A 114314-nucleotide genomic window follows, 5' to 3' on the forward strand; every position below is an offset into this window, starting at 1 on the left:
AGGACCGCGAAGCGGCCGGCGAAGCCGGCGGCCGTAGGCCGTCCTTGACTCCGGGGTTCGTCGAGAAGACCCTCAAAGAACGGGTCGGCGGCCCACACCAACCACAAAGAACAGTCACAGGACAGGTGGTCTCGACAAGCTCGACCACCGGGCACAGGGGTCTCGACAAGCTCGACCACCGGGCACAGGGGTCTCGACAAGCTCGACCACCGGGCACAGGGGTCTCGAGGTGCAACAACGCTCGTGGCGTACGGACAGACTCGGCGATGTTCGTGCCGCAGACCAGACGTTGTCGCCGGTCGGCGGCACCAAGATCACCAGGGACGGCGTACCGACCCATGCTCGCCGGCAACGTCAGGAAGCAGTCGCCCGACGTCGCGGCGCGGTGAGAGGTCAGCTCTTCCGGAGCAGCGCGGCGAGCAGGCCGATGGAGCCACCGACGATCCAGGGGAGCGGGAGGAGCCAGCGGAGGTCCTCGATGTCGTGGATGACGACGGTGCCGCTGGCGATCAGGGCCCAGACTACGACGAAGGCGAGGAAGACGAGGCCCATGACCAGGTGGCCGATGTTGACCGGGTGCCGCCCGGTGCGCTTGGGCGGCGCCTGGTCCTCGAAGCGTGGCGGCGGGGCGTAGTCGTAGCTCACGGGTTGCTCCTCTCGGCCGTACCGACGAAGGCTGCGGCTCGGGGGTCGCTCTCCTCGTAGACGTTGATCGCGCCGAGCTCCGCCGTGGCGGTCAGGCGGAGGTCGGCCTCGTCGGCGAGGCCGGACTCGCTGCCTTCCTCCCCGGCGACGTGGGTGCGGGCCACCTTGAACCCGCCGGCGTCGCTGCGGGTCTCGTCGAAGACCTGGGCCTCACCCAGGGTGCCGACGGTGGCCTCCGCAGCGACAGTGGCGTCGTCGGGAACGATCACGGTGATCTCACCGAGGGAGCTGGTGATCTCGAGGTCGCGGCCGTCGAGCGTCTTGGGGTCGATGGCGCTCAGGTCCACCACGATCGCGCCCGCGTCGACCACGTAGGAGGTCTCCAGAGCCGCGACGCTGCGGGGGTGGATCTCGACGCTGCTGCCGGTCTCGATGTTCGACAGGTCGATCATCGTCAACGGCAGCGCGGCGAGCGCCAGCAGCCCGAGGAAGATCAGCCCGCCGGCCCGGCCCCAGAAGGCCCCGAGCACGAGGAAGCCGCCGAAGACGGCCAGCAGTGCCGCCGGGTAGGCGCTGGTCGGGACCGGCGCCCAGTCGGCGACGTCGACGAGCCCGAGGACACCGACGACGAGAGCTGCGACCGCGACCGCGCGGCCGAACAGCAGCGGCGGTCGCCGGCGACCGGCCGGGGTGACGGGCGCGTGCGGATCGTAGGAGCCGGGCGGCCACGGAGCCGGCAGAGTACGCGTCTGAGCTGGGGACACGTCCATGCGCGTGGTAGCCGGCGACGCGGCCGAGGACGAGGACGGGGACGGGGAAGGGGACGGGGAAGGGGAAGACGACGGGGGAGGTCCACCGCGCTTGCTGCCCCACTTGCCGCGGTTGGCGTACCAGAGCGCGACCACCCCGAGCACCGCGAGCCAGAACCACGGGATGCTGGTGTCGCCGAACGCGTCGCCGAGCAGCGAGATCGCGGCGATCCCGCCGGCGATCCAGAGCAGGAGGTTGCGGGCAGGTGGGCCGACGGGGATCATCCCGTCCTCGGCACCCTCCTCGGGCACCAGCAGCCAGGCCGCGACGTACACGATCCCGCCGGCGCCCCCGAAGAACACCGCCACCACCAGCAGCACCCGCACCAGCAGCGGGTCGATGTCGAAGTGGCGTGCGATCCCACCCGCGACGCCGGCGATGTGCCGTCCCTCCGGGGAGGCATGGGTCGTACGCCGCAGGCCACTGAGGTTGCGCAGCTGCTCGCCACTGGGGCGGGTGCGCGCCTCGGAGACAGGCGATGGCGGCTCCGGGGTGGGAGGCGGCGGCGCCTCGGGCGGGATCGTCACACCTCTACTCTGACTCCTCCGCGCCCCGCAGACCATCAGGGACGGCCCTGAGTTCTCGATGAGCAAGGATCAGGGTGAATCCTCATGGCATACACCCACGGTTGGTGTGACGATGGTTGTCATCATGACGACAACCCACGCCGCGGCGGAGCTGCCCGCACCGCCCCCGGAGCGCGCAGGGCCTACGGCTTCCGGCTCCGCTTCAGCCGTACGCCGCGCCTACCGCGACACCGACGCCTCGGTGATCGGCGGCGTCGCCGCGGGCCTGGCCGAGCACCTCGGTCTGCCGGTGCTCGCCGTGCGCGCGTTCTTCGTGGTGACCGCCGTGTTCAGCGGCTTCGGCGTGCTGCTCTATGCCGCCCTGTGGATCTTCGTCCCGGCCGCGCCGCTCCTGGAGCAGTCCACGCCGGGTGGCGAGAGCGCGACCCGCGGTGGCCGGCGCCCCTCCTCCCGCCCCGGAGGCGTCGACAAGGGCCCGGCGATCGCACTGCTCGCCCTCGGGTTCGGAGCCGTCGTGCTCTTCGACACCGTGCTGGGCGCCGGTGCGCTGATCTGGCCGGCGATGCTCGGCGTCGCCGGCGTCGCGCTGCTGTGGCGCCAGGCCGACGCCGCCCAGCGGGAGCGCTGGATCGACGGCACCGGACGGCTCGACCTGGTGCGGATGGTCTTCGGCAAGGGTGGCTGGCGGGCGTACGTCCGGGTCGGGGTCGGCGTCGGGCTGATGCTCTTCGCGGTGATCCTCGCCGGCGGTCAGCTCGACCTCGGCAACGCCACCGCGCTGGTCATCGCCGGGCTGATCGTGCTCGCCGCGGGCTTCCTCGTCGCCGGGCCGTGGGTGCGTCAGCTCGCCAGCGACCTGGGCAGCGAGCGCGAGGAGCGGATCCGGAGCCAGGAGCGCGCCGACATGGCCGCCCACCTGCACGACTCCGTGCTCCAGACCCTCGCCCTGATCCAGCGCAACTCCGGCGATCCTGCGATGGTGCAGAAGCTCGCCCGTGCCCAGGAGCGCGACCTGCGGGAGTGGCTCTTCTCGACCCCGGCCGAGGCCGACGAGACGTTCGCGGCCGCGCTGAAGGCGGCCACCGCAGAGGTCGAGGACGCCCACGGCGTGACCGTCGACGTGGTGGTCGTCGGTGACGGCCCCTTCGACGAGACGGTGCGACCGATCGTGGCCGCCACCCGTGAGGCGGTCACCAACGCCGCCAAGCACGCGGGCACCGGGCGGGTCGACGTCTACGCGGAGGCGACCGAGGAGGCCTTCGAGGTCTTCGTCCGCGACCGCGGAGCTGGCTTCGTCATGGACGACATCTCCGCGGACCGCCACGGCGTACGCGACAGCATTATCGACCGGATGTCGCGCCACGGCGGCTCGGCTGTGGTGAGATCGTCACCAGGAGAAGGCACCGAGGTTCGGCTGAAGCAGCCTCGCACGAAGGAGAACGATCATGAGTGAGGTCAAGGTCGTCATCGTCGACGACCACGCGATGTTCCGCACCGGCGTACGCGCCGAGCTGAGCCGGTCGCCGGTGATCCGGATCGTCGGGGAGGCCGAGGACGTCGACACCGCGGTCAAGGCGATCGCCGAGGGCAAGCCCGACGTGGTGCTGCTCGACGTACATCTTCCCGGTGGCGGCGGTGTCGAGGTGATGCGCAAGGCGCCTGCCATCGACGGCTCGCCACGCTATCTGGCGCTGTCGGTCTCCGACGCCGCCGAGGACGTCATCGGCACCATCCGCGGCGGTGCCCGGGGCTATGTCACCAAGACCATCACCGGCACCGAGCTGGTCGCCGCCATCCAGCGGGTGTCCGGGGGAGACGCGGTCTTCTCACCGCGCCTGGCCGGCTTCGTGCTCGATGCCTTCGCCGGCACCATCGCCATCGCCGACATCGACGAGGATCTCGACCGCCTGACCGAACGAGAGCGCGAGGTGATGCGCCTCATCGCGCGCGGCTACTCCTACAAGGAGGTCGCCGGCGAGCTGTTCATCTCGATCAAGACGGTCGAAACCCACATGTCCAACGTGCTGCGCAAGCTGCAGCTGTCGAGCCGTCACGAGCTCACTCGCTGGGCCAACGACCGCCGCCTGCTCTAGATCCCTAGGCCGGCTCCGGTGGGCGGGCCTCCATCAGGTGGGCGAGCTCGTCGGTCTCCGCGTCGGTCAGCGTCGTGAAGCCGTCGCCACGCAGGATCTGCAGCGTGCCGTCGGAGATGTCCAGGAACAGGCCCACGAGACGTACGTCCCGGCCTGCCAGAAGCTCCCCGAGACGGTCGATCATCACCGCGACGTTGACCTGGGACACCTGGTCGACCTCGCTCCGGCCTGCCGCGGCGGCCGCGGCGCCGACCGGATGCCCGGCCTGCCACTCCTGGATCGCCGGAGCAGCGTGGCGCAGCCAGTCGCCGACCGGCCCGGCGGGCACCGCACCAGCGCGGGTGCTCTCCAGCGCCGAGGTGATCGCACCGCAGCGGGAGTGTCCGCAGACGACGACGGTGTTGATGCCGAGGTCGTCCACGCCGAACAGCATCGGCGCCGCGACCGAGCTGTCCGCGCTACCGGGCTCGGGCACGAGGTTGCCCATGGTGCGGACCGTCAGCAGGTCGCCCGGACCGCTCGACGTGATCAGGTTCGGAACCACCCGAGAGTCGATGCAGGTCAGGAAGACCGCGTGCGGCTCCTGGCCGTCGGCCAGCCCCTCATAGACCGGGCGCAGCGGCGCCGCGTGGCGGCGGTGGTACTCCCGGACGCCGAGGGCGAGCGGGTGGTGCCGGTCGGTGTGGTCGGCACGTACGTCCTGCCAGGCGCCCCAGGGAAGCAGGCCGCGGGGACTGATCGGAGGCGCCTTGAGCGCCCGCTCCTGGCGGGGCGCCTCGACACCGTGAGGTCCGGAGTGCTCCACGACCACGGTGCCGCCGGCGGCCTCGTAGCGAGCGCGCCAGTGATCGAGCTGGTCGCGCCCGGCCGGGTCGAGGTAGTCGACGAGGAGGTCGAGCTCGACGAGCTGGCCCTCCGGGATCTCGTCGAGCCGGCTGACCAGCTTCGGCGTCGCCAGGAACGACAGGCTGCCGTGCACCTCGACCAGCCACTTCTCGCGGCCGTCGGTGGCCTGGCCGGCCAGGCGTACGTCGATCCGCACGTGGACCAGGCGCCACAGCACCAGGACCAGAGCGGCGACCAGGCCGATCAGGACGCCCTCGATCAGGTTGAGCGCGAGCACTCCGGTGATGGTGAGGGCGTAGATCCACAGCTCGCCGCGGGTGTGCGCCTGGGAGATGTCGGCGGGCCTGACCAGGCCGGTGCCCATCATGATCAGCAGCCCGGCCAGGGCCGCGAGCGGGATCTGCTCGACCAGGCCGACCAGGACCAGGGCGAACAGGAGCACCCAGACGCCGTGCAGGATCGCGGAGACGCGGGTGCGGGCTCCGGCGGCGACGTTGGTCGAGCTGCGCACGATGACGCCGGTGACGGGGAGGCCGCCGAGACCTCCCGAGACGGTGTTGGCGAGCCCCTGGCCGATCAGCTCGCGGTTCAGGTTGCTGCGCGGTCCACCGTGGAGCTTGTCGACGGCGACCGCCGAGAGCAGGCTCTCGACGCTCGCGATCAGAGCGACGGTGAGCACCGCGCCGGCCACGGCGAGAGGCGTGCCCTCCGGCAGCGCGATCGAGCCGATCTCGTCGAGCAGGTCAGGGCCGAGGTGGACGCGCTCGGCACCCGGGAGCCAGGCGGCCGCGAGCAGGGTGATCGCGACGATGGCCACGAGCTGCCCGGGCACGGCGCGGACCCGCTGTGGCAGCCGCGGCCAGACGAGCAGGATGCCGATCACGCCGAGCCCGGCCAGGACGGCGTGGATGTTGGGGTTCTGGGCGTTGCCGACGATGTGCTTGATGTTCTCGATCGCGCTCGCCTGCGACCGGCCGCCGAGCGCGACGTTGAGCTGGCCGAGGACGATCGAGATCCCGATCGCGGCGAGCATCGCGCTGACGACGGTCGGGGAGATGGCCAGCGCGTAGCGTCCGAGCCGGGTGGCGCCGAGCACGATCTGGAGGAGGCCGGCCATCAGGGTGATCGCGCAGGTCGCCTCCCATCCGAACTCGGCCACCGTCTCGGCGACGACGACGGTGAGACCGGCGGCCGGGCCGCTGACCTGTAGGGGCGAGCCGCCGAAGAGGCCGGCGACGATGCCGCCCGCTACGGCGGCGATCAGGCCTGCGGCGACTGGTGCACCGGAGGCGACGGCGATGCCGAGCGAGAGCGGCACGGCGACGAGGAAGACGACCAGCGAGGCGGGTACGTCGAAGCGGATGGTCTGGCGGAGCTGATCGAGCGGCCTGGACCCGCCGGTGGGCAGGGTCGGGCGAGGTGATGACACGTCAGAATCCTCCTTGCGGAGCCGAGAGCGATGGTGGCGGTCACGGTGAGAGTAGGCAGACGCCGTCGAATTCCCCAAGACGAATGTGTCCAAAATCGTGTGATCGTTCGAAAACGTGTCGAAGCGGTACCGCTTGGTGGGCTCGGAGACGGTGGCCCTAGTCTTTGCCCATGGAGATCGTGCGGCACATCCTGCTCGTCATTCACCTGCTCGGCTTCGCGGCCCTCTTCGGCGGCCTGCTGGTGCAGATCAAGGCCCCTGACAAGGTGTCCAACGGCCTCATGCGCGACGGCTCCGGCACGGCGTTCCTCGCTGGTCTGCTGCTCGTCGGCGTCCTCGAGATGGGCGACGGTCCGGTCGACCACGCCAAGGTCGGCGTGAAGCTCGTGATCGGCCTGGTCATCCTCGGTCTGGTGATGTCCCAGCTTCGCAAGCCCAAGATCTCCGACGGTCTCTACTGGACGATCTTCGGCCTGACGATCATCAACGTCTGCGTGGCGGTCTTCTGGTCCTCCGCGCACGTCGCTTCCTGACCCTCCTCGAGGGCTCGCCGACCCGTGACTTGTCGGTGCTGCACTCTAGGCTGGAGACAGCATGAGTACGCCTGACCAGACCCCCGTTGCCACCATTCCGGGCCTCGAGGCCTTCGCCTCGGCGCAGCCGGCCGAAGAGCCGCGTACGCAACGGCGCGGCCCGAGCGCCGAGGAGCTCCTCGACGGGCTCAACGAGCCCCAGAAGGCCGCCGTGCAGCACGAGGGGGCGCCCCTCCTGGTGGTGGCGGGAGCAGGCTCGGGCAAGACCCGGGTGCTGACCCGGCGGATCGCGTGGCTGATCTCCCAGCGCGGCGCCCACCCCGGCAGCATCCTGGCGATCACCTTCACCAACAAGGCCGCCGCCGAGATGAAGGAGCGCGTCGAGGCCCTGGTCGGCAAGCGCGCCCGGATCATGTGGGTCTCGACGTTCCACAGCGCCTGCGTGCGGATCCTGCGCAAGGAGATCGACAAAGTCGGTCTGAAGTCGAACTTCTCGATCTACGACGCCCAGGACCAGAAGCGGCTGATGCAGCTGGTCCTCAGCGACCTCGACCTGGACCCGCGCCACTATCAGCCCAACCAGGTGCTCAACTGGGTCAGCGACCAGAAGAACGAGCTGCGCGACGTCGAGGCGGCCGAGAAGGACGCCCGCAACCACCTCGAGCAGACCTACGTCGCGGCCTACAAGGAGTATCAGAAGCGCCTGCGGCAGGCGAACGCCCTCGACTTCGACGACCTGATCATGTCGACCGTCGAGCTCTTCCGCGCCTACCCGGAGGTGCGTGAGGTCTACCGCCGCCGGTTCCGGCACGTCCTGGTCGATGAGTACCAGGACACCAACCACGCCCAGTACTCCCTGGTCCACGAGCTCTGCGCCGACCGGATGGACGACACGGCGCTGACCGACACCTACGCCGAGGACACCCCGCGCGCCGAGCCGGCCGAGCTGATGGTGGTCGGTGACGCCGACCAGTCGATCTACGCCTTCCGCGGCGCCAATATCCGCAACATCCTCGACTTCGAGCAGGACTTCCCCAACGCGACCACGATCCTGCTGGAGCAGAACTATCGCTCCACGCAGACGATCCTGACCGCCGCCAACGCGGTCATCAAGCACAACAAGGGGCGCAAGGAGAAGGCGCTGTGGAGCGACGCCGGCAACGGCGACCGCATCGTCGGCTACGTCGCCGACGACGAGCGCGACGAGGCCCGGTTCGTCTCCGACGAGATCGACAAGCTCGTCGACGGCGGGCTCAAGGCTGCCGACGTTGCCGTCTTCTACCGCACCAACGCCCAGTCGCGCGTCTTCGAGGAGGTGTTCATCCGCACCGGCCAGCCCTATAAGGTCGTCGGCGGTGTGCGCTTCTACGAGCGCAAGGAGGTGCGTGACGCCCTGGCCTACCTGCGCACCCTCGCCAACCCCGACGACCAGGTCTCGCTCCGACGGATCCTCAACACCCCGAAGCGGGGCATCGGCGACCGCGCGGTGGCCTGCGTCAACACGCTGGCCGAGCGCGACGGCCTGACCTTCTGGGACGCGCTGCAGAAGGCCGAGGACGCCCCCGGTCTGGCCACCCGCAGCCTGACCAACATCAAGGCCTTCGTCGCGATGATCGAAGAGCTGTTGCAGATGGTCGCGGCCGGCGAGCGGGCCGACGTCATCCTGGAGACCGTGCTCGATCGGTCGGGATACCTCGCCTCCCTCGAGGAGTCCGACGACCCGCAGGACGAGACCCGCGTGGAGAACCTCGCCGAGCTGGTCGCCGTCGCCCGTGAGTTCTCCGACGACCCGGTCGCGGCGCCGAGCGCAGACCCGGCCGACGTCGATGCGGGCACGGTCGAGCCCGGACTTCGCGACTTCCTGGAGCGCGTGGCCCTGGTCGCCGACACCGACCAGATCCCCGACGACGAGGACGGCGTGGTCACCCTGATGACGCTCCACACCGCCAAGGGACTGGAGTTCCCCGCTGTCTTCCTCACCGGCATGGAGGACGGCGTCTTCCCACACTCCCGGGCCCTCGGTGACGGCACCGAGCTCGAGGAGGAGCGCCGTCTGGCGTACGTCGGGATCACCCGCGCCGAGAAGCGGCTCTTCATCTCGCGTGCCGTCGTCCGGTCCGCCTGGGGTGCGCCCTCGCACAACCCCGGCAGCCGCTTCCTCGACGAGCTCCCGGTCGATCTGGTCGACTGGAGGCGTACGGAGAAGGAGATGTCCTCGTGGGGCCGGCCGAGCTTCGCCAACGACAGCTGGGGCGGTGGCCAGCGTCTCGGTCAGCCCACGGCCGCCGGCCGCCGCAACTTCTCCTCGGCCGCCCTGCGCGCCGACGTCGCCGCCAAGTCGAAGCCGGCCCGTGAGGTTCCCTCGCTCGACCCGGGCGACCGGGTCACCCACGACTCCTTCGGCCTCGGCACCGTCGTCACCATCGAGGGTTCGGGTGACAAGCAGGTCGCGAGCATCGACTTCGGCGACACCGGCGTCAAGCGGCTCCTGCTGCGCTACGCCCCCGTCGAAAAGCTCTGACGCGCCGAGTCGGCTCGTCCTGACAGAGATCAGGGTCGAGTCGGCTCGTTCTCACCCGAAATGCCGCCGAGTCGGCTCGTTATAACGAGCCGACTCGGCGGCATTTTCGGTCAGGATGCGCCGACTCGGCGTCAGCTGGGGTCGACGCCGTGCTCGTTGAGGGCGGCGTCGGGGTCGACGGCGTCACCACCACCGGGACGGACCTCCACGTGGAGGTGGTTGCCGGTGGAGTTGCCGGTCGAGCCGACGTAGCCGATGACCTCACCGGGGGAGACCGTCTGGCCGACGGAGACGCCGTAGTCGCTCTGGTGGCAGTACCAGATCTCGGTGCCGTCCTCGAGGGTGATGATCGTCCGGTTTCCGTACGCCCCGCCCCAGGCGGTCTCGGTGACCGTGCCGCGGGCGATCGCGTGGATCGGGGTGCCGTAGGGGGCCGCGAAGTCGAGACCCGTGTGGGTGCTGGACCAGTTGGAACCCGAGGAGCCGAAGGTGCCGGTGATGCGGTAGACGCCCGCCGGGATCGGAAGCTCCCACATGTTGGACTTGAGGAACTTGTCCTGCTTGTCGGCCTGGACGTCGACGCCCTGGAGCGCCTTCTCGCGGTCGCTCGCCGCGGTGTCGGCCTCGGAGCGCTCGTCGTTGCGGGTGACAGTTGCGGAGCGGTCGCCGACGACGACCATGTCGCTGTCGCCACCGAGCGCGGTGGCTCCGACGAGGCGTACGTCATCGGCGGCGACCATCGTCGGACCGCCGGTCAGCGCGATGCCGCCGATGGCGGCAGCGAGGGCGGCGGCGCCGGCGGTCAGCGGGACCGTCGGGCGGCCACCGGCTGCCGCGGCGGAGGCGCGCCGGGTGCGGGGACGGGTGGGGCCGCCGATGCCGACCATCGTCCCGGTGGTCTCGACCGCCGGGAGGTCGTGCAGCTCGGGCCGGTAAGTCGCGATCTCGCTGATGCTCGGCAGGTCGATGCTGCCCGTGTCGGCGCGGAAGTAGGTCTCGGCCTGCTGCGGGTCGCGGTGGTAGTCGTCGGCGTAGTCGTTCTGGTAGAACGCCTCGTGGCCCTGCGGCTCCTCGTGGTAGGGCGCGTCGACGGTGTAGGACTCGGCTGGGAGGTCGATCGCCATCGAGTCGAAGTCGATCTGCTGCGGCAGCGACACCGGCGGGGCCGGGAACGAGGTCGTGTCGATCTTGAACGAGGTCGGCGGCGCGTCGAAGGCCTCCTGGAACCCGCGGGGCTCCTGGACCTCCGGCTCGTAGGCCGGAGCGGCCGGAGCCGGGCTCTGGCGGGCCTGACGCACGGCGCGGAGCTTGCCGGTCAGCGGCGCGAACGTGTTGGCCATCCGCAGCGGCTTCGGGGTGTGCGTCGGCTCGGGTGCCTGGAAGGTCGGCTCCGGGGCGACCGGAGCGACAGGCGCCACCGGCTCGGGAAGGACCGGCTCAGGAACGACCGGCTCAGGAAGCGCCGGCGCGAGAGCTGCGGGAGCGGCCGGAACGCCGCGCGGGGGCGTCTTGGTCGAGACCGCCCTGCTCGAGGTCGCCTTGGTCGGCGCGGGCTTGGCCGGCTGGGTCAGGAACATGGTGAGCTCGGAGGTCGTCATGCCTCCGACGCCGAGGTCTTCGAGCACCTCGGGGGTCACCTTGTCCGGGTCGATACCCATCGAGGAGAGCAGGTCGGCCAGGACCGGGTCGATCTGGGCCGCCCGTCGCTGCACCGGCACGATCGGCCGCGGCGCGAACTGGGTGGGAGCGGGCGTCGTCGGGAACGACGCCGGGAAGGAGGGGCCACCGTCGCCCTCGACGAGAGCACGCAGCTCACCCGTCGAGATGCGGCCGTCGCTGGCCTCGTCGGCGCGGGGGGACCCGACGACCGGCAGCTTGCCGGTCTGCTCGAGGACCACGCGGTTGGGCCGGGCCTTGGCGACCGGCTCCTCTGGAGTCTCTGGGGCGGGGGATGGCTTCGCGGTCCCGACGGCGGGGGACGGCGCGGCGCGCCGCTTCCCGACGTAGGAGGTCGATCCGGTCGCTCGCGGGGCAGGCCTGGAGGCAGGGCTGTCGGTCGCCGGCGCTGCGCGCCGCTTCCCAACGTAGCTGCTGCTGCTCGTGGTTGCTCCGGGGGAAGGGGTGACCGAACGCGGACTGTCACTGGTGACGTCGGCTCGGTGGTTGCCCATCAGTTCATATCTCCGCTGTTCGGGGTCAGACGGCGAGCCATGACTGTAACGGACCGGAGGGCGCGGTCAAGAAATGTGGCACGCCCGTTTCGCTGATTTCACCAACGGCTGTGGCCGAATCAGTCGCTGATCTGCGTATTTCCGCCAGATTCGAAACTCGATTGCGGGATATTCATGTCACGCGAAACGCGTGTCATCGGCCCATTTGAGCCTCGATACGGTGTCAAAACCTGCCGGTTGTCGGAGTTCGGGCCGTGTCGTACGGGGTCAAACGGGGGTTGATACGTAGGGCTACGGGCTGTTACCCGAGGTTGCCGATTTGTTGGTATATGTCCGGTGCGTCCGGCCCCGCGGCCCGCTAGTGGTGTACGTCACGTCGTGTGCCCTGGGCTCGTAAGTCCGGCTCGGCGGGGTCTATGGTGCTGGACGGACACATCTGAAGACGAGGGCGTCGACCGCTGATCCATGCGGTACGGCCCCCGTACCGCAACACACAGACCAGGTGGATCAGTGGATCTCATGGAGTACCAGGCGAAGAAGCTCTTCGCCAAGCACGGCGTCGCCGTGACCGAAGGTGTCGTCGTCGAGACGGCTGAGGAAGCCAGGAAGGCCGCCGAGGAGATCGGCTTCTGCGTCGTCAAGGCGCAGGTCAAGGCCGGTGGCCGTGGCAAGGCCGGCGGCGTCAAGCTGGCCAAGACCGCGGACGAGGCGTTCGAGCACGCCTCGAACATCCTCGGCATGGAGATCAAGGGCCTGCGTGTCAACCGGGTGCTGATCACGCCGGCGACCCCGCCGGTGGAGGAGTACTACTTCTCCTTCCTGCTGGACCGGTCGAACCGGCAGTACCTCTGCATCGCGTCCGTCGAGGGTGGTGTGGAGATCGAGGAGGTCGCCAAGACCAACCCCGACGCCGTGAAGCAGATCGGCATCGACCCCGGCAAGGGCGTCGACGAGGCCAAGGCGCGCGAGATCGCGACCGAGTGCGGCTTCCCGGAGCCCGTCTTCGAGCAGGCCGTCGCGATGATCCAGAGCCTCTACACGGTGTTCACCGAGGAGGACGCGACGCTCGTCGAGGTCAACCCGCTGGCTCGCTTGGAGGGCGACAAGCTGGAGGCTCTCGACGGCAAGGTGTCGCTGGACGACAACGCCTCCGAGATCCGCCACGAGGACCACGAGCAGTTCGTCATCCGTGACGAGGAGGACCCGCTCGAGGCCAAGGCCAAGGACAAGGGCCTCAACTACGTCAAGCTCGACGGCCAGGTCGGCATCATCGGCAACGGCGCGGGCCTGGTCATGTCGACCCTCGACGTCGTCGCGTACGCCGGTGAGGCTCACGGCGGCGTCAAGCCCGCCAACTTCCTCGACATCGGTGGCGGCGCCAACGCGCAGGTCATGGCCGACGGTCTCGACGTCATCCTGAACGACGAGCAGGTCAAGTCCGTGTTCGTGAACGTCTTCGGTGGCATCACCGCGTGTGACGAGGTCGCCAAGGGCATCGTCGGCGCGCTGGACATCCTCGGCAACGAGGCCACCAAGCCGCTCGTCGTGCGTCTGGACGGCAACAACGTGGACCTGGGCCGCCAGATCCTCAGCGAGGCCAACCACCCGCTGGTCACCATCGTCGACACCATGGACGGCGGCGCCGACAAGGCCGCCGAGCTGGCCAACGCCTGAGGTCGGGAGAGAGAAACATGAGCATCTACCTCAACAAGGACAGCAAGGTCATCGTCCAGGGCATCACCGGCGGCATGGGTGCGAAGCACACCGCCCTGATGCTCGACTCGGGCGCCCAGATCGTCGGTGGCGTCAACGCCCGTAAGGCCGGCACCACGGTCACCCACAAGGACGCCCAGGGCGCCGACGTGGAGCTCCCGGTGTTCGGCACGGTCGCGGAGGCGATGAAGGAGACCGGCGCCAACGTGTCGGTGCTCTTCGTGCCGCCGGCGTTCACCAAGGACGCCGCGATCGAGGCCATCGACGCCGAGATGCCGCTGATCGTGGTCATCACCGAGGGTGTCCCGGTCCAGGACACCGCCGAGGTGTGGTCCTACCTGCAGGGCAAGGCCACCCGGATGATCGGCCCGAACTGCCCCGGCATCATCACGCCGGGTGAGTCGCTGGCCGGCATCACCCCGCACACCATCACCGGCAAGGGCCCGGTCGGTCTCGTCTCCAAGTCGGGGACGCTGACCTACCAGATGATGTACGAGCTGAAGGACTTCGGCTTCTCCACCGCCATCGGCATCGGCGGTGACCCCATCATCGGCACCACCCACATCGACGCCCTCGAGGCGTTCGAGAAGGACGACGAGACCAAGCTCATCGTCATGATCGGTGAGATCGGTGGCGACGCCGAGGAGCGGGCCGCGGCCTACATCAAGGCGAACATCTCCAAGCCTGTCGTCGGCTACGTTGCCGGCTTCACCGCGCCGGAGGGTAAGACCATGGGTCACGCCGGTGCGATCGTGTCCGGCTCCGCCGGCACCGCGCAGGCGAAGAAGGAGGCCCTCGAGGCCGCCGGCGTCAAGGTCGGCAAGACCCCGTCGGAGACCGCTGCTCTCGCTCGCGAGATCCTGCAGTCCCTCTGACCTACGTCAGATCCTGACCGCCCCGCGACCAGCATGGTCGCGGGGCGGTCTCTGTCTCCGGATTGAATTGACCCGAATGCGCAACGGCGGGGCATTCGGAGGGATTAATGTGACGGCTGTGACCAAGAGAATGGTCGGTTTGATCTCGGGTGCGTTCGTTATCGGTGTTTCCGTCTCGTTCGCTTCGCTGGGCGCAGGTTCGGCCTCGATGGCGACATCGACTGTGGGCGGGAATCGGAGCCTGGACCAAGCGGAGCCGGCCCGGAAGACCCACACCGTCCAGCCGGGGGAGACGCTCTCCGGAATCGCCAGGAAGTACGGCGTCAAGGTCGGTGACCTGGCGAGCTGGAACCAGATCGCCGACCCGGCCAAGATCCGCGCCGGGGCCAAGCTCGTGGTGAGCGCGCCCGCGAAGCCAGCTGAGAAGACGTACACCGTGGTGGCGGGTGACACCTTCTCCGGCATCGCCAAGAGGTTCGGTGTCGAGGTGGGCGAGCTGATGGCCCTCAACGGCTACCAGGACCCCACCAAGCTGCTCGCCGGCTCGACGATCGAGATCCCGGCCAAGCCGACCAAGCCCAAGCCGAAACCCCAGCCCGGCACCGGGGAGACGGTCTACACGACCGTCGCCGGGGACACCTATGCCAGCGTCGCCAAGAATTTCCGCATCACCGAGGAGGAGCTGCGGATCTACAACGGCCACCGGGCGCCCGACAAGCTGCCTCCTGGCTTCAAGCTCTACATTCCGTCGAGCTGACCCGCCTCAGACCGCGCGCAGAGCACCGGCGCGGCGCCGCCGCATCGCCTCGAGCGACTCGGCGGTCGCCTCGTCGGCCGGCATCAGCACCAGGATCTGCTGGTTGTCGGCGGCCGGGAGCTCGAGCTCCTCGACATCGAAGCGCAGCTCGCCGGCGTCGGGATGACGCCAGCGCCACACGCCGCCGTGCGGCAGATCGTGGCGGCCCAACCGGTCGGTGAACTCCGGCCCCGCCTGGGGTGACAGTGCCTCGATCATCCGGCGGGAGGTGCCGGCGTTCGGCCCGCGGTAGAGGTTCGCGACGAGGTCGTCGGCGACCAGGTCCCAGTCGGGGAACGCCTCGCGGGCGCGCGGGTGGAGGAAGGCGTATGCGGTCAGGCTGGGCTCCGCGTGGTCGAGCAGCCCCAGGGGGCGGGCGAGCAGGTCGAAGGTCTCGGTGTGGGCGAGCAGGTCGCCGAGCCGGTTGGTGAGCACCGCGACCCCGGGCTCGAGCTGCTCGATGAGGGCGCGGGCGCCGGGGCGTACGTCACGACCCGAGGAGTACGGCCCGACGCACTGTCCGCTCGAGGCCATCGCCAGGGTCCGCAGGTGCTCGTGGGCGGCGGCGTCGAGGCGGAGCGCGTCGCCGATGGCCCGCAGTACCTGCGGCGAGGGGTGACGGTCGCGGCCCTGCTCGATCCGGACCAGGTATTCGACGCTGATCCCGGCCAGCGTGGCCAGCTCGGACCGGCGCAGCCCAGGGGCGCGGCGGCGCACGCCTTCCGGGAGGCCGATGCTCTCGGGCGTGGTCCGGTCCCGGCGGTCTCTGATGAACGAGCCGAGGGCTCCCGGGTTGGCGGGCATGTCGTCAAGCCTACGGTCCGGCGGTGCGGTCAGGGTGGCCCTGTTGGGGCCAGCCTCGGCTCGGTCTCCCGCGGGGCGCTGACCCGGGCGAACCTGGATGACATGAACCCACTACGTATCGCAGTCATCACCGCCAGCGTCCGGGAGGGCCGCGGCGGCCCGATTTTCGGCGCCTGGGTGGCCGAGCAGGCCGAGGCGTACGGCGGTCTCGTGGTCGAGCTGATCGATCTGGCCGACCATGAGATCCCGTTGTCGCTGCCCGCCGAGTCGCCCAAGGCCGCGGGTGACGACTATCCGCGGCCGGATGGTCAGCGCGACCTGACCGAGGCGCTCGAGGCCGCCGACGGCTTCGTCGTCGTCACGCCCGAGTACAACCACAGCTATCCGGCCTCGTTGAAGTCGGCCCTGGACTGGCACTTCACCCAGTGGCAGGCCAAGCCGGTCGCGCTGGTCTCCTACGGCGGCGACAGCGGCGGCCGTCACGCCGCGCTTCACCTGGAGAACGTGCTCACCGAGCTTCACGCCCACCCGCTCCAGGCGCGCCTCGCCTTCCCCCGCTACTGGGAGCGCCTCGACGAGAACGGTCGCCCCGGCGACCCGGACTCGGCCGTCTACGCCAAGGCGATGCTCGCCCAGCTCGCCTGGTGGGCCGAGGCGTTGCGCGCTGCCCGAGCGGAGGTGGCCTACCCGGAGTGACGTCAGGCGGCGACCGTCTCCTTGGCGGGCTCCTCGTCCGCGAGGAGCCCCTCCGCCGAGGCGGAGCGGTAGCGGTCGATGTCGAGGATGCCCTCCCGCTTGGCAACGATGGTCGGCACGAGGGCCTGACCGGCGACGTTGACCGCGGTGCGTCCCATGTCGAGGATCGGGTCGATCGCGAGCAGCAGGCCGACACCGGCCAGCGGCAGGCCGAGGGTCGAGAGGGTGAGGGTCAGCATCACGACGGCGCCGGTGAGGCCCGCGGTGGCGGCCGAGCCGACGACCGAGACGAAGGCGATCAGCAGGTAGTCGGTGATGCCCAGGTCGATCCCGAAGATCTGGGCGACGAAGATCGCCGAGATCGCCGGGTAGATCGACGCGCAGCCGTCCATCTTCGTGGTCGAGCCCAGCGGGACGGCGAACGAGGCGTACTCCTGGGGGACGCCGAGGTTCTTGACCGTCACCTGCTCGGTCACCGGCATGGTGCCCACCGAGGAGCGCGAGACGAAGGCGAGCTGGATCGCCGGCCAGGCACCGCGGAAGTACGCCAGCGGGTTGAGGCCGTTGACCCGCAGCAGCACCGGGTAGACCACCAACAGGACCAGGGCCAGGCCGACGTAGACCGCCACCGCGAACCAGGCCAGCGAGCTCAGCGAGTCCCAGCCGTAGGAGGCGACCGCGTTGCCGATCAGACCGAGGGTGCCGATCGGGGCCAGCCGGATGATCCACCACAGCACCTTCTGCACGATGGCGAGGAAGGAGCGGTTGAGGGCGAGGAACGGCTCGGCCTTCTCGCCGGTCTTGAGGGCCGCGATCCCGATCGCGAGGGCCACGACGAGCACCTGGAGTACGTTGAAGCTCAGGGCGGTCTCCGCGAGCGGGCTCCCGCCGACCTGCTCGACGCTGGTCGATGCCTCGAGGCCGAGGAAGTTTCCGGGGATCAGGCCCTGGAGGAAGTCGAGCCAGGAGGCGGATGCACCGGCCTCGGCCGCGTCGGCGGTGCTGACCGCGGTGTTGCTGCCGGGCCGGAAGACCAGGCCCAGGCCGATGCCGATGACGACCGAGATCGCCGCGGTGATGGCGAACCACAGCAGCGTCTGGCCCGCGAGCCGGGCCGCGTTGCTGACCGTGCGCAGGTTGGCGATCGAGGCGATGATCGCGGTGAAGATCAGCGGTACGACCACGGCTTTGAGCAGCGAGACGAACGAGCCGCCGATCGTGGCGAGCGTCGTCGTCAGCCAGTTGGCCTCGTCTCCGGCCCCGGGCCCGATCGCTCGCGCGACGGCGCCGAGCGCGACACCGAGGACGAGGCCGAGGATGATCTGGACCGAGAAGGACGGAAGCCGTAGCCGACGTCGGGTGGTGGGGGCGGTGGACACGAGAGGGCTTCTCCAAGGTTGAGGCGGGTCGGGGCTCTGTTGGCGAACGTCCTGGCCGGTACGCGTCTTCCCTGCGCGAGCGTGTTGTGACAGGAGTCTCCACGCTAAGTTGTGAAAGACGATCAACAATATCGTGTTTGGGTGGTGTCCGTCAGCGCAGGTCGCTGATCCCGGCAGTGACCGCCGCCTTCTCGATCGCGAGGATCCGGCCGGGCCAGGAGTCGGGCTGGTCGGGCTGGTAGCAGGGGTCGGCCTCGTCGCCGGTGCTCGGCGGGCAGGGGCCGGCGAGCTCGGCGTAGCCGACCAGGACGAGTCGGGTCTCGTACTCCGCGACCAGCTCGGTCTCGAACCACGCGCTGTCGCCGCCGTCCAGGCCCGGGTAGGTCGCCTGCGAGCGGGCCGCGCGCTTCGGCCCGGCGTCGAGATCGTCGGCCACGTCCATCGGCACGTCCGTGACGGTCGGATCGACGCCGAGCTTGTTGGCGGGGCAGACCTCCATCCACTCCATGACCTCGTTGTACGCAGCGCCGGCGGCGTTCTCGTCGGCGAAGTCCAGCACCGCGACGTGCACCTGGCCGACCATGGCGCGGTCGGTGTCCCAGCGGTAGTCGGAGGCGACCTTGGCCGAGGCACCGAGCGAGGAGAGCCATTCCTTCTGGCAGGCCAGCGTCGGCACGTCGGGGGTGGGCGTGTACTGGTTCCAGCCGAGCTGGCTCTCGAAGCGGTCGAGCGCGGGGAAGGTGCTGCCGTCGACCAGGTTGACCGCGCTGAGACGGTCCGCTGCGGGTGATCCAGTCTCCGTCGGGGTGGCGGACGAATCGCCCGGAGGCATGGCGCCGACCATCCGGTAGGCGGCGTTGACGGCGGAGGTCTGCAGGGTGGTCGGTGACACGTAGTCCTGCACGCCCCGCTTCCGGGTCATCACCAGCACCCGGTCCTCGGCGGCGACGACGGCCGTCGCGGTCTCCCAGACCGCGTTCATGTCCGGGTCCTCGGGCTGGTACGTCACCACGTCGATGCTGCCGCTCGAGATGACGCGGCTCTCGATCGGGAGGGTGCCGGCCAGCTCCGCTCCGTCCACGCCGGAGCAGGAGATCGCGGCGTCGGAGAGGTTGATGCTCACCTTCTCGGCCTCGTCGGCCGAGTCGAACCGGGCGACGACGGCGTTCAGTGTGCCTGCCGCGTCGGCCATCTCCTCGCCGGGCTTCGCGACGAAGTCGCGGCGGAACGTCGTCGTCGCGCCGGAGTCGCCCAGAGTGTCGGTGAGGCAGTCGTTGTAGGCGTCGGTGCCCTCGCCGTCGTAGGTCTGCTCCTGGGTCCAGGCGGGATACGGGTCGTCGGCGACGAGGTCGTCCTCGGTCGGCAGGTTGGCGCGGGTGAGGTCGGACGCGGAGGCGGAGCCCGACGGGCTGGACGCGACCGCGCTGTCGCTCGTGGCCGGGGCGGGGTCGATCCCTTGGTCGCCGAGGCCGGTGGAGAGGAAGATGACCGGCCCGGCGACGACGGCGGCCACGGCCGCGACGCCGGCGGTGACGACGGCACGACGGCGTCGCCGGATCTGGTCACCCCGCTGCCGGGCCTCGGCTGCGGAGCTCATCGGCGCCCCGGGGGCGTCGGCGCGGAACTGGTCCAGACGCGAGATCGGGTCGCTCATCTCAGGCCTCCTTCCAGAGCGCCGGGATTGTCCTCGGCGAGCAGCTCCGCCAGAGCGGCTCTTCCCCGAGCCAGACGGGCTTTGATGGTGCCGGTCGGGGCGCCGACCTCGGCGGCCACCTGATGGACCGGCAGGTCGGCGATGTGGTGCAGGACGATGGCCTGCCGCTGCGCCTCGGGGAGCTTCTTCAGTGCTGCGACCAGAGCCACGTGGGACTCGTCGACCGCGGGCATCTCCGTGCGGACGCCGACGGCTCTGTCGGCGGCGCGGCCGGCGTACTTCTTGCGGCGCCAGCGGCCCACGGCGAGACGGTAGGCGGTGGTGCGGACCCAGGCTTCGGGGTAGTCGACCGACGACATCTTGCGGCGGTGCGCCCAGGCGCGGGCGAAGGCCTCCTGCACGCACTCCGCGGCCTCGTCGAAGTCGCCGATCATGGCGTACAGCTGAGCACACAAGCGGCGGTAGGACGCGTTGTACAGCGCGTCGAACTCGTCCTCGTCCATCGTCTTGCCTCCCCGGCTGGCTTTACCCGACCCTTGCAGGAGCGTCAGTGTCGCGGATTGATACGTGCGAGCGTCCACATGGGTTGCATATCCGGTCATCTGGTCGAAAGCCGATCGGCCGCGGCGGGGAGCATCTGCTGCACCGGGGTGCCGCCGTCCTCGGCGGGCCAGGTGTAGTCCTGCCCGCTGATCAGCTGGCTGAGGACGGCGATCCGGGTGCCGCTGAGCACGACGCCCATCTCCAGGAACCACCCGTCCTCCTCGCGCCCGGCGGGGTCGTACTGGGTCCCCGGGGTGGCAGTGATCGGGCCGTAGATCGCGAGGCTGGTCACGCCCTCGGCCCGCGCCGACAGCGGCACGTCGCCGAACGGGTCGGACTTGAAGCTGTCCGACCCCTCGGGGCTGCAGCCGTCGAACCAGGTGAGCACCTCCTCGTACGCCGCCTGGGCCTCCTCGCTGGACGGGAACTCGGCGATGGTCTCGTTGAGGTACGCATCGCCGTCGCCGTCGCCGCCTTCGGAGGTCACGAGGCCGAAGTCGCGCTGCATGGTGGCGATCGCTCCGCGGGCCATCATGGAGCCCTGCCAGCAGGCGTTGCCCGCGGGCGCGGTCTCGCCGGTGCTCGTCGACCCGGAGCTCTCGACCCAGTCCAGCGCTCCTCCGTTGGGGTAGATCGCGTCCTCCCCGGTGAGCAGGTTGCGCGCGGACAGGGTCGGCTCCGGAGCCTTGCTGGTCGCCGGTGAGGAGGCCGGCGGTTTCGAGGACGCCTCGACCGGACGCTTCGCGCCGACCATCCGGTGGGCGGCGTTGACGGCCGAGGTCTGCAGGTCGGTCGGCGAGACGTAGCTCTGCACGCCACGCTTGCGGGTCATCACCAGGACCCGGTCCTCAGCCGAGACGACGGCCGTCGCGACCTCCCAGACCGCGTTCATCTCCGGGTCGTCGGGCTGGTACGTCACCACGCCGATGTTCCCGGCGGAGACGACGCCGCCCTCGACGGGGAGCGAGCCGGCGGTGTCCGCGCCGTCCACCCCGGGGCACGCGGCTGCCTCCTCCGAAAGATCGCTACGCGCCTTCTTCGCCTCCTCGGGCGACCCGAACTCGGCGACGACTGCCTTCAGCGTCCCGGCCGAGGCCGACAGCTCGTCCCCGGGCTTCGGGACGAAGTCGCGGCGGAGGGTCGCTCGGGCACCGGCGTCGGTCAGTGTCGTGGTCAGGCACTCGTTGTGCTCGCCCTTGCCCTCACCGTCATAGGTCTGCTCCTCGACCCAGGCGGGGAACGGGTCGTCGGCGACCAGGTCGGCGGCGAGGGGAAGGGCGGCGCGGGTCAGGTCCGACGCCTGCCCGGAGGCCGAGGCGGACGGGCTGGGGGTGATCGTGGTGGGGGTCTCGCTGGGTGCCGGTGCCGGGTCGATCGCCTTGTCGCCGAATCCGGCGGAGAGGAAGATGATCGGTCCGGCGAGCGCGGCGGCCACGGCGACGGCTCCGGCGGTGACGAGCGCGCGCTGGCGGCGCCGGATCTGGTCACCCCGGTGGCGTACCTCGGCTGCGGACTTCATCGGTGCTCCAGGGGTGGCGGCGCGGAACTGGTCCAGACGCGAGATCGGGTCACTCATCTCAGGCCTTCTTCCAGACGGCGCCGGGTGTCTCGTCGGCGAGCAGCTCCGCCAGGGTGGCTCGTCCTCGAGCCAGGCGGGCTTTGATGGTGCCGGTGGGGGCGCCGACCTCGGCGGCCACCTGATGGACCGGCAGGTCGGCGATGTGGTGCAGGACGATGGCCTGCCGCTGGACCTCGGGGAGCTTCTTGAGCGCGGCGACGAGGGCGACATGGGTCTCGTCGACCGCGGGCATCTCCGTGCGGACGCCGACGGCTCTGTCGGTGACGCGGCCGGCGTACTTCTTCCGGCGCCAGCGGCCCACCGCGAGTCGGTAGGCGGTGGTGCGGACCCAGGCTTCGGGGTAGTCGACCGAGGACATCTTGCGACGGTGCGCCCAGGCGCGGGCGAAGGCCTCCTGGACGCATTCGGCGGCCTCGTCGGAGTCGCCGATCATGGCGTACACCTGAGCGCACACGCGGCGGTAGGACGCGTTGTAGAACACGTCGAACTCGTCCTCGTCCATCGCCTGCCTCCCGGACCGGCCGTCCCCGATCTGGCCCTACGCCAGCCTCACTGGATCAGATGCCTGGGAGGCGGGTCCGGTTGCATCCGGCGGAGGAAGAATCAGAGATAGTCGAGCCGGTAGGCGGCGCGCTTGGCGAGCGATACGAAGTCGGAGTTGCTGATGTCGGCATCGCCGTCGGGCACGAAGCTCATCTGGGCGACGTTCGCGCCGCGGCGGATCGCGGCCATCCGGTAGTAGATGGAGGAGTTCTCGAGCTCCACCCGGATGTACCACACCGTGATCGCGCCGTCCTTGATGGACTCGGTCGCGAGCTGGGTGACGTGGCTGCCGAGCTGCTTGTCGCCGCACTTCTTCAGCCGGTCCTTGATGGCGACGTTGAAGGCCTGCGCCTGCTCGGCGGAGCCGAACTTGCCGACCGTCTCGGTGAGCCCGAAGATCGGCGCGAGCTTCTTCTTCGTCTCGGGGATCACGAAGGAGCGTGTCTGGGCGCCGGTCATGCCCTTGGCGTTGAACTCGGTGCCGTCGCAGCGGGTCTGGGCAGGGTTGGTCTTGGCCGCCTTCGCCTCGGTGCCCTCCCACGGGTCACCGATGGTGGCGACCGGGGGCAGGTCGGTCTCGTTGATCAGCCCCGGTGCCTGCTCCGTGGCGATCGGGACCACCGTGGCACGCGGTCGCTTGGTCTCCACGCACGCGCCTGCGCCCGGCATCGAGCAGAGGCCGTGGACGGCGGTGCCGAGCATGGTCGAGGTCTTGGCCGCGGTCGTGCTGGACTTGCCCTCGGTCTTCACGGTCACCGCGGCGGTGTGCCTGCCGGTGCGCGCGACGCCGTAGGTGACCGCCCGGTTGTTCTCCCAGTCGCGGTAGGTGAAGAGGGTCGCCTGGTCGCCGATGCCGTCGACCGACTCGGTGAACAACAGCTGGTAGCGGGGCTCGGCGCAGGCTGCGTACCACCCCTGCATCTTCTTGTACGCCGCAGCCGCCGCCTTCGCGTCGACGGAGGACTCGATCGTGGTGCCGGCGGTGGTCGCCTTCGCCTTGGCGGTGAAGGTGCGCGCCAGGCTCGCCACCGGCCGCTTGTCGGCCGAGGTGTCGGCCTGGCAGGGGATGGTCAGGCCGGTGCCCTCGAGGTTGTCGGAGGAGATGTCGACGGCCCAGGAGCCGCCGTAGATCTTCGCGACCTCCTCCTCGGTCATCAGGTCCTTGGCGGTCAGCTTCTTGCCGGGGATCTGGCTCGGCTCGACCTCGAACTCCTCGGCCGCCGACTGCATCGAGAGGGTGTTGAGCCGCGGCTCGGTCTCGGCGCCCTGGGTCACGAAGAAGCCGGTGCCGACCAGGGCGGCGATGGCCGCGGCCGCGCCGATGGCGGTGTGCACCCGGCGGCGTACGGCGCCGGCGGTGGTGAGCGTCGAGGTCTTCGGCCAGGGCTGCTCGGTGAGCACGTCGACGAGCGGGTCGAAGATGGACTGCAGCTGCTCCGGCGCGATCCCGAGCTCGTCGCAAATGGCGGCGTTGGCGGCCTGCAGGTCGGTCTCGGTGCGGCTGATCGGGGTGCCGACCTCGCGGGCCAGCTGGGCAAGGTCGACGCTGGTGAGGTGACCCAGGAGGAAGACCTTGCGGTCGTGGAGCGGCAGGCTGCGCAGCGCGGAGAGCGTGCTCCGGGCCTCCGGCGCGATCGTCTGGTCGCGGTGGAGCAGCGGCACCGAGTGGTTGCGGATCGCCTTGGACCAGGCGATCGGACGGACCCAGTCCTCGCGCTCGAAGTCGTCCATCGGCTTCACCTTGCGCCAGTGGTGCCAGGTGATGACCAGCGCGCCGCGCACGGCGGCCTTGGCAGCCTCCAGATCCCCGGTCAGCGACCAGGTTTGGAGAAGCAGGCGTCCGCGGACGTCCTGATAGAACGCCTCGAAGGTCTCGTGGTCTGCCGTGGTCATGCCCATGTCAGCGGTCAACTGTAGGTGATTCGGTCGAATGATCGGCAATGGTCGTTGATGCACAGGTGGGTATCAGGCGTGCACAAGACCTTTTCGGGCGGCGCGTCGCCCTGATCGAGGCGGTGCGGGTTGCGAGGATGAGACGCGATGTCCTCGCTGCTGCCTCCTCGCACCCCTGACCGTGGGCTCTCCGCGGAGGATCTCCACGATCTCCGCCACCGCCGCCCGCTGGTCGCGGTCGCCCTGCTGGGCGGCATCGGCACCGCCGCCGCCACGCTCGTCGTGTGCCTGGCGATCGGCATCCTGGGCTGGTTCATCAGCGACATGGGAGCCCACGGCGACCCGTCGGACGCCCTGCGTGTCGCCGCGCTCGGGTGGCTGCTCGGGCACGGTTCGGGCGTCGTCGTCTCCGGGGTCGCGGTCACCGTCGTCCCGCTCGGCCTGACCCTGATCCTGGCCTGGGTGATGTGGCAGGTCGCGGTCCGCGTCGGTGACGCGGTCTCGCTGCACGGCCCCGACGTCAACGCCCTCGCCGACGGCGAGCGCGACCTGACCGTCCCGGTCGTCGCCGGCCTCTTCACCCTCGGCTATGCCGGCACCGCGCTGGCCACCGTCGTCATCGCCGGCACCCCGGCCACCGCGCCGAGCATCGCCGGCGTCTTCGCCTGGTCGGTCGGGCTCTGCGTCGTCGTGGCCCTGCCCGCGATCGCGGTCGGCTCCGGCCGTGCGGCGCTGTGGATCACCCTGCTGCCACGCGCGGCCGTGGACGTACTGGTGATGGTCCGCTCGATCCTGTTGTGGTGGTTCGCGGTCAGCACGCTGGTGTTCTTCGCGGCCCTCTTCACCGACTTCACCACGTCGGTCAACGTCGTCTCCCAACTCCACCTCGACCTCGGCGGGATCATCCTCTACTCCCTGCTCGCCGTCCTTGTGCTGCCCAACGCCGTGCTCTTCTCCAGTGCGTACGCCCTGGGGCCGGGCTTCTCGGTCGGTGTCGGCACGACCGTCACCCCGACGGCGGTGACCCTCGGCCCGCTGCCGATGTTCCCGATGCTCGCCGCGCTCCCCGACAACGGCGCCCCGCCCGCCTGGGTGGCCGCGGTGATGGCGCTCGGCCCGCTCACCGCCTTCTGGGCCGTCTGCCGCGTCTCCCGGGTCCGCCCGGCTCTGCGCTGGTCCGAAGGCGCGCTCCGCGGCGTCAGCGCCGGCGTCGTCGCCGGCCTCCTCCTCGCCGTTCTCTCCGGCGTCGCCGGCGGCTCCGTCGGCCCCGGCCGGATGGCCGACGTCGGGCCGTACGCCGGGCAGGTGCTCGTCAACGCCATCGCCTTCTTCGGCCTCGCCGGTCTCCTCGCCGGTCTCACGATGACCTGGTGGCACCGGCGTTCCCTCCCGACCGCCGAGTGATGCACCTGATCCAGTAGCAGGCCCGTGGCTAGCGAGGATCGAGTCGGGGCAGCCGAAGACGGTCACCAACGGCGCCGGAAAGACGATCGCTTACACCTACGACAAGCTCGGCCGTCCGCTGACCCTGCGTGACGACACGATCGGCGGGAACATCCGGGTCGAACACGCCTACGACGGCGACCCGAACACCGACCCGGACACGACCGGGATGCTCGGGATCGAGCACGCGACCACCCGCCACACCAGCGAAGGTGACTACACCACCCGGACTGGGAAGGTCGACGACGCCTACCGACCTCTGACCACGACCCTGGAATACCCGCAAGCCGCGACCGGTGATGACACCGGTGAGGGCGCTGGACTCGTCGGCGACATCCCGGAGGCCTTGGCCCGGCTCTCGACCGAGTCCGCCTCGGTGGATTACACCTACACCGCCGACGGTCAGATCAAGTCCCAGACGACATCCAAGATCTCCTCCACCGACTCCGCCACGATCCTGGGGTCCGAGCGGGTCACGACGTTCTATGACCAGGCCTCCAAGCCCCGCTGGATGGGCGGCGGGTTCGGGTGGGGCACCTACGTGGCCGACTCCCACTACGACGACCTCGGTCGGCTCGAACTCGCAGACCTCGGCAACACCTACTCCGCCGCGCTCTCCCGCACCTACGACCCGACCACCGGCCAGCTGACGGGGCAGATGCTCAAGCGGGAGGGCATTACCGGCAACGACCTGAACCAGACCTACAAGTACACGGACTCGGGCAACATCACCGAGATCACCGATACCCCCACCAACACCGCCCTCGGCGGCGACGCCGGTGTCGGTGCCCGTGGGGAGAAGCAATGCTTCACCTACGACAACCTCGCGCGTCTGAAGCACGCCTGGACCCCCGCACTGGGGTCCGAGTGCGGTACTGGTGATCCAGGCAACCCAGCCCTGGCTGGTCCGGCGCCCTACCAGGTCGGCTACACCTACAACCCGCTCAACAGCAACCGCGAGGCCCAGACCTACCGCGACGGCCTGACGGGGATCACGGAGACCACCGACTACGACTACACGCAGGCCGGGCACGCGGGTCCGCACGCGGTCACCTCGATCACCGGCACCTCGAAGGCAGCGGACGGAACCACGACCCCGCTGCCGTCCAAGGACTTCACCTACACGGCGACCGGTGGCCAGGAGACCCGGACCGGGGCCGAGGTCGCCGAAGTCGCTGTTCCCGAACCTGACGTCCTCGACGTCGACTACACCGACGGCACCCCGGCCGATGACGCCCAGGGCCGAACGATGACGAAGTACGGCACCCCCGCGGTCATAGACGACACCACCCTTGACGCCGCGCGCCGGGCCAAGCTCGGGCTGGCGGGATCGAAGGTCGCCAAGTTCGACGGGGTCGATGACGCCTACTCCTACGCGATGGGCGATGCCCAGTGGGACAAGCTCAGCGACGAGATGAGCATCGAGTGCCTGATGAAGGACAACGGCACCCTCCCCAACTCCACCGAGCACTCGGTGTGCTCGGCCAAGGAGGGTGGCGGCGCCTCCATGGTGGTCTATGACGGCAAACTCACCTTCACCATTCACACCGACGGCGGCTACCGCCAGGCACAAGCCACGATCACGGCCGGCAAGTGGTACCACGCCTTCGGGACCTGGGATGGAGACACCGCCCGCCTCTACCTCGACGGCCAGCTCGCGGCCAGTGTCGAGGCACCCGGCCCGATGAAGCGGCCGGGCAACCTCGGGCGTAACGGGTTCTTCGTCGGCGCAGATGCAAGTTCCACGACCGCGGGCCAGTTCTTCTCACCCGTCTCAGTGGCGAAGATGGGCTTGTATTCCCAGGCCCTGTCCGCGACCGAGATCGCTGCTATTCACAACGGCGCCCGCACCGCGGAAGGCGCGGCCGCCCGTCGGTCCGTGGCTCAGGCGATGTGCTGGGACCGCGAAGGGAAACTCGTCAAGACCCTCACCACCGGTGAGACCTGTTCTGACGGAGTCGTCGACGAGCTCGGCGAGGCCGAGTACGTCTACAGCGGCGCCGGCGAACGCATCATCCGGGCGGATGCCGAAGCAGTCACGATCTACCTCCCTGGCGGCCAAGAAGTCACCATCCCACGCGACTCGACCAGGAACGTCGCCGCGCACCGCTACTACACCTTCAACGGCGAGACCATCGCCGTACGCGACCAACGCGGCCTCGGTGGGGTCACCTCGCTGGTCAACGACCACCACGGCACCCCGATCGTTTCGATCCCGAACACGAACTGGACACCCGCGTCGGTTAGGAAGCAGTACGCAGACCCGTTCGGAGCTACCCGCGGCCGGAACGCCGCCGCGGCAGCGAGCGTGGTGGACAGGGACGCGAACGGGGCCCCGGGTGATCGTGGGTTCCTCGGGAAGTCGAACGACACGACGGGTCTGACGCAAGTCGGGGCGCGCTATTACGACTCGACGACGGGGTCGTTCGTCTCTCCGGACCCAGTGTTGGATCAGGCGGTGCCGCTGCAGTTGAACGGGTATGCGTACAGCTACCAGAACCCTGCAACGCTCAGCGACCCCTCCGGGTTGCACACCGACTACGGCGGTGCGGGAGGCGGTTCTTCGACGTCGACGCGTAGCAAGTCGTCGGTCGGTGGGTTCTTGTCGGGCCTGTGGTCCAAGGTGACCTCGACGGTCAAGCGCAAGGCGAGCGTCGATGCTTCGTGGATGGGCTCTCGTGGGGCTGGTCAGCAGTTCAGAAAGGAGTTTGTCTCTGGGGCAGTCCATGCCGCCGCGTCCACGATCGACTTCGCCTTCAACGGGATCGCGAAACGCAACGGTTCCAGCGTCCGGGTGAACACGGCCAAGGCTTGGAACCGGTTCAGCGACTCCAAACTCGGTACCCACTCCGGCGGGCTCGCCTACCTCGCTGGCGACCTTGCGACGATGGCAGTGCCCGTAGGCGGAGCCTCTAGCGGGGCGACCAGGGGAGCCGCTTGGCTTGCGAGGTCAACGGCTCGGAGCCGGCCAGCGGTCGCAAAGAGCGCAGGCCAGTACGCCGATGAGATGGCTGCGGCGGGCAAGGAGACCGGCGCTGTTGCCCGGCTGGACCTCGCCGATGGTGGTGCGCCGATTTACGGCGAGTCGGGTAGCGCCCGGGTTTTCCACCCGGACATGCAAGAAGCCTTGGATTCTCTGCCCAGGGGAGTCCGGAAGATGCGAATCTCTGGGTGGTGCGCCGAGATCGCATGTATCAACGACGCGCTGTACGCTGGGCGGTCTCTGTCTGGAGGGGTGATCGACACGCGGGCTGTTGGAACAACTCCGCCCGGGCACGGCCGTACAAAGGAACCCTGTCCGACTTGTGCTCGGATCTTGCCCCGTTTTGGAGTGGAGGTCGCCGAGTGACCGCGATCAAGGAGACCCTGGTCTCCGAGTACCAGCGTGGGCTTCGGGAGAGCACGGAGCAGGCGTACCGCCTGTACGGCGTCGCGGTATTGACGTTTGCACTGGCGTCGGGTGTTCTCACCGACTTTCCACGTGCTGTCATCGAGCGAGCGTTAACGCTAATGAGGGCACGAGTGTTGTCCGACGATGAGATCGAGACGTTGTCTGACAGTCTGCTCGACTATCTCGTTGCAAAGAACGGGAGCGACCTCGTGCGGCGCGATCATGAGGATCGTGTAGTCCGCGCCTCGTTCGAAGCTTTCTATCCGGCAATCGAGTACGAGGGACTTGAAGGATGTGCCGCGGACGTCGAGGAGCTGATGCTGGGGGGTGGTGCAGACTTCACGATTGCCTGACAGACCCACTCCGACGGACTCGCCTACCTCGGCGGAGACGCCGCAACGATGGCAGTGCCTGTCGGCGGGGTAGCCAAGGGGAGAAGGACAAGGACCCAGTCGGTTCACTGCTCGCTGACATGGACCCGATCCTCAGCCGCAAGCCGTGAGCCTGATCTGCATTGGAGGGCCAACGCTGCGCGTGACGCCGAGCTGTGTCGTGCGCAGGTCACCTTGAGTGACTTGAACGAAGGAGAGTGACACCTCGTGTCTTCTGGCGCCGGTCGAAGCTTCGCTGCGCCTTGGACCATGGCGCCATCTCTTTTTATCGAGGCTGGCGACCCGATCCGGGCAGTCCGGGCACTAGAATTGCGCTGCTCTAAAGTGACGGCGTGACTCTTCGTCTTGTCGTCCTTGTGTCCGGTTCGGGTACCAACCTCCAGGCCCTGCTCGACGCCTGCGCGTCCCCGGAGTACGGCGCCGAGGTCGTCGCAGTGGGCGCCGACCGCGACGGGATCCAGGGGCTGACCCGGGCGAGCGACGCCGGGATCCCGACCTTCGTGCACCGGGTCAAGGACTTCGGGTCGCGCGAGGAGTGGGATGCGGCGCTGGCCGAGTCGGTGGCGGCGTACGAGCCTGATCTCGTTGTGTCCGCGGGCTTCATGAAGCTGGTGGGAGAGGCGTTCCTCGAGCGGTTCGGGGGGAAGACGCTGAACACGCATCCGGCGCTGCTGCCGAGCTTCCCCGGGATGCATGGGGCGCGGGACGCGCTGGAGTACGGCGTGAAGGTGACCGGGGCGACGCTCTTCATCGTCGACGCCGGGGTCGACACGGGGATGATCATGGCCCAGGTGACGGTGCCGGTGGAGGACGACGACACCGAGGAGACGCTGCACGAGCGGATCAAGGTCGTCGAGCGCTCGATGCTCGTCGAGACGGTCGGGCGGATCGCCCGCGAGGGCTACACCGTTGACGGTAGGCGAGTTCGATTCGGGCCCGCCTGAACGGTTAGAGTGACGAGCACACGACTGGCGCAGGTGGGGGACCACCGGGGAGTGTGAGAGACGGCATCGACCGCCTGGGTGCCCTCATCGAAATAGTCGACCGATGAGGAGATTGCTGTGCTCGATCAGATCGCCATCAAGAGGGCCCTCGTGTCCGTCTACGACAAGACCGGTCTCGAGGACCTGGTCCGAGGGCTCCACGACGCCGGTGTCGAGCTCGTCTCGACCGGCGGCTCCGCCGCGCTGATCGAGAAGCTGGGCCTGCCGGTGACCAAGGTCGAGGACCTGACCGGCTTCCCCGAGTGCCTCGACGGCCGCGTGAAGACGCTGCACCCGCGCGTGCACGCCGGCATCCTCGCCGACCGCCGCCTGGAGTCCCACGTCGAGCAGCTCAAGGAGCTCGAGGTCGAGCCGTTCGACCTGGTCGTCTCCAACCTCTACCCGTTCGTGCAGACCGTCGCCTCCGGCGCCGGCCCGGACGAGGTCGTCGAGCAGATCGACATCGGCGGTCCCTCGATGGTCCGCGCCGCAGCCAAGAACCACCCCTCCGTCGCGATCGTGACCTCGCCGGAGCAGTACGCCGAGACCCTCTCCGCCCTCGCCGCCGGTGGGTTCACCTACGACCAGCGCAAGGCGCTGGCCGCGGCCGCGTTCGTGCACACCGCGACGTACGACGTGGCGGTCGCGTCCTGGATGGGCTCCGTGCTCACCGACACCTCCGAGGGCACCGGGTTCCCGGCGTGGGTCGGCGGGACGTACGAGAAGGCGACCGTCCTGCGCTACGGCGAGAACCCGCACCAGAAGGCGGCGCTCTACCTCAACGGCTTCGGTCCCGCCGGGCTCGCCCGTGCCGAGCAGCTGCACGGCAAGGAGATGTCCTACAACAACTACACCGACACCGACGCCGCCCGTCGGGCCGCCAACGACTTCGCCGAGCCGGCGGTGGCGATCATCAAGCACGCCAACCCCTGCGGCCTGGCCGTCGGTGCCGACATCGCCGAGGCCCACCGCCGGGCGCACGCCTGCGACCCGGTCTCCGCGTTCGGTGGCGTGATCGCCTCCAACCGCCCGGTGAGCGTGGAGATGGCCCAGCAGGTGGCCGAGGTGTTCACCGAGGTCATCGTGGCTCCGGGCTACGAGGACGGTGCCGTCGAGATCCTGCAGGGCAAGAAGAACATCCGCATCCTGGTCGCCCCCGCTGACGAGCGCGCCCCGGTCGAGACCCGCCCGATCTCCGGCGGCCTGCTGATGCAGCAGGTCGACCACGTCGACGCCGAGGGCGACGACCCGGCCTCGTGGACGCTGGCCACGGGTGAGGCCGCCGACGAGGCCACCCTCGCCGACCTGGCCTTCGCCTGGAAGGCCTGCCGCTCGGCCAAGTCCAACGCGATCCTGCTGGCCTCCGACGGTGCCTCGGTCGGCATCGGCATGGGCCAGGTCAACCGCGTCGACTCCTGCAAGCTCGCCGTCGAGCGGGCCAACAGCCTTGCCGAGGGCGACGAGCGTGCCCGCGGCTCCGTCGCCGCCTCCGACGCCTTCTTCCCCTTCGAGGACGGCCCGCAGATCCTGATCGACGCCGGCGTCAAGGCGATCGTCCAGCCCGGCGGCTCCATCCGCGACGAGCTGACCATCAAGGCGTGCGAGGCGGCCGGGGTGACGATGTACTTCACCGGCACGCGCCACTTCGCACACTGAGCGGGCTGGATGTTCGTCGAGGTATGCAGCCGATCCGTCACTTCCCGCGCGGAACTCCGCGTGGGAAGTGACGGTTTCCCTGCATACCTCGACGAACAGACACGGCCCGCCTACTACGCCGAAACCACAGCCCAGAGTGACAGGATGAAGAAGTGACAGCACAGAAGCTGGACGGCACCGCGACGCTGAAGGCGATCAAGGCCGAGCTCGCCGAGCGGGTCGAGAAGCTGAAGGCCCAGGGCATCACCCCGGGCCTGGGCACGGTGCTGGTGGGCGACGACCCGGGCAGCCGGTGGTACGTCAACGCCAAGCACAAGGACTGCGCCGAGATCGGCATCGAGTCGATCCGGGTCGACCTGCCGGCGACCTCGACGCAGGAAGAGGTCGAGGCCGAGATCGACCGCCTCAACGCCGACTCCGCGTGCACCGGCTTCCTGGTGCAGCAGCCGACCGGGCTGGACGAGTTCGCGCTGCTCTCCCGGGTGGCCCCGGAGAAGGACGTCGACGGTCTGCACCCGCACAACCTCGGCAAGCTGGTCCTCGGGGAGGACGGTCCGCTGCCGTGCACGCCGGTGGGCTGCATCGAGCTGCTGCGCCGCCACGGCGTCGAGATCAAGGGCGCCGAGGTCGTCGTGGTCGGCCGCGGGCTGACCGTCGGCCGCCCGTTGGGCCTGCTGCTCACCCGCCGGTCGGAGAACGCGACGGTCACCCTGTGCCACACCGGCACCCGCGACCTGGCCGCGCACACCCGCAACGCCGACATCGTGGTGGCTGCCGCCGGCGTACCCGGGATCATCACCAAGGACATGGTCAAGCCGGGTGCGGCCCTGTTGGACGTCGGTGTCTCCCGTGTCGACGGTAAGATCGCAGGAGACCTGGCCGAGGACGTGTGGGACGTGGCTGGTTGGGTGTCGCCGAACCCGGGTGGGGTGGGTCCGATGACACGGGCCATGCTGCTCTCCAATATCGTCCTCAGCGCTGAGAAGGCTCTCGAAAGGCTCTGACACTGTGTCCGTCCACCCGCCGCTCACCCCGACGCCGCAGGCCCCCGCACCGGCGGCGGCTGCTCCTGAGCACGAGAAGACGGACCTCCAAGACGTACGCGGCTTCCCCTCGACCATCGGCGGGTTCGTCTACCTCGGGGTGCTGACGGCGGCGATCGTCGGTCTCGGGCTGGTCGGCTTCGGCCACTGGCGGGTGGGGATCATCGTCCTCGCTGCCGGGCTGGGGGCGGCGTCGCTGGGGCGTGCGGTGCTGCGTACGAAGGATGCCGGGATGCTGGCGGTGCGCAACCGCTGGTTCGACGTGGCCCTGCTGGCGCTGACCGCGGGTGCGCTGTGGATCCTCGCGGTGACCGTTCCCGGAGAATGAGGACGTACAGACAGAACGAAGGCCGCCCCGAGGGGCGGCCTTCGTTGTTTCTCGAGCGCTACTGCTCGATCGGAACCCATTCCTGCTTGGCGTAGTCCCAGCGCCAGCCGTCCTGCTCGTAGACCGGCAGGTCGCCCTCGGCGGCCTGGGTCGGCTGCTGCCAGGCGGGCTGGCCACCGGTGCCGGCGCTGCCGGAGACGATGGTGCGGTCGCCGGTCTCGGGAGCAGCCGGTGCCGGGTCGGCGGCCGGTGCAGCGGGCGCCGCCGGAGCGGCAGGGGCGGCCGGGGCCGCAGCTGCGGGCGCCGCGGGGGCGGCGGCCTGGGAGTCCCACTGGAAGTTGTGGGCAGGGGTCACGCTGTCGCCGCCGAAGGCGAGTCCGGCTCCCGCGATCTCGGACCCGTCCTTGTTGAAGAGCAGCGGGTAGACGAACCCGGCCAGGGCACCGCCGAGCGCGGGGACGATCAGGAAGACCGGGAGGTCGATCAGCGCGTCGGTGCCGGAGAAGAGGGCGGGCCCGAACGAACGGGCGGGGTTGACCGAGGTGCCGGTCAACGGGATGCCGACGAAGTGGATCGCGGCGAGCGCGAAACCGATGGCCAGCGGTGCCGCGGTGGCGTTGGTCCCGGCCCGCAGGTCGGTGACACCGAGGATGACGAAGACGAAGATGAAGGTGAGGACGAGCTCGACGAGGATCGCGCCGATGAGCCCGGTGCCGGCTCCGTCACCGAAGCCGTTGGCGCCGAGGCCGCCGTCGTTCCACGAGTTGTAGCCGGAGGAGATCGCGATGAGGAACAGCACGATCGCGCCGATCACGGCGCCGACGAACTGCGCGCCGATGTAGGCGCCTGCGTCCTTCCAGCTGATCCGGCCGGCCGAGGCCACACCGAGGGTCACGGCCGGGTTGAAGTGGCCACCGGAGATGCGGCCGAAGGTGTAGGCGCCGATCACGACGGCGATACCGAAGGCGAGGCCGACGGCCGCGACCTCGAGCCCCCAGGTCGCCTGCCCGGCATGGGTGGCGCCGGCGACGACCGCGACGACCGAGCCGCACCCGAGGAACACCAGAATGAATGTCCCGATGACCTCGGCTGCGAGTTTCTGGATGAAGGTCGGCTCAGCCGCCGACAGTGATTCCTCAGTCATGTCCCCTTAACCCTTCAATGTCTGTTGACGTCGGTCAGACCCATCGACACCCGAGAAGCACTCAGGTATCAGCAGTCACCTGAACAACATGAGGTGTTGAAACACAGTAACTCTTTTGCGACGGCGCATCGTGGTGCTTAGGTGGGGCGGGGCGGCGTTGTGTCACCCTCTCTGTTATCTTGATGTCAAGACACTTTCGTTTCGTCAGGAGTAGCCACAGCAATGGCCGCACGAATCATCTACACCCACACCGACGAGGCGCCGCTGCTCGCGACGTACTCCTTCCTTCCGATCGTCTCGGCCTACGCGGCCAAGGCGGGCGTCGAGGTCGAGACGCGTGACATCTCCGTGGCCTCGCGCATCCTGGCCCAGTTCGGTCTGGCCGACGACGCGCTCGGCGAGCTCGGTGACCTGGCGAAGACGCCGGAAGCCAACATCGTCAAGCTGCCCAACATCTCCGCCTCCATCCCGCAGCTGAAGGCCGCGATCAAGGAGCTGCAGGAGAAGGGCTACGCGATTCCTGACTACCCCGAGGCGCCGAGCACGCCCGAGGAGGAGGAGATCCGGGCCAAGTACGACAAGGTCAAGGGCTCCGCGGTGAACCCGGTCCTGCGTGAGGGCAACTCCGACCGTCGTGCGCCGGGCTCGGTCAAGGCGTACGCCAAGGCCCACCCGCACACCAACAAGCCGTTCGCCGACGACTCCAAGACCGACGTCGCCACGATGGGTGCGCACGACTTCAAGTCCAACGAGAAGTCCGTGACCCTCCCGGCCGACGACACCCTCTCGATCGTGCTCGAGAAGGCCGACGGCGAGACCGTGACGCTGCTCGCCGAGCTGCCGGTGCTCGAGGGCGAGATCGTGGACGCGACGTACATGTCCGTGGCCAACCTGCACGCCTTCCTCGAGAACGCGCTCGCCAAGGCCAAGGCCGACGACGTGCTCTTCTCGCTGCACCTGAAGGCCACGATGATGAAGGTCTCCGACCCGATCATCTTCGGCCACGTCGTGAAGGCCTACTTCAAGGACGTCTTCGAGAAGTACGGCGCCGACCTCGAGGCCGCCGGCCTCTCCGCCAACGACGGTCTGGGCGCGATCCTGTCGGGTCTCTCCGGTCTGGAGAAGGGCGCCGAGATCGAGGCCGCCTTCAAGGCCGCGATCGAGGCCGGCCCGCGCCTGTCCTACGTCAACTCCGACAAGGGCATCACCAACCTGCACGTCCCCTCCGACGTCATCATCGACGCCTCGATCCCGGCGTTGGTCCGCAACGGCGGCAAGCTCTGGGGTGCCGACGGCGGCGAGGACGACACCCTCGCGGTGATCCCGGACTCCTCCTACGCCGGCGTCTACCAGACCGTCATCGACGACGTGAAGAAGAACGGCCCGCTCGACCCGGCCACGATCGGCACCGTTCCCAACGTCGGTCTGATGGCGCAGAAGGCCGAGGAGTACGGCTCCCACGACAAGACCTTCCAGATCGAGGCCGCCGGCACCGTACGTGTCCTGAACAAGGCCGGCGACGTGCTGATCGAGCACGACGTCGAGGCCGGCGACATCTGGCGGGCCTGCCAGACCAAGGACATCCCGGTCCGCGACTGGGTCAAGCTCGCCGTCAGCCGCGCCCGCGACTCCAAGACCCCGGCCATCTTCTGGCTCGACGAGTCGCGCGCCCACGACGCCGAGCTGATCAAGAAGGTCACCAAGTACCTCGCCGACTCCTCCGTCGTCGGGGACGCCGAGGGTGCCGACATCAAGATCCTCGCGCCGGAGCTGGCCACGGCGTACTCCCTCGAGCGGCTGCGCAACGGCGAGGACACGATCTCGGTCACCGGGAACGTGCTGCGTGACTACAACACCGACCTGTTCCCGATCCTCGAGGTCGGTACGTCGGCGAAGATGCTCTCGATCGTCCCGCTGATCGCCGGCGGCGGTCTGTTCGAGACGGGCGCCGGCGGCTCGGCGCCGAAGCACGTGCAGCAGCTGATCGAGGAGGACTACCTCCGCTGGGACTCGCTGGGTGAGTTCTTCGCGCTGGTCCCCTCGTTCGAGAAGTACGCCGAGCAGGCCTCGGCCCCGGCGGCGAAGGTCCTCGCCGCCGCGCTCGACCGGGCGACCGCGACCTTCCTCGAGAACGACCGGTCCCCGGGCCGCAAGCTCGGCACCACCGACAACCGCGGCTCGCACTTCTACCTGGGTCTCTACTGGGCCCAGGAGCTCGCTGCGCAGACCGAGGACGCCGAGCTCGCCGCGGCGTTCAAGGGTCTCGCCGAGACGCTCGCGGCCAACGAGGACAAGATCGTCGAGGAGCTTCTCGCGGTCCAGGGCAAGCCCGCCGACATCGGCGGCTACTACCTGCCCGACGCCGAGAAGGTCACCGCCGTGATGCGTCCGTCCGCGACGCTCAACGAGGCGATCGACTCTCTCTGACCTTCGGGGGTCGAGCTTGTCGAGACCACGGCCCGGCACGGACTCCGTGCCGGGCCGTCGCGCCTTGCCGGGACACTTTCCCGGCGTACGTGACCTTGCTCTCCAGATCTTTCTTCTGATTCCTATAGATGCAGGTCAGCATGGTGTTTGTCGTCGGGTGAGGGCGGAAAACCTTTAGGTGGGTGTCGGTGGTCGCGCATACCGTGATCTTCTGATGACTGCGACGCTCTCGACTCCGCCCGTGCCCACCTCAGGCAAGGCTCTCGGAGTCCCTGCCGACCCTGCCGACACGAGCCGGCAGGTCGACTGGCGACGCCTGAAGGGGCCGGTGACGACCACCGCGCTGATCGCGCTGGCGGTGGCCATGGTGGCCCAGTCGATCGGCACCGTCGTCGCCGGACGGCTGGCGGAGAACCCGACCGCGAGCCTGGTTGGCTGGCTGGCGCTGTGCGTGATCGGCGCCTCGCTGATCGACTCGACGGCGAAGATCGCCTGGGTCGGGGTCTCCGACCGGGTCGAGGGCAAGCTGCGCGAGGACGTGCTCCAGGCGGCCATGCGACAGCCGCTCGCCGAGCTGAGCGAGCAGGCCGTCGGCGAGATCCTCGACCGGGTCGATGACGACTCCCACGAGGTCGGCAACCTGCTGCGCTGGCAGCTGTGGATGCTGTTCCGCTCGGTCTTCGCGGCGCTGCCGATGTGGATCGTGGCCAGCTTCACCTGGTGGCCGTCGGCCATCCTGTTTCCGCTGCTCGCCGCGGTGACCTGGTTCGTCATCCGGGGGCTGCTGGGCAAGATCTCCCAGCTCAAGGTCATCGAGGAAGCTTCCTGGACCGACCATGCCGCAGTGCTCGAGGAGGGCATCGCGGGGCGTGACGACCTGCGTACGAGCCTGGGCCAGGCCCACGTGGTCGCCCGGGTGGCGCGGCTGTCGGCGACGGTGCACGAGAAGTTCCGTGCGGTCGTCACGGTCGAGGCGAAGGTCGGCCGCCGGGCCGGCGTGCTCCTGCACTCCCTGCTGGCCGGCATCGGTCTCGCCGGAGTGGCGCTCGCCGCGAACGACCGCCTCGAGATCAGCGCGCTGGTGACGTTGTTCCTGGTCACGAGCACGTTCGTCGGCCAGATCGCGATGCTCGCCAACCACCTCCCCGACATCCAGGCCGGTCTGGGCGCGGTCATCCGCCTGCGCCAGATGATGGCCGCCGAGCCGGAGCCCGAAGGCGGCGAGCCCGTGCCCGGGGGAGGAGCGCTGGAGGTCGACCTGCGCGACCTGACCTTCTCCTACGCCGAGGGCACCTTCGCCCTCCAGGGCATCTCGCTCACGGTGCCGGCCGGCGACACCATCGCCCTGGTCGGCCGCACCGGCTCGGGCAAGTCGACCCTCGCCTCGTTGCTCTCCCGGGCCGTCGAGCCGCCTCGCGGAACTGTGTTCCTGGGCGGCGTCGACGTGCGCGACCTCGACCTGCAGCAGCTGCGCGCTTCCGTGGGTGTGGTGACGCAGCGCACCGAGATCCTGGCCGGCACGCTCGCGGAGAACATCGCGCTCTTCGACGACGAGCGTCCGCGCGAGGACATCGAACGGGCGGTCGCCCGGCTCGGGCTCTCGGAATGGGTCGCCGGCCTGCCGGAGGGCCTCGACACCCTGCTCGGCCCTGGCGGCACCTCGTTGTCCGCGGGGGAGGAGCAGCTGGTCGCGTTCGCGCGCCTGCTGGTGCGCGACGTACGGGTGGTCGTCCTCGACGAGGCGACCGCACGGATGGACCCGCTCACCGAGCGTCGGGTGGTCGCGGCCGCCGACCGGCTGCTGACCGGGCGCACGGGCATCCTGATCGCCCACCGGCTCTCCACGATCGAGCGGGCGCCGCACGTGGCCGTCCTCGACCACGGCCGGGTGATCCAGCATGGCCTGCGGGCCTCGCTGGCGACCACGCCCGGGCCGTTCCGTGACCTGCTGGAGGCCAGCCGCACCGATCACCACGACTCGCCCTCGCCCGCTGCCGGGGATGGATCCTCGGCCGTCGACCACTCCACCCTCGACCATGTCGCGGAGGGCAACGTGGGCGGCAAGCGCCGATCGGGTGCTCCGCCGGACGTTCCCGAGGTCGGCACCGGACCCTCGCTGGCCCGGGGGATGCTGCACGTCCTGTTCCTGCGCCCCGAGTGGGGGGTCGCGGGTGCGCTGCTCTTCCTGTTCGCCTCGATGACCGGTGCGCAGGGTGCCTTCACCGGGCTCCTGTGGGGTCGGATCGTCGAGTCGCTGCAGGACGGCGGCAGGCCGACGGTGATGTCGGTGCTGCTCGTGGTCAGCCTGCTGGCCGCGCCGCTGATGCTCGCCGACGCCTTCTACCGCTACCCGCGCTGGTGGATCGAGGTCATGCTGCGGGCCCGGATGGCCGTGCTCTACGGGCAGACCCGCCAGCACCGTCTGACGCGTACGCCGCCGGGTGAGGTCGTCGCCCGCTCGATGGACGCGGACCGCTACGCCCGCTACGCCGACCGGTGGGTCGACTTCGTCAACGGCCTCGTGATCGCGACGATCACGGCGCTGCTGGCCGGCACCGCGCTCGCGGGCGCCGTGCTCCTGGTCGTCATGATCGCCTCGGCGCTGGCCTCGGCCGTCGGCCGGCCGATCGCCGGCCGCTCGGCCGCGGCCTCCTCGGCCGCTCGCGCGCGGTTCGGCCGCGCGGTGGTCTCCGCGCTGGAGTCGGTACGCACCGTGAAGCTGGCCGCGGCCACCCCGCAGGTCCACGCCCACCTGCAGCATGTCGACGCGGGCCGGGTCGAGGCGGCGGTGAAGGAGCACCGGGTGCAGGCGTTCCTCGACGGGGTTCCCGCGCTCATGGTCCAGTGCGGCGTGGTGGCTGCCTGGGGGATCTACTTCGGCGGCGGCTGGGGTCTGGCCACCGCGCTGCTGGTCGCCAACGCGGTCTCGGGCTTCGACTGGTTCGGCCGGGTGGCCGGCATGGTCGTCACCGAGGCTCCCGGCACCCGTGCCTGGCAGAAGGAGACCAGCCGGTTCGCCGGTGGTCGTGACCTGATGGACCTCCCGCCGGGGGTCGACCTGGTCTCCGGTGCCGCGCCGGATCCCGGCCCGGTCGAGCAGGTGCCGCTCGAGTCCCTCGAGCTCTCGGCCCTGTCGGCGGTCCACGACGACGGCACGATCGGGGTCTCCGACGTCTCGCTCACGATCTCGCGCGGCGAGCTGGTCCTGCTCGTGGGGCAGGTCGGCTCCGGCAAGTCGTCCCTGCTGGCGTCGCTGGCCGGCCTCATCGAGCACACCGGCACGATCCGGTGGAACGACGAGCTGGTCCAGGACCCGCAGGCCTTCCTGAGGCCCGGGCAGGTGGCGTACGTCGCCCAGGTGCCGCGGGTGCTGTCCGGCACCTTCGCCGACAACATCCGCCTGGGCCACGACCGACCCTTCGACAATCCGGTCGCCGACGCGCGGCTCGAGCTCGACGTCAAGGAGGCGGGCGGCGCGGACGCGATCGTCGGTCACCGTGGCGTACGGCTATCCGGGGGGCAGGTTCAGCGTCTCGCCCTGGCGCGAGCGCTGGCTGCCGACACCGAGCTGCTCCTGGCCGACGACGTCTCCAGCGCGCTCGATGCGGCCACCGAGATCGAGCTCTGGCAGGCGCTGCGCGATCGGCACACGACGGTCATCGGAGCCACCTCGAAGCGCGCCGCTCTCGCTCAGGCCGACCGCGTCGTCGTCATGGTCGACGGCGAGATCGCCGCGGTGGGTCCGTGGTCCGAGCTGGCCCCGGCCTGGTCCCACCTCGCCGGCTGACCCCCTGCCGAATCAGTAGTTGTGGCGGCCGAGTCGGTCGCCGTGTCCGCCGAATGGTGAGTTGTGGGCGACGAAACTGCCGTTTCGTCGCCCACAACTGCGGTTTGGTCCGCCAAAACTGCGGTCTCGGCGAGTGTTTCAGGCGGCCTCGCCGTGCTCGAGCGTGCGGCGCAGCGCAGCAGCATCCACGCCGAGGGCCTGTAGGGCAGCATGTCCTTCCCCTTCCGCGCGAAGGATGCCGAGCAGGATGTGCTCGGTGCCGATCGAACGGTCCTTGAGCCGGATCGCCTCGCGCAGCGAGAGCTCGAGGACCTTCTTCGCGTCCTTGGTGAACGGGATGTGCCCACCGAGTCGGCGGCGTGGCTTCCCGCTGTCCAGGGCACCGGCGCCGAAGACCTCCTCCACCTTGGAGCGCACCGCGTCCAGGTCGATCCCGAGGGTGGACAGCGCGTCGGCGTCGTCGTTGCCGAGGCGCCCGTGGGCACGCTCGACCTCTGCCCGCAGCGCAGCCGGGTCGACCCCGGCCTCGGTGAGCGCCCGGGCCGCGGACGAACCGGTGCTGGAGCCGATGGCCAGCAACAGGTGGTCGTCGCCGATGCGCTCGTGACCGAGCTCTGCGGCGTACGTCTGGGCCGCGGTCACCGCATCGCGGGCGGGCTTGGTGAACCTCTCGAACATCACAGCTCCTTCGCGTACTTCTTGTGGACCGCCTGGCGGCTGACCTCCAGCGCGTCGGCGATCTCCTGCCAGGCCCATCCCTGTCGGCGGGCGTTCGCCACCTGCAGCCGCTCCAGCGAGTCGGCGAGGCGACGCAGCGCGAGCGCGGCTCGCAACCCGGTGCTCGGGTCGGAGCTCGCGGCCGACTCGGCGAGGTTCTTCGCATCCGTCATGGTGTCAATATAGGTTGACACTCACGCTGTGTCAACTATGGTTGACGACTGCGGCAGATGGAAGGACCCGTGTCACACCGATTCGCGGAATAGCCCGCAAATCGCCGAAGGTTAGGCAGTAGTGACCGACACCGCCAGCCCCGAGACCGCCGTGAGACCGGTCACCCCCGTCCAGTTCGTGATCGCCATGCTCGCCCTGGCGACGGGTGGGTTCGCGATCGGTACGACCGAGTTCGTCACCATGGGCGTGCTGCCGGAGATCGCCGAGGGCGTCGGCGTCGGCACCTCCACGGCCGGCCACCTGATCAGCGCCTATGCGGTCGGGGTGGTGGTCGGCGTACCGCTCCTCTCGTTCTTCGTCGCCCATCTTCCGCGCAAGGGGCTGCTGCTGTCGCTGATGGCGGCGTACGCACTGTTCAACCTGCTCAGCGCCGTCGCCGTCGACTACCACATGCTGCTGGTCGCGAGGTTCCTCGACGGGCTCCCGCACGGCGCCTACTTCGGTGTCGCGACCATCGTCGCGACGTCGATGGCCGCGCCGAAGCACCGCGGCCGGGCGGTCGCCCTGGTCATGCTCGGACTCTCGGTCGCCAACGTGATCGGTGTCCCGTTCGCGACCTGGCTCGGCCAGAGCGCCGGCTGGCGGGCACCGTACGCAGCCGCAGCAGGCCTCGCCCTGCTGACAGTGCTCCTGGTGCAGCTCTCGGTGCCCCACTTCCCGGGCGACCCGAACGCGACCGGCCGCAGCGAGGCCGGCCGGTTCTTCACCAACAAGCAGGTCTGGCTGACGATGCTCGCCGGTGCGATCGGATTCGGCGGCATGTTCGCGGCCTACTCCTACATCTCCCCGATCGTCACCGACACCGCCGGCCTGTCCGAGGGAGCGGTGCCGTGGTTCGTCTTCGCGTTCGGCGTGGGGATGGTCGTCGGCACCTGGGTGGCGGGGGAGCTCGCCCGCTGGTCGGTGATGGGCTCACTGCTCGCGAGCAGCCTCGGCATGGTGGCGGTGCTGACGCTCTTCTGGCTGGTCGCCCCGGCCGGGTGGTGGCTCGCGCCGGTCGCCTTCCTGACCACCGCGGTGGCGTCGGTGCTGGTGATCAACCTGCAGGTGCGCCTGATGGACGTCGCCGATGACGCGGTGACCCTCGGTGCCGCGATGAACCACGCGAGCCTCAACATCGCCAACGCCCTCGGCGCCTTCGCCGGTGGTGTGGCCCTCGATGTCTGGAGCGTCCGTGAGGCTCCGTTGGTCGGCGCCGGCCTGGCCGCCGCCGGGATGCTGGTGCTGCTGTGGAGCACCAGCATCCACCGGCGAAGGGCCTAGCAGAACGCCGAGTCGGCTCATCCTGACGCACAACGATGCCGAGTCGGCGCGTCATGACGCGCCGACTCGGCGAGATCTTCTACAGATCCTCCTCATCGCCACCTGAGGCGGTGGCGGCCTCGACCGCCGCGAGGAATCCGTCGGCCCAGGCCTTGGAGTCGTGGTGGCGGACGGTGTCCCACAACCCGCGCATCCGGTCCTTGGCCTCGGCCTCGTCCATGTCGACGGCCTGCAGGAAGACCCGGACCATGTCGGTGACGTCGTGGGGGTTGGTCAGCACCGCGCCGCGCAGCTCGGCGGCCGCGCCGGCGAACTCGGAGAGCACCAGCGTGCCGCTCGTGCCGAGGAGACCGTGGACCGCGGCGTACTCCTTCGCGACCAGGTTGAGGCCGTCGCGCAGCGGGGTGATCCACATGACGTCGGCGTTGGCGTAGTAGGCCAGCAGCTCCTCGAACGGGATCGGCCGGAAGTAGAAGTGCACCGGCATCCAGCCCATCCGGGAGAACCGGCCGTTGATCCGGCCGACCGCCTGCTCGATCTGGTTCTGCAGGGTCTTGTAGACGGTCATCTCGCCGGCCGCGGGCACGCACACGAGCACCAGCGACAGCTCGCCCAGCAACGACGGGTCCTCGAGCAGCGCCCGCTCGAAGGCCTCGAGCTGCTGCAGCACGCCCTTGGTGTAGTCGAGCCGCGAGACCGCCAGCGCGATCCGCTGACCCTCGAACTCGTCCTTCACCCGGGCGATCGAGGCCTGCACCGCCGGGGAGGCAAGCGTCTGCTCGATCCGCGTGGTGTCGACGCTGACCGGGTTGGCGCCCAGGTGGACGCGACGTCCACCGACGTCGATCACCGAGGGCATCGTGTCCAGGCCGAGAGCAAAACCGTACGTCCGGAACCGAGGTGCGGAGTCCTCCGTCTCGACCACCTCGACCGGCGCGACCCCGCGGGCCACGTCGACGAAGTTCTCGACCTGGCGCGGGATGTGGAACGAGATGTAGTCGCACTGCAGCAGCGAGCCGATGATCTCGCGGCGCCACGGCACCACGTTGAACACGTCCGCGCCGGGGAAGTGGGTGTGGTGCAGGAACGCGATCTTCACGTCGGGCCGCATCTCCCGCAGGTAGGCGGGCACCATCCACAGGTTGTAGTCGTGGATCCAGACGATGCCTCCGTACGCCACCTCGGCCGCCGCCTGCTCGGCGAAGGCCCGGTTGACCCGGCAATAGACCTTCCAATCCTCCTCCTTGAACTTCGCCCGCTCCCAGAAGGTGTGCAGCAGCGGCCAGAACGCCTCCTTGGAGAAGCGTTTGTAGAAGACGTCGACGTCCTTCTTCGACAGCGGCAGCCGGGAGGCCACCAGGCCCGGGTAGAGCTTGGGGTCGACGACCGTGTGGGTGGCGAACTTGCCGCGCTTGGGGTCGTCGATGGACCAGGCGACCCAGGATCCGGTGCGCTCGGTGAAGAAGGAGAGCAGTGTCGGGATGATGCCGTTGGGCGACTTCGGCCGTCGGCGCTTGACCTCGCCCTCCTCGATCACCTCGTCGTAGGGGAGCCGGTGGTAGACCATGACGAGGTCGGACTTCCCCGGGTCGTCGGCGTCGTTCTCCGGGTCGTAGATGTGCTCGTCGTCGAGCAGGTTGAAGTGCCTGATCGCCTGCAGGATCCCGCCGGTGCCGGGGGAGGTGGCGTGGAACGTACGCTCCTTGTCGCGGGTCGCGTCCAGCAGCAGATCCTCGGCCTCGCCGACGCAGACACCTGCGAACCCGATGTCGTACATCGACAGGTCGTTGAGGGTATCGCCGGCGACCAGCACGCGGTCCTTGGGGATGCCGAGATGCTCGACGAGCTTCGTCACGGTGTGGCCCTTGTTGATCCCGCCGGGAAGCACGTCGAGGTAGTGGCTGGCGGAGTAGAGCAGGTCGCAGCCGATCTCCGCGACCGACTGAGCCAGGTCGTCGGTGACGGCCTCGGGGTCGCAGAAGTAGGAGACCCGGCGGTCCTGGGGCACGTTCTGCCGCACCAGGCCGGGGCGGTCGCCGACCCTCTCGAGCACGGCGAGCTCACCGGGCCACTTGGCGGCGATCTCCTGCTGGATCGGCTCGACGGCCAGCAGGTCGTGCCCGGTCACGATGGTGGCGCCGACGTCGCAGATGATGAAGTCGGGTGTCGGGATGGTCGGATCGGCGAGCAGTGGCAGCACCGATTCCAGCCCACGTCCGGTGACGAAGGACAGCAGTACGTCCTCGCGGCGGCTCAGCGTCTGGTACAGCTTGACCTTCGCCTCGGGGTCGCCGGCTAGGAAGGTTCCGTCCAGATCGGTCGCTAGCAGCATGCGTGCGTTGGCAGCGGACGTGTCGTTCACAAGTCTCCTCGAGGGTCGCCTGGCCTCGAGGCCGATTCGGCAGCTGGCCCGAGGCTGCGGACCCCTTGGAGGATCCGCGGGTCGACCAACCAGGCTAACAGGGGCGTGTGTCAGGCCGGGAACGGGCATTTGACGGATCATCGAATCCGCGCTGAGCAGAGCCTCTCAGGAGGTCCACAAACTCGTAAGAAATTGGATGCACGTGTTCGATAACTCTGCCGAGGATCCGTCGTTGATGGGGCATGCGGATCCTGCCCGCGGCCTCACGAAGACCGCGGGCGGCCACGGTCCTCGACGTTGATCACGGGGGGCGCCGAGGCTCATGGCCGGCACGCAGATCAGTGCCGCGGGCAGGGTCCACAGCTCGTACAGATCGGTTCTCGATCTTCTTCCTCCCACCATTTCGAGCCTTTCGGCGGGTGGCTGACAGAATGCGCACATGACCGGCAGCACTGCTCCTACGACTAGGCCCAGGGTCCTTTCCGGCATCCAGCCGACGGCGGACTCCTACCACCTCGGCAACTATCTCGGCGCGGTCCGGCAGTGGGTGAGCCTGCAGGAGGAGCACGAGCCGTTCTTCTTCATCGCCGACCTGCACGCGATCACGGTCGAGCAGGACCCGAAGGTGCTCCGCGAGCGTACGCGGCGGGCCGCCGCCCAGCTCTTGGCCGCCGGTGTCGACCCGGAGCGCTCGGCGATCTTCGTCCAGTCCCACCTCCCAGAGCACGCTCAGCTCGGCTGGGTGATGCAGTGCATCACCTCGTTCGGTGAGGCCCGGCGGATGACCCAGTTCAAGGACAAGTCCGCCAAGGGTGGGGAGGGCTCGGCCTCCGTCGGCCTCTTCTCCTACCCGATGCTGATGGCCGCCGACATCCTGCTCTACCGCCCGGCGTACGTCCCGGTCGGCGAGGACCAGCGACAGCACCTTGAGCTGACCCGCGACCTCGCGCAGCGGTTCAACAGCCGTTACAAGAAGACGTTCCGGCTCCCCGAGCCCTACATCCTCAAGGAGGTCGCGAAGATCTACGACCTCCAGGACCCGACGATCAAGATGTCCAAGTCGGCCTCGAGCCCGAGCGGTCTGATCGACATGCTCGACGACCCGAAGGTCTCGGCGAAGAAGATCCGCTCCGCGGTCACCGACTCGGAGATGGAGATCCGCTTCGACGAGGAGGCCAAGCCGGGCGTCTCCAACCTGCTCCGGATCTACTCCGCGCTGACCGGCGCCGACATCGACACCCTGGTCGGCAAGTACGCCGGCAAGGGCTATGGCGACCTGAAGAAGGACCTCGCCGACGTCGTCGTCGACTACGTCACCCCGTTCCGGGAGAAGACCTTCGAGGTCCTCGAGGACCGGGCGTACCTCGACGGCATCCTGCAGCAGGGTGCGGAGAAGGCAGGCGTGGTCGCCCGCAAGACTCTGGCCGACGTCTACGAGCGGGTTGGCCTTGTGGCCCCCGCGTCGCCGCTCGGCTAGTAAGGTCGGCGCATGCGCACCATCGGTGTTGCCATCGCTATCCCGGAGCCATGGGCAAGTCAGCTCCAGGACTACCGGACGTCTCTCGGGGACGCGACGGCGACCATGATCCCGACGCACATCACTCTTGTGCCACCGACGGAGATCCACGACGACCTGCTGCCCGACGTCGAGAGCCATCTCGAGTCGGCGGCCTCGAGGGTCGCGCCGTTCAGCGTGCATCTGCGCGGCACCGGCACCTTCCGGCCGGTCTCGCCGGTGGTGTTCGTGGCGGTGGTTCAGGGCATCTCGGGCTGCGAACAGCTGGCCAACGCGGTCCGGCAGGGTCCGCTCGACCAGAAGCTGACGTTTCCCTATCACCCGCATGTCACGATCGCTCATGACCTTCCCGACGCTAGCCTCGACAAGGCTTTCGGTGAGTTGGCCGACTTCGAGTGCAAATGGTCGGTCGAGGAGTTCCACCTCTATGTCCACGACGACACGGATGGCTGGCGCCCGACGCGGGAGTTCGCGCTGAGAGCAGCACTGACCGGTTGAGGCGGGCTCGGGTCCGCCCACGAACGATGGATGGGGACCTCGGGATGAAGGACAAGGTCAAGGCAAAGATCGCCGAGCTGCGGGAACGCTTCCCGCTGCTGGACCGCGTGATTCGCACGCAGGAGCACTACGGCGAGGTGGGTGCCGCCCAGCAGGCCGGTGCGATCACCTACTTCGGCTTCTTGTCGACCTTCCCGATCCTCGCGCTCGCGTTCTTCGCCGTCGGCCAGATCGCCAAGGTCTATCCCGGAGCCGAGAGCGACCTCGTCGAGGCGATCGACCAGGTCCTGCCCGGGCTGGTCGGCGACGGCGCGGGACAGCTGAAGATCGCCGACATCGAGAGCGCGGCCAACACGGTCGGGATCATCGGTGTCATCGGTCTGCTCTACGCCGGCCTCGGTTTCATCGATGGCCTGCGCAAGTCGCTCGAGGCGGTCTTCCTGGTGCCCGACGAGGAACAGCCGGGGTTCCTGGCAGCCAAGGCCCGTGACCTGGTCGCACTCATCGGGCTCGGCCTGATCCTGCTGGTCGCGGTGGCGTTCACCGGCATCGTACGCACCTTCTCGGTCAACGTCCTGGACTGGATCGGCCTCGACGACGGCTTCGGCTGGCTGATCGTCCTCCTGACCCTGGTGCTCGGCCTCGCGGCCAACACGGTGCTCTTCTTCGCGATGTTCCACCTGGCTCCCCAGAACGGCACCTCGAAGCGCCCCCTGTGGGCCGGCGCCCTCCTCGGCGCCATCGGCTTCGAGATCCTCAAGCAGGCTTCGACCCTGCTGCTCGAGGCCACCCAGGGCCAGCCGGCCTTCCAGGCCTTCGGCATCGCCCTCATCCTGATCGTCTGGATCCACTACACCTCGATGGTGATCCTGTACGCCGCCTGCTACGCCCATGTGGGGGCGACGCCTGCCGATCGTCGGGACGACACCAGCGGATGAGAGAGTCGTACTCATGAAGCTCGAGAAGACTGACGGCGCGCTCCTCCTGGTCATCGGGGTCTGGACGATCGCGATCTGGACCAACTTCGGCCGCAACCTCGTCAAGACCGCCAAGGACCCGGAGCAGACCCGTCCGAAGCCCTACTACATCGCCCACGCGGTGCTCGTGGTCGTCGACGTCCTTCTCGGCGGCCTGCTGATCAAGCTGGGCGTGCAGCGGCTGCTGACCAGGGGATAGCCCTCAGGAGGACTCGGCCGTGTCGAGGTGGTCGACCAGCTCGGTGAGCTGGTCGCGCAGCGCGAGCGCCTCGTCACGGGTGATCCCCATCGAGGCGCCGAGCTGCTGGGGGACACCGGAGACCTGCTCCTCCAGGGCCCGGCCGTCCTCGGTCAGGCTGACCAGCACCCGGCGCTCGTCGCCGGGGTCGCGGTCGCGCCGCACCAGGCCGGCGCCCTCGAGCCGCTTGAGCAGCGGTGTCAGGGTGCCGGAGTCGAGCCGCAGCCGCTGGCCGAGAGACGTCACCGAGAGCGGCTCGTCGCTCTCCCAGAGCACCAGCATCACCAGATACTGCGGATAGGTCAGCCCGGTCCCCTTGAGCAGCGTCACGTAGCGCTTCGTGACGGCTCGGGTCGCTGCGTACAGCGGGAAACAGAGCTGCAGGTCGAGCGCGAGCTGCGGATAGGTACGTCCGGACACATCGATCAGTCTACTCCCTTGCGCTATTGAGTTGTGCGCAATATAGTTGTGCACATGACACCTCTCTACACAGCCACCGCAGTCAGCACCGGCGACGCCCGCAACGGTCACGTCCAGTCCACCGACGGTCTCATCGACGCCGACGTCCGCGTCCCCAAGGAGATGGGCGGCGAGGGCGGCGCGACCAACCCCGAGCAGCTCTTCGCCGCCGGGTACGCGGCCTGCTTCCACTCAGCGCTCAAGCTGGTCGCAGGCAAGGCCAAGGTCGACATGACCGACTCCGAGGTCGTCGCCGACGTGAGCATCGGCAACAACGGCGAGGGCGGCTTCGGCCTCGCCGTGCAGCTCGAGGTGACCATCCCCGGAGCCGACGCCGCGACCGCTCAACAGCTCGCCGAGCAGGCCCACCAGGTCTGCCCGTACTCCAACGCCACCCGCGGCAACATCGAGGTCAAGCTCACCGTCGCCTGATCCCCCGGTAGCGATACGACGGGACGTTCTTGTCCATTACCGACTGGTAATCCGACAAGAACGTCCCGTCGTATCCGTTGGTGGGCCAGTTATCCACAGGGGTCGGGAATGCGGGTGCGATGCCGGGCGCACCTGGCACACCCTGCCTTCATGACTTCTCGGGCCACTCACTTTCGGCCGGCGCCTCATGGGGACCGGGCGCTCGGGCTCGTCGCGCCGGTGCGCGTGGATCCGGCGGGGGAGAGGGGACCGACGCCCAGGCAGGTGCGAGGGAGCGCCTGGCGTCGGACGGGACCTGGTCTGTACGTCCCTGCTCACGTCGACTCCACCCGACCTCAGCAGCGGGTGCTGGAGGCGGCAGCGGGAATACCCGAGGGTCATATCACCGGCTGGGCGGCCTTCGCCTGGGCGGGAGCGCGCTGGTTCGACGGGCTCGACGGGAACGGCAACGCGAGGCCGGTGCCGATCGTCATCGCCAACCATCGCTATCGAGACCGGCCGGGGATCCGGCTCACGGCGGAGCGGTTGCCGCTGAGCCAGTGGTACGTCCTCGATGGCGTCTGCGGAACTCATCCGCTCCGGTCGGCGGCCTACGAAGCGCGCCACGCGGCGACGCTTTCGCGCGCGGTGGTCGCACTCGACATGGCGCTGCAGACCGACCGGGTATCGATCGCCGAGCTGGTCGAGCACGCCAGCACGTTGAATGGCTGGTACGGAGTCGAACAGCTCCGCCTGGCCATCGGGCTCGCCGACGAGAACAGCTGGTCACCGATGGAACCCGAGATGCGCCTGCACTGGCAGCTCGACCTCGGGCTGCCGCATCCGCTGTGCAACCACCCGATCTTCGACCTCGCCGGAAACCACATCGGCACACCGGATCTGCTCGATGCCGAAGCCGGGGTCGTCGGAGAGTACGACGGTGGCCTCCACCTCGCCGGCGAGCGCCGCGCGAGCGACATCCAGCGGGAGAGCCTCTTCCGCAGCGCGGGCCTGGAGTACGTCACCATGACAGCTGTCGACCGGCGTGACCCGAGCCGGTTCTTGCGGCGTACGACGGAAGCGCGTGAACGTGCCCTGCGCTTCAAGCCGGAGCGTCGATGGACGGTCGACCCACCGGCGTGGTGGACGCCCACGGTCACGGTCGAGCAGCGCCGCTCACTGACCGCGGCGGACCGGAAGCGCCTCCTGAACCACCGAGCCGCCTGATCAAGCCGGCGGTTACGACGGGACGTTCTTGTCGCTCTACCCGTGGGTAACCGACAAGAACGTCCCGTCGTAACCATGAAAGCGCGAAGGGCCGCCCCCACACGGGAGGGCGGCCCTTCGATGGAGACCAGACGGTCAGCCGAGGATCATCGACTTGCGCAGGTCCTTGTTGAGCTGCGAGATCACGTCGAGCGGGATCTCCTTGGGGCACGCGGCGGCGCACTCGCCGATGTTGGTACAGCCACCGAAGCCCTCGGCGTCGTGCTGGCCGACCATGGACTGCACGCGGGAGTAGCGCTCCGGCTGGCCCTGCGGCAGCTCACCGAGGTGGGTGATCTTCGCGCCGAGGAACAGCGAGGCGGAGCCGTTGGGGCAGGCGGCGACGCACGCGCCGCAGCCGATGCAGGTGGCGGTGTTGAACGCCCGCATGGCCTTGTCGCGCGGTGCCGGCACCGAGTTGGCCTCGGGGGCCGAGCCGGTGTTGGCCGAGATGTAGCCGCCGTTCTGGATGATCCGGTCGAACGCGGAGCGGTCGACGATCAGGTCCTTGACGATCGGGAACGACGCGGCGCGCCACGGCTCGATGGTGATCGTGTCGCCGTCCTTGAACGAGCGCATGTGCAGCTGGCAGGTCGTGGTGACCTCCGGGCCGTGCGCCTCGCCGTTGATCATCAGCGAGCACATGCCGCAGATGCCCTCGCGACAGTCGGAGTCGAACGCGACCGGCTCCTCGTCGTTGTGCAGGAGCTGCTCGTTGAGCAGGTCGAGCATCTCGAGGAACGACATGTCCGAGGAGACCCCGTCCAGCTCGTACGTCTTGAGCGCACCCTTCTCGGACGCGTCGGCCTGCCGCCAGATCTTGAGGGTGAGCTTCACTTGTACGACCTCTGCTTCATCTCGATGGCGGTGTAGATCAGGTCCTCCTTGTGGAGGATCGGGGCGCCGTCCTCGCCACCGAACTCCCAGGCCGCGACGTAGGCGAACTCGTCGTCGTGACGCAGCGCCTCGCCGTCCTCGGTCTGCGACTCGCCTCGGAAGTGGCCGCCGCAGGACTCGCGCCGGTTGAGCGCGTCGATGCACATGAGCTCACCGAGCTCGATGAAGTCGGCGACGCGGCCGGCCTTCTCGAGGTCCTGGTTGAGGGAGTCGGCCGAACCGAGGACCTTGACGTTGGTCCAGAACTCCTTCTTGAGCTCGCGGATCAGGCTGATGGCCTTCTTGAGGCCCTCCTGGGTCCGCTCCATGCCGCAGTACTCCCACATGATCAGGCCGAGCTCCTTGTGGATCGACTCGACCGAGCGGGTGCCGTTGATCGACATGAACTTGTCGATTCGCTCCTGGACCGACTGCTTCGCCTCGACGACCGCCGGGTGGTCCTCGGAGATGGCCTCGAACGGGCCGTCGGCGAGGTAGTCGCGGATGGTGTTCGGGAGCACGAAGTAGCCGTCGGCCAGACCCTGCATCAGCGCCGAGGCGCCGAGGCGGTTCGCGCCGTGGTCGGAGAAGTTGGCCTCGCCGGTGCAGTACAGACCCTCGATGTTGGTCGAGAGCTCGTAGTCGACCCACAGACCGCCCATGACGTAGTGCACGGCGGGGTAGATGCGCATCGGCAGCTCGTAGGGGTTCTCACCCGTGATCCGCTCGTACATGTCGAGGAGGTTGTCGTACTTCTCCTCGATCGCGGCCTTGCCGAGGCGCTCGATCGCGGCACCCAGGTCGAGGTAGACGCCGCGGCGGAACTTCTTCACCGTGCCGTCGGGCTGGGTCTCGTCGACCTCGGGACCGACACCGCGGCCCTCGTCGCACATGTACTTCGCGGCGCGCGAGGCGATGTCGCGGGGGACCAGGTTCCCGAAGGACGGGTAGATCCGCTCCAGGAAGTAGTCGCGGTCCTCCTCGGGGATCTCGCGCGGGTCCTTGGCGCAGTCCTCGGCCTTCTTGGGCACCCAGATACGGCCGTCGTTACGCAGCGACTCCGACATCAGGGTCAGCTTCGACTGGTGGGCGCCGGTGACCGGGATGCAGGTCGGGTGGATCTGCGTGTAGCAGGGGTTGGCCATGTAGGCGCCCTTGCGGTGCGCACGCCACGTGGCGGTGACGTTGGACCCCATCGCGTTGGTCGAGAGGTAGAAGACGTTGCCGTAGCCACCGGTGGCGAGCACGACCACGTCGGCCAGGTGGGTCTCGATCTCGCCGGTGACCATGTCACGGGCGATGATGCCGCGGGCCTTGCCGTCGGCGACGATCAGCTCGAGCATCTCGTGACGCGTGAACTGCTCCACCGTGCCGGCCGCGACCTGGCGCTCCATGGCCTGGTAGGCGCCGATGAGGAGCTGCTGCCCCGTCTGGCCGCGGGCGTAGAACGTACGCGACACCTGCACGCCACCGAAGGAGCGGTTGTCGAGCAGACCGCCGTACTCGCGGGCGAAGGGGACACCCTGGGCCACGCACTGGTCGATGATGTTCACCGACTCCTCGGCGAGCCGGTAGACGTTGGACTCGCGGGCGCGGTAGTCGCCGCCCTTGACCGTGTCGTAGAAGAGGCGGTAGATCGAGTCGCCGTCGCCCTTGTAGTTCTTGGCGGCGTTGATGCCGCCCTGGGCGGCGATCGAGTGGGCCCGACGCGGGGAGTCCTGGTAGCAGAACGACTTCACGTGGTAGCCGGCCTCGCCGAGCGTGGCGGCAGCGGCGCCGCCGGCCAGGCCGGTGCCGACGATGATGATCGACAGCTTGCGGCGGTTGGCCGGGTTGACCAGGCGGTTCTCGAACTTGCGGATCTTCCAGCGCTCGTCGATCGGGCCGGTCGGCGCCTTCGGGTCGACGAGCTTGTCGCCGAGCACGTAGTAGCCCGCGGCGTCGTCGGATTTCTGGACCGGGGCCTCGTTGGTCGGGGTGAGGCCGGGCAGGTAGTGGGTTCCAGCAGCCATGTGTGTCAGATGTCCTTACGAGATGACGCCGAAGACGGTGAACAGGGGGACCAGCGAGAAGCCGCCGGCGACGACGATCGCGACGACCCAGCCGGCGACGCGGGCCCTGGCACGCGACTCAGCGGTGTTGGTGAACCCGAGCGTCTGGAGGGCGCTGAAGGTGCCGTGGTGCAGGTGGAATCCGAGCGCGAGCATCGCGAACAGGTAGATCGCGACCATCCACCACTGCTCCGGCAGGAAGGAGTTCACCAGGAGGCGGTAGGGGTTCTCGGTGATGTCTGGGGCCTGTCCGCCCGCGCCCACGTTGATCTTCGCGATGGTGAAGTGGAGCAGGTGCCAGATGATGAAGACGAGCAGGGTCACGCCGCCCCAGCGCATGGTGCGCGAGGAGAGCGACGAAGCCTTGTTCTTCTTCACCGCGTACTTGACGGGGCGCTGCGCGTGAGCGCGCATCGAGAGCGCCACCGCCGCACCGACGTGTGCCACCAGTGAGCCCAGGAGCACCACGCGGAGGATCCAGAGGAGGCCGCCGTACGGCAGCATCGGCTCCCCGAACGTACGCAGGTGCTCGGCGTACTCGTTGTAGGCAAGCTCGCCGCTGAAGGCTTTGAGGTTGCCGTACATGTGCAGGAGCACAAACAGGATGAAGACGATGCCGCTGGCCGCCATAAGGAGCTTCAGGGCGATCGTCGAGCGCGTCGACCGCGCGCCTTTGATCAGAGTCGTGGTTGCCACGGCACGCACGCTACTACTCCCGATACCTGAACTTGTACGCAGGGAGTATGTGACCTTCGCAGGCCGGTGCGGTCGGATGTGGTTACTGGCTAGTAGCCCAGATGTGGGTTAGGCAAGCCTAACAGTGGGGCCGACATTCTCGGGCGCAGATGCGCGAGATCGTGAGGATCGGACGTCGTTCAGTGTGACCAGGCGGGTCAAGAGCTCGTCGACCGCATCGGTCCACGGACGGGTCGCGACCAGCTCCCGGCCGCGGTCGCCGAGCAGGTGCCGCCGGGGGTCGGAGACCACCGAGGCGACCGCGTCCGCGAGCTCGCGGGCGCGGGCCGGGTTGTAGAGCAACCCCGTCTCCATGTGCTGGACGATCTCGGCGGCCGCGCCGGAGCGCGGGGCGATCACCGGGAGGGCGCTGGCCGCGGCCTCACGCAGGATGTGGCCACATCCCTCCTCCTCGCCGGGGTGGACGAGAACGTCGAGCGAGGCCAGCGCGATGGCCAGGTCGCCGGTGCCCAGCGGACCGGTCAGCTTCGCCTGCGGGACCCGCTGCTTCAGCCATCCGCGCTGGGGTCCGTCGCCGATGATGACGAGGCGGATCCCGGGCACCGCGGTGAGCTCGGTGAGGCGGCGTACCCCATGGCTCTTGGCGAGGTTGCCGGCGTAGCCGACCACGACCAGCGGGGTGGGGCGGGACTTCGCCCTGGACCAGCGGCGGTGGAGCCAGTCGTCGCGCAGACTGGGCGAGAAGGCGGCCGTGTCGACCCCCGGCTCCCACACCTCGGCGCCGACGTCGATCGCCGCGAGCATGCGACGCAGGTACTCGCTTGTGACAAAGATCTCATCGGCGTACGCGGCGATCGAGGTGCTCCAGGTGAGCGCCGCCTTCGGGGAGAGCGGGGACTGCTGGACGACCAGCGTGGTCGCGGCGGCCGCAGTCGGGGACGACAGTGCCCTGCGGCCCAGGCGGCCCGGGTCGAAGGTGACCACGACGTCCGGCTCGAAGGACTCCAGGGCGCTGCGTACCTGGCGGCCGGTCTTGGCGATCGGCGAGACGCGGACGACCCTGCTGTTGCGGTAGACCGGGAGTCCGGGGCCGGGCGCGATGAACCGCACCTCGTGGCCCGACTCGATCATGCGGTCGGCGATGGCCTTCACCGTGGTTGTGACACCATCGATGGTAGGAAAGAAGCTCTCGGTGACCAGCGCCATCTTCATAGGACCAGCGTCCTGCCCGGGGGTGGCGAGAGCGCGACGTGTGCGTTGACCTGGGATGAACCATCGGCACGACCAGTAGACGACCAGCGTGATGAGGACAATCAGTGGCGGTACCCAGACGGGGCTGGACGCTTTCGGCAGCAGCGCTCGCGGTGGCTGGGGTCATGGGGCTGGCGGGCTGTGGTCGGGCGCCGACCCAGCAGCCGTCGGGCGAGCACGTCTCTGAGCAGCCCTCGACCGCGACACCGGCCTTCGAGATGCCGGTCGAGAAGCCCAACCTGCTGATGATCACCGTCGACGACCTCTCCTCCCTCGACATGGACTACCTGCCGAGCGTGCAGCGCCTGGTCGGCGAGAGCGGGGTGACCTTCACCGACGCGGTCGCGCCGACGCCGATCTGCGTACCGGCCCGCGCCTCGCTGCTCTCGGGGCAGTACGCCCACAACCACGGTGCCCACACCATCCACGGTCCCGAGGGCGGCTATCCGTCCTTCGACGACTCCGAGACCCTGGCCACCTCGTTGCAGGAGGCGGGCTACTCGACGGTGTTCACCGGGAAGTACCTCAACGAGTACGGCGAGGCAGGGACCGAGCGGGACCTGCCTCCGGGCTGGGACGAGTGGCGCGCGACGGTCGACCCGTCGACCTACAACTATCTGGGCGCGAAGTTCAACGTCAACGGGCGCCTGGTGAAGCCGAAGGGATACTCGACCACCGTCATCACCCAGCAGGCGAAGGCGGCGCTGAAGGACGCCAGGAAGAAGGCCGGGGCTGGGGAGAAGCCGTGGTTCCAGTGGGTGAACTACGTGGCGCCACACATCGGCGGGCCGACGGAGAAGGGCGACCCCAAGCAGCGTTTCCCTGGCACCAAGGGTGCGATTGGCGTGCCGGTGCCGGACGAGCAGGATCGGGACAAGTACGCCGACGAGCCGATCCCGCGGCAGCCCAACCTGTTCCCGGAGGCGCGCAAGAACTTCCCGAAGGGGTCCCCGTCGCGGAAGAACCCCTCGCAGATCGAGAAGGACGCCTACCGGCTCTCCTATCAGCGGCGGATCGAGTCGGCGCGCAGCCTGGACCGCAACATCGCCTCCCTCCTCGGTGGGCTGAAGAAGAGCGGCGACCTGGCCCGCACGCTGGTCGTGTTCACCTCCGACAACGGCTTCTCGACCGGCTACCACAACTTCAACGGCAAGCTCTGGTACTACGAGGAGTCGCTGCGGATCCCGGTGCTGATGAGCGGGCCCGGGGTGCCGAAGGGGCGCGAGGTCGGGACCACACTCACCAACCCGGACATCGCCACGACGCTGCTCGCGGCGGCCGGGGCCGAGGACCCGCACGAGCCCGACGGCATCGACATCCTGCCGTGGCTGCGCGCGCCCGAGCAGACGCGCGTCGTCCCGATCGAGGCGTGGCCGACCGCCGACGGCACCTCGCGGCTCTGGTCCGGAGTGCGGGTGGGGCGATGGACCTACGTCGAGCTGACCACCGGTGAGGTCGAGCTCTACGACCGCACCAACGATCCGTACGAGATGAAGAATCTCGCCGACGACCCGGGCCACGCCGCGACGGTCTCGCGCCTGGCCGACCTGACCGAGAAGTATCGCGACTGTGCCGGCGACGACTGCCCCAAGAAGATGTACGCCGCGAATGGACCGCTTGATCTGGCAGGACTCTGACGGGTTAAAGTAGACTAAATAACTCGTATTACTTTGGAGTGTTTGGTCATGCCGGTCGGCAACTTGTTCACCCGTCGCAAGCGCGCTGCTGTCGCGACGATGGCGATGAGCGCCCTCGCCGTGACCGGCCTGGTGCACGAGCCGGCCGCCGTGGCGGCGAGCCCGACGCGTACGCCTGCTCTGGAGCGGCCCGCGGAGAAGCCGAACCTGCTGATGGTCACGGTCGACGACCTCTCCTACCTCGACATGGACTACCTGCCGCAGGTGCGGAAGCTGGTCGAGCGGACCGGGGTCTCCTTCTCCGAGGGGATCGCGCCGACGCCGATCTGCGTGCCGGCGCGGGCCTCGCTGCTGACCGGTCAGTACGCCCACAACCACGGTGCGCGAACGATCGAGGGGCCGCACGGCGGCTATGCGGCCTTCGACGACTCCTCGACGGTCGCGACGTCGCTGCAGGACGCGGGCTACTCGACGATCCTGGCGGGCAAGTACCTCAACGGCTACGGCGAGGGTTCGAGCCGCGGCGACGTGCCGCCCGGCTGGGACCAGTGGCGCGCGACCGTGGACCCCTCGACGTACAACTTCCGCTCGCCGAAGTTCAACGTCAACGGCGAGATCATCAAGTCGAAGGGCTACTCCTCGACCGTCATCACGGAGCACGCGAAGGCGGGGATCGCGGCCGAGCGCGGGTCGGGGAAGCCCTGGTTCACCTGGGTCAACTACGTCGCGCCGCACCACGGCGGGCCCTCGGGGCCCGATGACCCGAAGAAGATCTATCCGGGGACGGACGCCGCGCTGTCGGTGACCGTGCCCGACACCCAGGACCGCGGGTCCTATGCCAACGTGCAGATCCCGGCGCGTCCCAACCTCTTTCCCGAGGACACCTCCGGCTATGCGAAGGGATCGCCCGGGCGTGGGAAGTTCAATCCGCGGAAGAAGGACGCGCTCCGGATCGCCTACCAGCGCCGTCTCGAGGCCATCCGCAGCCTGGACCGCAACATCGCCTCGCTCCTGGGTGGGCTGAAGAAGAGCGGCGAGCTGAAGCGGACGCTGGTCGTCTTCACCTCCGACAACGGCTTCTCGAACGGCTATCACAACCTCAACGGCAAGCTGTGGCACTACGACGAGTCGCTGCGGATCCCGGTGCTGATGAGCGGGCCCGAAGTGCCGCGTGGCCGAACCGTGCGGACCCCGGTCACCAACCCGGACCTTGCCGCGACGCTGCTGGGGGCGGCCGGTGCGAAGGCACCGCGGCCGTCCGACGGGATCGACATCATGCCGTGGCTGAACGCGCCCGAGCAGGTGCGCGCGATCCCTGTCGCCGGCTGGCGGGTCACCGATGGGAGCCGGCAGCTGTGGTCCGGCGTCCGGGTCGGCTCCTGGACCTACGCCCGCCTGCACACCGGCCAGGTCGAGGTCTACGACCGCTCCTCGGACCCCTTTGAGCAGCACAACCTCGCCGCTGACCCGTCGGTCGCGGAGACCGTCAAGGCGCTCGCGCAGCTCGCCGATCGCTACGCAGACTGCGCCGCCTCGACCTGCCCGAAGGACCTGTACGCCGCCGGGCGGGCGCTCGATCTGGAGGGGCTGTGACCAGCGCGGCCACCCGGGTCGGTGATCTGGAGCGCGAGACCGCGCGGACGCGGCTCGTCGAGGCGTACGCCGCGGGGCGGATCGACGCGCCCGAGCTCGAGTCGCGCGCCGAGGCGGTGTGGAGTGCGGCCCGGGTCGCCGACCTCGCCGCGGTGGTCGATGACCTGGGCGAGGATCCCGCCCCGCCCGGCGCGGCAGACTCTCGCTTCGTACGAGATCTTCTGGTGTTCCTGACCTGCGGCGCGATCGCCGTCCTGGCCTGGCACCTCACGGGCCCTGGGTTCTTCTGGCCGGTCTGGGTGCTGGTCTACACGGGCCTGCCGCTGCTGCGATTCCTGATCCCTAGGAGCGCTGCGCACAACTGGCGTGCCCCACGCTCCTAGGGTTCGGGCGGCCTTCGTGGGATAACTGGACCATGGGGGTCTCGGGGGAATCTCGTGCGGACGACGAGTGGGAGTGTGAACGCCTGCGTCTGCAGCTGGAGAGTCAGCGGCGGATGCAGGACGGGGTGCTCACCCATGCTCAGCTGGTGGCTGCTGGTGTGACGCGTGCGGATCTGGCGCGGATGCGGCGGCGCAAGGAGCTGCGGCGGGTGCATCCGCGTGTCTATGTCGACCACACCGGTCCGCTCAACTGGCATCAGCGAGCATGGGCGGCAGTTCTCTATGCCGCGCCCGCCTATCTGTACGGCCCGAGCGCGGAACCCCCGCGGGCCGAACAGTTCGCGCGACCGGGCTTCGTCCCGGATCCGATCCATGTTGCGATCGATCAGTCGCGCCGGGTCAAGGCGCAGCCGGGCATCGTGATCCACCGGCTCACCAACCTCGAGAGCCATGCCTATGGCGGCACCCCGCCGCGCCTGAAGCTCGAGGACAATGCGTTGGCGATGGCACACGAGGCACGCTCGAAGATCGACGCGGTGGCGTGTCTTGCACAGGTCGCCGGGCGGTCGTACGTCACTGCGGCGTCCCTGCGGGCGGCGCTTGGTCGATTCCCGTCGCTGCGCCGGCGCGCGTGGATCGGCGCGATCGTCGATGACCTGGAGTCCGGGAGCCACTCGGTCCTCGAGCACGGCTACCTCACCAAGGTCGAGCGCGCGCACGGGCTCCCGCCGGCCGAGCGGCAGTCGCCGCGCGCGCCACCGAGCGGCAGCCAGTTCCGTGACGTCGAACATGCGGCGTATGGCCTCGTGGTCGAGCTCGACGGTGCACTTGGTCACGACGCGTGGCGTGATCAGGCGCGGGACGCCGACCGTGCCCTCGACGATCTCGCCGCGTCGGGAACGGTCACGGCTCGGCTTCGCTGGCATCAGGTGTTCGACACTCCGTGTCGCACGGCCGAGGCTGTGGCGCAGATTCTCAGAACCCGCGGCTGGGCGGGGGCCCCGGCTGCGTGCTCGGGCGACTGCCCAGTTGCCGCTGACCCTAGGAGCGAAGATCATGCCACGGGTGACTGGCGCTCCTGAGGTTGTTCGGTGAGCGTGGCGGCCGGGACGCTGCCCGACTCGATCTCCCGCGCCAGCTCCCTGATGCGTACGCCGCTGGCGGTCCAGCTGCCGGCGCGCTCCTCATGGATGGGGGTGAAGCTGCGCCGTACCTCGACGGTCCAGTGCCGGCCGAAGACGATCCGCGCGCCGATGGCGAAGGGGAGGATCGCGAGCCGACGGCCCGATCGGGACCTCGAGCCCGCCGAGACTCAACCGGCGTGACTTCCGCCGCCACGGGACCCGGCGCCGGGGACCTGTCTCAGTTAGCGGTTGTAAACCTCACACTTTGTGGTCACCGCCACTTCAGCGGCCTAAGGTTCGACCCATGAACGACGCCGCTCGCGACGACTCGTTGCGCCTTGCCCAGCCGGCGGATGCCCATTCCCAGGCAGAGTGGGAGGCGGCGACCGCTGCCGTCCTCCGCAAGAGCGGTCGGCTGACGGCCGACGACGCAGACTCGCTCGTCTGGGACAAGCTGACGCGCACTTCCCTCGACGGACTCCGGATCGCCCCGCTCGGCCTGCCGGACACGTCCTTCGACGACGCGGCGCGCCCCACGCGCGCCGGCGCCTGGGACATCCGCTCGCTCGTCTCCGGGCTGTCCGGGGTGGACGCCAAGGCGGCCAACGAGGCTGCCCTGGTCGACCTGGACGGCGGAGTCTCCTCGCTGTGGGTGGCCGCCGACGAGACCACCGACCTCGCGGTGCTCCTCGACAAGGTGCTCCTCGACCTTGCCCCGGTCGTGCTCGACGCGCCGATAGGTGCGGTCAAGGTCGCTCAGAACCTGCTGGCGCTGATCGCCGAGCGTGGCACCGGGCTGCACGCTGCGACCAACCTGGGCGCCGACCCGATGGGCGCGCTGCTGCGCGACCTGCCGCTGGCGCCCGACGAGGCCTTCGCCGAGCTGGTCGACCTCGCCCGCCTGGCCCAGGGGATCGGCGTGCGCGCGATCGTGGTCGATGCCACGGCCGCGCATGACCTGGGCGCCTCCGACGCCCAGGAGCTCGGCTGGTCGATCGCGGTCGGCGTCGCCTACCTGCGCGCGCTGACCGAGGCGGGATTCTCGCCCGCGGTAGCGGGGAGTCTCATCGAGTTCCGGTTCGCGGCCACCGACGAGCAGTTCCCGACGATCGCCAAGCTGCGGGCCGCCCGCCAGCTGTGGGCACGCGTCCTCGAGCTCTCCGGCGCCGAGGGCGTGGAGATGCGCATCCACGCGGTCAGCTCGCGGCCGATGCTGTCGAAGTACGACCCCTACGTGAACATGCTGCGCGGCACCGTCGCCGCCTTCGCCGCCGGTGTCGGCGGCGCGGACGCGGTGACCGTGCTGCCCTTCGACTCCGCCAACGGCGTGCCGGACGGGTTCGGGCGCCGGATCGCTCGCAACGTGTCCCACCTGCTGATCGACGAGTCCCACGTCGCGGCCGTCGCCGACCCCGCCGGTGGCTCCTTCGCGGTCGAGCAGCTGACCGCCGACATGGCCGAGGCCGGCTGGGAGGCGTTCATCCAGCTCGAGGAGGAGTGGACCGGGGCGAATGCCGTGGGAGGCCACGACTTCTCGCCCTTCCGCGACCGGATCGCCGCGGTCTCGGCCGAGCGGGAGAAGGCGATCGCGCGGCGCAGGCGCCCGATCACCGGGCTCACCGAGTTCCCCAACCTCGCCGAGACGCTCCCCGAGCGGCCGGTCGACCCGCTGAACGAGCGGGTGGTGCGCTACGGCGCCTCCTTCGAGGCCCTGCGCGACACTCCCGCCGCCACCAAGGTCTTCCTCGCCACCATCGGCACGGTCGCCCAGCACACCGCCCGGGCGACCTTCGCGACCAACCTCCTCGCCGCCGGTGGCATCGGCGTCGAGGTCGCGGGTGCGACCGCGGATGCCGAGGAGCTGACCGGGAAGTACCGTGCTGCCGGCGCGCCGCCGGTCGTCTGCCTGGCCGGCTCCGACAAGACGTACGCCGAGTGGGGCGCGGCCGCGATCGCAGCCCTCCGCGAGGCTGGCGCCACGCACGTGATCATCGCCGGGAAGCCCGACGCCGTCGACGCCGAGGTGGACGACGCCGCCTCGATGGGCGTCGACGCGCTCGCCTTCCTGACCGCTACGAGGGAGAAGCTGGCATGAGCATTCCTGATTCCTTCAAGGAGTTCTCGCTGAACGACGGTGTTGATCTCGACACGCCTCCGCCTAGCGGCTCCGGCGGCTCGATCAGCGACGGGGAGCCGTGGCTGAGCCCCGAGGGCATCGAGATCCAGCCCACGTACGGGCCTGCGGATCTCGAGGGTCTCGACGCGCTCGACACCTTCCCGGGCCTGAGCCCGTTCCTGCGTGGGCCCTACCCGACGATGTACACGACCCAGCCGTGGACGATCCGGCAGTACGCCGGGTTCTCGACCGCGGAGGAGTCCAACGCGTTCTACCGGCGCAACCTCGCCGCCGGCCAGAAGGGTCTGAGCGTCGCCTTCGACCTGGCCACCCACCGTGGCTACGACTCCGACCACCCGCGCGTGCGCGGCGACGTCGGCATGGCGGGCGTCGCGATCGACTCGATCTACGACACCAGGACGCTGTTCGACGGCATCCCGCTGGACCAGATGTCGGTCTCGATGACGATGAACGGTGCGGTGCTGCCGGTGCTGGCGCTCTACATCGTGGCCGCTGAGGAGCAGGGGGTCCCGCCCGAGAAGCTGGCCGGGACCATCCAGAACGACATCCTCAAGGAGTTCATGGTCCGAAACACCTACATCTACCCGCCGGCGGCGTCGATGCGGATCATCGGCGACATCTTCTCCTACACCGCCGCGAAGATGCCCCGGTTCAACTCGATCTCGATCTCCGGCTACCACATGCAGGAGGCCGGGGCGACCGCCGATCTCGAGCTCGCCTACACGCTGGCCGACGGTGTCGAATACCTGCGCACGGGCCTGGCCGCAGGCCTCGACGTGGACGCCTTCGCGCCGCGGCTCAGCTTCTTCTGGGCGATCGGGATGAACTTCTTCATGGAGGTCGCCAAGATGCGCGCGGCCCGGGCGCTCTGGTCCCGGCTCGTGAGCCAGTTCGACCCGACGAACCCCAAGTCGCTGTCCCTGCGGACGCACTCGCAGACCTCCGGCTGGTCGCTGACCGCCCAGGACGTCTTCAACAACGTCGGCCGCACCGCGATCGAGGCGATGGCCGCGACCCAGGGGCACACCCAGTCGCTGCACACCAACGCCCTGGACGAGGCCATCGCGCTGCCGACCGACTTCTCGGCCCGGATCGCCCGCAACACCCAGCTGCTGCTGCAGCAGGAGAGCGGCACCACCGAGATCATCGACCCGTGGGGCGGCTCCTACTACGTGGAGCGTCTGACGCACGACCTGGCCGAGCGCGCCTGGGCCCACATCCAGGAGGCCGAGGCGGCCGGCGGGATGGCCAAGGCGATCGAGCAGGGCATCCCGAAGATGCGCATCGAGGAGGCGGCCGCCCGCACCCAGGCGCGCCTCGACTCCGGTGCCCAGAAGCTGATCGGCGTCAACACCTTCCGGCTCCCCTCCGAGGACCCGCTCGACGTGCTCAAGGTCGACAACGACCAGGTCTACAAGCAGCAGGTCGCCAAGCTGGAGCGGCTGCGCGCGGAACGCGACGACGAGGACGTACGCCGGGCCCTGGAGGCCATCACCAACGCGGCCGGTTCGACGAGCAAGCCCAGGGGCACCGGCAACCTGGACGGCAACCTGCTCAAGCTGGCCGTCGACGCGGCCCGTGCGAAGGCGACCGTCGGGGAGATCTCCGACGCGATGGAGAAGGCATGGGGGCGACACCAGGCCGTCATCCGTACCATCTCCGGTGTGTACCGGGACGAGGCGACGACGTCGGGGGACTCCAAGGTGACCGAGGTGCTGAAGGCGACCAAGGAGTTCGAGGAGGCGGAGGGCCGCCGCCCGCGCATCCTGGTCGCGAAGATGGGCCAGGACGGCCACGACCGTGGCCAGAAGGTCGTGGTCTCGGCCTTCGCCGACCTCGGCTTCGACGTCGACGTAGGCCCGCTGTTCTCCACGCCCGAAGAGGTCGCGCAGCAGGCGGTCGACGCCGACGTACACATCGTCGGAGTCTCCTCGCTTGCCGCCGGTCACCTCACGCTGCTCCCCGCACTGAAGGCGGCGCTGGAGGAGCAGGGGCGCCCGGACATCATGATCGTCATCGGCGGGGTCATCCCGCCCGACGACGTCGCCACGCTCGAGCAGATGGGCGCTGCTGCGGTCTTCCTGCCGGGGACGGTCATCGCCGACTCCGCCCTCGACCTGCTCGCCCGCCTGCGGGAACAGCTCGATCACTGACCCTCCGGGGTATGTCCTCGCCGGAGGCGTAGGGCTCGTCTAGCCTCAGAGCTGTGACGGACCTACGCCCCGGGCGGGCATCCGGGGACGGGCTGGTGAGGGTCGGCTCCTACGAGCTCCTCAGCAGGCTCGGCGAGGGCGGCATGGGTGTCGTCCATCTCGCCCGCCACGAGGAGACCGGCGAGCGGGTGGCGCTGAAGGTGCTGCGTACGCACGTCGTGGGGGACGAGGAGACCCGCGCCCGGCTGGAGCGCGAGGTGCGGTCGCTGCGGCAGGTGCGCAGCCCGTGGATCGCGGAGATCGTCGACGCCGACCCCTATGCCGACCTCCCGTACGTCGCGACCCGCTATGTGCCCGGGCCGACGCTGCACGACCGGATCAAGGACGACGGGCCGGTCCTCGGCGAGGACCGTTTCTGGATGGCGCGCTGCCTGGCCGGCGGTGTCGCGGCCTGCCACGACGCCGGCGTGCTGCACCGCGACGTGAAGCCCTCCAACGTGGTGATGGAGGGGCGTACGCCGGTGCTCATCGACTTCGGGCTGGCCCGGGTCGCCGACGACCCCAAGATCACCCTCACCGGGTGGCTGGTCGGGACGCCGGGCTACCTCGCCCCGGAGATCCTGGAGGGGACGCCCGCGTCGCCGGCCAGCGACGTGCACTCCTGGGCGGCCACGACCGCCTATGCGCTGCTGGGCCGGCCGCCGTTCGGGACCGGGCCGTCGATGGCCGTCCTGGATCGCGTACGCCGCGGCCAGCACGATCTCGACGGGATCGACGGGTCGATGCGGGATGTCCTGGCGGCCGCACTGGCGACGGATCCCGCGGACCGGCCCGGCCTCGAGGAGCTGCGCGAGTGGCTGATGGAGCCCGAGGTGCCGTGGTCGGGGGCGGATGCCTCCGCGGTCACCGCCGTGCTGCCGGTGACGCTGCCGCTGGCTGCCGCACCGGCGGAAGCAGAGCAGCCGAAGCCGACGCTGGTCGACCCGGGCGCCGCCGGCGACGCCGTCACGGAGGTCGCGCCGCCCGAGGTGGAGGAGGTGTCGCCGACCGCGGTGACCGCCGCCGACGCGCCGGTCGAGCCCGTGGTGGTGCGCCGGTTCGACCCGCAGGCGCCGGTGCCCGAGCCAGGCTGGAGCCCGCCCAGCAAGCACGCCAACCTCAAGCGCTGGCCCGGTCCGATGCACTTCCTGATCCTGGTCGCGCTCGCCGCGATCCTGGCCGGGGTCGTCGCGGCGTACCCGTTCCTGGGCGCGGCCCTGCTCGGCCTCGGTGTCTGGCTGCTGCGGGCAGGGTCGCTGGCCGCGGACCAGCTGTCGAAGCGCCGCGAAGCGCGCGGACGGAAGTGGTACGACGGGCCCTGGGCGCTCATCCGATCCCCGTGGGACCTGGTCCGTGCCGTCCCCGGCACGGCGGCGCTGACCGCGCTGACTGGCGTGATCGCAGCCGCTGTCGCGGTCGGCTGCCTGGCCCTGGGGCTGCCGCCGACCGTGGTGCTCTACGCCGCCGCGGTGACCTTCATGTCCGCCGCCTGGCTCGCCTCGCAACGAGTCCGCGACACCGTGGGCCCGGTCGCCCGCGCGGCTTCTTCGCCCTCCCAGCGATGGGTCGTCGCCGTCGTCGGCCTGGTGATCATCGCCGCCGCCCTCGCCTGGCACGTGACCCAGGTGGGCATCTCCTGGGTGCCGCTGGACGACCCCCGGTCGAGCCGGCTCCCCGACGTCCTCCGCGAGCTCCTGGGGCTCTGACGGTGATCACCACGAATGGCGGTGTACCACCCGAAATCACGGTGGTACACTTTTGGGTATGCCGACTTCCCGACCGCGTCATCAGGTGACCGAGACCGACGAACTGGCTGCTGCTCTCGAAGCGGCGGAGCGGCGTTGGCCCGGGAAGTCCCGCAGCGCCCTGATCGCGGCCCTTGCCGAAGAGGGTGCGAAGGCCCTCGAACGGGACGAGGCTGATCAGCTTGCTGCGCGGCGCCGACTGGTCGAAGCCAACGCCGGGGGTTTTGAGTTCGGTGAGGGCTACCTCGACGAGCTGCGCGAAGACTGGCCGGCGTGATCGTTCTCGATGCGAGCGTGCTGATCGCGTACCTCGACAAGACCGACATCCACCACGTCCAGGCGTTGAACGTCCTCTCCACGACGGAGCGTTATCGGATCCACACCTTGACGCTCGCCGAGGTGCTGGTGCGCCCGACGCGGGATGGGCGAGCGGGCGAGGTGATCGAGAAGGTGGAGGCCGTCGGAATCCGTGAGCTCGACCGCGTGCAGGACGAAGCGCGAAGAGTGGCGGACCTGTGCGTGGCCACGCCGCTCAAGATGCCGGACTGCTGCGTCCTGATGGCTGCCGATGCCCATGCGGCCTCGCTCGCGAGCTTCGACGTACGTCTTCGAGACGTTGCACGGAGCAGAGGGCTTCACGTCATTCCGTGAGGATTGGCTAAGGTGCTGGCCATGCCAGGGCCCGACGTACAAGACCTTCTCGACGGCATCAGCGACGGCAAGCGGGCGGCGGTGTCACGGGCGATCACCTTGGTCGAGTCGACCAAGCCCCAGCACCGCGACATCGCGCGCGAGCTGCTCACCAAGCTCCCCGCGGGTGACACCGTGCGGGTCGGGATCTCCGGGGTGCCGGGGGTCGGCAAGTCGACGTTCATCGAGGCGCTCGGCAGCCGGCTGACCGCCAACGGCCTCAAGGTCGGGGTGCTGGCGGTCGACCCGTCCTCGGTACGCACCGGCGGCTCCGTCCTGGGCGACAAGACGCGCATGCAGCGGCTCTCGGTGGACCCCAACGCCTTCATCCGGCCGTCCCCGTCCGCCGGGACGCTCGGCGGGGTCGCCAGGGCCACCGTGCAGGCGATGGCGGTGCTCGAGGCGGCCGGCTACGACGTGGTGCTGGTCGAGACGGTGGGTGTCGGGCAGTCCGAGGTGACCGTGGCGGGAATGGTGGACACCTTCCTGTTCCTCACCATCGCGCGCACCGGCGACCAGCTGCAGGGGATCAAGAAGGGCATCCTGGAGATCTCCGACGTGATCGCGGTCAACAAGGCCGACCCCGACGACCCCCACCGCGCCCAGGAGGCGCGCGCGGCCGCCCGTGAGCTCGCCGGTGCGCTCCGGCTGGTGCGCTCCCGCGAGGAGTGGGCGCCGCCGGTGGTCACCGCCTCGGCGCTCCACGACGACGGGGTCGACTCGGTCTGGGAGCAGGTGATGGCCCACCGCGCCCACCTCGGTCAGGACGGGCTGCGCACCAAGCGCGCCGAGCAGCAGCTCGACTTCACCTGGGCCCTCGTCCGCGACGAGCTCGACCAGCGGCTCAAGCACTCCGCCGGCGTCAAGGCGATCCGTGACGAGGTGCGTGCCGAGGTGCTCTCCGGGGAGCTTCCGGCGACCGTGGCCGCGGACAGGATCCTGGCCGCCTACGACAAGGATTAGTCTGGCCAGATCATGGAGCCTGCTGCCTTCCTCGCCGAGCGAGTCGATGCCTACGACGCCGAGCTGACCGACCTGCGCCGGGACATCCACGCGCACCCGGAGCTCTCCTGGCAGGAGCATCGCACCACCGCGCTCATCGCCGAACGGTTGGAGAAGGCGGGCTGGCGGGTCGACCAGCCGTCGGCGACCGGTCTGATCGCCGACCTGGGCGCGGCCGGCCAGGGCTCGGGCGTCGTCGCGCTGCGCGGCGACATGGACGCCCTGCCCGTCGAGGACGTCACCACCGACATCTGGACGAGCACCGTCCCCGGGGTCGCGCACGCCTGCGGTCACGACGTACACACCACGGCGCTGCTCGGTGCCGGCCTCGCGCTGGCCGACCTGCATCGCGAGGCACCGCTGCCCGGTGGCGTACGCCTGCTGTTCCAGCCCGCCGAGGAGGTCATGCCGGGCGGGGCGCTGCACCTGATGAGCCTGGGTGCGCTCGACGACGTGGAGCGGATCTTCGCACTCCACTGCGACCCGACCGTGGACGTCGGGCGCGTCGGGCTCCGCTCCGGCGCACTGACCAGCGCGGCCGACCTGATCGACGTACACCTGAGCGGCACCGGCGGTCACACCTCGCGCCCGCACCTGACCGGCGACCTGGTCTTCGCGCTCGCCAAGGTGACCACCGAGCTGCCGGTGATCCTGAGCCGGCGGATGGACCCCCGGGCCGGCGTGAGCGTGGTCTGGGGCAAGGTCACCGCCGGCCAGATCCACAACGTGATCCCCGCGCACGGGTCCGTCGGCGGCACGGTGCGGATCCTCGACAGCGATGCCTGGAGCGAGGTCGAGCACGTCGTGCGCGAGGTGGTCGCCGAGATCATCGCGCCCTATGGCGTGACGGCTGCCGTCGACTACACCCGCGGTGTCCCGCCGGTCAGCAACGACGAGGAGTCCCACCAGATCCTCGTCGAGAGCGTCCGCGCAGTCCTGGGCGACCGGGGTGCCGTCGTCTCCGCGCAGAGCCTCGGCGGCGAGGACTTCGGCTGGTACCAGGAGCAGGTCGCGGGCTCGATGTTCCGCCTCGGCGTACGCACCCCGGGCGGCCCCACCTACGACCTCCACCAGGGCGACCTACGCATCGACGAGCGTGCGGTGGGCGTCGGCGCCAAGGTCCTGGCTGCCGCCGCCCACCGCACCCTGACCCCGCCGAATCTGTAGAAGCGGCGCGCCGAGAAATCACTTGTGGGCGACGAAACGGCAGTTTCGTCGCCCACAAGTGCAGTTTCGGCGGGGCTAGCCCTTCCGGTAGGGCACGCCGTCGGCCGCCGGTGCCCGCGAGTGCCCGACGAGCCCGGCGACGGCGAAGATCGTCACGACGTACGGCAGCATCAGCATAAACTGCGACGGAACCGGTGAGCCGATCACCGAGAGCACGGACTCGACGTTGGACGCGAAGCCGAAGAGCAGCGCTGCCAGGGTCGCCTTGATCGGGTCCCACTTGCCGAAGATCACCGCGGCCAGCGCGATGTAGCCCGCGCCGCCGGTCATCTCACGCCCGAAGGACGGCACCGAGACGAGCGTGTAGGTGGCTCCGCCGATGCCCGCGATCGCGCCGGCAAGCAGCACCGTGCGGTAGCGGGTGGCGATCACGTTGATGCCGACGGTGTCGGCCGCCTTCGGGTGCTCGCCGACCGCACGCACGCGCAGTCCCCACTTGGACCGGTAGAGGGCCCAGGCGACGAGGAAGACGGTGGCGTACATCAGGTAGACCAGCACCGTCTGGCGGAAGAAGATCGGGCCGATCACCGGGATGCCGGACAGCAGCGGGATCTCCAGTCGCGGGAAGTGGGGCGGGTTGTTGAGCGCCCCGGCGTTCTCCGAGAGGACCTGGGAGAACATGAAGCTGGTGACGCCGATGACGAGCACGTTGAGGACGACACCGACGATGACCTGCTCGACCCAGTAGGTGATCGCGAACAGCCCCAGGAGCAGCGCGACCAGCATCCCCGCGACCATCGCGGCCACCAGGCCCGCCCAGGGGGTGCCGGTCACGGAGGCGACGATCGCCGCGCCGAAGGCGCCGAAGAGCAGCTGGCCGTCGATGGCGATGTTGACGACGCCCGACCGCTCGCCGACGACGCCGCCGAGCGCACCGAACACGAGCGGCACCGCCAGAGCCAGCGCGCCGGCGAGCAGGCCGACCACGGGAAGCGTCTTGCCCGCGACCGCCCACGCCAGGAACCCGGACACCGCGATGACGGCGAAGGCTGCGACCAGCACCAAGGGAGTCTTACGGCCGGCGCGAGCGTTCCAGGCGGCGTACGCCGTGCACAGCAGGCACAGCACCACGGCCGTCCACACGACGCCGTTGGCGGGCAGCGAGATGTCGGGGATGGCGAACCAGTCGCCCTCGCGGCTCCACCGGAAGGTGGAGTCACCGGTGCGCGGGGCCACGATGACGAGCAGCGCCACCAGCACGGTGAACACGGCCATGACGATGGGCGTCTTCCACAGGCCCGGGATGCGCTCGGCGACGACGGGTGCGTCGGAGTCGACCGGAAGATCGGTAACGGACATGGTCCTCAGGCCTCCTTCGTGGGGAGTCGGAAGATCGCCTTCACCAGGGGCGGCGCGGCGAGGAACAGCACGATCAGGGACTGGATCACCAAGACGATGTCGACCGGGATGCCTTCGGAGGCCTGCATGAAGAAGCCGCCGGACTTGAACGCGCCGAACAGGATGCCTGCGGCCAGGATGCCGAACGGACGCGACCGTCCCAGCAGCGCGACCGTGATCGCGTCGAAGCCGATCCCGGCGTCGAGGCCGCTGGTCGCGCCGTCGGTCACCGAGCCGAGCACCTGGTTGACCCCGGCCAGGCCGACCAGGGCGCCGGAGATCAGGAAGGCGCTGAGGTAGGCGGCCCCGACGTTGATGCCGGCAGCCCTCGCGGCCGAGGGATTCTCGCCGACCGCGCGGAACCGGTAGCCGAGCGAGGAGCGGTTGAGGATCCACCAGACCAGGAGCGTCGCCAGCACCGCGAGCAGGAAGCCGGCGTGCAGGTTGAACTGCGGCCCGAGCAGGTCTGGCAGGATCGCCGACTCCGGCATCGGCGAGGACTTCGGGTTGCCCGACCCGGGCGCCTGGAGCAGCGACTTGCGGGTCAGGGCGTAGAAGACCAGGTAGTAGCCGACGTAGTTGAGCATGATCGTCACGATCACCTCATGGGCACCGGTGAGCGCCTTGAGGAGGCCGGCGATCCCGCCCCACAGTGCGGCGGCCAGCGCGCCGACGAGGATGGCCAGCGGCAGGTGCACGATCATCGGCAGGTCGAACTTGACCGCCACGAACGCGGCCGCGGCCCCACCGAGCAGCATCTGGCCGCGCCCGCCGATGTTGAAGAGCCCGGCGCGGAAGGTCAGGCCGATGCCGAGCCCGGCCAGCGTCAGCGGCGCGGCGAACTTCAGCGTCTCCGTGATCGGCTTGATCTGCTGGGCGAAGGTCCCGGCCAGGTCGTTGTAGACCGCACCCCGCCACAGCGAGACGTACGCCCCCGAGATGGCTTCCCACCCGTAGTAGAACGTGTCGGAGGGGCGGGCGAAGAAGTAGGAGAGCCCGTAGCGGACGTCCTCGTCGGTGAAGAGGATCATCAGCGACCCGACGAACATCGCGAGCACCACCGAGAGCGCCGCGACCAGCGCGTTGCCCGTGGTGATCTCGCGCATCGCCAGGTGCCACCGGCTCGCCTCGGGCACCCGGTCGGCGTCGGCGGCCGCGCCCTCCGCCTGCTCGGTGGGCTCTGTCTTCTCGGCCGGCTGGTTCTCCGGCCCCTTCTCACTCACGACTCGATCCCTTCAGGAGTCTCGCCGGCCATCATCAGGCCGAGGGCGTCGCGGGAGGTGTCGGCAGGCACGATGCCCACGACCCGTCCGCGGTAGAGGACCATGATCCGGTCAGCGAGGGCAGCGATCTCGTCGAGCTCGGTGGAGACCACGAGCACCGGGACACCGGTGTCACGCGCGGCCACGATCTGCTGGTGGATGAACTCGATCGACCCGACGTCCACGCCGCGCGTGGGCTGTGCCGCGACGAGAAGTCGCAGGTCGCGAGAGAGCTCTCGGGCGACGACGACCTTCTGCTGGTTGCCGCCCGACAGCTGCCCGGCCAGGGTCGAGACCCCGGGGGCGCGTACGTCGTACTCGGCCAGCTTCTCCTTGGCGAAGGTGTCGAGCTTCTTGAGGTTCAGCGAGCCGCGGGAGACGAAGGGCTCGTCGAAGCTGCGGTTGAGCATGAGGTTCTCGGCGATGGTGAAGTTGCTGACCAGGCCTTCGACCTGGCGGTCCTCGGGGATGAACCCGATGCCCGCCTCGAGCGCCTTGCGCACCGAGCGGCCCACGATCTCTCGGCCGTCGAGCTTGATCGAGCCCTCGACGTGCGGAGCCAGGCCCACCATCGCCTCGGTGAGCTCGGTCTGGCCGTTGCCCTGGACGCCGGCGACGGCGAGGATCTCACCGGCGTCGATGTGGAAGCTGATCGAGTCGACGTGGACATAGCCGTCCTCGTCGACCACCGTGAGGTCGGAGACGACGAGCGCGCGCTCGCCCGGCTGCGCCGGGTCCTTGTGCACCTTGAGCTCGACCGGGCGTCCGACCATCAGGGCTGCGAGCTCGGCGTTGGAGGCTTCCGGGGAGGCCTCGCCGACGACCGCGCCGCGGCGGATGACCGTGATCCGGTCGGCCACCTCGCGCACCTCGCGAAGCTTGTGGGTGATGAACACGATGCCCGTGCCGGACTCCTTGAGCTGGCGCATGATCGTCATCAGCTCATCGGTCTCCTGCGGCGTCAGCACGGCGGTCGGCTCGTCGAAGACGAGCACCTCGGCGTCACGCGAGAGCGCCTTGATGATCTCGACCCGCTGCTGCACGCCGACGGGGAGGTCCTCGACGAGCGCGTCGGGGTCCACCTGGAAGCCGAAGCGGTCGGAGATCTCCCGGACGCGCTTGCGGGCGGCGTCGAGGTCGAGCCTGCCGGCGAACCCGGTGGACTCGTGGCCGAGCATGACGTTCTCGGCGACGGTGAACACGGGGATGAGCATGAAGTGCTGGTGCACCATGCCGATGCCGGCGGCCATCGCATCGCCGGGACCCTTGAAGCGCTGCGGCTCGTCGTCGATGAGGATCTCGCCCTCGTCGGCCTGGTAGAGGCCGTAGAGCACGTTCATCAGCGTGGACTTGCCCGCGCCGTTCTCACCGAGGAGGCAGTGGATCTCACCGGGCTCGACGGTCAGGGAGATGTGGTCGTTGGCGACCAGGGAGCCGAAGCGCTTGGTGATGTCGCGAAGCGCGAGTCTCATGGCACGGATCATTCCTTGCAGGGTGGAGAGATTCCAGAGGTACGTCGCGAGGGGGCCGGGTTCCCGGCCCCCTCGCACTGCTCGTGAGAGCTAGATCATTCGGCCAGGTAGGAGTTGACCTTGATCGAGCCGTCCTTGATGCCGGCGGTGACTTCCTCGATCTCGTCGGGGAGAGTCTCGGACACCTTCGACTCGAAGTTGTGGAACGGCGCCAGGCCGACCCCGTCGTTCTCGAGCGTGCCGACGTACGGAGTCGCGTCGAACTTGTCCTCACCCGCGGCGAGGATGACGTCCTTGGTGGAGGTCTTCATGTTCTTCAGGATGGACGTGAGCACGACGTCCTGGGTGTTCGGGTCGGTCTCGTAGAAGTCGGCGTCGACACCGATCAGGGCGACCTCCTTGCCGGAGTCGGCGATCGCGGTGAGCGCACCCTGGTAGATCGGGCCGCCGACCGGCAGGATCACGTCGGCGTTCTGGTCGATGATCTGGCGGGCGGTGTTGGTGGCCTTCTCGTTGGCGACGAACTCGCCGGTGAAGGAGCCCTTCTCGCCGCCCTCGTAGCCGACGACCTTGACGTCCTTCTTCTTCGTCTTCGCGTAGTACTCCACGCCCTGCTTGAACCCGTCCATGAAGATCGTCACGGTCGGGAACGGCTGGCCGCCATAGGTGCCGACGACGCCGGTCTTGGTGTAGTCGGCGGCGACGTAGCCGGCCAGGAACGCGGCCTGGGCGGTGTCGTAGAGGATCGGCTTGATGTTCTCCGCGTCGGTCTTGCCGTCGAAGTCGGCGTCGGCCGCGTCGTCGATCAGGACGTACTCGGTCTCGGGGTTGGCCTTGGCGGACTCGATGGTCGCGGCCGAGAGCGCGAAACCGACGGTCACGATGGTGTCGCAGCTCTGTCCGACCAGACCCTCGAGGTTGGCGGCGTAGTCGTTCTCGCTGTTGGACTCGACGTCCTTGTACTTCGAACCCAGCTCGTCAGCGGCGTCCTTCACGCCCTCGAAGCTGAGCTGGTTGAACGACTTGTCGTCGAACCCGCCCGAGTCGGAGACGATGCAGGGAAGGTAGTCGCTGTTGCCTTCCCCGGCGCGCTCGGCCGGCGCCTCGCCGCACGCGGCGAGGGCGGCAGCGGACAGGACCGCGGCGACGCCGCCGGCGGCCGCCTTCTTGATGTTGTTCTTCACTGGTGCCTCCAGGTCGTTGCCCCGCGGACCGCGGAACAAAGGACATTCATGTCCGAACGTTCTCCCCAAAGACCGAGCATTGCCAGGGATTACGCGAACGGTTACCAACTTTTGATCTGGGCGAAGCCTAAGCCTCGTAGCTTGTGCTCGGTTGTCCGGACAGGCTTTAAGGTCGAACCATGACCGAGAAGCAGACGTACGCCGCAGAGGGCTTTGACTGGGAAGGCCTGCGTGCGCAGGCCGTCGAGGCCGCAAAACATGCGTACGCGCCCTACTCCAACTTCCGCGTCGGAGTCGCCGGATACGCCGACGACGGGCGCCTGCTCCAGGGGTGCAACGTGGAGAACGCGGCTTATGGGGTGACCCTGTGCGCCGAGTGCGGCCTGGTCTCCTCGCTGCACATGACCGGCGGCGGCCGGCTCACCCATGTGGTCTGCGTCAACGGCTCCGGCGAGGTCATCATGCCGTGCGGCCGCTGCCGCCAGCTGCTCTGGGAGAACGGGGGCGCCGAGCTGCTGCTGATGACCGTCTCGGGCGTGAAGCCGATGTCCGAGGTCCTTCCCGACGCCTTCGGGCCGGAGGCGCTGGCGTGACGAGCGTCGTCCGGTAGGGACCTGCGGCGCTCGCGCCTTACGCTGTCCACATGGCGGAACATGATGCGGTCGAGGTGATCCTCGCCAAGCGCGACGGCGGCGAGCTGAGCGACTCGCAGATCGACTGGACGATCGCGGCCTACACCCAGGGGGTGGTGGCCGAGGAGCAGATGTCGGCGCTCAACATGGCGATCCTGCTCAACGGGATGTCGCGGCGCGAGATCGCGCGGTGGACGGCGGCGATGATCGCGTCGGGGGAGCGGATGTCGTTCGACTCCCTGGACCGGCCGACCGCCGACAAGCACTCCACCGGGGGCGTGGGCGACAAGATCACGCTGCCGCTGGCGCCGCTGGTCGCCGCGTGCGGGGTGGCCGTGCCGCAGCTGTCCGGACGCGGGCTCGGCCACACCGGAGGCACGCTCGACAAGCTCGAGTCGATCCCGGGGTGGCGGGCGTCGCTGTCCAACGAGGAGATGCTGGCCCAGCTCGGCTCGGTCGGCGCGGTGATCTGCGCGGCCGGTGAAGGACTGGCCCCGGCCGACCGCAAGCTCTACGCGCTGCGCGACGTCACGGGCACCGTCGAGTCGATCCCGCTGATCGCCTCCTCGATCATGTCCAAGAAGATCGCCGAGGGCACCGGAGCGCTGGTGCTCGACGTCAAGGTCGGCGCCGGGGCGTTCATGAAGTCTTTGGAGTCGGCGCAGGAGCTGGCGCGCACCATGGTCGACCTCGGCACCGATGCCGGCGTCAACACGGTCGCGCTGGTGACCGACATGGCCACCCCGCTCGGCCTGACCGCCGGCAACGCGATCGAGGTCGCCGAGTCGGTCGATGTCCTCGCCGGCGGCGGTCCTGCCGACGTCGTCGAGCTCACCGTCGCGCTGGCCCGGGAGATGCTGGCCGCCGCCGGGGTGTCCGGTCCGGATCCTGCCGACGTGCTCGCCTCCGGCAAGGCCATGGATGCCTGGCGGGCGATGATCTCGGCCCAGGGTGGCGATCCGTCGGCACCGCTGCCGGTCGCCCGTGAGACCCATGTCGTCACCGCGCCGACGTCCGGCGTCCTCACGCGGCTCGACGCGATGGCCGTCGGTCTCGCCGCCTGGCGCCTCGGTGCCGGCCGCGAGCGGAAGGAGGACGCCGTCCAGGCGGGAGCCGGGGTCACCTGGCACGCTCGACCGGGCGACTCCGTCGCTGCCGGTGCGCCGCTGTTCACGCTCCACACCGACACGCCAGAGCGCTTCGACCGCGCACTGGCCGCGCTGGAGGGTGGCTACGAGATCGGGGACGGGGCTGCGTACGAGGCGACGCCGCTGATCCTCGACCGCATCGGCTGACGCGTCCCGCTGGTCGAGCCGGACGCGTCCCGATGGTCGAGCCGCGAGGCCGCCTGCGGCCGAGCGTGTCGAGACCAACACGGTCCCAGCGAGCGCGACAGGGACTGTGTTGGTCTCGACACGGATTCGTTCGTTCCTCACGAATCCGGCTCGACCGGCGCGGGGACCGGCGCGGGGACCGGCGCGGGGACCGGCGCGGGGACCGGCGCGGGGACCGGCGCGGGGACCGGCGCGGGGACCGGCGCGGGGACCGGCTCGACCGGCGGAGGGTGGGGGATAACCGGTCGCTTCGGGCCACTGCCAGAGGCCAGACTTCGGGCATGGAGATCGTCAAGCCACCCAAGGCCGTCGCGGGCGACAAGGTCGCCGTGCTGTCACCCTCGTTCGCCGCGCCCGGCGTGGCGCCGGCGATCCACGAGCAGGCGATGGTGAGGCTGGCCGAGGTGACCGGGCTGGTGCCGGTGGAGTACCCGACGACCCGGAAGGTCGGGGCGTCGGCGCAGGAGCGGGCGGCGGACGTGAACGCCGCGCTCGCCGACCCGGAGATCCGGGCGGTGCTGGCGACCATCGGGGGCGAGGACCAGATCACGGTGATCCCGCATCTCGACGCCGAGCTGGTCCGCAAGGACCCGAAGCCGTTCCTCGGCTACAGCGACAACACCAACCTGCTCAACTGGCTGTGGACCAACGGTGTCGCCGCGTTCCACGGCGGCTCGACCCAGGTCCACCTCGGACCGGGGCCGGGGCTCGACCCGATCCACGAGGCCTCGCTCAAGGCCGCGCTCCTCACCGGCGAGACCCTTGAGATCACCGAGCCGGGGGAGTCCGAGGACATGGGCCGCGACTGGAACGACCCGCGCGCGCTGACCGAGTACGGCGAGCGGGAGACGACCGAGCCGTGGACCTGGGCCGGTCCTGCCCGCAGGGTCACCGGCCGCACCTGGGGCGGCTGCATCGAGATCCTCCAGTGGGCGCTGACCGCCGGCCGCTTCCCGGCCGACCCGGGAGTGCTCGAGCGCGGCGTACTCCTCCTGGAGACCTCCGAGGAGCTCATCCCGGCGCAGGAGTTCGCCTGGATCGCGCGCTCGCTGGGCGAGCGCGGGCTGCTCGAGGCGATCGACGCGGTGGTCGTCGCGCGGCCGCCGACCAGTGACTTCGAACGACAGCCCAGCGCCGAGGAGCGTGCCGCCAAGCGTGCCGAGCAGCGTGACGCCGCGATCGAGACCGTCGCCCGCTACAACCCCGACGCGGTGGTCGTCGTCGGTCCGCCGTTCGGGCACACCCGACCGCAGTGGATCGTGCCGTACGGCGGCGAGATGACCGTCGACGGCACGACCCAGCGGCTGTGGGCCGACTACTCCTGAGCGCGCTCAGGACTCCAGCAGGAGCACGACCGACTCCGCGACGCACGCGGGCTTGGCCGAGCCCTCGATCTCGATCGTCGTCTTCACGACGAGCTGGAGGCCGGTCGGAAGCTCGGTGACCTCGCCGAAGGTGATGACCGGACGGATCCGGGACCCGACCAGGACCGGGGTGGGGAACCGGACCTTGTTGAGGCCGTAGTTGAGCTTCGCTCCGGGGGTCTCCAGCGAGTAGACGCTCACGCCGAGGTAGGGGATCAGCGACAGCGTCAGGTAGCCGTGGGCGATGGTGCCCCCGAACGGGCCCTCCTTCGCCCGCTCCTCGTCGACGTGGATCCACTGGTGATCGCCGGTGGCGTCCGCGAAGGCGTTGACGCGGTCTTGGTCGACCTGGAGCCATTCGCCGGTGCCGATCTCGGTTCCTGCGGCGTCGGAGACTTCTTCGAGAGTGGTGAATGTGCGCACCCCCGGAATCTAGCGGCATACGGAATAATGAGCCCATGGAACCGTCCGACATGCAGATCAAGGCAGCGCCGAAGGTGCTGCTCCACGACCACCTCGACGGTGGCGTGCGTCCCTCGACCCTCATCGAGCTCGCCGCCGAGGTCGGCCACGAGCTCCCCGAGGGCACTCAGGAGGATCCGGTCGCGCTGGAGGAGTGGTTCGTGAGCAGCGCGGACTCGGGGTCGCTGGAGCGCTACCTCGACACCTTCGCGCACACGCTGGCGGTCATGCAGACGCTGCCGGCGCTGACCAGGGTGGCTCGGGAGTGCGTCGAGGACCTGGCCGCGGACGGCGTCGTCTATGCCGAGGTCCGCTGGGCGCCGGAGCTCCATCTGGTCAACGGTCGCGAGCTGGACGAGGTGGTCGCAGCCGTCCAGGCCGGGTTCGACGAGGGCATGGCGGCGGTCGCCACGACCGGGAGGAAGATCGTCGTACGCCAGCTGCTCACCGCCATGCGCCAGGCCGCCCGCGCCGCTGAGATCGCCGAGCTCGCAGTCGCCTGGCGCGACCGCGGGGTCGCCGGGTTCGACATCGCCGGGCCGGAGAAGGGCTTCCCGCCGAGCCGGTTCCTGGCGGCGTTCGAGCAGCTGGCCGCGGACAACATGCGCTTCACCATCCACGCCGGCGAAGGCTTCGGGCTGCCGTCGATCTGGGAGGCGGTGCACCCCTGCGGCTGCGACCGGCTCGGTCACGGCGTACGGATCGTCGACGACATCACCCTCGAGGAGGGCGAGGCGCCGCGGCTCGGCCGGCTCGCTGCGTACGTCCGGGACCGGCGGATCCCGCTCGAGCTCTGTCCGCGCTCCAACGTGCAGACCGGGGCGGCGAAGTCGATCGCCGAGCACCCGATCGGGCTGCTCTACGACCTCGGGTTCCGGGTCACCGTCAACACCGACAACCGGCTGATGTCACGCACCTCGATGTCGGCGGAGATGGCCGGCATCGTGGAGGCCTTCGGCTGGGGGCTGCCCGAGCTCCAGCGGCTGACGACCAACGCGATGAAGTCCGCGTTCCTGCCCTACGACGAGCGGGTCGACCTGATCCACGAGATCAAGGGCGCGTACGCGGCCCTGTGAGTCGTTCGATGGCGATGTAGCCGTGCTTCGGGTAGACCGCGGTGCAGCCCTTGGCGACCGCGTCCGCGACGACCTGCGGCTGCACGCGCATGAGCGCCAGGCCCCGCTTGACCAGCACGAACGGTGGTTTGCGACGCTCGCGGAGGTCGCGGGTGAGCCGGCGCCAGAAGGTCACCGTCGGTGAGTGGGTGACGCAGTAGGCGGCGGCCAGCAGCCCCGCGTCGCGGCACTCGGCCACGATGTCCTGGGCGAAGATCCCCTCGGCGACGAAGAACGGCTCGTCGCCGAGGGTCAGCGACTGCCAGCCGGTGCGGCCGTCATGGGCGATGTCGTAGACAGGTACGTCGGCGGTGCCCGTCTCGCAGAGCGCCGTGATCGCCTTCATCGCGTCATCAGGGTGCCATGAGTCGGGGTGGTCCCAGTCGACCAGACCCGCGTTCGGGCCCTCGGTGATCCGAGGGAGCGAGGGGTCGGAGCCGTCCTTGTAGAAGTCGTCCAGCCGGAGGACCGGCAGACCCAGCCGCTCGGCGAGACGGGACTTCCCGGCCCCCGAGGGACCGGCGAGGACGATGACCTGAGCATGCACGGGAGGTGATTATCCCGTGAAAGAAACTTTTCTTTCAGTCGGCGGCGTCAGTAGCCCGCCGCGGGCGCCGCGCCGGAGAGCAGGGCCCGCGATCCGGATACGCCCAGCCGGGTTGCGCCGGCGGCGATCATGGCCTCGGCCTGCTCCAGGGTGCGGACACCGCCGGACGCCTTGACGCCCAGGTTGGAGCCCACTGTCTTGCGCATGAGCGCGACCGCCTCGACCGACGCGCCACCGGCCGGGTGGAAGCCGGTGGATGTCTTCACGAAGTCCGCGCCGGCCCGGACGGCAGCCTGACAGACACCCACGATCTCGTCGTCCTCCAGCGCGGCGGACTCGATGATCACCTTCAGCACCGTCGGGGCCGGAGCCGCGGCGCGGACGGCGGCGATGTCGGCCTCCACGTCGGCGTAGCGTTTCTCCTTGGCGGCACCGATGTCGATCACCATGTCGATCTCGTCGGCACCGGCCTCGACCGCGGCCGCCGCCTCGGCGGCCTTGACCGAGGAGAGGTGCTTGCCGCTCGGGAAGCCGCACACGACAGCGACCTTCAGGTCGTCGGGCACCGTGACCGGGAGCATCGACGGCGAGATGCACACCGAGTAGGTGCCGAGCTCGGCGGCCTCCGCGATCAGTGCCTCGACGTCGGCGTGGGTCGCCTCGGGCTTGAGGAGGGTGTGGTCGATCAGCTTCGCGATCTCTGCGGGGGTAGGCACGTGGTCAGCATACGAGGGCTAAGGTTTGCGCCGTGAATGACGATCAGCCCGAGGAGTGGTTCCGCAACTCCAGCAGCACCGTGTGGGGACTTCTCGCGGCAGGGGCCGCGGTCGCGGTCATCGTGATCGATGCCGCCACCGGCTGGCACCCCGAGACGACGGCCGGCGGCGTGCTCTTCGCTCTGGTGGCGTACGCCGCGTTCATCCGCACCAAGGTCGGGGTCAGCGAGGGTGACTTCGTGCTCCACCACCTCTTCTCGACGGTGCGTTTCCCGATGGCTGCGCTGGAGAGCGTCTCGGTCGGCCGCACCCTCGGTGCCTACGCGGGCGGCCGCACCTACGTCAGCGGCGCCGTCGGGCGTCCGATGCGGGAGGCGATCAAGGGCGCCAAGCGCGACCACCAGCCGCTGAGCAACCACGCCGACTTCATCGAGGACCGGCTCAACGCGCTGGCCCAGGACGCTCGCGACCGGCGCCGGATCAAGCGCGACTCCGACGAGCAGTTCGCGCTCGCCGAGGACGTACGCCGCAGCTGGGACTGGCCGCTGATCGCCATCACCGGTGTCGTGGCCGTCGTCTTCGTGACCTTGATTCTGCTCTGACACCGCTGGTCGAGCCGCCGGAGCCGCTAGGCGGAGGCGTGTCGAGACCAACACGGTCCCATCGAGAGCGGAGGTGACCGTGTTGGTCTCGACACGCTCGCTGGCGCTCGCGGCTCGACCAGCGGGGGGACGGCTCGACCAGCGGGGCGGGACAGCTCAACCAGCGGGGATGCTAGACGCCGAGGGCGGCGCGGATGTCGACTTTGAGAGCACCGAGAGCGATCTCGGCGTCGGTCCGGGCCTGCGCCAGGGCCTCGGGTGAGTCGACCGGCTCGACGACCTCGAGGTAGCACTTGATCTTGGGCTCGGTGCCACTCGGCCGCACGATCACCCGCGAGCCGCCGGCCAGCTGGTAGCGGATCCCGTCGGTCGGCGGCAGCCCGCCGATGCCGGTGGTCAGGTCGTCGAGCTGCTGCACGGCGGCTCCGGCCAGGGCGGTCACCGGCCGGTCGCGGAGCCGCTGCATCGCGCCCGCGATCTGGGCCGGGTCCTCGAGCCGGATCGAGAGCTGGGCGGTGGCGTGCAGGCCGTGCTCGACCGCGAGCTCGTCGAGCAGGTCGGCCAGGTCGCGGCCCTCCGCCTTCAGCGACGCCGCCAGCTCGCACAGGAGCAGCAGCGCGGAGATGCCGTCCTTGTCGCGTACGTGCTCGGGGTCGACGCAGTAGCCCAGCGCCTCCTCGTAGCCGAAGGCGAGCCCGGGCGCGCGCGAGATCCACTTGAAGCCGGTGAGCGTCTCGGCATAGGCCTGCCCGGCGGCCGCGGCGATCTTGCCGAGCAGCGAGGAGGAGACGATCGAGGCGGCGTACGTCCCGGTCACACCCTTGCGGATCAGGTGGGTCGCGAGCAGCGCACCGACCTCGTCACCGGTCAGCATCCGCCACTTCTTGCCGACGGGGATGGCGGCGGCGCAGCGGTCGGCGTCGGGGTCGTTGGCGATGACCAGGTCGGCGCCCTTCTTGCTCGCGAGGGCCATCGCCCGGTCCATCGCCCCGGGCTCCTCGGGGTTGGGGAAGGCGACGGTCGGGAAGTCGGGGTCGGGCCGCTCCTGCTCCTTGACCACGAGCGGCTCGGGAAAGCCGGCGAACCTCATCGCCAGCTGCACCAGGTCGCCGCCGACACCGTGCAGCGGCGTGTAGACCGTCCGGAGGTCGCGGGGGCCGCCTTCGTCGAGGAGTCCGACGACCGTGTCGAGGTAGCTGTCGACCAGGTCCTCGCTGATCGTCTGGCCGGCCGGGCCCTGCGGGACCGAGCTCACCTTGTCGACCGCCGCGATCCGCTTCGCGATCTCGACGTCGGCCGGCGGCACGATCTGCGACCCGTCCCCGAGGTAGACCTTGTAGCCGTTGTCCTGCGGCGGGTTGTGGCTGGCCGTCACCATCACCCCGGCGCTCGCGCCGAGTGCCTTGACGGCGTACGCCAGCACCGGCGTCGGCAGCGAGCGCGGCATCACGAGCGCGTGCAGGCCGGCTCCGGTCATCACCTCGGCGGTGTCCTGGGCGAAGACGTCGGAGTTGTGCCGGGCGTCGTAGCCGATCACCACCGGCCCCTGCGCGCCGGTGGCGAGCAGGTAGCGGGCCAGTCCCGCGGCGGCCTTGATCACGACCACCCGGTTCATCCGGTTGGGTCCGGCGCCGAGCGCGCCCCGCAGCCCGGCGGTGCCGAACTGCAGCATGCCCGAGAACCTGTCGGCCAGCTCGGCCGTGGCCCCCGGGGCGGTGGAGGTCAGGAGGCTCTCGAGCTCCGCTCGGGTCTGTGCATCCGGGTCGTCGGCAAGCCATTCCCGGGCCTGTACGACGAGCGCGGATTGATCTGTGGGGACCATGGATCCGACCCTAGGTCATCAGGTGGCGGAAGATGGAGGGGCTTCTGTCGTTTTGTGGTTGGTGTCTGCCGCCGACCCTTGCTTTGGAGGGTGTCATCGGCGGCAGGGCTTGGGGTCTGAGGGTGAACGAATTTTCGTTCGCCCCGCGCAACGGCTCCTGCCGAGGAGTGATGGTGCCGCGGCCACACTGGGGCGGCCCAGCCCAACCCCGAAGAGCGGTCCGCGACAAGGAGGGAGTCTCGCCAAGCACCAGACCCCGAGTGACTCAGATCCTGGGCAACAGATCGCCGAGAAGCGCACCCATCCGGGTGGCAGCGCTGCGGCCGGCCTCGAGGACCTCGGCGTGGTCGAGCGGCTGGTCGGAGATGCCGGCGGCCAGGTTGGTGACCAGCGAGATCCCGAGGATCTCCATCTTGGCCTCACGGGCCGCGATCGCCTCGAGGGTGGTAGACATGCCGACCAGGTCACCGCCGATGATGCCGGCCATCTTCACCTCGGCCGGGGTCTCGTAGTGCGGGCCGGGGAACTGGACGTACACGCCCTCGTCCAACGAGGGGTCGACCTGCTTCGCCAGCTCGCGCAGGCGCGCGGAGTAGAGGTCGGTGAGGTCGACGAAGTTGGCGCCGACCAGCGGAGACGTCGCGGTCAGGTTGATGTGGTCGCGGATCAGGACAGGGGTGCCCGGCGACCAGGACGGGTTGAGCCCGCCGCAGCCGTTGGTGAGCACCATCGTCGAGCAGCCCGCGGCCGCGGCGGTGCGCACCGGGTGCACGACCGCGTCGACGCCCTTGCCCTCGTAGTAGTGCGTGCGGCTCAGGAAGACCAGCAGGTTGCGGCCGCTCGCCGACCGGATCGAGCGGATCTTGCCGCTGTGACCGGCCACCGCGGCGGCGCTGAAGCCGGGTAGGTCGGTGGTGTCGATCTCCGTGTGGTCCTCGCCGAGCGCGTCGGCGGCGGGCAGCCAGCCCGAGCCCAGCACCAGCGCGATGTCGTGCTTCTCGACGCCGGTCTTCTCCGCGAGCGCGGCAGCGGCTTCCTTGGCGAGTTCGTAAGGCGTGGTCACTCGCCGAGTTTAGACCCGGCTCAGTCGTTGGACCGGCACGGCCGCGTACGCAGGGAGTGCACGTAGTCGTCCGGCGCCCCGGCCGCCTCTGCGGCATCGGCCAGCGCGCCCAGGTGGCGGGCGTCCGGGATGCCACCCTCGTACGTGTCGAGGACATAGGTCTCGCAGAGCAGTTCGCCGTCGAGCGCGGAGATCCGCACCTTGGTCTTGAAGTAGAGGCCGATGTCGGCCAGTTCCCACTTCTCCAGGGCTTCCATGTCCTGGTCCACGACGTCGTAGACCGCGACGAAGACCTGCTCGAAGGGGTCCGGGACGATCGTGGTCGTCGGTCCGTCGCCGAGCACGTTGTCCTCGCCCCCGAAGGTGAGTCGCCATCCGCCCAGCCATCCGGTCGTACGCAACGGCGAATGCGGACACCGCTCACTCATCAGCGCCGGGTCGAGATTGACGCCATAGGCCGCGTAGAGAGTCACGGGTCACGAGGTTACCGCCCAGTCCTCACCCGCTTGGGATCTATCTGGTATTGGCGGTCTACCCTTGGATGCGTGACCCACTTTGATGTTCTCGTCCTCGGCGCTGGCCCCGGTGGCTACGTCGCCGCCATCCGTGCCGCTCAGCTCGGCAAGTCCGTCGCCGTCGTCGAAGACAAGTACTGGGGCGGTGTCTGCCTCAACGTCGGGTGCATCCCGTCCAAGGCGCTGCTGAAGAACGCGGAGCTGGCCCACACCCTCAACGACCCGAAGGAGAAGCAGAAGTTCGGGATCGTCGGTGACGCCCACCTCGAGTTCTCCACGACCCACGCGCGCTCCCGCCAGGTGAGCGCCGGGATCGTCAAGGGCGTCCACTTCCTGATGAAGAAGAACAAGATCACCGAGATCGACGGCTGGGGCACCCTGACCGGCCCGAAGGCCATCTCGGTGAAGTCGCACGACGGCGCGTCGACGGACTACACCTTCGACAACCTGATCATCGCGACCGGTGCCACGGTCCGCAGCGTCCCGGGCGTGGTGCCGAACGGCCAGAACATCGTCACCTACGAGGAGCAGATCCTCGACGCCGAGCTGCCGAAGTCCATCGTGATCGGCGGCTCCGGCGCGATCGGTGTGGAGTTCGCGTACGTCCTGAAGAACTTCGGTGTCGACGTCACCATCGTCGAGTTCCTCGACCGGATGGTGCCGACCGAGGACGCCGACGTGTCCAAGGAGCTGGCCAAGCACTACAAGAAGCTGGGCGTCAAGGTCCTCACCTCTACCGCCGTCAAGGGCGTCGAGGACACCGGCTCGGGCGTGAAGGTGACCGTCGCGCCGGCCGCCGGCGGCGAGGAGACCGTCATCGAGGCCGACAAGTTCCTGGCCGCCTTCGGGTTCGCGCCGCGCGTGGAGGGCTACGGCCTGGAGAACGTCGGCATCGAGCTCACCGACCGCAAGGCCATCGCGATCGACGGCCGCGGCCGCACCAACGTCGAGAACGTGTACGCCATCGGCGACTGCACCGGGAAGTTCATGCTCGCCCACGTGGCCGAGGCCATGGGCATCGTCGCCGCCGAGACGATCGCCGGCGCCGAGACCATGGAGATCAACTTCGACATGGTCCCGCGGGCGACCTACTGCCAGCCGCAGATCGGCTCCTTCGGCTACACCGAGGCGCAGGCCAAGGAGAAGGGCTACGACGTCAAGACCGCGTCCTTCCCCTTCTCGGCCAACGGCAAGGCCCAGGGCCTCGGCGACGCGGTCGGCTTCGTGAAGATCGTCGCCGACGCCGAGCACAACGAGCTCCTCGGCGCCCACCTGATCGGCCCGGACGTCACCGAGCAGCTCCCGGCGCTGACCCTCGCGCAGCAGTGGGACCTCACCGCCGACGAGATCGGGCGCAACATCTTCGCGCACCCGACCCTCTCGGAGGCTGTCAAGGAGGCCATCCACGGCATCGCGGGTCACATGATCAACCTCTGATCCGACGTACGAGGCCCGGATCCGCGCGACCGCGGGTCCGGGCCTCGTCGCGTCCAGGCATCACCTGCGGGCGCTGAGCACCTCGTCGATGGAGGTCTCGCGCCAGGCGCGGAGCTCGTCGTGGAAGGCGACGGCGGAGCCGGGGTAGCCGGTGGGGGCGTCGGGGCGGCCCTTGCCCTCGGCGTTGTAGTAGCCCGGGGTGCACTCGGCGTGGAACCAGGCGTGCCTCGGGGCGCCCTTGGTGAGGCGGTGCGCCCAGGCGTCCTCGGCCTCTCGGGACGGTTCGATGATGGCGCCGCGGGACTCTGCGGCGGCGACGAGAGCCGCGGCGTGGACGGCCTGCTCGTCGAGGATGTGGCTGAAGTTCACCCTGCTGGCGTTGTGCAGCGAGCCCATCTTGAGCAGGTTGGGGAAGCCGCTGGACGCGAAGCCGTGCAGCGACCGCGGGCCCTCGTGCGCCCAGGCCCGCAGGAGCGGGACCCCGCCGCGACCGATCACCGGCAGCCGGCCCGAGGTGATCCCGGAGACGCTGACGGAGAAGCCGGTCGCGAAGACCAGCGCGTCGACCTCGTACTCGACGCCGTCCACGACCACGCCGCGCTCGGTCATCCGCTCGATGCCGTGGGAGTCGGCGGTGTCGACGAGGGTGACGTTCTCGCGGTTGAACGCGGGCAGGTAGCGGTCGGAGAAGGTCGGACGCTTGCAGGCGTAGCGGTACCAGGGCTGGAGCGCCGCCGCGGTCTCTGGATCCTCCACGATCTCGGTGACCCGCGCCCGGATCCGCTCCATGGTGGCGTGGTCGAGGGCCTCGTACGCCGCCTCGAAGTCAGGATCGTGGTCACGCCGGAAGCTCGGCAGCAGCTTCTCGAGCAGCGCCGCCGACTCGGTCCAGGCGTCGTCGACGAGGTCCTCGTCGATGCCCGCGACCGCCTCGCCGGAGACGAACCGCAGGAAGTTCTCGCGGCGCTCGGCAGCCCAGCCGGGGCGGTCCGCGCCGAGGTCGGCAGCGGTGATCGGACGCTGGCCGCGTACGCCGACGGTGGAGGGGGTGCGCTGGAAGACGTAGAGGTGTTCGGCGTCCTCCGCGAGCATCGGCACTGCCTGGATGCCGGTGGCGCCGGTGCCGACGATGCCGACCTTCCTGCCCGCGAGGCCGGTCATGCCGCCCTCGGCGGTGCCGCCGGTGTAGCCGTAATCCCAGCGCGAGGTGTGGAAGGTGTGGCCCGTGAACGACTCGATCCCGGGGATGCCGGGCAGCTTCGGCTCGGTCAGGGTGCCGGTCGCGGTGATGACGTACGTCGCCCGGAACTCGTCGCCGCGGTCGGTGGTCACCCGCCAGCGCTGATCGGCGTCGTCCCAGGTCAGCGAGGTCACCGCGGTCGAGAAGAGCGCATTCTCGTAGAGGTCGAACTTCTCGGCGATGCGCACGGCGGGTCCTGCGCGGCATCATCGCGGCCGGCGGCGGCACCGAGGAGGCGCTCGCGCCGGCGCTCGGGCTGCCGCTGGACAAGCTCGTCGAGATGTCCGGAGGCAGGTTCCCCGCCGAGGTCGTGGGACTGTTGGTCGGTGTCGCGGAGACCGGTGTGATCCCCGAGGGGGTGCCGACGGCCGAGGCCGCTCCGGTCGCCGCGGCTGCGGGGCCGGCCGTCGACCTGGGCGTCGAGATCGGCTCGCCCCAGCCCTGGGCCGAGGTGCTCACCGGCGGCCGGTTCGCCGGCCAGAGCGTGGTGGTCACCGGCGCCGCGGGCGGGATCGGGAAGGCGGTCGCGGCCCGCATCGTCGGCGAGGGTGGCCGGGTGGTCGGCATCGACGTCTCGGCCGAGAAGCTGTCCGCGACCGCGACCGAGCTGGGCGAGAGGTTCCATGCGCTGGCCGCCGACATCACCGCCCCGGAGACTGCGGCCGCCGTCCTGGCCGCGGCGGGGGAGCGGATCGACGCGCTGGCCAACGTGGCCGGCGTGATGGACGACGACGCCGCCCCGCACGAGATCGACGACACGATCTGGGCGCGCTGCCTCTCGGTCAACGTCGACGGCCCGATGCGGCTGATGCGCGCGGTGCTGCCCGGGATGCTCGCCGCGGGCGAGGGCCGGATCGTGAACGTGGTCTCCGAGGCCGGGCTCCGTGGCTCGGCAGCCGGTGCTGCGTACACGACCTCGAAGCACGCCCTGGTCGGTCTGACGAAGTCGGCGGCGTTCCAGTACGCGGGGACCGGGGTGCGCATCAACGCGCTCGCCCCCGGCGCGGTCGCGACCGGGATCCACGTGCCTGAGGGTGCGCCCTACGGATCGTCCCGGACGGCCGGGATGCGCGTCGCGATCCCGGGGATCGCCACCGCCGAGGAGCTCGCCGCGTCGATCACCTTCCTGCTCTCCCGCGACTCGGTGAACATCAACGGAGCCGTCGTCGCCTCCGACGGCGGCTGGTCGGCGGCCTGAGTACTAGACGCCGGGAGTGACCGGCCCGATCTCGATCCCGAGAAGGCCCCACGCCCGGCGGGCGGTGCTCTCGCGCGCCTCCGGGGTCGGCCCGTGCACCGCGCCGGAGACCATCGCGACGGCGAGCATGACGTCGTCGGTGCCGTAGGTCTCCCTCGGAAGCCGGTCGACGGCGGTGCGTACGCGATCGGCCAGGAAGCGGGCGCTCTCCTCGCCGCCGAGCCGGATGATGCCGACGAAGGCGGTCGAGTGGATCATCTGCCAGGTGACCACGCCGAGCACGTCGGCCAGCGTCGCATCGGGGCGGGCCGCGACCTGCTCGATGTCGCCCACGTTCTCCTCCAGCACCGCGGTGGCCAGGGTGAGGCGGTCGGGGAAGTGTCGGTAGAGGGTGCCCTGGCCGACGCCGGCACGCTTGGCGACGGCCGACATCGGGGCGTCGAGACCCTGCTCGGCGAGCACCTCGCGCGCTGCGGTGACCAGGAGGTCACGGTTGCGGACCGCGTCGCTTCGGGTCGGGTTGGTGGGGCTCGTCATCCCAGCAGGGTAGTGGTCGGCGGATCTCTTCCAGTCCTCCGTCCAATGCGGACAGGAACTGACCTGAACAACTCCTAGCGTTGGTGGTGTCAGAGGGAAACACCACCAAGGAGTCCATGTCATGAACGCAACCGCCACCTCGTCCCGCGAGCGTACCGACCTGCTCGAGACCCTGGCGAAGCACCGCGGCTTCCTCCGCTTCACCGTCCGCAACCTGACCGACGAGCAGGCCCGGCTCACCCCGACCGCCTCCGTCCTCAGTCTCGGCGGTCTGGTCAAGCACGTCGCCTCCGTCGAGCGGGGCTGGGCCGACTTCATCGTCCGCGGCGCGGTCGCGCAGGAGCTCACCCCCGAGAAGTACGCCGAGTTCGCCGCGGACTTCGTGCTCGCCGAGCACGAGACGCTCGAAGGTGTCCTCAAGGCGTACGACGACGTGGCCGCCGCCACCGACGAGCTGATCCGTACCGTCGACCTCGACGCGGACCACGCTCTTCCCGAGGCCCCGTGGTTCGAGGCGTCTGCCCGGTGGTCCAACCGCCGCGCCATCGCCCACATCCTGGCCGAGACCGCCCAGCATGCCGGCCACGCCGACATCATCCGGGAGACCATCGACGGTCAGAAGACGATGGGCTGATTCTGCTGTTCTTGGGGCGTGGAAGAATGCGGCCCATGGCGCGGGTGACGATCATTGGTGGGGGTCCTGGCGGATACGAGGCGGCGCTGGTCGCGCAGCAGCTCGGGGCGGAGGTCACGGTCGTCGACCGGGACGGCCTCGGCGGCAGCGCGGTGCTCACCGACTGCGTGCCGAGCAAGACCCTGATCGCCACCTCCGAGCTGATGGCGGACATGACGCTCGCCCGCGACCTGGGCATCAACTTCCGCGACCACCACGGCGACCCGGCCACCGAGCTCTACGCCGACCTCGCCCTGGTCAACAAGCGCGTGAAGTCGCTCGCGCTCGCGCAGTCGAGCGACATCGAGAGCCGGCTGACCCGCCGCGGGATCCGGGTCGTCAAGGGCACCGGGCGCATCGACGCCGACAAGCGTCAGGTGATCGCGACCCGGGCCCAGGACGGCGGTGAGGAGGCGGTCGAGAACGACGCGGTCCTGATCGCCACCGGCGCCCGGCCGAGGGTGCTGCCCACCGCCCAGCCCGACGGCGAGCGGATCCTGACCTGGGAGCAGGTCTACGACCTCGATGAGCTGCCCTCGCACGTGATCGTCGTCGGGTCCGGTGTCACGGGTGTGGAGTTCGCCAACGCCTACCTCAACCTCGGCTCGCAGGTCACCCTGGTCTCCTCGCGCGACCGTGTTCTCCCGGGTGAGGACGCGGATGCGGCGACGGTTCTGCAGGACGTACTCGAGCGGCAGGGGATGAACATCCTCAGCAAGTCGCGGATGGAGTCGGTAACCCGCTCCGGCGACGTCGTCACCGTCAAGCTGACCGACGGCCGCGAGGTGGCCGGCAGCCACTGCGTCCTCGCGCTCGGCTCGATTCCCAACACCGAGGGCCTCGGGCTGGAGGAGGCCGGCATCGAGCTCGACGAGGGCGGGTTCATCCGCACCGACAAGGTCTCGCGCACCTCCGCCTACGGTGTGTACGCAGCCGGCGACTGCACCGGCGGCTTCATGCTCGCCTCGACGGCCGCCATGGCCGGCCGGATCGCGATGCGCCACTTCCTCGGCGACGCGGTCATCCCGATGGACCTCAAGGAGGTCGCGGCCAACGTGTTCACCTCGCCGGAGATCGCCACGGTCGGCTACTCGCAGGCTCAGGTCGACTCCGGCGAGGTCGTCGCCGACACCCTGCGCCTCGACCTCAAGGGCAACCCGCGGGCGAAGATGCAGGGGATCTCCGACGGCTTCGTCAAGCTCATCTCCCGCCCCGGCACCGGCGTCGTCATCGGCGGCGTCGTGGTCGGCCCGCGCGCCTCGGAGCTCATCCACCCCATCGCCCTCGCCGTCTCCACCGGGCTGACCGTCGACCAGATCGCCAACACCTTCACCGTCTACCCCTCGATCTCCGGCTCCACCGCCGAGGTCGCCCGCCGCCTCCACCACGTCGAGTAGTCACTTACGTCGGCCGAGACGGCAGTTACGCCGGCCGAGACGTCTCTTAGGTCGTTCGAGATGGCAGACGATGCCATCTCGAACGACCTAAGTGACGTCTCGGCGTTGTGTTTTAAACCGTGTGCGCTCACGGCTGCGGCTTCGCTAGCGTGGCGCCATGGGTAACTGCTGCATGACGATGATCGTTCGGATCCGCCGCCGCTGACGGCGCGGATCCCACCGAAGCACTCGTCGCATTCGCGCCGCCACCTGGCACCCCGCCGGGCGGCTCTCGAGTGCTACCCGCATGCCGCCCGGCTCCTTCTTTCTCGAGGAGCATCCATGCCCGACGTACGCCCTGGCCGGCACGAGCTCGGCCAGAACTTTCTCACCGACAGGTCGACGGTCGACCGCATCGTCCATCTCGTCTCGCAGCGGCAGGGTCCGCTGGTCGAGTGGGGCACCGGCAACGGTGCCGTCACCGGGGCGCTGGCCGAGCTCGGCCGTCCGCTGGAGGGGGTCGAGATCGACTCCCGCCGCGCGGCGGAGCTGCGCCGACGGACCGGTACGCACGTGTGTATCGCCGAGGGCGACATCCTGCGGCACGCACCACCGCAGGACGCGGTTGTCGTCTCCAACGTCCCGTTCCACCTGACCACACCGATCCTGCGCCACCTGCTCAGCTCGACGACGTGGCGTCATGCCGTACTCCTCACCCAGTGGGAGGTCGCCCGCAAGCGCGCCGGCGTCGGCGGTACGACCCAGCTCACCGCGCAGTGGTGGCCGTGGTTCGCCTTCACCCTCGACCGGCGGGTCCCGTCGACCGCGTTCCGGCCCAGGCCCAACGTCGACGGCGGCCTGCTGCTCATCGACCGCCGCCGGGAGCCGCTGCTTCCCGAGTCGGAGCTCCGCGACTTCCAGTCGTGGGTGGCGAGGGTCTTCAGCAGCCGTGGCCGCGGGGTTGCCGAGATCCTGCGCCGCAACGGCGCCCCCGGTGCGCTCGCGGATCGGATCGCTCGCCGCCGCCGGCGATCCCAGGCGCCCGTGCTGCCGCGGGACCTGCGGGCGGAGGACTGGGTCGAGGCGTACGCCGGTCTCTAACCAGCCGAGACGTCGCTTACGTCGGTCGAGATGGCACCAAGGTGCCATCTCGGCCGACGGGCCTGACGTCTCGGCTCAGTCGAGCACCAGCACCAGGTCGCCGCCGTCGACGGCCTGGGTGCCGGAGAAGGCGAGGCGGGAGACGGTGCCGTCGACGGGAGCGGTGATGGCGGCCTCCATCTTCATCGCCTCGATGGTGGCGACGGTGTCGCCGGCCTTGACCGTCTCGCCGGCCGCGACCGCGATGGTCACGACGCCCTGGAAGGGCGCTGCGACCTGGCCGGGCACCGAGGGGTCGGCCTTCTCGGCGGCGGCGACCTCGGCGGCGACGGAGCGGTCGCGCACCCCGATCGGGCGCAGGTGGCCGTTGATCGTCGCCATGACGGTGCGGATGCCGCGCTCGTCGGGCTCGGAGACGGCGGTGAGGCCGAAGATGACCGTCTTGCCCTCGGAGAGCTCGACGACATGCTCCTCACCCTCGCGCAGGCCGTAGAGGTAGTCGAGCGTCGAGATCACCGATACGTCGCCCCACTTCGAGCGGGCCTCGGCGAAGTCCTTCGTCGGGCCGGGGAAGAGCAGCCGGTTGAGCGTCCCACGACGGTCGGAGGCGAGCCCGGCGGCGTCCTCGGCCGACAGGGTCGGCGACGGCGCCTTCCAGGTGCGTCCCGTGATCGCCTTGCTGCGGAACGGCTCGGGCCAGCCGCCCGGCGGGTCACCGAGCTCCCCGTTGAGGAACCCGATGACGGAGGCCGGGATGTCGTACGCAGCCGGGTCGGCCTCGAACGCGGCCGGGTCGGCCCCGGCGGCGACGAGGGAGAGCGCCAGGTCGCCGATGACCTTCGAGGACGGCGTGACCTTCGGGACCCGGCCGAGGATCGAGTTCGCCGCGGCGTACATGTCCTCGATCTGCTCGAACTTCTCACCCAGCCCGAGCGCGATCGCCTGCTGGCGCAGGTTGGAGAGCTGGCCGCCCGGGATCTCGTGGCGGTAGACCCGGCCGGTCGGCGCGGGCAGGCCGGACTCGAAGGGCGCGTAGACGCGGCGTACGGCCTCCCAGTAGGGCTCGAGCGAGTTCACCGCGGCCAAGGACAGACCGGTGGCACGCGGCGTGTGGTCGGTCGCCGCGACGAGCGAGGATAGCGGCGGCTGGGAGGTGGTGCCGGCCATCGACGCGGTCGCGGCGTCGACGGCGTCGACACCGGCCTCGATCGCAGCCGTCAGCGTGGCCAGCTGGCCACCGGCGGTGTCGTGGGTGTGCAGATGGACCGGCAGATCAAAGCGCGAGCGCAGCGCGGTCACCAGGGTCCGGGCGGCGGGCGCCCGGAGCAGCCCGGCCATGTCCTTGATCGCCAGCACGTGCGCCCCGGCCGAGACGATCTCCTCGGCCAGTCGCAGGTAGTAGTCGAGCGTGTAGAGCTTCTCGTCCGGCGAGGAGAGGTCGCCGGTGTAGCACAGTGCCACCTCGGCGACGGCGGTCCCGGTCGAACGCACCGCGTCGATCGCCGGCCGCATCTGCGAGACGTCGTTCAAAGCATCGAAGATCCGGAAGACATCGATCCCGGTCGAGGCCGCCTCGGAGACGAACGCGTCGGTGACCTCGGTCGGGTAGGGCGTGTAGCCCACCGTGTTGCGACCGCGCAGCAGCATCTGCAGGTTGACGTTCGGGATCGCCTCACGCAGCTGGGCGAGCCGCTCCCACGGGTCCTCGGAGAGGAAGCGGAGAGCCACGTCGTACGTCGCCCCGCCCCAGGCCTCCAACGACCACAGCTGCGGCGTCAGCCGGGCGACGTGGCCAGCGACGCCGAGCAGGTCGGTGGTGCGGACCCGCGTCGCCAGGAGCGACTGGTGGGCGTCGCGGAAGGTGGTGTCGGTGACCGCGACCGGCTCCTGGGAGCGCAGCGCGGCGGCGAAGCCCTCCGGTCCGAGCTCGCGAAGGAGATCGCGAGAGCCCGCCGGCGGAGCCACCGAGAGGTCGAGCTTCGGCAGCTTCTCGACCGGGTGGAGCGAGACCGGCGCGGCGCCGTGCGGCTGGTTGACGGTCACGTCGGCCAGGTAGGTGAGCAGCTTGGTGCCGCGGTCGCCGGAGGCTCGCGCGGTCAGCAGCTGCGGGTGGGTCTCGATGAACGAGGTCGTGATCGAGCCCGAGATGAAGTCGGGGTCGTCGAGCAGCGCCTGCAGGAACGGGATGTTCGTCGCGACGCCGCGGATACGGAACTCGGCCACGGCCCGGCGGGCCCGGGTGACGGCGTCCTCGAAGGTGCGCCCGCGACAGGTGAGCTTGGCGAGCATCGAGTCGAAGTGGGGCGAGACCTCCGCCCCGGCGTACGTCGTGCCGCCGTCCACGCGGATCCCGGCACCGCCGGGGGAGCGGTAGGTGGTGATCATGCCCGTGTCGGGGCGGAAGTTGTTGGCGGGGTCCTCGGTGGTGATCCGGCACTGCATCGCCGCACCGCGCAGCTGCACGGAGTCCTGGGTCAGGCCCAGGTCGGCCAGCGTCTCGCCGGAGGCGATCCGCATCTGCGAGCGGACCAGGTCGACGTCGGTGACCTCCTCGGTCACGGTGTGCTCGACCTGGATGCGCGGGTTCATCTCGATGAAGACGTAGTTGCCCGCGGGGTCGAGCAGGAACTCGACGGTGCCGGCGCACGAGTAGCCGATCTCCTTCGCGAACCGCACCGCGTCCGCGCACATCCGTTCGCGCAGATCGGGGTCGAGGTTGGGGGCGGGTGCGATCTCCACGACCTTCTGATGGCGGCGCTGCACCGAGCAGTCCCGCTCGAAGAGGTGGATGACCTCGCCGGTGCCGTCGGCGAGGATCTGCACCTCGATGTGCCGCGGCTCGACCACGGCCTGCTCGATGAAGACGGTCGGGTCGCCGAAGGCGGCCTCCCCCTCGCGCATACAGGTCTCCACGGCCTCGCGGAGCTTGTCGGGGTCGTCGACCCGCCGCATCCCGCGACCCCCACCGCCGGCGACCGCCTTCACGAACAGCGGGTAGGGGAGAGCGGAGGCAGCAGAGACCAGCGCGTCGACATCGGTGGACGGCTCGACCGACTGAAGGGTCGGTACGCCGGCGGCTTTCGCCGCCGCGATGGCGGTGGCCTTGTTGCCGGTGAGGGTGAGGACCTCCGCCGACGGCCCGATGAACGTGATCCCCGCCTTGGCGCACGCTTCGGCCAGCGCGGGGTTCTCGGAGAGGAAGCCGTAGCCGGGGTAGATGGCGTCCGCGCCGCTCTGCTTGGCGACCTCGACGATCGCGTCGGGATCGAGGTAGGCCCGGATCGGATGACCGAGCTCTCCGATCTGGTAGGCCTCGTCGGCCTTGAGCCGGTGCTCGGAGCCCCGGTCCTCGTAGGGGAAGACAGCGACTGTCTTTGCCCCGAGCTCGAAGCCTGCACGGAAAGCTCGGATCGCGATCTCGCCGCGGTTGGCAACCAACACCTTCTTGAACATGGCGGCCACGGTACCCATCAGAAGCGGCTCGTCCAGGGTGTGGGACGTTACCGCCCAGTCGGTGGACGTCGATGTGCCGAGAAGTGTGCGGATTCGTTGGGACCGCTGGACCGCCCACCGTCGATACCGTCGCGGGCATGAAGCTCATGACTCGACAGCGTCGCTCGGCTCTGGTCGCCATCGCGGGGACGGCCCTGCTGGCCGGATCGCTCACCGCGATCGGCGCGGCGGGCTCGCCGGCCGCCGCGGCCGGCACCGTGAACTGCTCCGGCTCGATCAACGGCAAGGCCGACGGCTACCTCCGCAAGCGGTCCATCAACAACAGCACGGTGACCGGGAACTACCGCAGCGCCGCCACGGTCTCCTGGTCCCCGCGGGCCTGGATCGAGGTCGGCGGGGCCGGTGACGAGACCTCCTGGAAGACCAGCTACATCGTGCCCGGCACCGACGGCACCTGGAAGTGGACCGGGATCAGCAGCTAGCGACTCACCCCGGCCAGAGGTCGAGCAGGTCGCCCGGGCGCAGCCCGAGGGCGTGCTCGATGTCGCCGGGGGAGGTCTCGCGCAGATGCTGCGAGACCAGCTGGGCCAGCTCCATCCAGTAGCCGCGCAGGGTCGACTCGGACAGATACATGTTCCGGCTCATCTCGGCGTACGTCAGCCCGCGGGCGCGATGGGCGAGGACCTCGCGCTGACGCGGGGTGAGGACGGTGATGCTGCGGCGGCGTACGAGAACCTCGATGAGTCCGGTGATGCCCGGGGGGATCACCGGCTCATCGGCGGCGACGGCGCGGAACGCGGCCTCCGCCTCGGCCAGCGAGGCAGCCTTCGAGACCACGCCGGTCGCCCCGGCGGCGAGGCATGCGGCGAGCACGAACCGGCGCTCCTCCTGGGAGTAGATGCAGACCCGGTAGCCCGCCTCGACGAGGCGCCGGATGGCCGCAGTGCCCTGCGAGGCGTCGGGCTGGCCGGTGTTGGCGAGATGGAGGTCGAGGATGACCACGTCGGCCTCCGGCCGCGCCGTCAGCAGGTCCTCGACGGATCCGTGGCTGGACACGAAGGTCAGATCGGGCAGCAGCAGACCCAGCGAGGCGCGAATCGCGGTCGCGTCGTCGACATGGGCGAAGCGCGGGCCGGGAGGCACGAGAGCCATCACGGCACCTCCACGGCGGTCGTCCGCGTGAGCGTGACCGTCGTACCGAGGTCGCGGATGCTGGTGATCTCGACGTCGATGCCCGAGCGGGCGAGCTGCTCGACGACCACCTCGCGCAGACCGACCCCGTGATCGGTCGCGGAGGTGTCGAAGCCGATGCCGTCATCGTGCAGCGTGACCTCCCAGCCGGCGCCGTCCTCGTCCTCGGCGGCGTGCAGGACGATCCGCCCCGCCTGCGCGTGCTGGCGTACGTTGAGCAGCAGGCTGCGCAGCGCGGCGGCCAGGTCGTCGGCGAGACCGCGCGGGAGCGCGACGTCCTGGGCGAGGTCGGCGACCACCGTGATCGGGAGGTCGTCGAACTCCGCGCCGACGGCGGTGACCACCGCGGCCAGGTTGGTCGCCTCGCTCACCGGCGGCGGGTTCTGACCGCTGAGATACGCACGCATCCGGTTGAGCTCGACCTCGGCCTGCGACCTCAGTGCCCCGTTGCCGTCGGCGGAGTCGGTCTCCACGAGCAGTCGCATCATCGCGGTGCCGTTGTGGATCGCGAGCCGGGCCCGGCGCTCCTCCTCGGCCTTGGCGGCCTCGGCGGCGTAGCGGCGCGCCTCATCGGCCTCGGTCCCGATCCGCACGATCGTCTGGCAGCCGAACCAGGCCAGCGGCCCGAGGACCAGCAGGGTCAGGCAGGTGCTGACGGCGCCGGTGAGGTCGGCCACGCCGTCCACGGTCGGGGCGATGTAGACCACCTCTGCGACCGCCAGCGAGCCGAGCAGGAACATCCACAGCCACCGCGAGCGCACCGCCGAGAGCCCGGAGGACACGCACAGCGCATAGCCCAGCTGGAACCCCACCCAGGTGCCCGTACGCAGCTCTACGGGGACCGTCCACAGCCCCACGATCAGCAGCACCACGGCCACGGCGACGTCGAGCACGGCGTACGGCACCCCCGGCGGCCTCCGGGTGAGCAGGGTGATCGCCGCGATGGCGACGAGCATGACGGTGGCGAGGATCCAGCTGGCCCCGGTCAGCCAGGGATGGTCGGCGCGGGACAGCGCGGGCAAGGCCGTCAGCAGCGACGGCGCCATCTGCGCGAGGGTCGCCAGCCGCATCCCGGCCACGAAGAACGCCACCAGACGCAGGGCGGCTGCCCGAGTCGAATGCGGCACCCATGAATTGTCGCTGATGGTCCGAGCATCCAACGATGCGGCCGGACGGCTCACCGGCCGAGCAGAGCATCCTGCTGCGCGTCCATCTGCTCGCGCAGTCCGCTCACGACCGCGGCGACGGCCGGCCGCCGCCAGGACTCCGGATGCACGACCGCCCAGTAGGGGAGCCGCTGGTGGACGTCCTCGTGGAGCAGCCGCACGAGGTCGGGATGCCGGTCGGCCATGAAACAGGGCAGCAGGCCCAGGCCGGCCCCGGCCCGGGTCGCCTCGACGTGGACGAACACGTTCGTCGAGGTGACCGCGTCGCGGATGCCGGGCAGCAGGCGGCGGGGGATGTCGAGGTCGTCGACCTGGAGCATCGAGTCGACGAAGTAGACCAGGCGATGGCGTACGGCCTCCTCGATCGTGGCCGGGGCGCCGTGGCGCTCCAGATAGCCGGGGGAGGCGTAGAGGCCGAGCTCGTACTCGCCCAGGTGCATCGCTCGGCCCCGGTTCACCGCCGGCTCGCCGACCACCACCTCGATGTCGACGCCGGAGCGGTGCTGCGCCGCCTGCCGGGTCACGGTGACGATCTCGACCGAGAGGTCGGGATGGTCCTGCCGCAGCGCGGCCACCGCCGGCGAGGCGATGTACGCGGCGAACCCGTCGGTCGTCGACATCCGGACCACTCCGGCCACCGGGTCGGCCGGCTCGTCGGCCGCGAGCCGGGCCAGCGACTCGGCGACTCCCTCGGCGGCCCGTGCCGCGCGCTCACCGAGAGCGGTCAGCGCCCAGCCGTCGGAGCCCCGCACGAGCACCCGGCCGCCGAGGGCGCGCTCGAGCGTCGAGATGTTGCGGCTGACCGTCGTGTGGGTCAGGCCGAGCGAGCGGGCGGCGGTGGTGAAGCGGCCGCTGCGGGCCACCTCCAGCAGCACCAGCAGCTGGTCGGCCGACGGCGTCGACAGTGAGGAGGTGGCCATCGGGCCACCCTAGCGTCAAATGTGCATTTGCGTTCATCGCCTGTGCCAACATGCGCGTTGCGAGCACATCGTGATCGCTGTCACACTCCGAGCCATGTCCACGACACAGCCGGGCGCGACCGCCCCCACCGATCCCCCAGTCGACGAGCAGAGCCTGCTCCGCAGGACCGTGGCGGCCTCCATGGCCGGCACGGTGGTGGAGTGGTACGACTTCTTCCTCTACGCCACCGCCTCGGCGCTCGTCTTCGCCAAGGTGATCATGCCGGCCACCGGCAACGCCTACGACGCGATCATCGCCGCCTTCGTGACGTACGCGATCGGGTTCGTCGCCCGCCCCCTGGGCGGCGTCGTCTTCGGCCACATCGGCGACCGTCTCGGCCGCAAGTACACCCTGCAGCTGACCATCATGCTGATCGGTGTCGCCACCGTGCTGATGGGCTGCCTGCCGACGTACGACCAGATCGGGCTCGCCGCGCCGATCGCCCTGGTGGTGCTCCGGTTCGTGCAGGGGCTCGCCCTGGGCGGTGAGTGGGGCGGTGCGGTCCTGCTGGTCGCCGAGCACGCCCCCGACGACAGGCGCGCGACCTGGGCCGCCTGGCCGCAGGCCGCGGTGCCGGTGGGCAACCTGCTCGCCACGCTGGTGCTCACCGTGATGACCCTCGCGCTCTCCGACGCCGCCTTCCTGGCGTGGGGCTGGCGGGTCGCGTTCTGGCTCTCGGCCGTGGTGGTCGTCGTCGGCTACTTCATCCGCCGCTCGGTCACCGACTCGCCGATCTTCGAGGAGGCGAAGGCGGAGCAGGGCCAGGCCGCCGAAGCCGGCTACGGCGTCTTCGAGGTGCTGCGTCGCTACCCGCTCGGTGTCCTCAAGGGGATGGGCCTGCGCTTCGCGGAGAACATCATGTACTACCTGGTGGTGTCCTTCTCGATCGTCTACCTGGTCGAGGACCAGAAGATGGACCAGGGCGCGCTGCTCGGGCTGATCGCGATCGCGCACGCCTGCCACTTCTTCTTCATCCTCGCCGTCGGCCGGCTCGCCGACGGCGTGGGCCGCAAGCCGGTCTACCTCGTCGGCGCCGTGCTCGGCGCGACCTGGGGCTTCTGGGCGTTCCCGATGCTCGACACCACGAGCAACGTCGCGATCGTGGCGGCGCTCATCGCAGGTCTGGCCATCCACGCGCTGATGTACTCCACGCAGCCCGCGATCATGGCCGAGATGTTCCCGACCCGGATGCGCTACTCCGGCATCTCGATCTCCTACCAGGTGACCTCGATCTTCGCCGGCTCGCTCGCGCCGCTGCTGGCCATCGCCTGGCTCAAGGACACCGGCACCTGGACCAACACCGCGATCTACCTCGCCGTGGCCGGCATCATCACCGCGCTCGTCGTGCTCACCCTCAAGGAGACCAGGGGTACGTCGCTGCGGGCACTGGACCGTGCCGACGCCGCTCGTGAGGCCGAGTGCGAGGTGAGCCCGGCGTGAACTCGGCCGTCTCGGGCGCCGACCCCGGGCGTACGCTGCAGGGCCGGCGGGCCCTGGTCACCGGCGGCGCCTCGGGGATCGGCGCGGCGGTGGCCCGCGAGCTCGCCGCCCGCGGCGCGCGGGTCGTCGTCGCCGACCTGGCCGGCGACGCCGCCCACGCCCTCGCCGAGGAGATCGGCGGCGAGGCGTGGGTGGTGGACCTGACCGCCACCCGGGAGCTCGACGATCTCAGCCTCGAGGTCGACATCCTGGTCAACAACGCCGGCATCCAGCGGGTCAGCCCCATCGAGAAGTTCGACCCCGACGACTTCCGCAGGATCCACTCGATCATGCTGGTCGCACCGTTCCTGCTGGTCAGGGCAGCTTTGCCGCACATGTACGCCAACGGCTGGGGTCGCATCGTCAACATCTCCTCCGTGCACGGCCTGGTCGCCTCCCCGTTCAAGAGCGCCTATGTCTCGGCCAAGCACGGTCTGGAGGGACTCTCGAAGGTCACCGCCCTCGAGGGCGGTCCGCACGGGGTGACCAGCGTCTGTATCAACCCGGGCTATGTGCGTACGCCGCTGGTGGAGAAGCAGATCGCCGACCAGGCTCTCGTGCACGGTGTCGCGGCCTCCGAGGTCGTCGAGAAGGTGCTGCTGCAGGATGTCGCGGTGAAGCGGCTGGTCGAGCCGGACGAGGTCGGCTCCCTGGTCGGCTGGCTCACCGGCCCGGACGCCTCGATGGTCTCCGGCGCCTCCTGGGCCATGGACGGTGGCTGGAGCGCCCGCTAGCTCCCGTCCTTCGCTCAGGCCTGGGTCCGCCACCAGTCGACCGTCGCCTTGGCCCCGGTCTCGAGCGGGGTGGGGGCCAGGCCGAGCAGGGACTCGCTGGCCGAGGAGTCCAGCACGAACGGCTCGTCGAACTGATAGACCATCTCGGCCAGCTCCCGGGTGCCGGCGTGCACCGTGCCGATCGCCTTCAGTGCCCACGTGGGGATGCGGCCGACCTTCGGGGCGGCGACGCCCGCCACGTCGGCGTAGAGCTGGACGAGGGCGCGCTGGGACACCGCCGGCGCGGTGGGCGCGTGCAGGAAGGAGTTCCACAGGGTCTCCTCGTCGGCGGCCCGGATCATCGCGGCACCCAGGTCGGGCACGTACGTCCAGGAGTGCGGTGCGTCCGGGTCGCCGAGGACGCGCATGGTGCGGCCGGCGAGGACCGTCGGCACCATCCGCTCGCCGGCGTGGGCGTTGCGGACCAGCGGACCGTAGAAGTCCGAGGCCGCGACGCTGACCGTCGGGGTCGGGGAGGCGTCGCGGGCACGGAGGAGGTCGACCCGCACCGCGGGCTTGCCGAAGTCGGCGTTCCGCGGCGTCTGCTCGGTCATCGGCCCGGTGACGTGGCCGTAGGCATAGAGGCTCTCCGGGAAGACGACCACGGCCCCGGCCCGTCCGGCCGCCTCGAGCACGACCTTCTCGGCCCGCGGGAGCTCGGTGCGCCAGGTGTCGGCGGCGTAGGCGCTGCCGTGCATGCAGTGGAAGACGGCGCTCGCGCCGGCGGCCGCCTGGGTGACGGTGTCGAGATCGGTGGCATCGCCGCGGAGCCGCTCGATGCTCGCGTGCACCGGGCCGCTGCCGGAGCGGGTGAGGAGGCGTACGCGGTCCCCGCGGGCGGCGAGCTGCTGGGCGATGGTCGCGCCGACGGGGCCGGCGCCGATGACGAGGTAGGTGCTGTTCATGACTTGTCTCCTTCGTGGGTTCCGAGAGCAGTGCTCTCGGAATGAGTCTGACGCGAGTCCTCACCAAAAGCAAGAGCATTGCTCACTTTTGTTGACAGCGCTCTCTGGATCGGGTCACGATGGCGTCATGACAGCGACCTCCCGAGATGGCACCCCACGCGAACGCGCGCGAGCGCAGACCATGGACGAGATCGTCCGGATCGGCCGCGAGCACCTGGCGGTCCACGGCGCCGCCGCACTCTCCTTGCGCGCGGTTGCCCGCGATCTCGGCGTGGTCTCCTCGGCGGTCTACCGCTACGTGAAGAACCGCGACGAGCTGCTGACGCTGCTGCTCGTCTCCGGGTACGACGAGCTCGGCGACGCCGTCGACGCCGCCGTCGCCGCAGCTCCCCAGGACGACCACCGCGCCCAGTTCCTGGCGCTCGGCCGCGCGGTCAGGACCTGGGCGCTCGCCGAGCCGGCGACGTACGCCCTGCTCTTCGGGTCGCCCGTTCCCGGCTATGCCGCGCCGGACGAGCGCACCAGCGTGCCCGGCACCCGCGTCCCGACCGCGATGCTGCGACTGGCCGCCGGCGCCATGGCGGCCGGTCGGCTGAGCGTGCCCGAGGAGCCGGGGGAGATCTCACCCGCTCTCGAGGCAGGGCTCCAGGGCATCCGTGACCAGCTCGGGCTCGACCTGCCCGATGCCGCCCTCACTCGCGGCGTACTCGTCTGGACGAGCCTCTTCGGCCGGGTCAGCTTCGAGGTCTTCGGTCAGTTCGGTCCCGACGCCTTCGGCGACCCCGCAGGTCTCTTCAACCTCCACCTGACAGTCCTGGCCGACACCCTAGGACTCGCCGAGTAGTCAGTTCCTGGCGTCGGGACGTCAAAAATTGACGGCGAGAGGTCACCGGAGTGACCTCTCGCCGTCAGAAACTGACTATTCGCCGTCAGAAACTGACTATTCGCCGTCAGAAAGTGACGTCTCGGCGGGCTACTTGATCTCGGCGATGACCGCGCCGTTGGCCACCGTCTCGCCTACCGTGGCGTTCAGGCCGGTGATGGTGCCGGCCTTGTGGGCCTTGAGGGGCTGTTCCATCTTCATCGCCTCGATGACCACGACGACGTCGCCCTCGGCGACTTCCTGACCCTCCTCGACGGCGATCTTGACGATGGTGCCCTGCATCGGCGAGGCGACGGAGTCGCCCGAGGCGGCCGCGCCGGCCTTCTTCGCGGAGCGCTTGGGCTTCTTCGCGGCACCCGCGCCACCGCCGACGGCGAGCCCACCGAGCCCGGCGGGCAGCGAGACCGAGAGGCGCTTGCCGCCGACCTCGACCACGACGGTCTGACGCTCGCCGCCTGTGCTGTCCTCGGCCGGTTCGCCGGCTGCGCCGGCGTAGGGGGTGATCTGGTTGTCGAAGTCGGTCTCGATCCAGGTCGTGTAGACGTCGAAGGAGCCGTTCTCGGCGGTGTAGGCAGGGTCGGTGACGACGGCCTGGTGGAACGGGATGACGGTCGGCATGCCGTCGACCTTGAACTCGTCCAGGGCACGGCGCGAGCGCTCGAGCGCCTGGGTGCGGTCGCGGCCGGAGACGATCAGCTTGGCGATCAGCGAGTCGAAGGCGCCGGGGATGGTCTCGCCCTTCTCATAGCCACCGTCGAGGCGTACGCCCGGGCCGGCCGGGGGAGCCCACTCGGTCAGGGTGCCGGGGGCCGGCATGAAGTTGTTGCCGCCGTCCTCGGCGTTGATGCGGAACTCGATGGAGTGGCCGCGGACCTCGGGGTCGTCGTAACCCAGCTCCTCGCCTGCGGCGATGCGGAACATCTCGCGGACCAGGTCGAGGCCGGTGACCTCCTCGGAGACGCAGTGCTCGACCTGGAGGCGGGTGTTGACCTCGAGGAAGGAGATGGTGCCATCAGCGGCCACGAGGAACTCACAGGTGCCCGCACCGACGTAGCCGGCCTCGCGCAGGATCGCCTTGGAGGACTCATACAGGCGCTTGTTCTGCTCCTCGGTCAGGAACGGTGCGGGGGCCTCCTCGACGAGCTTTTGGTGGCGACGCTGCAGCGAGCAGTCGCGGGTGGAGACCACGACCACGTTGCCGTGGGAGTCGGCCAGGCACTGGGTCTCGACGTGGCGGGGTTTGTCGAGGAACTTCTCGACCAGACATTCGCCGCGACCGAAGGCGCCGACGGCCTCGCGCACGGCCGACTCGTAGAGCTCGGGGATCTCCTCCAGGGTGCGGGCGACCTTCAGGCCGCGACCGCCACCGCCGAAGACCGCCTTGATGGCGACCGGGAGGCCGTACTCCTGCGCGAACGCGGTGATCTCGGAGGCGTCCTTGACCGGGTCCTTGAGGCCCGGGGCCAGCGGCGCGCCCGCCTTGAGCGCGATCTGCTTGGCCTTCGCCTTGTCGCCGAGCGCGTCGATCGCCTCCGGGGAGGGACCGATCCAGGTCAGCCCGGCGTCGATCACGGCCTGGGCGAAGTCGGCGTTCTCGGCCAGGAAGCCGTAGCCCGGGTGGACCGAGTCAGCGCCGGACTGGCGCGCCACATCGAGGATCTTCTCGATGGACAGGTACGACTCCGCCGGCGTCGCGCCGCCCAGTGAGTAGGACTCATCGGCCAGGCGCACGAAGAGCGCGTCACGGTCGGGGTCCGCGTAGACCGCTACGGAGCCGATGCCGGCGTCCTTGCACGCGCGGATCACTCGAACGGCGATCTCACCGCGGTTGGCGATCAGGACCTTTGTCAGTGGCTTGCTCAACGAGAACTCCTCCATCGTGAATGCATAGACATGCTAGGGGAGGCCATCCCGCCCTGGCTCCAGCCGTCCGTAGTAACGATTGTCACACTTCAGTGAGTTGAGCAAGCGAGGAGGTTACTCGGCGGTACACCGCGTCGTCGACGAGCACGCCCCCATGCCGCAGCGCCAGCACGGCCGCTCCGGCCAGGCCATCGGTGGCGAGGACCGCCCCGGGCGCGACCCGGGCGGCGAAGTCGGGCTGCCGGGCCAGGACGCTCCCGGCCGCGACCAACGGCCCCTCGACATCAGGAGTACGCACCGCCGCCAACGTCTCCGTCAGTCCCTCGGCCGCACGGTCGAGGATGCCCGCCGCGACCGCGTCACCCGCACCTGCCGCGGTGAAGACGAGCGAGGCGAAGTCGGCCAGCCGCAGCGGCGGCATCGCGTAGAGCGCCGCGGTCGCCGCGACGAGGGTGCCGGTCCGCCCGCCCTGCCGCCGATCGTCCGGCGTGAGCCCGAGCCGGTCCAGCAGCAGACCGGTCAGCTGCGTCGTGGCGCCCCGCCCGTCGAGCGGCGCGAGCCCGGAACGTACGACCTCGCGGCCCAGCCAGAAGCCCGAGCCGACGTCGCCGAGCAGCCAGCCCAGTCCGTCCGAGATCCCCGCCAGTCGGCCATTCTCGACCCGCACCGCCGATGCCCCCGTGCCAGAGAGCAGCACATAGCCATCAGGCGCCGCCGTCCCCGAGAAGTACGCCGCCAGCACATCGAAGTCGAAGACCGGCTCGACCGCGACCAGGTCGGAGAGGGCGGCCACGATCGCGGCCCGGTTGGTGGGGTCGCCCGCCCCCGCCACCGCCAGGGCGGCACCGGCGAGCCGTCCGCTCTGCGCGGAGCTCACGGCCTGCGTGACCGCGGCCCTGATCGCCGTCGTGGCAGCGTCGATTCCGGCGGAGGTCGGGTTGCCGCTGCCGGCCTTCCCGATGCCTCCGCATCGTCCGTCGGAGGAGACCACGACGGCGCGAGTGCTGGTGCCTCCCGCGTCGAGTCCCAGATAGTTATGAGTCATTGACACCGTTTCGTAACAGAAAACCATTGCCAGGCGTACTCTCTCCAAATAGTTTTCGAGCGCAGGCCTCGACATACGGTCGCGGCCGGAGTTTGCTAGGTGGGTGGACTAATTGACCAGAGACGTGTTCGGAGCCTTCGATGAGCAGGTTCGCACACGCCTGTCCGAGCTGCAGTCGATGGCGCAATCTGGTGGCCTCGACGAGGCGGTCGAGGCGATGGTCGGCAGCATCCGCAACGGCGGTGTGCTCCAGGCCTTCGGCACCGGCCACTCGCAGGCGTTCGCGATGGAGATCGCCGGGCGGGCCGGTGGTCTGATCCCCACCCATGCCATCGCTCTGCGCGACACGGTCCTCAAGGGCGACCGACCGGCGAGCGATCTCAAGGGCGGTCTCCTCGAGCGTGACACCAACATCGCCAACGAGCTCTGGGAGCTCCACGAGTTCCACCCCGAGGACGTCTTCCTCATCGCGTCCAACTCCGGTGTCAACGGCTCGATCGTCGGCATCGCGCTGCGCGCGAAGGAGGAGGGCCACACGGTGATCGCGGTGACCAGCCTCGAGCACACCAACGCGGTCACCCCCAAGCACCCCAGCGGCAAGCGCCTGGCCGAGATCGCCGACGTGGTGATCGACAACCTGGCTCCGTTCGGCGACGCCACCGTCCCGGTCGGCGACGGCGGCGTGCTCGCCGGTGCCGTCTCCTCCATCACGGCGGCCTACATCGCCCAGCTCCTGACCCTCGGCACCGCCGCGAGGATCCAGGAGGCGGGCGAGACCCCGCCCCTCTATCTCTCCGCCAACATCCCGGGTGGCGATGAGCACAACGATGCGTTGAAGGCTCGCTACGGCGAGCGCATCGGAAGCATGGCCTGAACACCCGTAAGAAGAAGTAACGAGGAACCCACCCGAAAGAAGGCAGCACGATGTCCCAGCAGCTTCACCGGCTCGACCGCCGGACCCTTCTGCGCGGCACCCTCGCCGGCGCGGCGCTCGTGTCGTTCTCCGGAGCGCTCGCCGCGTGTGGCGCGCCCGGTAGCGACACCGACAACTCCGGCGGTGGCACCAAGTCGGCGTCCAACCCGTTCGGTATGCCCAAGGACGGCACCGTCGACGCGGTGATCTTCGACGGTGGCTACGGCTACGACTACGTCGAGTTCGCCGCGGGCGTCGTCGGCAAGGAGTTCGCGGACGCCGACATCAAGGTCAGCGCCACGACCAAGATCGCCACGGAGCTGCAGCCGCGCTTCGTCGGCGGCACGCCCCCGGACCTGATCGACAACTCGGGTGCGGACCTGATCGGCTTCAGCTCGATCGCCGCCCAGCTCGAGGAGCTGGACGACGTCTTCGAGGCCGACAGCTACGAGGGCGTCAAGATCGAGGACACCCTCTACCCGAACGTGAAGAACCCCGGCACCTACAGCGACCGGTTCGTGGCGATCAACTACGTCATGACCCTCTACGGCGTGTGGTACTCCGCCTCGCTCTTCCAGGAGAACGGCTGGACCGCGCCGAAGACCTGGGACGAGGCGCTCGACCTCGGCGCCAAGGCCAAGGCCAAGAAGAAGTACCTCTGGGTCTGGGGCAAGGAGGCGGCGACCTACTACCGCACCCTGGTGATCGACTCGGCGGCCAAGGAGGGCGGCGACGAGGTGCGCCTCGCGCTGGAGAACCTCGAGAAGGGCGCCTGGTCCCACCCGGTCATCCAGGGGATCCTGGAGAAGCTCGGCGAGATGGTGAAGCAGGACATGTTCGTGCCCGGCGGTGCCGGCACCCAGTTCACCGCTGCGCAGGCCAAGTGGTCCAACGACCAGCAGGCGCTCCTCTACCCGAGCGGTGGCTGGATCGAGAACGAGATGAAGGACGCGACCAAGGAGGGCTTCGAGATGACCGGCATCCCGGAGTTCGTCCTCAGCGACAGCCCGTCGCTGCCGTACGAGGCCGTTCGTGCCGCGGCCGGTGAGGCGTTCATCGTTCCGAGCAAGGCGAAGAACCCGGCCGGCGGCAAGGAGATCCTCCGCGCCATGCTGTCCAAGGAGGCCGCGACCAACTTCGCCAAGACGAAGCTTGCGCCGACCATCGTCAAGGACACCATCCCTGCCGACGGGTTCGGCTCCGCGGCGCTGAAGTCGCAGAGCGCGATGCTCGACGCCGCCGGTGAGAACACCTTCAACTTCCAGTTCTACGACTACTACGGCACCAACGCCGACGAGCTGGTCGTGTGGAACTCGTTCCTCTCCGGTGACCTCGACGTCAAGGGCCTGACCACGGCTGTCCAGGGCATCTTCGACAAGGTCGCCGACGACTCGTCGATCGAGAAGCTCAAGGTTTCCTGACACCATGCCGGACCCATCCACCACGATGGCCCAGACGGCCGGCGGCCCCTCCGAGGAGAACCCTTGGGGGGCCGCCCCCGGCCGGCGCCGCCGCAAGCTCACCCTCGACCGGGCACTGTTCATGACGGTCTTCCTCGGCCTCCCGGTCGCGGTCTTCGTCATCTTCGTCGTGGTCCCGATCGGGCAGGCCCTCTTCTACTCGCTGACCGACTGGACCGGCTTCTCTCCGGTCATGAACTTCGTCGGCCTGGACAACTACGCCAAGCTCCTCGACGACGAGACCTTCCTCAAGGCGCTGCGCAACAACGTGCTGCTCACGATCGTGGTGCCGCTGGTGACCCTTGTCGCGGCCCTGGCGATCGCGGTGGTCGTGACCACCGCCGGTCCCAGCACCGGTCAGGTCCGCGGTCTGAACGGCTCCGGCTTCTACCGGGTCGTCTCCTTCTTCCCCTACGCCGTCCCGGCCGTCGTCATCGGTCTGCTCTGGGCGCAGGTCTACGACCCGGCCGCCGGCCTGCTCAACGGCCTGCTCACCGGCATCGGCCTCGACGGGTTCAAGGACTACGCCTGGCTCGGGGAGGTGCGTGCGGCGATGCCGGCCTCGATGTTCGTGATCATCTGGGCGAGCATCGGCTTCTACACGGTGCTCTTCGTGGCCGCCATCAAGGGCGTCCCCGCGGAGATCTACGAGGCCGCCCGCATCGACGGCGCCGGCCGCTTCCGCACCGCGATCTCGATCACGCTCCCCTCGATCCGTGACAACGTGCAGACGGCGTACATCTATCTGGGGATCCTCACCCTCGATGCCTACGTCTTCATGGCGGCGCTCGCCCCGGGCGGTGGCCCTGCCAACAGCACACTGACGATGAGCCAGCACCTGATGAACACCGCCTTCAAGAAGAGCCAGTTCGGCTACGCCACCTCCATGGGCGTCGTGCTCGCCCTGGTCACGCTGCTCTTCGCCGCCCTGGTCTTCGTCGTCTTCCACTTCGCTGGGGGACGGGACAAGAAGGGAGACGTACGCCGATGAGCGCCGTCACTCTGGACAAGCCGGTCGCTGCCCGCTCCGACGGCCGGCGACGTACGCCCGGCGACGCACTGGTCGCCGGCACCTCGCACACGATGCTGATCATCTGGTCGGTGATCGTCATCGTGCCCTTCTGCTGGGTGGTGCTCTCCTCGTTCAAGACGTCGAAGGAGATCCTGTCCTCGCCGTTCTCCCTGCCCGCGGAGTGGAGCTTCGACAACTACGTCAGCGCCTGGACCAAGGCCGGCATCGGGACGTACTTCTTCAACACCGTCATCGTCGTCGGCACCGCGCTGGTGCTGGTGATGCTGCTGGGGGCGATGTGCGCCTACGTGCTGGCGCGGTTCGAGTTCTTCGGACGCAGGGTCATCTACTACTCGATGCTCGCCGGGCTGACCTTCCCGATCTTCCTGGTCATCGTGCCGCTGTTCTTCGTGCTCCAGGGCATCGGGCTGCTCAACACGCTGCCCGGGCTGATCCTGACGTACGTGGCCTACGCGCTGCCGTTCACCGTCTTCTTCCTCTACGCCTTCTTCAAGACGCTGCCCGACGACGTCTACGAGGCCGCGATGATGGATGGCGCGGGCGAGTGGCGCACGTTCTTCCAGATCATGCTGCCGATGGCCGCACCCGGGATGGCCGGCGTGGCGATCTTCAACTTCCTCGGGCTGTGGAACCAGTTCCTGCTCCCGGTGGCGCTCAACACCGACCGGAACAACTACGTGCTCACCCAGGGGATGGCGTCGTTCTCGTCCCAGGCGGGTTACAACGTCGACTTCGGCGCGCTCTTCGCCGGTGTGGTGCTGACCGTGCTTCCGGTGCTGGTCGTCTACCTGATCTTCCAGCGGCGCATCGCCGGGACGGTCTCGACGGGAACATTCCGGTAGAGATGTGACGCGGGTCTCGCACCCCAGGTTAATAAGCGCTAACCTGGGGTGCGTGACTGCTTTTCTCCAGCCCGAGCACGAAGAGCTGCGTGCTGTCGTCCGTGACTTCGCCCAGAAGGAGATCGCGCCCCATGCCTCGCAGTGGGACCGCGACCACCACTTCCCTGTCGATGTGGTGCACAAGATGGGTGAGCTGGGCCTCTTCGGCCTGACCGCCCCCGAGGCGTACGGCGGGGGTGAGGGTGACCTCGTCGCGCTCTGCGTCGCGATCGAGGAGCTCGGCCGCGTCGACCAGTCGATCGGGATCACGCTCGAGGCCGCCGTCGGGCTGGGCATCAACCCGATCCTCACCTACGGCACCGACGAGCAGAAGGAGCGCTGGCTCCCCGACCTCGTCGCGGGCAAGAAGCTGGCCGGGTTCGGGCTGACCGAGCCGGGTGCCGGCTCCGACGCCGGCGCGACCGCCACCAAGGCCGTCCTCGACGGCGACGAGTGGGTCGTCGACGGTGCCAAGCAGTTCATCACCAACTCCGGTTCCTCGATCACCTCGGTCGTCACCGTCACCGCGCGCACCGGCACCCGCGAGAGCGGCAAGCCCGAGATCAGCACCATCATGATCCCTTCGGGCACGCCGGGGTTCACCGCCGAGAAGGCCTACGACAAGCTCGGCTGGCACGCCTCCGACACCCACCCGCTCTCCTTCGACGGCGCCCGGGTGCCGGCCGACCACCTCCTCGGCGAGCGGGGCCGCGGCTACGCCCAGTTCCTCGCCACCCTCGACGACGGCCGCGTCGCGATCGCTGCGCTCGCGGTCGGCTGCATCCAGGCCTGCCTCGACATGGCGCTCGAGTACGCGGGGGAGCGGCAGACCTTCGGTGGCCCGATCGGCCGCAAGCAGGGCGTGGCCTTCCAGATCGCCGATCTCGAGGTCATGCTGCGGGCCTCGCGCCTGCTGACGTACGAGGCGGCGGCGATGAAGTCCGGGCTGGACTCGGGTGCCGTGACGATGAAGGAGTTCAAGCAGGCGGCCGCCGCCGCCAAGCTGTACGCCACCGAGTCGGCCGTCACCGCGACCCGCATCGCCACCCAGGTCTTCGGCGGCTACGGGTTCATGGAGGAGTATCCGGTGGCTCGCTTCTACCGCGACGCGAAGATCCTGGAGATCGGCGAAGGCACCTCCGAGGTGCAGCGCATGCTGATCGCCAGAGGTCTCGGTCTTCCTGTGGAGTAGAGCCCGTCGAGCAGGCGCGAATCTTACGGCACGCTGAACGAAACCCGCGAAGTAATCAAGAGCCATCTCACCATTGACCCTTTACTGTGGCCACATGGTGTTCGGGGGACAGCTGCTGGGACGGCTGCGTCGCACCCGCCTCTTCGGAGAGGTGGTCCGCTTCATGATGGTCGGCGGAATCGCGACCGCAGTCGCCTTCGTGCTGTTCAACGGCCTGGTCCACGGCTTCTTCCTGGGCGCCGGTCCGATGAACGGTCAGCCGATCCCGGCCTACGTCATCGCCAACACGGTCGGCATGCTGATCAGCTACGACCTGAGCCGCCGGTGGACGTTCCGTCACCGGGTCTCCGACCACCCCGACGGCGGGTTCACGGCCTACGTCGTGATCAACGCGGTCACGATGCTGCTGCCGATCGCGTGCCTGTACGTCACCCGCACCGTGATCGGTTGGGACAGCGCGATCGCCGACAACCTCTCGGCCAACGTGATCGGCGTGCTGCTGGGCCAGATCGCCCGGTTCTTCCTCTTCCGGAAGTTCGTCTTCGGCCGGCCCATCCGCTACACGCAGGTCTACGGCAGCGTCGAGGAGGAAGCGGAAGCGCTCGGCTTCACCGACGACAAGACGATCCTGATGGGCCCGGAGCGCCGCGAGCCGGTCAGCGGTTCCACAGAGCAGGCCACGCATGACCGAGCCGGCTGAGCAGATCGCGTAGCAGCGGCAGGCTCAACCCGACCACGTTGTGGTGGTCGCCCTCGATCCCGGTCACGAACGCTCCGCCGAGCCCGTCGATCGTGAACGCGCCCGCGACGTGCAGCGGCTCACCGGTCGCGACGTACGCAGCGATCTCCTCGTCGCTCACGTCGGCGAAGTGCACCGTCGTGGCAGCGGTCTGCGACACCCGCCGACCCGTCGCGGTGTCGACCAGCGCGTGCCCGGAGACGAGTACGCCGCTGCGCCCCCGCATCTCCCGCCAGCGCTGGGCCGCCTCCTCGGGATCGTGCGGCTTCCCCAGCGGCTTCCCATCGAGCTCCAGGACGCTGTCGCACCCCAGCACAAGCGCCCCTTCGGGCACCTCCGGACGGCCGGCGACGGCGTCCCGCTTGAGCTCGGCGAGCCCGAGCGCCAGCTCGGTCGGCGGCAGCCCGTCGAGCCTGCTCTCGTCGACACCGGAGACGATCACCACAGGCTCGACACCTGCGCTGCGCAGCGTCTGGAGCCGGGCGGGGGACTTGGAAGCGAGGACCAGCGTGGTCATGGCTCAACCCTAGAGGTAAAGGTCCTTTACCCCGGAGTCCGTCCCGACTAGGTTTCGCACATCCAACCCATCTCTATGAGGAGAAATCCGAAGTGACGGATTACCCGCCGCCCCCGCCCCCGCAGCAGCCGTACGGCGCTGGCCCCGTGGGGGAAGTTCCGCTGAGCCAGCCGCTCCGCGGCGCGTCGCCCCGCGACGCCATCGTGCGCTTCTTCAAGAAGTACGCCTCCTTCGAGGGCCGCGCCAGCCGCTCCGAGTTCTGGTGGCCGTGGCTGTTCTCGGTGGTCGTCAACATGGCGATCAACCTGCTCCTGGGCGCCGACTCGACCGCCGGTTCCATCATCGGCGGAATCTTCGCGCTCGCCATCCTGGTCCCGTCCCTCGCCGTCGGCGCCCGCCGCCTGCACGACACCGGCCGCTCCGGCTGGTGGCAGCTGCTCTGGCTCCTGCCGTGCATCGGCTGGATCGTGCTGATCGTCTTCTGGGCCCTCCCGGAGAAGGCCGAGGGCGACAAGTACAACCTCGCCTGACCGGCGGCTAACCACGAGCGACGATCAGTCCCTAGACTGATCGTCGCTCGGCCGAAGTGGTGGAATTGGCAGACACGCAGGATTTAGGTTCCTGTGCTCCAGGGCGTGCGGGTTCAAGTCCCGCCTTCGGCACACAGATTCCGGGTCCGACCCGGGGCGTCCCAGGGTCGATCCTGATGGACAACAGATCCCTGACCCTCAAGGATGGAAGAACAGCACCCCATCCAGGAGAGGGATGAAGTCATGTCGTTCAAGGAGAACGCGTCCAGCTGGCGCGATGGCGTCCAGAAGGGCGTCGAAGGCGCCAAGCCTGCTGTTGAGGACGCGAAGGTGAAGTCAGCACCTCACCTTGTCACCGGCGGCGAGAAGACCATCGAGAAGGCCGTCGAGTTCAAGGCTCAGATCGAGGCCAAGCGGGCCGCGGTGGCGTCGGCACCCGACGCGGACACGCCACGCAACCAGGCCCTGTCGGGCCTGCTCCAGGTCGGCGAGGCCGCGACGGACGTCGCCGCCCACGCGGGCGAGTGGCTGAAGGAGACCGGTGCCAGGTGGAGCGCCGGCCCCGTGGTCGTCGAGCCGCCCAAGGAGATCCCGGGGGACGTACCTCCTCCGCCGGACTTCAAGAAGCCCGACGACCAGCAGTAGGACCCGGCAGCAGGATTACGAGGCGAGGCCGAGGTCGCGGCGGAGCTTGGCGACGTGACCGGTCGCCTTGACGTTGTACTGCGCGACCTCGATCTTGCCCTCCTCGTCGACCACGAAGGTCGAGCGGATGACACCTTCGACGACCTTGCCGTAGAGCTTCTTCTCGCCATAGGCGTCGTACGCCTTGTGCACCGAGAGGTCCTCGTCGGAGGCCAGGGTGATGGTGAGCCCGTCACGCTCGCGAAACTTCGCGAGCTTGGCGGGCTTGTCCTTGGAGATGCCGATGACCTCGTAGCCGGCGGCCTTCAGCGAGTCGATCGAGTCGGTGAAGTCGCAGGCCTGCTTGGTGCAGCCGGGGGTCATCGCGGCGGGGTAGAAGTAGACGATCACCTTGCGGCCGCGGAGGCTGCTGAGCGAGACCTCCGTGCCGGTGTCGTCGGGAAGAGTGAAGTCGGGGGCCACATCGCCCGGCTCGAGACGCGTCATGGAGCCAACCTACCCAAGAGA

At 69.5% G+C, this 114314-nt stretch carries 98 protein-coding genes, 1 tRNA gene, 2 pseudogenes and 1 riboswitch; of the genes and pseudogenes, 59 read left to right on the forward strand and 42 right to left on the reverse strand.

From position 1 onward, the window contains the following. Positions 1 to 393: 393 nt before the first annotated feature. A complete protein-coding gene (locus ABZ796_RS13435; RefSeq protein ID WP_357337441.1) occupies positions 394 to 645 on the reverse strand; it encodes a hypothetical protein in 252 nt (83 codons plus the stop codon). After that, a complete protein-coding gene (locus tag ABZ796_RS13440; protein WP_357337442.1) occupies positions 642 to 1982 on the reverse strand; it encodes a PspC domain-containing protein in 1341 nt (446 codons plus the stop codon). The genes ABZ796_RS13435 and ABZ796_RS13440 overlap by 4 nt, the downstream gene beginning before the upstream one ends. Positions 1983 to 2106: 124 nt before the next feature. Between ABZ796_RS13440 and ABZ796_RS13445 the strand changes: the two genes are divergently transcribed. Together ABZ796_RS13445 and ABZ796_RS13450 are read left to right on the forward strand one after the other, a co-directional pair. Continuing rightward, positions 2107 to 3435 carry a PspC domain-containing protein gene (locus ABZ796_RS13445; protein ID WP_357337443.1) on the forward strand — a complete coding sequence of 443 codons (1329 nt, stop codon included), beginning with the start codon at positions 2107 to 2109 and terminating at the stop codon, positions 3433 to 3435. Beyond that, positions 3428 to 4075, forward strand: coding sequence for a response regulator transcription factor (locus tag ABZ796_RS13450; RefSeq protein WP_357337444.1), 648 nt, complete (start codon positions 3428 to 3430; stop codon positions 4073 to 4075). The genes ABZ796_RS13445 and ABZ796_RS13450 overlap by 8 nt, the downstream gene beginning before the upstream one ends. A gap of 4 nt (positions 4076 to 4079) precedes the next feature. Here ABZ796_RS13450 and ABZ796_RS13455 read toward each other — a convergent pair whose 3' ends face one another. Beyond that, positions 4080 to 6350, reverse strand: coding sequence for a bifunctional SulP family inorganic anion transporter/carbonic anhydrase (locus ABZ796_RS13455; RefSeq protein ID WP_357337445.1), 2271 nt, complete (start codon positions 6348 to 6350; stop codon positions 4080 to 4082). 170 nt (positions 6351 to 6520) lie between these two features. On the opposite strand from ABZ796_RS13455, the gene ABZ796_RS13460 reads away from it, so the two are divergent. Together ABZ796_RS13460 and pcrA are read left to right on the forward strand one after the other, a co-directional pair. After that, positions 6521 to 6883 carry a hypothetical protein gene (locus ABZ796_RS13460; RefSeq protein WP_357337446.1) on the forward strand — a complete coding sequence of 121 codons (363 nt, stop codon included), beginning with the start codon at positions 6521 to 6523 and terminating at the stop codon, positions 6881 to 6883. A gap of 61 nt (positions 6884 to 6944) precedes the next feature. Beyond that, entirely contained in the window at positions 6945 to 9404 is a 2460-nt protein-coding gene (gene pcrA, locus ABZ796_RS13465; RefSeq protein ID WP_357337447.1) for a DNA helicase PcrA, read from the forward strand. Positions 9405 to 9535: 131 nt separating this feature from the next. Here pcrA and ABZ796_RS13470 read toward each other — a convergent pair whose 3' ends face one another. Continuing rightward, positions 9536 to 11575 carry a peptidoglycan DD-metalloendopeptidase family protein gene (locus ABZ796_RS13470; RefSeq protein WP_357337448.1) on the reverse strand — a complete coding sequence of 680 codons (2040 nt, stop codon included), beginning with the start codon at positions 11573 to 11575 and terminating at the stop codon, positions 9536 to 9538. Between the two features lie 510 nt (positions 11576 to 12085). Between ABZ796_RS13470 and sucC the strand changes: the two genes are divergently transcribed. The 3 genes from sucC (at position 12086) to ABZ796_RS13485 (ending at position 14920) form a co-directional block, all read left to right on the forward strand. After that, positions 12086 to 13249 (forward strand): ADP-forming succinate--CoA ligase subunit beta, encoded by a 1164-nt coding sequence (sucC, locus tag ABZ796_RS13475; protein WP_091052902.1) that lies wholly within the window; start codon positions 12086 to 12088, stop codon positions 13247 to 13249. Positions 13250 to 13266: 17 nt separating this feature from the next. Further along, entirely contained in the window at positions 13267 to 14163 is an 897-nt protein-coding gene (gene sucD / locus ABZ796_RS13480; protein WP_357337449.1) for a succinate--CoA ligase subunit alpha, read from the forward strand. A 208-nt stretch (positions 14164 to 14371) separates the two neighbouring features. Next, positions 14372 to 14920 (forward strand): LysM peptidoglycan-binding domain-containing protein, encoded by a 549-nt coding sequence (locus tag ABZ796_RS13485; RefSeq protein WP_357337450.1) that lies wholly within the window; start codon positions 14372 to 14374, stop codon positions 14918 to 14920. A gap of 6 nt (positions 14921 to 14926) precedes the next feature. Here the strand turns inward: ABZ796_RS13485 and ABZ796_RS13490 are convergent, their stop codons facing one another. After that, complete coding sequence (locus ABZ796_RS13490; protein ID WP_357337451.1) at positions 14927 to 15763, reverse strand: helix-turn-helix transcriptional regulator; 837 nt, start codon at positions 15761 to 15763, stop codon at positions 14927 to 14929. Between the two features lie 102 nt (positions 15764 to 15865). On the opposite strand from ABZ796_RS13490, the gene ABZ796_RS13495 reads away from it, so the two are divergent. After that, positions 15866 to 16459, forward strand: coding sequence for an NAD(P)H-dependent oxidoreductase (locus ABZ796_RS13495; protein ID WP_357337452.1), 594 nt, complete (start codon positions 15866 to 15868; stop codon positions 16457 to 16459). 2 nt (positions 16460 to 16461) lie between these two features. Here the strand turns inward: ABZ796_RS13495 and ABZ796_RS13500 are convergent, their stop codons facing one another. From ABZ796_RS13500 to ABZ796_RS13525, 6 genes are all read right to left on the reverse strand, one after another. Beyond that, positions 16462 to 17838, reverse strand: coding sequence for a dicarboxylate/amino acid:cation symporter (locus ABZ796_RS13500; RefSeq protein WP_357337453.1), 1377 nt, complete (start codon positions 17836 to 17838; stop codon positions 16462 to 16464). Between the two features lie 151 nt (positions 17839 to 17989). Next, positions 17990 to 19492, reverse strand: coding sequence for a hypothetical protein (locus ABZ796_RS13505; RefSeq protein ID WP_357337454.1), 1503 nt, complete (start codon positions 19490 to 19492; stop codon positions 17990 to 17992). Further along, on the reverse strand, positions 19489 to 19995 hold the full coding sequence (locus tag ABZ796_RS13510; protein WP_357337456.1) for a SigE family RNA polymerase sigma factor: 507 nt from the start codon (positions 19993 to 19995) through the stop codon (positions 19489 to 19491). The genes ABZ796_RS13505 and ABZ796_RS13510 overlap by 4 nt, the downstream gene beginning before the upstream one ends. A 95-nt stretch (positions 19996 to 20090) precedes the next feature. Next, positions 20091 to 21611, reverse strand: coding sequence for a hypothetical protein (locus ABZ796_RS13515; RefSeq protein WP_357337458.1), 1521 nt, complete (start codon positions 21609 to 21611; stop codon positions 20091 to 20093). Position 21612: 1 nt separating this feature from the next. Next, positions 21613 to 22116, reverse strand: a complete 504-nt coding sequence (locus ABZ796_RS13520; protein ID WP_357337460.1) for a SigE family RNA polymerase sigma factor — start codon at positions 22114 to 22116, stop codon at positions 21613 to 21615. Between the two features lie 101 nt (positions 22117 to 22217). Then, positions 22218 to 24050: a hypothetical protein gene (locus tag ABZ796_RS13525; RefSeq protein WP_357337461.1), complete on the reverse strand. Its 1833-nt coding sequence runs from the start codon at positions 24048 to 24050 to the stop codon at positions 22218 to 22220. Between the two features lie 147 nt (positions 24051 to 24197). Between ABZ796_RS13525 and ABZ796_RS13530 the strand changes: the two genes are divergently transcribed. The 7 genes from ABZ796_RS13530 to ABZ796_RS13560 all read left to right on the forward strand — a co-directional run bounded on the left by ABZ796_RS13530 (position 24198) and on the right by ABZ796_RS13560 (position 33286). Further along, positions 24198 to 25454, forward strand: a complete 1257-nt coding sequence (locus tag ABZ796_RS13530; protein WP_357337462.1) for a DUF6350 family protein — start codon at positions 24198 to 24200, stop codon at positions 25452 to 25454. 208 nt (positions 25455 to 25662) lie between these two features. After that, positions 25663 to 28842, forward strand: a complete 3180-nt coding sequence (locus ABZ796_RS13535) for a LamG-like jellyroll fold domain-containing protein (protein WP_357337463.1) — start codon at positions 25663 to 25665, stop codon at positions 28840 to 28842. Further along, complete coding sequence (locus tag ABZ796_RS13540; RefSeq protein ID WP_357337464.1) at positions 28839 to 29237, forward strand: hypothetical protein; 399 nt, start codon at positions 28839 to 28841, stop codon at positions 29235 to 29237. The genes ABZ796_RS13535 and ABZ796_RS13540 overlap by 4 nt, the downstream gene beginning before the upstream one ends. Before the next feature lie 371 nt (positions 29238 to 29608). Then, positions 29609 to 30220 carry a phosphoribosylglycinamide formyltransferase gene (gene purN / locus ABZ796_RS13545; protein WP_357337465.1) on the forward strand — a complete coding sequence of 204 codons (612 nt, stop codon included), beginning with the start codon at positions 29609 to 29611 and terminating at the stop codon, positions 30218 to 30220. A gap of 10 nt (positions 30221 to 30230) precedes the next feature. After that, positions 30231 to 30307, forward strand: a riboswitch (ZMP/ZTP riboswitch). Positions 30308 to 30337: 30 nt separating this feature from the next. Then, positions 30338 to 31915 carry a bifunctional phosphoribosylaminoimidazolecarboxamide formyltransferase/IMP cyclohydrolase gene (gene purH / locus ABZ796_RS13550; RefSeq protein WP_357337466.1) on the forward strand — a complete coding sequence of 526 codons (1578 nt, stop codon included), beginning with the start codon at positions 30338 to 30340 and terminating at the stop codon, positions 31913 to 31915. Between the two features lie 152 nt (positions 31916 to 32067). Next, positions 32068 to 32919 (forward strand): bifunctional methylenetetrahydrofolate dehydrogenase/methenyltetrahydrofolate cyclohydrolase, encoded by an 852-nt coding sequence (locus tag ABZ796_RS13555; RefSeq protein WP_357337467.1) that lies wholly within the window; start codon positions 32068 to 32070, stop codon positions 32917 to 32919. 4 nt (positions 32920 to 32923) lie between these two features. Then, a complete protein-coding gene (locus ABZ796_RS13560; RefSeq protein ID WP_357337469.1) occupies positions 32924 to 33286 on the forward strand; it encodes a DUF3017 domain-containing protein in 363 nt (120 codons plus the stop codon). A 58-nt stretch (positions 33287 to 33344) separates the two neighbouring features. Here ABZ796_RS13560 and ABZ796_RS13565 read toward each other — a convergent pair whose 3' ends face one another. Further along, positions 33345 to 34430: an MIP family channel protein gene (locus tag ABZ796_RS13565; protein WP_357337471.1), complete on the reverse strand. Its 1086-nt coding sequence runs from the start codon at positions 34428 to 34430 to the stop codon at positions 33345 to 33347. 222 nt (positions 34431 to 34652) lie between these two features. On the opposite strand from ABZ796_RS13565, the gene ABZ796_RS13570 reads away from it, so the two are divergent. Both ABZ796_RS13570 and ABZ796_RS13575 read left to right on the forward strand, forming a co-directional pair. Next, positions 34653 to 36857: an NADP-dependent isocitrate dehydrogenase gene (locus ABZ796_RS13570; protein ID WP_357337472.1), complete on the forward strand. Its 2205-nt coding sequence runs from the start codon at positions 34653 to 34655 to the stop codon at positions 36855 to 36857. A gap of 214 nt (positions 36858 to 37071) precedes the next feature. After that, the gene (locus tag ABZ796_RS13575) at positions 37072 to 40644 is read left to right on the forward strand and encodes an ABC transporter ATP-binding protein (protein ID WP_357337474.1); all 3573 of its coding nucleotides are present in this window, start codon (positions 37072 to 37074) and stop codon (positions 40642 to 40644) included. A gap of 138 nt (positions 40645 to 40782) precedes the next feature. Here ABZ796_RS13575 and ABZ796_RS13580 read toward each other — a convergent pair. The 3 genes and pseudogenes from ABZ796_RS13580 to ABZ796_RS13590 form a co-directional block, all read right to left on the reverse strand. Next, a pseudogene (locus tag ABZ796_RS13580) lies at positions 40783 to 41100 on the reverse strand (Clp protease N-terminal domain-containing protein); the annotation flags it as partial. A gap of 36 nt (positions 41101 to 41136) precedes the next feature. Further along, positions 41137 to 41400 (reverse strand): annotated as a pseudogene (locus ABZ796_RS13585) (Clp protease N-terminal domain-containing protein); the annotation flags it as partial. Continuing rightward, positions 41322 to 41534: a helix-turn-helix domain-containing protein gene (locus ABZ796_RS13590; protein ID WP_357337476.1), complete on the reverse strand. Its 213-nt coding sequence runs from the start codon at positions 41532 to 41534 to the stop codon at positions 41322 to 41324. The pseudogene ABZ796_RS13585 and the gene ABZ796_RS13590, both read right to left, overlap by 79 nt. A gap of 121 nt (positions 41535 to 41655) precedes the next feature. Between ABZ796_RS13590 and ABZ796_RS13595 the strand changes: the two genes are divergently transcribed. Next, the gene (locus tag ABZ796_RS13595; RefSeq protein WP_357337477.1) at positions 41656 to 42858 is read left to right on the forward strand and encodes an MFS transporter; all 1203 of its coding nucleotides are present in this window, start codon (positions 41656 to 41658) and stop codon (positions 42856 to 42858) included. A 79-nt stretch (positions 42859 to 42937) separates the two neighbouring features. Here ABZ796_RS13595 and ggpS read toward each other — a convergent pair whose 3' ends face one another. Continuing rightward, complete coding sequence (gene ggpS / locus ABZ796_RS13600; RefSeq protein ID WP_357337479.1) at positions 42938 to 45220, reverse strand: glucosylglycerol-phosphate synthase; 2283 nt, start codon at positions 45218 to 45220, stop codon at positions 42938 to 42940. Between the two features lie 439 nt (positions 45221 to 45659). On the opposite strand from ggpS, the gene trpS reads away from it, so the two are divergent. Genes trpS through ABZ796_RS13620 form a run of 4 tightly spaced genes read left to right on the forward strand, consistent with a single transcriptional unit; the run spans position 45660 to position 48410 of the window. Next, positions 45660 to 46697, forward strand: coding sequence for a tryptophan--tRNA ligase (gene trpS, locus ABZ796_RS13605; RefSeq protein WP_357337480.1), 1038 nt, complete (start codon positions 45660 to 45662; stop codon positions 46695 to 46697). Positions 46698 to 46709: 12 nt separating this feature from the next. Further along, positions 46710 to 47234, forward strand: coding sequence for a 2'-5' RNA ligase family protein (locus tag ABZ796_RS13610; RefSeq protein ID WP_357337482.1), 525 nt, complete (start codon positions 46710 to 46712; stop codon positions 47232 to 47234). Between the two features lie 44 nt (positions 47235 to 47278). Then, entirely contained in the window at positions 47279 to 48172 is an 894-nt protein-coding gene (locus tag ABZ796_RS13615) for a YihY/virulence factor BrkB family protein (protein WP_357337483.1), read from the forward strand. Positions 48173 to 48185: 13 nt separating this feature from the next. Further along, positions 48186 to 48410 (forward strand): SCO4848 family membrane protein, encoded by a 225-nt coding sequence (locus ABZ796_RS13620; RefSeq protein WP_091052819.1) that lies wholly within the window; start codon positions 48186 to 48188, stop codon positions 48408 to 48410. Positions 48411 to 48413: 3 nt separating this feature from the next. On the opposite strand, the gene ABZ796_RS13625 is transcribed toward ABZ796_RS13620, so the two are convergent. Further along, positions 48414 to 48869 carry a MarR family transcriptional regulator gene (locus tag ABZ796_RS13625; protein ID WP_357337485.1) on the reverse strand — a complete coding sequence of 152 codons (456 nt, stop codon included), beginning with the start codon at positions 48867 to 48869 and terminating at the stop codon, positions 48414 to 48416. A gap of 54 nt (positions 48870 to 48923) precedes the next feature. Between ABZ796_RS13625 and ABZ796_RS13630 the strand changes: the two genes are divergently transcribed. Both ABZ796_RS13630 and ABZ796_RS13635 read left to right on the forward strand, forming a co-directional pair. Then, positions 48924 to 49340 (forward strand): organic hydroperoxide resistance protein, encoded by a 417-nt coding sequence (locus ABZ796_RS13630; protein ID WP_357337486.1) that lies wholly within the window; start codon positions 48924 to 48926, stop codon positions 49338 to 49340. A gap of 150 nt (positions 49341 to 49490) precedes the next feature. Next, positions 49491 to 50546 carry a hypothetical protein gene (locus ABZ796_RS13635; RefSeq protein ID WP_357337487.1) on the forward strand — a complete coding sequence of 352 codons (1056 nt, stop codon included), beginning with the start codon at positions 49491 to 49493 and terminating at the stop codon, positions 50544 to 50546. A 135-nt stretch (positions 50547 to 50681) separates the two neighbouring features. On the opposite strand, the gene ABZ796_RS13640 is transcribed toward ABZ796_RS13635, so the two are convergent. The 4 genes from ABZ796_RS13640 to ABZ796_RS13655 all read right to left on the reverse strand — a co-directional run bounded on the left by ABZ796_RS13640 (position 50682) and on the right by ABZ796_RS13655 (position 55420). Continuing rightward, a complete protein-coding gene (locus tag ABZ796_RS13640) occupies positions 50682 to 51422 on the reverse strand; it encodes a succinate dehydrogenase/fumarate reductase iron-sulfur subunit (RefSeq protein WP_357337488.1) in 741 nt (246 codons plus the stop codon). Next, positions 51419 to 53473, reverse strand: a complete 2055-nt coding sequence (locus ABZ796_RS13645; protein WP_357337490.1) for a fumarate reductase/succinate dehydrogenase flavoprotein subunit — start codon at positions 53471 to 53473, stop codon at positions 51419 to 51421. Before ABZ796_RS13645 ends, ABZ796_RS13640 begins: the two co-directional genes overlap by 4 nt. Positions 53474 to 53488: 15 nt before the next feature. Beyond that, the gene (locus ABZ796_RS13650) at positions 53489 to 54208 is read right to left on the reverse strand and encodes a succinate dehydrogenase cytochrome b subunit (protein WP_357337491.1); all 720 of its coding nucleotides are present in this window, start codon (positions 54206 to 54208) and stop codon (positions 53489 to 53491) included. 108 nt (positions 54209 to 54316) lie between these two features. Continuing rightward, the gene (locus ABZ796_RS13655) at positions 54317 to 55420 is read right to left on the reverse strand and encodes a glycosyltransferase (protein WP_357337492.1); all 1104 of its coding nucleotides are present in this window, start codon (positions 55418 to 55420) and stop codon (positions 54317 to 54319) included. Between the two features lie 104 nt (positions 55421 to 55524). Between ABZ796_RS13655 and ABZ796_RS13660 the strand changes: the two genes are divergently transcribed. From ABZ796_RS13660 to ABZ796_RS13715, 12 genes are all read left to right on the forward strand, one after another. Beyond that, positions 55525 to 57096, forward strand: coding sequence for a sulfatase (locus ABZ796_RS13660; protein WP_357337493.1), 1572 nt, complete (start codon positions 55525 to 55527; stop codon positions 57094 to 57096). A 48-nt stretch (positions 57097 to 57144) separates the two neighbouring features. Further along, complete coding sequence (locus ABZ796_RS13665; protein WP_357337494.1) at positions 57145 to 58689, forward strand: sulfatase-like hydrolase/transferase; 1545 nt, start codon at positions 57145 to 57147, stop codon at positions 58687 to 58689. Further along, positions 58686 to 59072 (forward strand): DUF1707 domain-containing protein, encoded by a 387-nt coding sequence (locus ABZ796_RS13670; protein ID WP_357337496.1) that lies wholly within the window; start codon positions 58686 to 58688, stop codon positions 59070 to 59072. Before ABZ796_RS13665 ends, ABZ796_RS13670 begins: the two co-directional genes overlap by 4 nt. A gap of 113 nt (positions 59073 to 59185) precedes the next feature. After that, the gene (locus ABZ796_RS13675; protein ID WP_357337498.1) at positions 59186 to 60154 is read left to right on the forward strand and encodes a hypothetical protein; all 969 of its coding nucleotides are present in this window, start codon (positions 59186 to 59188) and stop codon (positions 60152 to 60154) included. 9 nt (positions 60155 to 60163) lie between these two features. Next, positions 60164 to 60397: a hypothetical protein gene (locus ABZ796_RS13680; protein ID WP_357337499.1), complete on the forward strand. Its 234-nt coding sequence runs from the start codon at positions 60164 to 60166 to the stop codon at positions 60395 to 60397. A 103-nt stretch (positions 60398 to 60500) separates the two neighbouring features. Next, positions 60501 to 62291: a methylmalonyl-CoA mutase family protein gene (locus ABZ796_RS13685; protein WP_357337501.1), complete on the forward strand. Its 1791-nt coding sequence runs from the start codon at positions 60501 to 60503 to the stop codon at positions 62289 to 62291. Beyond that, positions 62288 to 64486, forward strand: a complete 2199-nt coding sequence (gene scpA / locus ABZ796_RS13690) for a methylmalonyl-CoA mutase (RefSeq protein ID WP_357337502.1) — start codon at positions 62288 to 62290, stop codon at positions 64484 to 64486. The genes ABZ796_RS13685 and scpA overlap by 4 nt, the downstream gene beginning before the upstream one ends. Before the next feature lie 53 nt (positions 64487 to 64539). Next, entirely contained in the window at positions 64540 to 66231 is a 1692-nt protein-coding gene (locus ABZ796_RS13695) for a serine/threonine-protein kinase (RefSeq protein ID WP_357337503.1), read from the forward strand. A gap of 85 nt (positions 66232 to 66316) precedes the next feature. After that, positions 66317 to 66547: a hypothetical protein gene (locus ABZ796_RS13700; RefSeq protein WP_357337504.1), complete on the forward strand. Its 231-nt coding sequence runs from the start codon at positions 66317 to 66319 to the stop codon at positions 66545 to 66547. Continuing rightward, positions 66544 to 66921: a PIN domain-containing protein gene (locus tag ABZ796_RS13705; protein WP_357337505.1), complete on the forward strand. Its 378-nt coding sequence runs from the start codon at positions 66544 to 66546 to the stop codon at positions 66919 to 66921. Before ABZ796_RS13700 ends, ABZ796_RS13705 begins: the two co-directional genes overlap by 4 nt. A 21-nt stretch (positions 66922 to 66942) precedes the next feature. Beyond that, complete coding sequence (gene meaB, locus ABZ796_RS13710) at positions 66943 to 67923, forward strand: methylmalonyl Co-A mutase-associated GTPase MeaB (protein WP_160025227.1); 981 nt, start codon at positions 66943 to 66945, stop codon at positions 67921 to 67923. A 12-nt stretch (positions 67924 to 67935) separates the two neighbouring features. Beyond that, a complete protein-coding gene (locus ABZ796_RS13715) occupies positions 67936 to 69129 on the forward strand; it encodes an amidohydrolase (protein ID WP_357337506.1) in 1194 nt (397 codons plus the stop codon). Positions 69130 to 69204: 75 nt separating this feature from the next. Here ABZ796_RS13715 and ABZ796_RS13720 read toward each other — a convergent pair whose 3' ends face one another. From ABZ796_RS13720 to ABZ796_RS13735, 4 genes are all read right to left on the reverse strand, one after another. Further along, positions 69205 to 70488, reverse strand: a complete 1284-nt coding sequence (locus tag ABZ796_RS13720; protein ID WP_357337507.1) for an ABC transporter permease — start codon at positions 70486 to 70488, stop codon at positions 69205 to 69207. Between the two features lie 5 nt (positions 70489 to 70493). Then, positions 70494 to 71750 carry an ABC transporter permease gene (locus ABZ796_RS13725; protein ID WP_357337508.1) on the reverse strand — a complete coding sequence of 419 codons (1257 nt, stop codon included), beginning with the start codon at positions 71748 to 71750 and terminating at the stop codon, positions 70494 to 70496. Continuing rightward, complete coding sequence (locus tag ABZ796_RS13730) at positions 71747 to 73261, reverse strand: ABC transporter ATP-binding protein (protein WP_357337509.1); 1515 nt, start codon at positions 73259 to 73261, stop codon at positions 71747 to 71749. The genes ABZ796_RS13725 and ABZ796_RS13730 overlap by 4 nt, the downstream gene beginning before the upstream one ends. A gap of 95 nt (positions 73262 to 73356) precedes the next feature. Next, positions 73357 to 74445, reverse strand: coding sequence for a BMP family ABC transporter substrate-binding protein (locus ABZ796_RS13735; protein ID WP_357337510.1), 1089 nt, complete (start codon positions 74443 to 74445; stop codon positions 73357 to 73359). A gap of 179 nt (positions 74446 to 74624) precedes the next feature. Between ABZ796_RS13735 and ABZ796_RS13740 the strand changes: the two genes are divergently transcribed. From ABZ796_RS13740 to ABZ796_RS13750, 3 genes are all read left to right on the forward strand, one after another. Further along, positions 74625 to 75038 (forward strand): cytidine deaminase, encoded by a 414-nt coding sequence (locus ABZ796_RS13740; protein ID WP_357337511.1) that lies wholly within the window; start codon positions 74625 to 74627, stop codon positions 75036 to 75038. Positions 75039 to 75088: 50 nt separating this feature from the next. Continuing rightward, on the forward strand, positions 75089 to 76372 hold the full coding sequence (locus tag ABZ796_RS13745) for a thymidine phosphorylase (protein WP_357337512.1): 1284 nt from the start codon (positions 75089 to 75091) through the stop codon (positions 76370 to 76372). Positions 76373 to 76692: 320 nt separating this feature from the next. Further along, on the forward strand, positions 76693 to 77736 hold the full coding sequence (locus ABZ796_RS13750; RefSeq protein ID WP_357337514.1) for a S66 peptidase family protein: 1044 nt from the start codon (positions 76693 to 76695) through the stop codon (positions 77734 to 77736). 6 nt (positions 77737 to 77742) lie between these two features. On the opposite strand, the gene ABZ796_RS13755 is transcribed toward ABZ796_RS13750, so the two are convergent. Further along, entirely contained in the window at positions 77743 to 78198 is a 456-nt protein-coding gene (locus ABZ796_RS13755; protein ID WP_357337516.1) for a MaoC family dehydratase, read from the reverse strand. 35 nt (positions 78199 to 78233) lie between these two features. On the opposite strand from ABZ796_RS13755, the gene ABZ796_RS13760 reads away from it, so the two are divergent. After that, positions 78234 to 79313 (forward strand): adenosine deaminase, encoded by a 1080-nt coding sequence (locus tag ABZ796_RS13760; RefSeq protein ID WP_357337518.1) that lies wholly within the window; start codon positions 78234 to 78236, stop codon positions 79311 to 79313. On the opposite strand, the gene ABZ796_RS13765 is transcribed toward ABZ796_RS13760, so the two are convergent. Beyond that, entirely contained in the window at positions 79288 to 79899 is a 612-nt protein-coding gene (locus tag ABZ796_RS13765) for an ATP-binding protein (protein WP_357337519.1), read from the reverse strand. The two genes, ABZ796_RS13760 and ABZ796_RS13765, sit on opposite strands and share 26 nt — an antisense overlap. A 47-nt stretch (positions 79900 to 79946) precedes the next feature. Next, positions 79947 to 80615: a deoxyribose-phosphate aldolase gene (gene deoC, locus ABZ796_RS13770; protein WP_357337520.1), complete on the reverse strand. Its 669-nt coding sequence runs from the start codon at positions 80613 to 80615 to the stop codon at positions 79947 to 79949. A 32-nt stretch (positions 80616 to 80647) separates the two neighbouring features. Here deoC and ABZ796_RS13775 point away from each other — a divergent pair, with 32 nt between their 5' ends. After that, complete coding sequence (locus ABZ796_RS13775) at positions 80648 to 81217, forward strand: hypothetical protein (RefSeq protein ID WP_357337521.1); 570 nt, start codon at positions 80648 to 80650, stop codon at positions 81215 to 81217. A gap of 172 nt (positions 81218 to 81389) precedes the next feature. On the opposite strand, the gene ABZ796_RS13780 is transcribed toward ABZ796_RS13775, so the two are convergent. From ABZ796_RS13780 to ABZ796_RS13790, 3 genes are all read right to left on the reverse strand, one after another. After that, on the reverse strand, positions 81390 to 83039 hold the full coding sequence (locus ABZ796_RS13780) for a phospho-sugar mutase (RefSeq protein WP_357337522.1): 1650 nt from the start codon (positions 83037 to 83039) through the stop codon (positions 81390 to 81392). A 265-nt stretch (positions 83040 to 83304) separates the two neighbouring features. Further along, a complete protein-coding gene (locus tag ABZ796_RS13785) occupies positions 83305 to 84102 on the reverse strand; it encodes a purine-nucleoside phosphorylase (protein WP_357337523.1) in 798 nt (265 codons plus the stop codon). 20 nt (positions 84103 to 84122) lie between these two features. Further along, on the reverse strand, positions 84123 to 84575 hold the full coding sequence (locus tag ABZ796_RS13790; RefSeq protein ID WP_357337524.1) for a gamma-glutamylcyclotransferase family protein: 453 nt from the start codon (positions 84573 to 84575) through the stop codon (positions 84123 to 84125). A 72-nt stretch (positions 84576 to 84647) separates the two neighbouring features. Between ABZ796_RS13790 and lpdA the strand changes: the two genes are divergently transcribed. Next, positions 84648 to 86054 carry a dihydrolipoyl dehydrogenase gene (lpdA, locus tag ABZ796_RS13795; protein ID WP_357337525.1) on the forward strand — a complete coding sequence of 469 codons (1407 nt, stop codon included), beginning with the start codon at positions 84648 to 84650 and terminating at the stop codon, positions 86052 to 86054. Between the two features lie 60 nt (positions 86055 to 86114). Here lpdA and ABZ796_RS13800 read toward each other — a convergent pair whose 3' ends face one another. After that, positions 86115 to 87482 (reverse strand): NAD(P)/FAD-dependent oxidoreductase, encoded by a 1368-nt coding sequence (locus ABZ796_RS13800; protein ID WP_357337527.1) that lies wholly within the window; start codon positions 87480 to 87482, stop codon positions 86115 to 86117. Positions 87483 to 87574: 92 nt separating this feature from the next. Here ABZ796_RS13800 and ABZ796_RS13805 point away from each other — a divergent pair, with 92 nt between their 5' ends. After that, complete coding sequence (locus ABZ796_RS13805; protein ID WP_357337529.1) at positions 87575 to 88492, forward strand: SDR family NAD(P)-dependent oxidoreductase; 918 nt, start codon at positions 87575 to 87577, stop codon at positions 88490 to 88492. 3 nt (positions 88493 to 88495) lie between these two features. Here ABZ796_RS13805 and ABZ796_RS13810 read toward each other — a convergent pair whose 3' ends face one another. Continuing rightward, on the reverse strand, positions 88496 to 89029 hold the full coding sequence (locus ABZ796_RS13810; protein ID WP_357337530.1) for a helix-turn-helix domain-containing protein: 534 nt from the start codon (positions 89027 to 89029) through the stop codon (positions 88496 to 88498). A gap of 121 nt (positions 89030 to 89150) precedes the next feature. Here ABZ796_RS13810 and ABZ796_RS13815 point away from each other — a divergent pair, with 121 nt between their 5' ends. The 3 genes from ABZ796_RS13815 (at position 89151) to erm (ending at position 92179) form a co-directional block, all read left to right on the forward strand. Then, positions 89151 to 89663 carry a DinB family protein gene (locus tag ABZ796_RS13815; RefSeq protein WP_357337532.1) on the forward strand — a complete coding sequence of 171 codons (513 nt, stop codon included), beginning with the start codon at positions 89151 to 89153 and terminating at the stop codon, positions 89661 to 89663. 35 nt (positions 89664 to 89698) lie between these two features. After that, a complete protein-coding gene (locus ABZ796_RS13820) occupies positions 89699 to 91099 on the forward strand; it encodes an NAD(P)H-quinone dehydrogenase (protein ID WP_357337533.1) in 1401 nt (466 codons plus the stop codon). 321 nt (positions 91100 to 91420) lie between these two features. Next, a complete protein-coding gene (gene erm, locus ABZ796_RS13825; protein ID WP_357337535.1) occupies positions 91421 to 92179 on the forward strand; it encodes a 23S ribosomal RNA methyltransferase Erm in 759 nt (252 codons plus the stop codon). 75 nt (positions 92180 to 92254) lie between these two features. Here erm and ABZ796_RS13830 read toward each other — a convergent pair whose 3' ends face one another. Next, positions 92255 to 95632, reverse strand: a complete 3378-nt coding sequence (locus ABZ796_RS13830) for a pyruvate carboxylase (protein WP_357337536.1) — start codon at positions 95630 to 95632, stop codon at positions 92255 to 92257. Between the two features lie 137 nt (positions 95633 to 95769). Here ABZ796_RS13830 and ABZ796_RS13835 point away from each other — a divergent pair, with 137 nt between their 5' ends. After that, positions 95770 to 96114, forward strand: a complete 345-nt coding sequence (locus ABZ796_RS13835; protein WP_357337538.1) for a hypothetical protein — start codon at positions 95770 to 95772, stop codon at positions 96112 to 96114. Positions 96115 to 96118: 4 nt separating this feature from the next. Here the strand turns inward: ABZ796_RS13835 and ABZ796_RS13840 are convergent, their stop codons facing one another. The 3 genes from ABZ796_RS13840 to ABZ796_RS13850 are packed head-to-tail and all read right to left on the reverse strand — an operon-like array spanning position 96119 to position 98909. Next, positions 96119 to 96784 (reverse strand): hypothetical protein, encoded by a 666-nt coding sequence (locus tag ABZ796_RS13840; RefSeq protein WP_357337539.1) that lies wholly within the window; start codon positions 96782 to 96784, stop codon positions 96119 to 96121. Continuing rightward, positions 96784 to 97950, reverse strand: coding sequence for a hypothetical protein (locus ABZ796_RS13845; protein ID WP_357337541.1), 1167 nt, complete (start codon positions 97948 to 97950; stop codon positions 96784 to 96786). The genes ABZ796_RS13840 and ABZ796_RS13845 overlap by 1 nt, the downstream gene beginning before the upstream one ends. Before the next feature lie 50 nt (positions 97951 to 98000). Then, positions 98001 to 98909, reverse strand: coding sequence for a LysR family transcriptional regulator (locus ABZ796_RS13850; RefSeq protein ID WP_357337542.1), 909 nt, complete (start codon positions 98907 to 98909; stop codon positions 98001 to 98003). A 94-nt stretch (positions 98910 to 99003) separates the two neighbouring features. On the opposite strand from ABZ796_RS13850, the gene ABZ796_RS13855 reads away from it, so the two are divergent. Both ABZ796_RS13855 and ABZ796_RS13860 read left to right on the forward strand, forming a co-directional pair. Beyond that, a complete protein-coding gene (locus ABZ796_RS13855; RefSeq protein WP_357337544.1) occupies positions 99004 to 100389 on the forward strand; it encodes an MFS transporter in 1386 nt (461 codons plus the stop codon). Continuing rightward, a complete protein-coding gene (locus ABZ796_RS13860; RefSeq protein WP_357337545.1) occupies positions 100386 to 101162 on the forward strand; it encodes a 3-hydroxybutyrate dehydrogenase in 777 nt (258 codons plus the stop codon). The genes ABZ796_RS13855 and ABZ796_RS13860 overlap by 4 nt, the downstream gene beginning before the upstream one ends. A gap of 14 nt (positions 101163 to 101176) precedes the next feature. Here the strand turns inward: ABZ796_RS13860 and ABZ796_RS13865 are convergent, their stop codons facing one another. Then, positions 101177 to 102106: an NAD-dependent epimerase/dehydratase family protein gene (locus ABZ796_RS13865; protein WP_357337547.1), complete on the reverse strand. Its 930-nt coding sequence runs from the start codon at positions 102104 to 102106 to the stop codon at positions 101177 to 101179. A gap of 127 nt (positions 102107 to 102233) precedes the next feature. Between ABZ796_RS13865 and ABZ796_RS13870 the strand changes: the two genes are divergently transcribed. Next, on the forward strand, positions 102234 to 102950 hold the full coding sequence (locus ABZ796_RS13870) for a WHG domain-containing protein (protein WP_357337548.1): 717 nt from the start codon (positions 102234 to 102236) through the stop codon (positions 102948 to 102950). Between the two features lie 129 nt (positions 102951 to 103079). Here the strand turns inward: ABZ796_RS13870 and ABZ796_RS13875 are convergent, their stop codons facing one another. Together ABZ796_RS13875 and ABZ796_RS13880 are read right to left on the reverse strand one after the other, a co-directional pair. Continuing rightward, a complete protein-coding gene (locus tag ABZ796_RS13875) occupies positions 103080 to 104867 on the reverse strand; it encodes a biotin carboxylase N-terminal domain-containing protein (protein WP_357337549.1) in 1788 nt (595 codons plus the stop codon). A 67-nt stretch (positions 104868 to 104934) separates the two neighbouring features. Beyond that, positions 104935 to 105897 carry a BadF/BadG/BcrA/BcrD ATPase family protein gene (locus ABZ796_RS13880; protein ID WP_357337550.1) on the reverse strand — a complete coding sequence of 321 codons (963 nt, stop codon included), beginning with the start codon at positions 105895 to 105897 and terminating at the stop codon, positions 104935 to 104937. Positions 105898 to 106021: 124 nt separating this feature from the next. Here ABZ796_RS13880 and ABZ796_RS13885 point away from each other — a divergent pair, with 124 nt between their 5' ends. The 6 genes from ABZ796_RS13885 (at position 106022) to ABZ796_RS13910 (ending at position 112076) form a co-directional block, all read left to right on the forward strand. Beyond that, positions 106022 to 106771: an SIS domain-containing protein gene (locus ABZ796_RS13885; protein ID WP_357337562.1), complete on the forward strand. Its 750-nt coding sequence runs from the start codon at positions 106022 to 106024 to the stop codon at positions 106769 to 106771. Positions 106772 to 106821: 50 nt separating this feature from the next. Then, on the forward strand, positions 106822 to 108231 hold the full coding sequence (gene ngcE / locus ABZ796_RS13890) for an N-acetylglucosamine/diacetylchitobiose ABC transporter substrate-binding protein (protein ID WP_357337551.1): 1410 nt from the start codon (positions 106822 to 106824) through the stop codon (positions 108229 to 108231). Between the two features lie 4 nt (positions 108232 to 108235). Continuing rightward, entirely contained in the window at positions 108236 to 109261 is a 1026-nt protein-coding gene (locus ABZ796_RS13895; RefSeq protein WP_357337552.1) for a sugar ABC transporter permease, read from the forward strand. Further along, positions 109258 to 110145, forward strand: a complete 888-nt coding sequence (locus tag ABZ796_RS13900; protein WP_357337553.1) for a carbohydrate ABC transporter permease — start codon at positions 109258 to 109260, stop codon at positions 110143 to 110145. Before ABZ796_RS13895 ends, ABZ796_RS13900 begins: the two co-directional genes overlap by 4 nt. A gap of 52 nt (positions 110146 to 110197) precedes the next feature. Beyond that, entirely contained in the window at positions 110198 to 111376 is a 1179-nt protein-coding gene (locus tag ABZ796_RS13905; protein WP_357337555.1) for an acyl-CoA dehydrogenase family protein, read from the forward strand. Between the two features lie 94 nt (positions 111377 to 111470). Continuing rightward, positions 111471 to 112076 (forward strand): GtrA family protein, encoded by a 606-nt coding sequence (locus ABZ796_RS13910; protein ID WP_357337556.1) that lies wholly within the window; start codon positions 111471 to 111473, stop codon positions 112074 to 112076. On the opposite strand, the gene ABZ796_RS13915 is transcribed toward ABZ796_RS13910, so the two are convergent. After that, positions 112033 to 112632: a nucleoside triphosphate pyrophosphatase gene (locus ABZ796_RS13915; RefSeq protein ID WP_357337557.1), complete on the reverse strand. Its 600-nt coding sequence runs from the start codon at positions 112630 to 112632 to the stop codon at positions 112033 to 112035. The genes ABZ796_RS13910 and ABZ796_RS13915 overlap by 44 nt on opposite strands. Positions 112633 to 112724: 92 nt before the next feature. Between ABZ796_RS13915 and ABZ796_RS13920 the strand changes: the two genes are divergently transcribed. From ABZ796_RS13920 to ABZ796_RS13930, 3 genes are all read left to right on the forward strand, one after another. Next, positions 112725 to 113162, forward strand: coding sequence for a DUF805 domain-containing protein (locus ABZ796_RS13920; RefSeq protein WP_357337558.1), 438 nt, complete (start codon positions 112725 to 112727; stop codon positions 113160 to 113162). Positions 113163 to 113212: 50 nt separating this feature from the next. Next, positions 113213 to 113294, forward strand: a tRNA-Leu gene (locus ABZ796_RS13925). 111 nt (positions 113295 to 113405) lie between these two features. Then, positions 113406 to 113807 (forward strand): hypothetical protein, encoded by a 402-nt coding sequence (locus ABZ796_RS13930; protein WP_357337559.1) that lies wholly within the window; start codon positions 113406 to 113408, stop codon positions 113805 to 113807. A gap of 15 nt (positions 113808 to 113822) precedes the next feature. Here the strand turns inward: ABZ796_RS13930 and bcp are convergent, their stop codons facing one another. Continuing rightward, complete coding sequence (gene bcp, locus ABZ796_RS13935) at positions 113823 to 114293, reverse strand: thioredoxin-dependent thiol peroxidase (protein WP_357337560.1); 471 nt, start codon at positions 114291 to 114293, stop codon at positions 113823 to 113825. Positions 114294 to 114314 lie beyond the last annotated feature (21 nt).

Source organism: Nocardioides sp. NPDC047086 (genome assembly GCF_040643685.1).
Classification (GTDB): domain Bacteria; phylum Actinomycetota; class Actinomycetes; order Propionibacteriales; family Nocardioidaceae; genus Nocardioides.

What these genes read in the sequence shown, in the direction of transcription:
- ABZ796_RS13720 (WP_357337507.1), bottom strand. Translation starts at nt 70,488, where the DNA reads ATGTCCGTTACCGATCTTCCGGTCGACTCCGACGCACCCGTCGTCGCC.
- ABZ796_RS13505 (WP_357337454.1), bottom strand. Translation starts at nt 19,492, where the DNA reads ATGAGCGACCCGATCTCGCGTCTGGACCAGTTCCGCGCCGACGCCCCC.
- ABZ796_RS13760 (WP_357337518.1), top strand. Translation starts at nt 78,234, where the DNA reads ATGGAACCGTCCGACATGCAGATCAAGGCAGCGCCGAAGGTGCTGCTC.
- ABZ796_RS13865 (WP_357337547.1), bottom strand. Translation starts at nt 102,106, where the DNA reads ATGAACAGCACCTACCTCGTCATCGGCGCCGGCCCCGTCGGCGCGACC.
- sucD (WP_357337449.1), top strand. Translation starts at nt 13,267, where the DNA reads ATGAGCATCTACCTCAACAAGGACAGCAAGGTCATCGTCCAGGGCATC.
- ABZ796_RS13850 (WP_357337542.1), bottom strand. Translation starts at nt 98,909, where the DNA reads ATGGCCACCTCCTCACTGTCGACGCCGTCGGCCGACCAGCTGCTGGTG.
- scpA (WP_357337502.1), top strand. Translation starts at nt 62,288, where the DNA reads ATGAGCATTCCTGATTCCTTCAAGGAGTTCTCGCTGAACGACGGTGTT.
- ABZ796_RS13840 (WP_357337539.1), bottom strand. Translation starts at nt 96,784, where the DNA reads ATGGCTCTCGTGCCTCCCGGCCCGCGCTTCGCCCATGTCGACGACGCG.
- ABZ796_RS13525 (WP_357337461.1), bottom strand. Translation starts at nt 24,050, where the DNA reads ATGACCACGGCAGACCACGAGACCTTCGAGGCGTTCTATCAGGACGTC.
- pcrA (WP_357337447.1), top strand. Translation starts at nt 6,945, where the DNA reads ATGAGTACGCCTGACCAGACCCCCGTTGCCACCATTCCGGGCCTCGAG.
- ABZ796_RS13745 (WP_357337512.1), top strand. Translation starts at nt 75,089, where the DNA reads ATGGCGGAACATGATGCGGTCGAGGTGATCCTCGCCAAGCGCGACGGC.
- ABZ796_RS13570 (WP_357337472.1), top strand. Translation starts at nt 34,653, where the DNA reads ATGGCCGCACGAATCATCTACACCCACACCGACGAGGCGCCGCTGCTC.
- ABZ796_RS13450 (WP_357337444.1), top strand. Translation starts at nt 3,428, where the DNA reads ATGAGTGAGGTCAAGGTCGTCATCGTCGACGACCACGCGATGTTCCGC.
- ABZ796_RS13665 (WP_357337494.1), top strand. Translation starts at nt 57,145, where the DNA reads ATGCCGGTCGGCAACTTGTTCACCCGTCGCAAGCGCGCTGCTGTCGCG.
- ABZ796_RS13830 (WP_357337536.1), bottom strand. Translation starts at nt 95,632, where the DNA reads ATGTTCAAGAAGGTGTTGGTTGCCAACCGCGGCGAGATCGCGATCCGA.
- ABZ796_RS13855 (WP_357337544.1), top strand. Translation starts at nt 99,004, where the DNA reads ATGTCCACGACACAGCCGGGCGCGACCGCCCCCACCGATCCCCCAGTC.
- ABZ796_RS13895 (WP_357337552.1), top strand. Translation starts at nt 108,236, where the DNA reads ATGCCGGACCCATCCACCACGATGGCCCAGACGGCCGGCGGCCCCTCC.
- ABZ796_RS13910 (WP_357337556.1), top strand. Translation starts at nt 111,471, where the DNA reads ATGGTGTTCGGGGGACAGCTGCTGGGACGGCTGCGTCGCACCCGCCTC.
- ABZ796_RS13485 (WP_357337450.1), top strand. Translation starts at nt 14,372, where the DNA reads ATGGCGACATCGACTGTGGGCGGGAATCGGAGCCTGGACCAAGCGGAG.
- ABZ796_RS13675 (WP_357337498.1), top strand. Translation starts at nt 59,186, where the DNA reads ATGCAGGACGGGGTGCTCACCCATGCTCAGCTGGTGGCTGCTGGTGTG.
- ABZ796_RS13730 (WP_357337509.1), bottom strand. Translation starts at nt 73,261, where the DNA reads ATGAGACTCGCGCTTCGCGACATCACCAAGCGCTTCGGCTCCCTGGTC.
- ABZ796_RS13655 (WP_357337492.1), bottom strand. Translation starts at nt 55,420, where the DNA reads ATGAAGATGGCGCTGGTCACCGAGAGCTTCTTTCCTACCATCGATGGT.
- ABZ796_RS13610 (WP_357337482.1), top strand. Translation starts at nt 46,710, where the DNA reads ATGCGCACCATCGGTGTTGCCATCGCTATCCCGGAGCCATGGGCAAGT.
- ABZ796_RS13565 (WP_357337471.1), bottom strand. Translation starts at nt 34,430, where the DNA reads ATGACTGAGGAATCACTGTCGGCGGCTGAGCCGACCTTCATCCAGAAA.
- ABZ796_RS13805 (WP_357337529.1), top strand. Translation starts at nt 87,575, where the DNA reads ATGTCCGGAGGCAGGTTCCCCGCCGAGGTCGTGGGACTGTTGGTCGGT.
- bcp (WP_357337560.1), bottom strand. Translation starts at nt 114,293, where the DNA reads ATGACGCGTCTCGAGCCGGGCGATGTGGCCCCCGACTTCACTCTTCCC.
- ABZ796_RS13470 (WP_357337448.1), bottom strand. Translation starts at nt 11,575, where the DNA reads ATGGGCAACCACCGAGCCGACGTCACCAGTGACAGTCCGCGTTCGGTC.
- meaB (WP_160025227.1), top strand. Translation starts at nt 66,943, where the DNA reads ATGCCAGGGCCCGACGTACAAGACCTTCTCGACGGCATCAGCGACGGC.
- ABZ796_RS13635 (WP_357337487.1), top strand. Translation starts at nt 49,491, where the DNA reads ATGACTTCTCGGGCCACTCACTTTCGGCCGGCGCCTCATGGGGACCGG.
- ABZ796_RS13520 (WP_357337460.1), bottom strand. Translation starts at nt 22,116, where the DNA reads ATGGACGAGGACGAGTTCGACGTGTTCTACAACGCGTCCTACCGCCGC.
- ABZ796_RS13460 (WP_357337446.1), top strand. Translation starts at nt 6,521, where the DNA reads ATGGAGATCGTGCGGCACATCCTGCTCGTCATTCACCTGCTCGGCTTC.
- ABZ796_RS13685 (WP_357337501.1), top strand. Translation starts at nt 60,501, where the DNA reads ATGAACGACGCCGCTCGCGACGACTCGTTGCGCCTTGCCCAGCCGGCG.
- ABZ796_RS13530 (WP_357337462.1), top strand. Translation starts at nt 24,198, where the DNA reads ATGTCCTCGCTGCTGCCTCCTCGCACCCCTGACCGTGGGCTCTCCGCG.
- ABZ796_RS13535 (WP_357337463.1), top strand. Translation starts at nt 25,663, where the DNA reads ATGCTCGGGATCGAGCACGCGACCACCCGCCACACCAGCGAAGGTGAC.
- trpS (WP_357337480.1), top strand. Translation starts at nt 45,660, where the DNA reads ATGACCGGCAGCACTGCTCCTACGACTAGGCCCAGGGTCCTTTCCGGC.
- ABZ796_RS13575 (WP_357337474.1), top strand. Translation starts at nt 37,072, where the DNA reads ATGACTGCGACGCTCTCGACTCCGCCCGTGCCCACCTCAGGCAAGGCT.
- ABZ796_RS13930 (WP_357337559.1), top strand. Translation starts at nt 113,406, where the DNA reads ATGTCGTTCAAGGAGAACGCGTCCAGCTGGCGCGATGGCGTCCAGAAG.
- ABZ796_RS13880 (WP_357337550.1), bottom strand. Translation starts at nt 105,897, where the DNA reads ATGACTCATAACTATCTGGGACTCGACGCGGGAGGCACCAGCACTCGC.
- ABZ796_RS13915 (WP_357337557.1), bottom strand. Translation starts at nt 112,632, where the DNA reads ATGACCACGCTGGTCCTCGCTTCCAAGTCCCCCGCCCGGCTCCAGACG.
- ngcE (WP_357337551.1), top strand. Translation starts at nt 106,822, where the DNA reads ATGTCCCAGCAGCTTCACCGGCTCGACCGCCGGACCCTTCTGCGCGGC.
- ABZ796_RS13835 (WP_357337538.1), top strand. Translation starts at nt 95,770, where the DNA reads ATGAAGCTCATGACTCGACAGCGTCGCTCGGCTCTGGTCGCCATCGCG.
- ABZ796_RS13900 (WP_357337553.1), top strand. Translation starts at nt 109,258, where the DNA reads ATGAGCGCCGTCACTCTGGACAAGCCGGTCGCTGCCCGCTCCGACGGC.
- erm (WP_357337535.1), top strand. Translation starts at nt 91,421, where the DNA reads ATGCCCGACGTACGCCCTGGCCGGCACGAGCTCGGCCAGAACTTTCTC.
- ABZ796_RS13620 (WP_091052819.1), top strand. Translation starts at nt 48,186, where the DNA reads ATGAAGCTCGAGAAGACTGACGGCGCGCTCCTCCTGGTCATCGGGGTC.
- ABZ796_RS13490 (WP_357337451.1), bottom strand. Translation starts at nt 15,763, where the DNA reads ATGCCCGCCAACCCGGGAGCCCTCGGCTCGTTCATCAGAGACCGCCGG.
- ABZ796_RS13820 (WP_357337533.1), top strand. Translation starts at nt 89,699, where the DNA reads ATGGCGCGGGTGACGATCATTGGTGGGGGTCCTGGCGGATACGAGGCG.
- ABZ796_RS13630 (WP_357337486.1), top strand. Translation starts at nt 48,924, where the DNA reads ATGACACCTCTCTACACAGCCACCGCAGTCAGCACCGGCGACGCCCGC.
- ABZ796_RS13515 (WP_357337458.1), bottom strand. Translation starts at nt 21,611, where the DNA reads ATGAGTGACCCGATCTCGCGTCTGGACCAGTTCCGCGCCGCCACCCCT.
- ABZ796_RS13875 (WP_357337549.1), bottom strand. Translation starts at nt 104,867, where the DNA reads ATGGAGGAGTTCTCGTTGAGCAAGCCACTGACAAAGGTCCTGATCGCC.
- ABZ796_RS13780 (WP_357337522.1), bottom strand. Translation starts at nt 83,039, where the DNA reads ATGGTCCCCACAGATCAATCCGCGCTCGTCGTACAGGCCCGGGAATGG.
- ABZ796_RS13445 (WP_357337443.1), top strand. Translation starts at nt 2,107, where the DNA reads ATGACGACAACCCACGCCGCGGCGGAGCTGCCCGCACCGCCCCCGGAG.
- ABZ796_RS13750 (WP_357337514.1), top strand. Translation starts at nt 76,693, where the DNA reads ATGGAGATCGTCAAGCCACCCAAGGCCGTCGCGGGCGACAAGGTCGCC.
- ABZ796_RS13870 (WP_357337548.1), top strand. Translation starts at nt 102,234, where the DNA reads ATGACAGCGACCTCCCGAGATGGCACCCCACGCGAACGCGCGCGAGCG.
- ABZ796_RS13815 (WP_357337532.1), top strand. Translation starts at nt 89,151, where the DNA reads ATGAACGCAACCGCCACCTCGTCCCGCGAGCGTACCGACCTGCTCGAG.
- ABZ796_RS13495 (WP_357337452.1), top strand. Translation starts at nt 15,866, where the DNA reads ATGAACCCACTACGTATCGCAGTCATCACCGCCAGCGTCCGGGAGGGC.
- ABZ796_RS13740 (WP_357337511.1), top strand. Translation starts at nt 74,625, where the DNA reads ATGACCGAGAAGCAGACGTACGCCGCAGAGGGCTTTGACTGGGAAGGC.
- ABZ796_RS13510 (WP_357337456.1), bottom strand. Translation starts at nt 19,995, where the DNA reads ATGGACGAGGACGAGTTCGACGCGCTGTACAACGCGTCCTACCGCCGC.
- ABZ796_RS13590 (WP_357337476.1), bottom strand. Translation starts at nt 41,534, where the DNA reads ATGACGGATGCGAAGAACCTCGCCGAGTCGGCCGCGAGCTCCGACCCG.
- ABZ796_RS13645 (WP_357337490.1), bottom strand. Translation starts at nt 53,473, where the DNA reads ATGGCTGCTGGAACCCACTACCTGCCCGGCCTCACCCCGACCAACGAG.
- ABZ796_RS13810 (WP_357337530.1), bottom strand. Translation starts at nt 89,029, where the DNA reads ATGACGAGCCCCACCAACCCGACCCGAAGCGACGCGGTCCGCAACCGT.
- ABZ796_RS13615 (WP_357337483.1), top strand. Translation starts at nt 47,279, where the DNA reads ATGAAGGACAAGGTCAAGGCAAAGATCGCCGAGCTGCGGGAACGCTTC.
- ABZ796_RS13715 (WP_357337506.1), top strand. Translation starts at nt 67,936, where the DNA reads ATGGAGCCTGCTGCCTTCCTCGCCGAGCGAGTCGATGCCTACGACGCC.